General features: G+C 39.7%; 90 protein-coding genes, 6 tRNA genes, 1 other RNA gene and 16 pseudogenes (2 of these 113 running past the window's edge). 80 read left to right on the top strand and 33 right to left on the bottom strand.

Annotated elements, in window-relative coordinates:
* The 4 genes from P4S71_RS23240 to P4S71_RS21760 form a co-directional block, all read right to left on the bottom strand.
* A protein-coding gene (locus P4S71_RS23240; protein WP_442961704.1) for a hypothetical protein crosses the window boundary here: on the bottom strand, nt 1-169 show its 5' end (the start). The gene continues 179 nt to the left of window position 1, outside the view; only the first 169 of its 348 coding nucleotides appear in the window; it begins with the start codon at nt 167-169; its stop codon lies off the left edge, out of view.
* Between the two features lie 163 nt (nt 170-332).
* On the bottom strand, nt 333-605 hold the full coding sequence (locus tag P4S71_RS21770) for a hypothetical protein (RefSeq protein ID WP_337151498.1): 273 nt from the start codon (nt 603-605) through the stop codon (nt 333-335).
* Between the two features lie 54 nt (nt 606-659).
* Nucleotides 660-1,397 carry a UDP-2,3-diacylglucosamine diphosphatase gene (locus P4S71_RS21765; protein WP_096792693.1) on the bottom strand — a complete coding sequence of 246 codons (738 nt, stop codon included), beginning with the start codon at nt 1,395-1,397 and terminating at the stop codon, nt 660-662.
* Nucleotides 1,398-1,486: 89 nt separating this feature from the next.
* Nucleotides 1,487-1,978: a peptidylprolyl isomerase gene (locus tag P4S71_RS21760; protein ID WP_007376847.1), complete on the bottom strand. Its 492-nt coding sequence runs from the start codon at nt 1,976-1,978 to the stop codon at nt 1,487-1,489.
* 154 nt (nt 1,979-2,132) lie between these two features.
* On the opposite strand from P4S71_RS21760, the gene cysS reads away from it, so the two are divergent.
* Nucleotides 2,133-3,512 (top strand): cysteine--tRNA ligase, encoded by a 1,380-nt coding sequence (gene cysS, locus P4S71_RS21755; RefSeq protein ID WP_096792695.1) that lies wholly within the window; start codon nt 2,133-2,135, stop codon nt 3,510-3,512.
* Between the two features lie 72 nt (nt 3,513-3,584).
* Here the strand turns inward: cysS and folD are convergent, their stop codons facing one another.
* Nucleotides 3,585-4,439: a bifunctional methylenetetrahydrofolate dehydrogenase/methenyltetrahydrofolate cyclohydrolase FolD gene (folD, locus tag P4S71_RS21750; protein ID WP_002958348.1), complete on the bottom strand. Its 855-nt coding sequence runs from the start codon at nt 4,437-4,439 to the stop codon at nt 3,585-3,587.
* A 352-nt stretch (nt 4,440-4,791) separates the two neighbouring features.
* On the opposite strand from folD, the gene P4S71_RS21745 reads away from it, so the two are divergent.
* The 11 genes from P4S71_RS21745 to P4S71_RS21695 all read left to right on the top strand — a co-directional run bounded on the left by P4S71_RS21745 (nt 4,792) and on the right by P4S71_RS21695 (nt 14,285).
* Nucleotides 4,792-4,868: transfer RNA gene (locus P4S71_RS21745), tRNA-Pro, on the top strand.
* Nucleotides 4,869-4,925: 57 nt separating this feature from the next.
* A tRNA-Arg gene (locus P4S71_RS21740) sits at nt 4,926-5,002 on the top strand.
* Nucleotides 5,003-5,025: 23 nt separating this feature from the next.
* A tRNA-His gene (locus tag P4S71_RS21735) sits at nt 5,026-5,101 on the top strand.
* A gap of 14 nt (nt 5,102-5,115) precedes the next feature.
* Nucleotides 5,116-5,192 (top strand) — tRNA-Pro (locus P4S71_RS21730).
* A gap of 68 nt (nt 5,193-5,260) precedes the next feature.
* A tRNA-Pro gene (locus P4S71_RS21725) sits at nt 5,261-5,337 on the top strand.
* Nucleotides 5,338-5,714: 377 nt separating this feature from the next.
* Nucleotides 5,715-7,019: a trigger factor gene (tig, locus tag P4S71_RS21720; protein WP_337151497.1), complete on the top strand. Its 1,305-nt coding sequence runs from the start codon at nt 5,715-5,717 to the stop codon at nt 7,017-7,019.
* Between the two features lie 165 nt (nt 7,020-7,184).
* On the top strand, nt 7,185-7,802 hold the full coding sequence (gene clpP, locus P4S71_RS21715) for an ATP-dependent Clp endopeptidase proteolytic subunit ClpP (protein ID WP_007376844.1): 618 nt from the start codon (nt 7,185-7,187) through the stop codon (nt 7,800-7,802).
* A gap of 134 nt (nt 7,803-7,936) precedes the next feature.
* A complete protein-coding gene (gene clpX, locus P4S71_RS21710; protein WP_007376843.1) occupies nt 7,937-9,220 on the top strand; it encodes an ATP-dependent protease ATP-binding subunit ClpX in 1,284 nt (427 codons plus the stop codon).
* A 151-nt stretch (nt 9,221-9,371) separates the two neighbouring features.
* Nucleotides 9,372-11,732: an endopeptidase La gene (gene lon, locus P4S71_RS21705; protein WP_033039693.1), complete on the top strand. Its 2,361-nt coding sequence runs from the start codon at nt 9,372-9,374 to the stop codon at nt 11,730-11,732.
* 191 nt (nt 11,733-11,923) lie between these two features.
* Entirely contained in the window at nt 11,924-12,214 is a 291-nt protein-coding gene (locus P4S71_RS21700) for an HU family DNA-binding protein (protein WP_157847577.1), read from the top strand.
* A 169-nt stretch (nt 12,215-12,383) separates the two neighbouring features.
* Nucleotides 12,384-14,285 (top strand): SurA N-terminal domain-containing protein, encoded by a 1,902-nt coding sequence (locus tag P4S71_RS21695; RefSeq protein ID WP_337151496.1) that lies wholly within the window; start codon nt 12,384-12,386, stop codon nt 14,283-14,285.
* Nucleotides 14,286-14,351: 66 nt separating this feature from the next.
* Here P4S71_RS21695 and P4S71_RS21690 read toward each other — a convergent pair.
* The 7 genes and pseudogenes from P4S71_RS21690 to pspF form a co-directional block, all read right to left on the bottom strand.
* Nucleotides 14,352-14,842, bottom strand: a pseudogene (locus P4S71_RS21690) (VOC family protein).
* Between the two features lie 422 nt (nt 14,843-15,264).
* Nucleotides 15,265-16,026 (bottom strand): ATP-binding cassette domain-containing protein, encoded by a 762-nt coding sequence (locus P4S71_RS21685; protein WP_007376838.1) that lies wholly within the window; start codon nt 16,024-16,026, stop codon nt 15,265-15,267.
* Nucleotides 16,026-17,018 (bottom strand): peptide ABC transporter ATP-binding protein, encoded by a 993-nt coding sequence (locus tag P4S71_RS21680; RefSeq protein WP_007376837.1) that lies wholly within the window; start codon nt 17,016-17,018, stop codon nt 16,026-16,028. Before P4S71_RS21680 ends, P4S71_RS21685 begins: the two co-directional genes overlap by 1 nt.
* Nucleotides 17,019-17,912: an ABC transporter permease subunit gene (locus P4S71_RS21675; protein ID WP_007376836.1), complete on the bottom strand. Its 894-nt coding sequence runs from the start codon at nt 17,910-17,912 to the stop codon at nt 17,019-17,021. It lies immediately after the preceding gene.
* Nucleotides 17,899-18,933: an ABC transporter permease gene (locus P4S71_RS21670; protein ID WP_007376835.1), complete on the bottom strand. Its 1,035-nt coding sequence runs from the start codon at nt 18,931-18,933 to the stop codon at nt 17,899-17,901. The genes P4S71_RS21675 and P4S71_RS21670 overlap by 14 nt, the downstream gene beginning before the upstream one ends.
* Complete coding sequence (locus tag P4S71_RS21665; RefSeq protein WP_337151495.1) at nt 18,933-20,540, bottom strand: ABC transporter substrate-binding protein; 1,608 nt, start codon at nt 20,538-20,540, stop codon at nt 18,933-18,935. Before P4S71_RS21665 ends, P4S71_RS21670 begins: the two co-directional genes overlap by 1 nt.
* A 15-nt stretch (nt 20,541-20,555) precedes the next feature.
* Nucleotides 20,556-21,620: a phage shock protein operon transcriptional activator gene (gene pspF / locus P4S71_RS21660; protein WP_007376833.1), complete on the bottom strand. Its 1,065-nt coding sequence runs from the start codon at nt 21,618-21,620 to the stop codon at nt 20,556-20,558.
* Nucleotides 21,621-21,806: 186 nt separating this feature from the next.
* Between pspF and pspA the strand changes: the two genes are divergently transcribed.
* From pspA to P4S71_RS21620, 8 genes are all read left to right on the top strand, one after another.
* A complete protein-coding gene (gene pspA / locus P4S71_RS21655) occupies nt 21,807-22,466 on the top strand; it encodes a phage shock protein PspA (protein ID WP_007376832.1) in 660 nt (219 codons plus the stop codon).
* Between the two features lie 67 nt (nt 22,467-22,533).
* A complete protein-coding gene (pspB, locus tag P4S71_RS21650) occupies nt 22,534-22,767 on the top strand; it encodes an envelope stress response membrane protein PspB (protein ID WP_008134759.1) in 234 nt (77 codons plus the stop codon).
* Entirely contained in the window at nt 22,764-23,165 is a 402-nt protein-coding gene (gene pspC / locus P4S71_RS21645) for an envelope stress response membrane protein PspC (RefSeq protein ID WP_008134760.1), read from the top strand. The genes pspB and pspC overlap by 4 nt, the downstream gene beginning before the upstream one ends.
* A 63-nt stretch (nt 23,166-23,228) precedes the next feature.
* Nucleotides 23,229-24,647: a YcjX family protein gene (locus P4S71_RS21640; protein ID WP_337151494.1), complete on the top strand. Its 1,419-nt coding sequence runs from the start codon at nt 23,229-23,231 to the stop codon at nt 24,645-24,647.
* Nucleotides 24,644-25,669: a TIGR01620 family protein gene (locus tag P4S71_RS21635; RefSeq protein WP_337151493.1), complete on the top strand. Its 1,026-nt coding sequence runs from the start codon at nt 24,644-24,646 to the stop codon at nt 25,667-25,669. Before P4S71_RS21640 ends, P4S71_RS21635 begins: the two co-directional genes overlap by 4 nt.
* A 150-nt stretch (nt 25,670-25,819) precedes the next feature.
* Nucleotides 25,820-27,001 carry a methionine gamma-lyase gene (gene megL, locus P4S71_RS21630; protein ID WP_337151492.1) on the top strand — a complete coding sequence of 394 codons (1,182 nt, stop codon included), beginning with the start codon at nt 25,820-25,822 and terminating at the stop codon, nt 26,999-27,001.
* Between the two features lie 237 nt (nt 27,002-27,238).
* Nucleotides 27,239-28,036 (top strand): phenylalanine 4-monooxygenase, encoded by a 798-nt coding sequence (gene phhA, locus P4S71_RS21625; RefSeq protein WP_337151491.1) that lies wholly within the window; start codon nt 27,239-27,241, stop codon nt 28,034-28,036.
* Between the two features lie 37 nt (nt 28,037-28,073).
* On the top strand, nt 28,074-28,418 hold the full coding sequence (locus tag P4S71_RS21620) for a 4a-hydroxytetrahydrobiopterin dehydratase (protein ID WP_006793641.1): 345 nt from the start codon (nt 28,074-28,076) through the stop codon (nt 28,416-28,418).
* 117 nt (nt 28,419-28,535) lie between these two features.
* On the opposite strand, the gene P4S71_RS21615 is transcribed toward P4S71_RS21620, so the two are convergent.
* The 4 genes and pseudogenes from P4S71_RS21615 to map form a co-directional block, all read right to left on the bottom strand.
* Nucleotides 28,536-29,702: a hypothetical protein gene (locus P4S71_RS21615; RefSeq protein ID WP_337151490.1), complete on the bottom strand. Its 1,167-nt coding sequence runs from the start codon at nt 29,700-29,702 to the stop codon at nt 28,536-28,538.
* A 327-nt stretch (nt 29,703-30,029) separates the two neighbouring features.
* A complete protein-coding gene (gene dapD, locus P4S71_RS21610; RefSeq protein ID WP_337151489.1) occupies nt 30,030-30,857 on the bottom strand; it encodes a 2,3,4,5-tetrahydropyridine-2,6-dicarboxylate N-succinyltransferase in 828 nt (275 codons plus the stop codon).
* 9 nt (nt 30,858-30,866) lie between these two features.
* Nucleotides 30,867-33,484, bottom strand: a pseudogene (gene glnD / locus P4S71_RS21605) ([protein-PII] uridylyltransferase).
* 66 nt (nt 33,485-33,550) lie between these two features.
* Complete coding sequence (map, locus tag P4S71_RS21600) at nt 33,551-34,336, bottom strand: type I methionyl aminopeptidase (RefSeq protein ID WP_007376820.1); 786 nt, start codon at nt 34,334-34,336, stop codon at nt 33,551-33,553.
* Between the two features lie 271 nt (nt 34,337-34,607).
* Between map and rpsB the strand changes: the two genes are divergently transcribed.
* The 13 genes and pseudogenes from rpsB (at nt 34,608) to lpxA (ending at nt 47,430) form a co-directional block, all read left to right on the top strand.
* Entirely contained in the window at nt 34,608-35,336 is a 729-nt protein-coding gene (rpsB, locus tag P4S71_RS21595; protein ID WP_007376819.1) for a 30S ribosomal protein S2, read from the top strand.
* 104 nt (nt 35,337-35,440) lie between these two features.
* Nucleotides 35,441-36,292: a translation elongation factor Ts gene (gene tsf / locus P4S71_RS21590; protein WP_008133872.1), complete on the top strand. Its 852-nt coding sequence runs from the start codon at nt 35,441-35,443 to the stop codon at nt 36,290-36,292.
* Nucleotides 36,293-36,450: 158 nt separating this feature from the next.
* Nucleotides 36,451-37,200, top strand: coding sequence for a UMP kinase (gene pyrH / locus P4S71_RS21585; protein WP_008133874.1), 750 nt, complete (start codon nt 36,451-36,453; stop codon nt 37,198-37,200).
* 49 nt (nt 37,201-37,249) lie between these two features.
* Nucleotides 37,250-37,771 (top strand): ribosome recycling factor, encoded by a 522-nt coding sequence (gene frr / locus P4S71_RS21580; protein WP_370587472.1) that lies wholly within the window; start codon nt 37,250-37,252, stop codon nt 37,769-37,771.
* A gap of 58 nt (nt 37,772-37,829) precedes the next feature.
* Nucleotides 37,830-38,609, top strand: coding sequence for an isoprenyl transferase (locus P4S71_RS21575; RefSeq protein WP_007376814.1), 780 nt, complete (start codon nt 37,830-37,832; stop codon nt 38,607-38,609).
* Between the two features lie 20 nt (nt 38,610-38,629).
* Nucleotides 38,630-39,496, top strand: a complete 867-nt coding sequence (locus tag P4S71_RS21570; protein ID WP_007376813.1) for a phosphatidate cytidylyltransferase — start codon at nt 38,630-38,632, stop codon at nt 39,494-39,496.
* Nucleotides 39,493-40,698 carry a 1-deoxy-D-xylulose-5-phosphate reductoisomerase gene (gene ispC / locus P4S71_RS21565; protein ID WP_007376812.1) on the top strand — a complete coding sequence of 402 codons (1,206 nt, stop codon included), beginning with the start codon at nt 39,493-39,495 and terminating at the stop codon, nt 40,696-40,698. The genes P4S71_RS21570 and ispC overlap by 4 nt, the downstream gene beginning before the upstream one ends.
* A complete protein-coding gene (gene rseP / locus P4S71_RS21560; RefSeq protein WP_337151660.1) occupies nt 40,698-42,050 on the top strand; it encodes a sigma E protease regulator RseP in 1,353 nt (450 codons plus the stop codon). The genes ispC and rseP overlap by 1 nt, the downstream gene beginning before the upstream one ends.
* Nucleotides 42,051-42,147: 97 nt before the next feature.
* A pseudogene (bamA, locus tag P4S71_RS21555) lies at nt 42,148-44,618 on the top strand (outer membrane protein assembly factor BamA).
* Between the two features lie 11 nt (nt 44,619-44,629).
* Nucleotides 44,630-45,148: an OmpH family outer membrane protein gene (locus P4S71_RS21550; protein ID WP_007376809.1), complete on the top strand. Its 519-nt coding sequence runs from the start codon at nt 44,630-44,632 to the stop codon at nt 45,146-45,148.
* Nucleotides 45,149-45,155: 7 nt separating this feature from the next.
* Nucleotides 45,156-46,177, top strand: a pseudogene (gene lpxD / locus P4S71_RS21545) (UDP-3-O-(3-hydroxymyristoyl)glucosamine N-acyltransferase).
* A 27-nt stretch (nt 46,178-46,204) separates the two neighbouring features.
* Nucleotides 46,205-46,657 carry a 3-hydroxyacyl-ACP dehydratase FabZ gene (gene fabZ, locus P4S71_RS21540; RefSeq protein ID WP_007376807.1) on the top strand — a complete coding sequence of 151 codons (453 nt, stop codon included), beginning with the start codon at nt 46,205-46,207 and terminating at the stop codon, nt 46,655-46,657.
* Between the two features lie 2 nt (nt 46,658-46,659).
* A complete protein-coding gene (gene lpxA / locus P4S71_RS21535) occupies nt 46,660-47,430 on the top strand; it encodes an acyl-ACP--UDP-N-acetylglucosamine O-acyltransferase (protein WP_033028555.1) in 771 nt (256 codons plus the stop codon).
* 62 nt (nt 47,431-47,492) lie between these two features.
* On the opposite strand, the gene P4S71_RS21530 is transcribed toward lpxA, so the two are convergent.
* The 6 genes from P4S71_RS21530 to P4S71_RS21505 all read right to left on the bottom strand — a co-directional run bounded on the left by P4S71_RS21530 (nt 47,493) and on the right by P4S71_RS21505 (nt 56,453).
* The gene (locus P4S71_RS21530; RefSeq protein WP_337151488.1) at nt 47,493-49,469 is read right to left on the bottom strand and encodes a pectate lyase family protein; all 1,977 of its coding nucleotides are present in this window, start codon (nt 49,467-49,469) and stop codon (nt 47,493-47,495) included.
* 566 nt (nt 49,470-50,035) lie between these two features.
* Nucleotides 50,036-51,781: a thiol reductant ABC exporter subunit CydC gene (gene cydC / locus P4S71_RS21525; protein WP_337151487.1), complete on the bottom strand. Its 1,746-nt coding sequence runs from the start codon at nt 51,779-51,781 to the stop codon at nt 50,036-50,038.
* Nucleotides 51,774-53,567, bottom strand: a complete 1,794-nt coding sequence (gene cydD, locus P4S71_RS21520; RefSeq protein ID WP_337151486.1) for a thiol reductant ABC exporter subunit CydD — start codon at nt 53,565-53,567, stop codon at nt 51,774-51,776. The genes cydC and cydD overlap by 8 nt, the downstream gene beginning before the upstream one ends.
* Nucleotides 53,557-53,721, bottom strand: a complete 165-nt coding sequence (gene cydX / locus P4S71_RS21515) for a cytochrome bd-I oxidase subunit CydX (RefSeq protein ID WP_337151485.1) — start codon at nt 53,719-53,721, stop codon at nt 53,557-53,559. The genes cydD and cydX overlap by 11 nt, the downstream gene beginning before the upstream one ends.
* Before the next feature lie 12 nt (nt 53,722-53,733).
* Nucleotides 53,734-54,873 carry a cytochrome d ubiquinol oxidase subunit II gene (gene cydB / locus P4S71_RS21510; protein ID WP_337151484.1) on the bottom strand — a complete coding sequence of 380 codons (1,140 nt, stop codon included), beginning with the start codon at nt 54,871-54,873 and terminating at the stop codon, nt 53,734-53,736.
* The gene (locus P4S71_RS21505) at nt 54,870-56,453 is read right to left on the bottom strand and encodes a cytochrome ubiquinol oxidase subunit I (RefSeq protein ID WP_337151483.1); all 1,584 of its coding nucleotides are present in this window, start codon (nt 56,451-56,453) and stop codon (nt 54,870-54,872) included. Before P4S71_RS21505 ends, cydB begins: the two co-directional genes overlap by 4 nt.
* 301 nt (nt 56,454-56,754) lie before the next feature.
* On the opposite strand from P4S71_RS21505, the gene lpxB reads away from it, so the two are divergent.
* The 6 genes and pseudogenes from lpxB (at nt 56,755) to P4S71_RS21475 (ending at nt 64,704) form a co-directional block, all read left to right on the top strand.
* Nucleotides 56,755-57,912 (top strand): lipid-A-disaccharide synthase, encoded by a 1,158-nt coding sequence (gene lpxB, locus P4S71_RS21500; protein WP_337151482.1) that lies wholly within the window; start codon nt 56,755-56,757, stop codon nt 57,910-57,912.
* Nucleotides 57,902-58,504, top strand: coding sequence for a ribonuclease HII (rnhB, locus tag P4S71_RS21495; RefSeq protein WP_182672022.1), 603 nt, complete (start codon nt 57,902-57,904; stop codon nt 58,502-58,504). The genes lpxB and rnhB overlap by 11 nt, the downstream gene beginning before the upstream one ends.
* Nucleotides 58,505-58,506: 2 nt before the next feature.
* Complete coding sequence (gene dnaE, locus P4S71_RS21490; RefSeq protein WP_337151481.1) at nt 58,507-61,998, top strand: DNA polymerase III subunit alpha; 3,492 nt, start codon at nt 58,507-58,509, stop codon at nt 61,996-61,998.
* 16 nt (nt 61,999-62,014) lie between these two features.
* Nucleotides 62,015-62,971 carry an acetyl-CoA carboxylase carboxyl transferase subunit alpha gene (accA, locus tag P4S71_RS21485; protein WP_337151480.1) on the top strand — a complete coding sequence of 319 codons (957 nt, stop codon included), beginning with the start codon at nt 62,015-62,017 and terminating at the stop codon, nt 62,969-62,971.
* Between the two features lie 82 nt (nt 62,972-63,053).
* Nucleotides 63,054-64,357, top strand: a pseudogene (gene tilS, locus P4S71_RS21480) (tRNA lysidine(34) synthetase TilS).
* Nucleotides 64,357-64,704: a hypothetical protein gene (locus P4S71_RS21475; protein ID WP_007376793.1), complete on the top strand. Its 348-nt coding sequence runs from the start codon at nt 64,357-64,359 to the stop codon at nt 64,702-64,704. The pseudogene tilS and the gene P4S71_RS21475 overlap by 1 nt, the downstream one beginning before the upstream one ends.
* Nucleotides 64,705-64,813: 109 nt before the next feature.
* On the opposite strand, the pseudogene P4S71_RS21470 reads toward P4S71_RS21475, so the two are convergent.
* A pseudogene (locus P4S71_RS21470) lies at nt 64,814-65,709 on the bottom strand (GGDEF domain-containing protein).
* Nucleotides 65,710-65,841: 132 nt separating this feature from the next.
* Between P4S71_RS21470 and P4S71_RS21465 the strand changes: the two are divergent.
* A complete protein-coding gene (locus P4S71_RS21465) occupies nt 65,842-67,815 on the top strand; it encodes a monovalent cation:proton antiporter-2 (CPA2) family protein (RefSeq protein ID WP_337151479.1) in 1,974 nt (657 codons plus the stop codon).
* 15 nt (nt 67,816-67,830) lie between these two features.
* On the opposite strand, the gene P4S71_RS21460 is transcribed toward P4S71_RS21465, so the two are convergent.
* The gene (locus tag P4S71_RS21460) at nt 67,831-68,976 is read right to left on the bottom strand and encodes a patatin-like phospholipase family protein (protein ID WP_007376790.1); all 1,146 of its coding nucleotides are present in this window, start codon (nt 68,974-68,976) and stop codon (nt 67,831-67,833) included.
* Between the two features lie 239 nt (nt 68,977-69,215).
* On the opposite strand from P4S71_RS21460, the gene P4S71_RS21455 reads away from it, so the two are divergent.
* Nucleotides 69,216-70,094: a DUF3014 domain-containing protein gene (locus tag P4S71_RS21455; RefSeq protein WP_337151478.1), complete on the top strand. Its 879-nt coding sequence runs from the start codon at nt 69,216-69,218 to the stop codon at nt 70,092-70,094.
* Nucleotides 70,095-70,232: 138 nt separating this feature from the next.
* Nucleotides 70,233-70,329, top strand: an RNA gene (gene ffs / locus P4S71_RS21450) — signal recognition particle sRNA small type.
* Nucleotides 70,330-71,862: 1,533 nt separating this feature from the next.
* On the opposite strand, the pseudogene P4S71_RS21445 reads toward ffs, so the two are convergent.
* Nucleotides 71,863-72,282, bottom strand: a pseudogene (locus P4S71_RS21445) (group II intron maturase-specific domain-containing protein); the annotation flags it as partial.
* 77 nt (nt 72,283-72,359) lie between these two features.
* Between P4S71_RS21445 and P4S71_RS23235 the strand changes: the two are divergent.
* Nucleotides 72,360-72,636, top strand: a pseudogene (locus tag P4S71_RS23235) (hypothetical protein); the annotation flags it as partial.
* 462 nt (nt 72,637-73,098) lie between these two features.
* The gene (locus tag P4S71_RS21440; RefSeq protein WP_337151659.1) at nt 73,099-73,533 is read left to right on the top strand and encodes a L,D-transpeptidase; all 435 of its coding nucleotides are present in this window, start codon (nt 73,099-73,101) and stop codon (nt 73,531-73,533) included.
* Here P4S71_RS21440 and P4S71_RS21435 read toward each other — a convergent pair.
* Nucleotides 73,530-74,698 (bottom strand): IS3 family transposase gene (locus P4S71_RS21435; protein WP_442961703.1). Its coding sequence is split into 2 segments (ribosomal slippage): nt 73,530-74,452 and nt 74,452-74,698, totalling 1,170 coding nucleotides; the frame shifts between segments, so codons are not numbered across the junction. The genes P4S71_RS21440 and P4S71_RS21435 overlap by 4 nt on opposite strands.
* Before the next feature lie 88 nt (nt 74,699-74,786).
* Between P4S71_RS21435 and P4S71_RS23230 the strand changes: the two genes are divergently transcribed.
* Together P4S71_RS23230 and P4S71_RS21430 are read left to right on the top strand one after the other, a co-directional pair.
* Nucleotides 74,787-74,894 (top strand): L,D-transpeptidase, encoded by a 108-nt coding sequence (locus tag P4S71_RS23230; RefSeq protein WP_442961727.1) that lies wholly within the window; start codon nt 74,787-74,789, stop codon nt 74,892-74,894.
* 12 nt (nt 74,895-74,906) lie between these two features.
* Nucleotides 74,907-75,215: a hypothetical protein gene (locus P4S71_RS21430; RefSeq protein WP_337151476.1), complete on the top strand. Its 309-nt coding sequence runs from the start codon at nt 74,907-74,909 to the stop codon at nt 75,213-75,215.
* Between the two features lie 85 nt (nt 75,216-75,300).
* Here the strand turns inward: P4S71_RS21430 and P4S71_RS21425 are convergent.
* Nucleotides 75,301-75,720: pseudogene (locus P4S71_RS21425) on the bottom strand (group II intron maturase-specific domain-containing protein); the annotation flags it as partial.
* Nucleotides 75,721-75,974: 254 nt separating this feature from the next.
* Between P4S71_RS21425 and P4S71_RS23225 the strand changes: the two are divergent.
* Together P4S71_RS23225 and P4S71_RS21420 are read left to right on the top strand one after the other, a co-directional pair.
* A pseudogene (locus P4S71_RS23225) lies at nt 75,975-76,064 on the top strand (transposase); the annotation flags it as partial.
* A gap of 218 nt (nt 76,065-76,282) precedes the next feature.
* On the top strand, nt 76,283-77,482 hold the full coding sequence (locus P4S71_RS21420) for a hypothetical protein (RefSeq protein ID WP_033039728.1): 1,200 nt from the start codon (nt 76,283-76,285) through the stop codon (nt 77,480-77,482).
* A 28-nt stretch (nt 77,483-77,510) separates the two neighbouring features.
* Here the strand turns inward: P4S71_RS21420 and P4S71_RS23220 are convergent.
* A pseudogene (locus tag P4S71_RS23220) lies at nt 77,511-77,642 on the bottom strand (IS110 family transposase); the annotation flags it as partial.
* A gap of 170 nt (nt 77,643-77,812) precedes the next feature.
* On the opposite strand from P4S71_RS23220, the gene P4S71_RS21415 reads away from it, so the two are divergent.
* The 3 genes from P4S71_RS21415 (at nt 77,813) to P4S71_RS21405 (ending at nt 80,067) form a co-directional block, all read left to right on the top strand.
* Complete coding sequence (locus tag P4S71_RS21415; protein ID WP_337120085.1) at nt 77,813-78,280, top strand: DUF1643 domain-containing protein; 468 nt, start codon at nt 77,813-77,815, stop codon at nt 78,278-78,280.
* A gap of 581 nt (nt 78,281-78,861) precedes the next feature.
* Nucleotides 78,862-79,389: a redoxin domain-containing protein gene (locus P4S71_RS21410; protein ID WP_033028534.1), complete on the top strand. Its 528-nt coding sequence runs from the start codon at nt 78,862-78,864 to the stop codon at nt 79,387-79,389.
* Between the two features lie 231 nt (nt 79,390-79,620).
* On the top strand, nt 79,621-80,067 hold the full coding sequence (locus P4S71_RS21405; protein ID WP_337151475.1) for an Hsp20 family protein: 447 nt from the start codon (nt 79,621-79,623) through the stop codon (nt 80,065-80,067).
* A 474-nt stretch (nt 80,068-80,541) separates the two neighbouring features.
* On the opposite strand, the gene P4S71_RS21400 is transcribed toward P4S71_RS21405, so the two are convergent.
* From P4S71_RS21400 to P4S71_RS21380, 5 genes and pseudogenes are all read right to left on the bottom strand, one after another.
* The gene (locus P4S71_RS21400) at nt 80,542-80,835 is read right to left on the bottom strand and encodes a hypothetical protein (protein WP_337151474.1); all 294 of its coding nucleotides are present in this window, start codon (nt 80,833-80,835) and stop codon (nt 80,542-80,544) included.
* Between the two features lie 193 nt (nt 80,836-81,028).
* Entirely contained in the window at nt 81,029-82,192 is a 1,164-nt protein-coding gene (locus P4S71_RS21395; RefSeq protein ID WP_337151473.1) for a peptidylprolyl isomerase, read from the bottom strand.
* 29 nt (nt 82,193-82,221) lie between these two features.
* The gene (locus tag P4S71_RS21390) at nt 82,222-83,235 is read right to left on the bottom strand and encodes a phospholipase (protein ID WP_337151472.1); all 1,014 of its coding nucleotides are present in this window, start codon (nt 83,233-83,235) and stop codon (nt 82,222-82,224) included.
* 110 nt (nt 83,236-83,345) lie between these two features.
* Nucleotides 83,346-84,898 (bottom strand): annotated as a pseudogene (locus P4S71_RS21385) (cryptochrome/photolyase family protein).
* 356 nt (nt 84,899-85,254) lie between these two features.
* Nucleotides 85,255-85,659 (bottom strand): globin, encoded by a 405-nt coding sequence (locus P4S71_RS21380; RefSeq protein ID WP_337151471.1) that lies wholly within the window; start codon nt 85,657-85,659, stop codon nt 85,255-85,257.
* A gap of 568 nt (nt 85,660-86,227) precedes the next feature.
* On the opposite strand from P4S71_RS21380, the gene P4S71_RS21375 reads away from it, so the two are divergent.
* The 29 genes and pseudogenes from P4S71_RS21375 to P4S71_RS21235 form a co-directional block, all read left to right on the top strand.
* Nucleotides 86,228-86,304 (top strand) — tRNA-Met (locus P4S71_RS21375).
* 280 nt (nt 86,305-86,584) lie between these two features.
* Nucleotides 86,585-87,040 (top strand): ribosome maturation factor RimP, encoded by a 456-nt coding sequence (rimP, locus tag P4S71_RS21370; RefSeq protein WP_007378505.1) that lies wholly within the window; start codon nt 86,585-86,587, stop codon nt 87,038-87,040.
* 39 nt (nt 87,041-87,079) lie between these two features.
* Complete coding sequence (gene nusA / locus P4S71_RS21365; protein ID WP_007378504.1) at nt 87,080-88,579, top strand: transcription termination factor NusA; 1,500 nt, start codon at nt 87,080-87,082, stop codon at nt 88,577-88,579.
* A gap of 25 nt (nt 88,580-88,604) precedes the next feature.
* Nucleotides 88,605-91,265: a translation initiation factor IF-2 gene (gene infB, locus P4S71_RS21360; RefSeq protein ID WP_007378503.1), complete on the top strand. Its 2,661-nt coding sequence runs from the start codon at nt 88,605-88,607 to the stop codon at nt 91,263-91,265.
* 157 nt (nt 91,266-91,422) lie between these two features.
* Nucleotides 91,423-91,908 (top strand): 30S ribosome-binding factor RbfA, encoded by a 486-nt coding sequence (gene rbfA / locus P4S71_RS21355; RefSeq protein WP_007378502.1) that lies wholly within the window; start codon nt 91,423-91,425, stop codon nt 91,906-91,908.
* Nucleotides 91,892-92,851, top strand: coding sequence for a tRNA pseudouridine(55) synthase TruB (truB, locus tag P4S71_RS21350; RefSeq protein ID WP_337151470.1), 960 nt, complete (start codon nt 91,892-91,894; stop codon nt 92,849-92,851). The genes rbfA and truB overlap by 17 nt, the downstream gene beginning before the upstream one ends.
* A gap of 153 nt (nt 92,852-93,004) precedes the next feature.
* On the top strand, nt 93,005-93,274 hold the full coding sequence (gene rpsO, locus P4S71_RS21345) for a 30S ribosomal protein S15 (protein ID WP_002958490.1): 270 nt from the start codon (nt 93,005-93,007) through the stop codon (nt 93,272-93,274).
* A gap of 395 nt (nt 93,275-93,669) precedes the next feature.
* The gene (gene pnp / locus P4S71_RS21340) at nt 93,670-95,796 is read left to right on the top strand and encodes a polyribonucleotide nucleotidyltransferase (RefSeq protein ID WP_008134625.1); all 2,127 of its coding nucleotides are present in this window, start codon (nt 93,670-93,672) and stop codon (nt 95,794-95,796) included.
* A gap of 281 nt (nt 95,797-96,077) precedes the next feature.
* Entirely contained in the window at nt 96,078-96,956 is an 879-nt protein-coding gene (gene nlpI / locus P4S71_RS21335) for a lipoprotein NlpI (RefSeq protein WP_337151469.1), read from the top strand.
* 10 nt (nt 96,957-96,966) lie between these two features.
* Nucleotides 96,967-98,117 (top strand): annotated as a pseudogene (locus P4S71_RS21330) (hypothetical protein).
* 216 nt (nt 98,118-98,333) lie between these two features.
* Nucleotides 98,334-101,125 (top strand): annotated as a pseudogene (locus tag P4S71_RS21325) (monovalent cation/H+ antiporter subunit A).
* Nucleotides 101,125-101,478, top strand: a complete 354-nt coding sequence (locus tag P4S71_RS21320) for a Na+/H+ antiporter subunit C (RefSeq protein ID WP_010554685.1) — start codon at nt 101,125-101,127, stop codon at nt 101,476-101,478. The pseudogene P4S71_RS21325 and the gene P4S71_RS21320 overlap by 1 nt, the downstream one beginning before the upstream one ends.
* A complete protein-coding gene (locus P4S71_RS21315; protein WP_337151468.1) occupies nt 101,475-102,992 on the top strand; it encodes a monovalent cation/H+ antiporter subunit D in 1,518 nt (505 codons plus the stop codon). The genes P4S71_RS21320 and P4S71_RS21315 overlap by 4 nt, the downstream gene beginning before the upstream one ends.
* On the top strand, nt 102,992-103,528 hold the full coding sequence (locus P4S71_RS21310; RefSeq protein WP_002958499.1) for a Na+/H+ antiporter subunit E: 537 nt from the start codon (nt 102,992-102,994) through the stop codon (nt 103,526-103,528). Before P4S71_RS21315 ends, P4S71_RS21310 begins: the two co-directional genes overlap by 1 nt.
* Entirely contained in the window at nt 103,522-103,791 is a 270-nt protein-coding gene (locus P4S71_RS21305; RefSeq protein ID WP_007378493.1) for a K+/H+ antiporter subunit F, read from the top strand. The genes P4S71_RS21310 and P4S71_RS21305 overlap by 7 nt, the downstream gene beginning before the upstream one ends.
* Before the next feature lie 9 nt (nt 103,792-103,800).
* Nucleotides 103,801-104,133 (top strand): Na+/H+ antiporter subunit G, encoded by a 333-nt coding sequence (locus P4S71_RS21300; RefSeq protein ID WP_002958501.1) that lies wholly within the window; start codon nt 103,801-103,803, stop codon nt 104,131-104,133.
* A 130-nt stretch (nt 104,134-104,263) separates the two neighbouring features.
* Nucleotides 104,264-104,761, top strand: coding sequence for a DUF2059 domain-containing protein (locus tag P4S71_RS21295; protein ID WP_024595964.1), 498 nt, complete (start codon nt 104,264-104,266; stop codon nt 104,759-104,761).
* Between the two features lie 508 nt (nt 104,762-105,269).
* On the top strand, nt 105,270-105,713 hold the full coding sequence (locus tag P4S71_RS21290) for a MerR family transcriptional regulator (RefSeq protein WP_337151467.1): 444 nt from the start codon (nt 105,270-105,272) through the stop codon (nt 105,711-105,713).
* Complete coding sequence (locus P4S71_RS21285) at nt 105,703-107,949, top strand: heavy metal translocating P-type ATPase (protein WP_337151466.1); 2,247 nt, start codon at nt 105,703-105,705, stop codon at nt 107,947-107,949. Before P4S71_RS21290 ends, P4S71_RS21285 begins: the two co-directional genes overlap by 11 nt.
* A 20-nt stretch (nt 107,950-107,969) precedes the next feature.
* Nucleotides 107,970-108,323, top strand: coding sequence for a cupredoxin domain-containing protein (locus P4S71_RS21280; RefSeq protein WP_024591616.1), 354 nt, complete (start codon nt 107,970-107,972; stop codon nt 108,321-108,323).
* An 80-nt stretch (nt 108,324-108,403) separates the two neighbouring features.
* Nucleotides 108,404-108,619, top strand: coding sequence for a TIGR02450 family Trp-rich protein (locus P4S71_RS21275; protein WP_002958506.1), 216 nt, complete (start codon nt 108,404-108,406; stop codon nt 108,617-108,619).
* A gap of 116 nt (nt 108,620-108,735) precedes the next feature.
* Nucleotides 108,736-109,944, top strand: a pseudogene (locus tag P4S71_RS21270) (IS4 family transposase).
* Nucleotides 109,945-110,276: 332 nt separating this feature from the next.
* Nucleotides 110,277-110,576: an IS66 family insertion sequence element accessory protein TnpA gene (tnpA, locus tag P4S71_RS21265; protein ID WP_337120093.1), complete on the top strand. Its 300-nt coding sequence runs from the start codon at nt 110,277-110,279 to the stop codon at nt 110,574-110,576.
* On the top strand, nt 110,573-111,007 hold the full coding sequence (gene tnpB, locus P4S71_RS21260; protein ID WP_337151465.1) for an IS66 family insertion sequence element accessory protein TnpB: 435 nt from the start codon (nt 110,573-110,575) through the stop codon (nt 111,005-111,007). The genes tnpA and tnpB overlap by 4 nt, the downstream gene beginning before the upstream one ends.
* 9 nt (nt 111,008-111,016) lie before the next feature.
* A pseudogene (tnpC, locus tag P4S71_RS21255) lies at nt 111,017-112,526 on the top strand (IS66 family transposase).
* Nucleotides 112,527-112,799: 273 nt separating this feature from the next.
* Nucleotides 112,800-113,078, top strand: coding sequence for a hypothetical protein (locus P4S71_RS21250; protein WP_007378771.1), 279 nt, complete (start codon nt 112,800-112,802; stop codon nt 113,076-113,078).
* A gap of 120 nt (nt 113,079-113,198) precedes the next feature.
* Nucleotides 113,199-113,369, top strand: a complete 171-nt coding sequence (locus tag P4S71_RS21245) for a hypothetical protein (RefSeq protein WP_007378770.1) — start codon at nt 113,199-113,201, stop codon at nt 113,367-113,369.
* Nucleotides 113,370-113,437: 68 nt separating this feature from the next.
* On the top strand, nt 113,438-114,184 hold the full coding sequence (locus tag P4S71_RS21240; RefSeq protein WP_007378769.1) for a hypothetical protein: 747 nt from the start codon (nt 113,438-113,440) through the stop codon (nt 114,182-114,184).
* A gap of 12 nt (nt 114,185-114,196) precedes the next feature.
* Nucleotides 114,197-115,343 carry the 5' portion of a hypothetical protein gene (locus P4S71_RS21235; protein WP_337151464.1) on the top strand. 818 nt of this gene lie beyond the right edge of the window, so the window shows 1,147 of its 1,965 coding nt (coding positions 1-1,147); it begins with the start codon at nt 114,197-114,199; its stop codon lies off the right edge, out of view.

Here is a 115,343-nt window from a genome sequence, read left to right as displayed (position 1 = left end):
TAGCAAGATCGGGTAACAAGTACTCAATTTTATTCTTATCTAAATTAACTTCTGTACTGTACTCAAGCCAATACTTGCCAACCTCTTTAGTGCCTGCGACCAGATCAATACGCCCTTGTTGCAGTAAGTATAAGCTAGTAGGGAGGCTTTTAGTGGACGTGATTGCCAATTCGGTGTTTCTAGTGAATTCTTGGCTTATAAAAGCGCTATCTTCTTTACCAATACTATAAGGTACTAATGATTGAGTGGTGCCATCAAAATTAATTGTACTTTCTTTTCGTTTAAAAATTCCAGTGTGGGCACGTGCAAGTGGACGAGAATAATAAAAAACCTCATTCCGCTTTGCAGAATAAAAAGCGCCTAAAATAGCTGTTTTTCTCTTTTTCTAATAATTTTAAAGCGCGATCCCATGTGGTAAATTCTATTTTACTATTAATACCTTGTGTTATAAGGGCCGCGCGGGTTATCTCATAGAGCCAGCCGTTTTTAGGTAAGTCATTACTAAAGTATGGGGGAAAGTTCTCAGTAACAATTTGCCATGTTTGCTCGCATAATGCCTTTGTTGGAATAACAGTCACTAGGATGAAAATTATCAGCTTTATCATTTAGCCCCTCACTTTTATTAAACTTTACTGAACAAGAGTAGTCAGAATTCGAAATTATGCGAAAGGCGTGTTGATTAACTCTTGTGATTTAGGGGTGACCACTAAATAAGAACCTTGGGTATACCAGTCACCTAGCACTGTGCGAGTAAGTGTTTGTTCATTAATTTTATATGTATGAACATTAGGGCGGTGAGTATGACCATGAATCATATTAGTAACGTTATGTTTGGCAAAGGTTGCAAGTACAGCGTCATCGACAACGTCTAAAATTTCGATAGGTTTATCAGCTTGACTTAACTTACTTTTTTCGCGGGCGTTGCGCGCTATTTTTTTACGATACCAAAGCGGCATTGCAAGCATTAGTTTTGGCCACCACCAACCACGGCTCTTTTTTCTAAAGTTTTGATACTCAGTATCTTGAGTGCACATTTCGTCGCCATGTAAAATGACTGTTGGCGTACCATATAAATCAATGACCGTTTGTTCAGCAAGTAATGTCATACCGGCCATGTCTGCATATTGCTTGCGCATAATGAAGTCACGATTGCCATGAATGAAATACACCGGAGTGCCACTATCACTGACTGCTTTAAGGTGCTTTGCTACATCGGCACTCAGTGCAGTAATGTAGTCATCCCCGACCCAAACTTCAAAAAAATCACCTAAAATATAAAGTGCATCTACATTTTTATTTAGTATATGTGTATTTAAAAAGTCAAAAAATGCAGCGCTAATGTCGGGGCGGTTTTCGCTTAGATGTAAATCTGCAATAAAGTAAGTTTGGTGAGTCATAGATCAATCTTTTCGATATAAATAAAGCGGGCGTATACACATTGCGTAAATGCCCGCTGGTACTCCACATTACGTGGGTAAACGTACTATTAGCTAACAGTAACGCTTTCGATGATCACATCTTCAAGAGGTACGTCTTGGTGAAAACCAGTACTACCTGTTGCAACTGCTTTAATCTTATTGACTACGTCCATGCCCTCTACAACTTCAGCAAAAACACAATAACCCCAACCTTGCGATGTTTCGCTGCTGTGGTTTAAAAAGTCGTTGTTGTTCACGTTAATGAAAAACTGTGCTGTAGCTGAATGAGGATCAGGTGTACGTGCCATAGCTAAAGTGCCTATTTTATTAGACAGGCCGTTATTAGCTTCATTCTGAATTGGATCGTTTACTTCTTTTTGTTCCATACCTGGAACAAAACCACCGCCTTGAACCATAAAACCATCGATTACACGATGAAAGATAGTGCCGTTGAAAAAATCAGCATTTGCATACTCTAAAAAGTTTTTAACTGTGTTTGGAGCTTCTTGCTCAAACATTTTAATGGTGATGTCACCAAAATTAGTGTGTAGAACAACCATGTGTTTTCCTATATCCGGTTTAAATATTGGCGCTATTTTATCGTAGTTGGCTAAGATTAACAAAGTAGATGTTTGGTTTGTTATAAAGCGCTAGAGCAGGGGCTTTCAAGTGGTAACATAACTGTTCAAGTAAATAGTCAAGGACTCAAAGTAAATGGTAAATATATACAACACACTCACGCGACAAAAAGAGCAATTTAAACCGATGGTCGAAGGAAAAATCGACATGTATGTGTGTGGTATCACCATTTATGATTACTGCCATATTGGACACGCGCGTACTTTTGTTGGTTTTGACGTTATTGTGCGCTACTTACGTCATATTGGTTACGATTTAAAATATGTTCGTAACATTACAGATATCGACGATAAAATAATTAAACGTGCGAACGAAAATGGTGAGTCAATAAACGACTTAACTGTTCGCATGACTAAAGCGATGCATGAAGATTTTGATAGCCTAAATATGCTACGCCCAGATATTGAACCAACAGTTACAAGCCATATGGATGAAATTATCGTTATGGTTAAGCGCTTGATTGAAAAAGGCCATGCCTATGTCGCAGCTGATGGCGATGTATTGTTTGATGTATCAACGTTTGAGCAATATGGCGCGCTTTCTCAGCAAGATTTAACAATGTTGCAATCAGGTTCTCGCGTTGAAGTGGCGCAAGATAAAGACGATCCACTTGATTTTGTGTTATGGAAAAAAGCAAAAGCAGGTGAACCATCATGGTCATCACCGTGGGGAGAAGGGCGTCCTGGTTGGCATATTGAATGTTCGGCAATGAGCTCAAAGCATTTAGGTGAGCATTTTGATATTCACGGTGGGGGGTCTGATTTACAGTTTCCACATCATGAAAACGAAATTGCCCAGTCGTGCTGTGCAAACAACGGCAAGTATGTAAATACATGGATACATACTGGCATGGTACAAGTAAATAAAGAAAAAATGTCTAAGTCGTTAGATAATTTCTTTACAGTGCGTGAAGTTTTAAAAGCATACGATGCTGAATCTGTTCGTTACTTTTTAATTTCAGGTCATTACCGTAGCCAATTAAATTACTCGCAAGAAAATTTAGACCAAGCGCGTTCATCACTTGAACGTATTTATACAGCGCTTCGTGATGTCGAACCGGTAGAGTGCGATTTAGAAGGTAATGAGTTTGTTGCTAAATTTAGAAAAGCGATGGATGACGACTTTAATACACCAGAAGCATTACCTGTGTTGTTCGAACTTGCTAAAGAGTTAAACCGCGTAAAAGAAAGTGACGTAGTTCAAGCTGGGCAACTTGCGTTTATATTACGCAGTATTGGTAACGTTTTGGGTGTTGCTCAACAAGCACCGGAAGCCTTTTTACAAGGCGGGCAAGATGATGACGAAGTGGCGACAATTGAAGCATTAATTGTAAAACGTAATGAAGCGCGTACTAGTAAAGATTGGGCTGCTGCTGATGAAGCTCGTGATGCACTTAATGCGTTAGGTGTAATACTTGAAGATTCAGCCGGTAAAACAACGTGGCGTAAAGCGTAAGCGTTTAAAGTAATTCACGTTCAACTAAAAAAGGGTTGCCAAATGGCAACCCTTTTTTGATTTTTTAACAGCTTAGCTGTGATATTTCTCACACGCTTCAAGTGTGTTTTCAATTAAGCTTGCGACCGTCATCGGGCCAACGCCACCTGGTACAGGTGTAATAAAATGCGCTTTTTGTTCAGCCACACTGTATTGAACATCACCGACTAATTTACCCGTATCTAAACGGTTAATGCCTACATCGATGACTATAGCGCCTTCTTTTATCCAATCTCCAGGTATAAATTCAGGTTTACCGACAGCCACAACTAATAAGTCAGCGCGGCGAACATGCGTTTCTAAGTCTTGAGTAAACTTATGGCATACTGTAGTTGTACAACCGGCTAATAAAAGCTCTAACGACATTGGACGACCCACAATATTTGATGCGCCAACGACAACTGCATGCATACCTTTATAACGTACGCCCGTAGAATCAAGTAATGTAATAATACCTTTTGGCGTACATGGGCGAAGAGCAGGCATACGTTGTGCTAATCGGCCAATGTTATATGGATGAAATCCATCAACATCTTTATGCGGGGTAATACGTTCTAAAATCTTTTCAGCATCAAGACCTTTGGGCAGTGGTAACTGCACTAAAATTCCATCAACTTCGGCATCATTATTTAGCTCGTCAATTAAATCTAAAAGAGTTTGCTCTTGTGTGTCCGCAGGTAAATCAAATGATTTAGAAATAAAACCTACTTCTTCACAGGCTTTACGTTTTGAACCAACGTAAACTTGGCTTGCTGGATCAAGTCCTACAAGTACTACTGCAAGTCCTGGTGCACGTAAACCATTTGCTACACGCTCACTTACGCGTTCTGCTACAGCGCTACGTACTTGTTTTGCGATTGCCTTACCATCAATGATGTTTGCCGTCATGGGTGACCTTTAATTGGGGTTAATTAACTAGATACCGATACTCTAAAAACGAATGCATAATAAAATAGGGGTAAAAATGCTAATAAAGAAAATACAGTCTTTATTTAACTCGTTTTATAATGTGCCTACTATTTTCGCAGAAAAGCATTGCAGCGCCAAGTTGCTTTTAAGTTATATAGTACTTGAGTGGTTAAATAGTTTAAAATTCAGTCTTCTATTATAATATTTAACCATTGTGGACTAAAAATGAACACTTGATTGATTTAATAAAAAAAACGTTTGACCTAACCCCGTCAAATCACTATTATGCACCCCGTTGTCAACGAGGTCACTCGCAAACAATAGTAAGTATCGGCGATTAGCGCAGTTTGGTAGCGCACTTGGTTTGGGTCCAAGGGGTCGCAGGTTCAAATCCTGCATCGCCGACCATTTTTTTATAATTTATTATAATCGAATAGCTTATTGGTAAACTACGAAGTTTTCGATGCGCCCATAGCTCAGCTGGATAGAGCAACGCCCTTCTAAGGCGTGGGTCGAAGGTTCGAATCCTTCTGGGTGCACCATTTGAAAACATGTAAATATAGCGGTGATTGTAGCTCAGTTGGTAGAGCCCCGGATTGTGATTCCGGTTGTCGTGGGTTCGAGCCCCATCAGTCACCCCATTTACAACGAATATCGGCGATTAGCGCAGTTTGGTAGCGCACTTGGTTTGGGTCCAAGGGGTCGCAGGTTCAAATCCTGCATCGCCGACCATTTCTTAAAATGGTCTTAAGCTCTCAGTTTAAGTGTTCAGTATGAAAAAGAAGTTAATTCTTCAATGTCGGCGATTAGCGCAGTTTGGTAGCGCACTTGGTTTGGGTCCAAGGGGTCGCAGGTTCAAATCCTGCATCGCCGACCATTTCTTATCTAGTAAGATTAGTAAATAAAATCCTCTAATATTATAAATCAATACACGTTAACCTATAATTATATTAAATAATTTGTATTTCATTTCATCTAACGCTTAGTTAGTCTGTTTTTTATTCAGTTAGCTTCTATAGTCCCATATCTAGTCCAAATAATTGCGCCCTATACTCGACTATCATAAATATTAGGTTATAATGCCGCGTCTATTGTTTAACATAGTGCCCGAAGGGCAAAGCAGCAATGGTATCTCATGGTAGCGACGGATGCTTTTAAGTGTGAAAAACCGCTTAAACTTTATCAAGACTCATGCAGATCACTTTGTTTGTAAGGAAGGCGAACAATCGCCAAAATTGAATATTGAGGTAAATCATGCAAGTTTCTGTTGAGACGACCCAAGGCCTTGAGCGCCGTATAATTATCACCGTTCCTTCAGAGAACGTTGAGACCGAAGTAAAAAAACGCCTACAACAACTGTCAAAAACACAGCGTATAGATGGTTTCCGTGCTGGTAAAGTTCCAGTATCTGTAATTAATAAGCGTTTTGGCCCTGCAGTTCGTCAAGAAGTTGCTGGCGAAGTAATGCAACGTAATTTTTACGAAGCAATCGTTTCTGAAAAAATCAATCCAGCTGGCGCGCCTACATTCGCTCCTAAATCACTTGAAGCAGGTAAAGATTTAGAGTTTTCAGCAACGTTTGAAGTTTACCCTGAAGTTGAAGTTCAAGGTTTAGATAAGATTACTGTTGAGAAACCAGCGGTAACAGTAACTGACGAAGATTTAGCTAACATGCTAGAAACACTTCGTAAGCAACATGCAGCGTGGGCTGATGTTGATGCAGCCGCTGGCGAAAACGACCGTGTAACAGTTGATTTCGTAGGTACTATCGACGGTGAAGTATTTGAAGGCGGCAAAGCTGAAGACTTCCCATTAGAACTTGGTCAAGGTCGTATGATCCCAGGTTTTGAAGATAACATCGTAGGTAAAAAAGCAGGCGAAGAAGTAGTTGCTGATGTAACGTTCCCTGATGACTACCACGCTGAAAACTTAAAAGGTAAAGCGGCTCAATTCACTATCACAGTGAAAAAAGTTGAAGCGCAAGAATTACCAGAATTAAGCGAAGAGTTTGCAACTAAATTCGGTGTTACCGAAGGCGGCGTAGACGCGCTTAAAGAAGAAGTTAAAAAGAACATGACACGTGAGCTAGACCAAGCGGTTAAAGCAAGTGTTAAAGACCAAGCAATCAAAGGTCTTTTAGCTAACAACGAAATTGAAGTGCCTAAAGCGCTTGTTGATCAAGAAGTTGATGCACTACGTCAGCAAGCGGCTCAACGTTTTGGTGGTGATGCTAAAAATATGCCTGAGCTTCCAGCTGAATTGTTCCATGAGCAAGCTGTAACACGTGTTAAAACTGGCCTTTTATTAGGTGAAGTGATCAAAGCTAACGAGATTAAAGTTGATGATGCTAAAGTTGAAGCATTAATCGCAACAGTTGCTTCTGCATACGAAGATCCAACTGAAGTAGTAGAATACTACAAAGCAAATGATCAACTTATGCAGCAAATGCGTAATGTAGCAATGGAAGAGCAAGCTGTTGAAGCTATTTTAGCTAAAGCAGTTGTAACTGACGTTGAAAAAGCATTTGATGACATCATGAATCCACAGCAAGGTGCTTAATAAGTCATTGACTTAAGCTCTCGCTAACGATTAAATGGCTCGTGCTACTCTGTTTATACAGCGTGCCCGGGCCATTTTAGTTTTTGGCCTTTAATTTGCGAAAAACGATAATTATGCTTTTCTTATAGTAAGGATAAGTATAAGCGCATAAGGAATTAAATAAGTATGAATACTGGTATTACAGATCCCCTAAATGCATTGGTCCCTATGGTTGTTGAACAAACACCTAAAGGCGAGCGCTCGTATGATATTTATTCGAGATTATTAAAAGAGCGTATTATCTTTTTAACAGGTCAAGTTGAAGACAACATGGCAAATCTGATTTTAGCGCAAATGCTATTTTTAGAATCAGAAAACCCTGATAAAGATATCTTTTTATACATCAACTCACCAGGTGGCTCAGTAACTGCAGGTATGGCTATATATGACACTATGAACTTCATCAAACCTGATGTAAGTACAATATGTGTAGGTCAGGCTGCAAGCATGGGTGCTTTTTTACTTACTGCTGGTGCTAAAGGTAAGCGTTTTTGCCTACCTAACTCACGCGTGATGATTCACCAACCATTAGGTGGTTTCCAAGGTCAAGCATCTGACTTTGAAATTCATGCGAAAGAAATTCTGTCTATCAAAGACAAACTAAATCGCTTAATGGCTGAGCATACAGGCCAACCGTTAGATGTGATTTCCAAAGATACTGATCGTGATAACTTTATGAGTGCTTCGCAGGCTGTAGATTACGGCTTGGTTGATTCAGTGTTTACAAATCGCGATAAAAAGTAAGCGCTTGGTGAGCAGGTTATCTGCTTACCACTTAGAGTTACTATGCGAAAACCAATAAATTTTGGTATAGTTAAAGCGTATTGAAATAGCCACCAACAGTTTTGGTGGCCAACGTAATAAAATGAGGTAGCTGAATGTCTGACACTCCTACAGACGGCGACAAAAGTAATAAATTGTTATACTGCTCTTTTTGCGGCAAAAGCCAGCATGAAGTACGTAAATTAATTGCAGGCCCATCAGTATACGTTTGTGATGAATGTGTAGAGTTGTGTAACGATATTATCAGGGAAGAAATTAAAGACATTGCTCCTAAGCATGACACGTCTGATAAACTACCTGTACCAAAAGAAATTCGTAAACACTTAGACGATTATGTTATTGGTCAAGATCATGCTAAAAAAGTATTGTCTGTTGCGGTTTATAACCACTATAAACGACTGCGCAATCAATCGACTAAGCAAGATATTGAATTAAGTAAAAGTAATATTTTGCTTATCGGTCCAACTGGTAGTGGTAAAACATTACTTGCAGAAACGTTAGCGCGTCTACTTGATGTGCCGTTTACTATGGCCGATGCCACTACATTAACCGAAGCGGGTTATGTAGGTGAAGATGTTGAAAACATCATTCAAAAGCTTTTACAAAAGTGCGATTACGATGTTGAAAAAGCACAACGTGGTATTGTATACATCGATGAAATTGACAAGATTTCTCGTAAATCAGATAACCCATCAATTACGCGTGACGTATCGGGTGAGGGCGTTCAACAGGCGCTACTTAAACTGATCGAAGGTACAATTGCTTCAGTTCCACCGCAAGGTGGTCGTAAACATCCACAGCAAGAGTTTTTACAAGTAGATACATCTAAAATCTTATTTATTTGTGGTGGTGCGTTTTCAGGTTTAGATAAAGTAATTGAACAACGTAGTCATAAAAATACCGGTATCGGTTTTGGCGTTAGCGTAAAAGAATCTGCGGCGAGTCGTTCTTTAAGTGAAACATTTAAAGACGTAGAACCAGAAGATTTAGTTAAATACGGCTTAATCCCTGAATTTATAGGCCGTTTGCCAGTAGTTGCAACGTTAACTGAGCTTGATGAAGCAGCACTTGTACAAATCTTGAGTGAGCCTAAAAACGCGATTACTAAACAGTTTTCAGTGTTGTTTGGCATGGAAGACGTTGAACTTGAGTTCCGCGATGATGCCTTAGCTGCAATTGCCCACAAAGCAATGGAGCGTAAAACAGGTGCGCGTGGTCTTCGTTCAATCGTTGAAGGTGTATTGCTTGATACAATGTACGAGCTTCCTTCAATGGATGATGTAAGTAAAGTGGTTATTGATGAAACCGTTATTAAAGGTGAATCTGACCCAATCTTGATTTATGAAAATAATAAACAAGATAAAGCTGCATCAGAATAGTTTTTAAGCTATTTGAATGAAAAAAGGAGCCTTAGGCTCCTTTTTTTATAATTAATTTAATCGAGTATGGGAAAATTGTTGAACTTTAATTAGGTTATCCCCATATACTTGAGTAATCTTTAAAATAAATGAAGTGCGATGAGAAATTATAATGACGCTTGAGAGAACCGACCGAGTCGAAATCCCAGTGCTAGCACTGCGCGATGTTGTGGTGTATCCACACATGGTGATCCCGCTTTTTGTAGGCCGTGAAAAATCAATAAAATGCCTTGAAGCGGCAATGGACAAAGATAAACAAATTTTCTTAGTTGCACAAAAAGATGCAACTGTAGATGAGCCAGAACAAGATGATATTTATCGTATTGGTACTATTGCTACTGTACTTCAGTTATTAAAGTTACCAGACGGCACCGTTAAAGTTTTAGTAGAAGGGACGCAACGTGCACAAATTGAAGACTTCGTTGATAGCGAAGACTTTTTTGTTGCTAATGCTCAATTTATTGAATCTGACTTAATTGATGAGCAAGAGCAAGATGTATTTATTCGCAGCGCAATTAGCCAATTTGAAGGCTATGTAAAGCTAAATAAAAAAATCCCACCAGAAGTACTAACGTCAGTTTCAGGTATTGATGATCCTGCGCGGCTAGCCGATACAATGGCTGCTCATATGCCATTAAAGGTACCTGAAAAGCAAAAAGTGCTAGAAATTTCAAGCGTTACAGAGCGTCTTGAATATTTAATGGCGCTTATGGAAGGCGAGATAGACTTACTGCAAGTTGAGAAAAAGATTCGTACTCGCGTTAAAAAGCAGATGGAAAAATCTCAGCGTGAGTATTATCTAAATGAGCAAATGAAAGCCATCCAAAAAGAGCTGGGTGAGCTTGATGATGTACCGGATGAATTTGAAGCACTTAAAAAGCGCATTGAAGAGTCTGGTATGCCAGCAGAAGCACAAGATAAAGCGACCACAGAGCTTAATAAACTTAAAATGATGTCGCCAATGTCAGCAGAAGCGACCGTAGTGCGTTCATACATAGATACATTAATTAATGTGCCGTGGAAAAAGCGCTCTAAAGTTAAAAAAGACTTAGCAGGCGCGCAAAAAATTCTTGATAGTGATCACCATGGCCTTGATAAAGTTAAAGAACGCATTCTGGAGTACCTTGCGGTGCAACAGCGAACTAATAAACTAAAAGGTCCAATCTTATGTTTAGTTGGCCCTCCGGGTGTGGGTAAAACATCACTTGGGCAATCTATCGCACGCTCTACAGGTCGTAAATATATCCGTATGGCGCTAGGCGGTGTGCGTGATGAAGCTGAAATTCGTGGCCATCGCCGTACTTATATTGGTTCAATGCCAGGTAAGTTAATTCAAAACATGACTAAAGTGGGTGTTAAAAATCCATTATTCTTGCTAGATGAAATCGATAAAATGTCATCAGACATGCGTGGCGACCCAGCATCAGCGCTATTAGAAGTGCTTGATCCTGAACAAAACAGCCATTTTGCCGATCATTACCTTGAAGTAGATTACGATTTATCTGACGTTATGTTTGTAGCGACATCAAACAGCTTTAACATTCCTGGTCCATTACTGGACCGTATGGAAGTTATTCGTTTATCGGGTTACACCGAAGATGAAAAACTAAACATCGCAAAAGAGCACTTAATTACTAAACAAGTGAAACGTAATGGCCTGAAAGAGCATGAGATTGAGATTGCTGATAGTGCAATTATTGGCATTATTCGCTACTACACACGTGAAGCGGGTGTACGTAATCTTGAGCGTGAAATTTCAAAACTATGTCGTAAAGCGGTTAAAAATATCTTAATTGAAAAAGACACTAAAACCGTGACTATCAATCAAGATAATCTAGAAGACTTTTTAGGTGTACAGCGTTTCGATTACGGTAAAGCGGAAGATGGCGATCGTATTGGCCAAGTAACTGGTCTTGCGTGGACTGAAGTAGGCGGTGACTTACTTACTATTGAATGCGCAGCGGTACCAGGTAAAGGTAAGCTTACTTATACAGGTTCACTGGGCGATGTAATGCAAGAGTCGATTCAGGCGGCCATGACGGTCGTGCGTAATCGTGCAGATACATTTCGTATTAATAGCGACTTTTACGAAAAACGTGATATTCACGTGCATGTGCCTGAAGGTGCAACACCTAAAGATGGTCCGAGCGCAGGTGCTGCTATGGTGACTGGTTTAGTGTCTAGTTTAACGGGTAACCCTGTACGTGCGGATGTTGCAATGACCGGCGAAATTACACTACGTGGTGAAGTATTACCAATTGGTGGTTTAAAAGAAAAATTACTCGCGGCGCATCGTGGTGGGATTAAAACAGTCATCATTCCAAAAATTAATGAACGTGATTTAAAAGAGATCCCAGACAATGTGCTGGCGGGCTTAGATATTCACCCAGTTACATGGATTGACGAAGTTTTAAAACTGGCTTTAGTGCATCCGGTTGAGAGTTTTTCAGTCGAAACACCAAAAAAACAGTAAAAAACCGAAAAAAGTGCTTTTTAGGGCTTTTCAAATCTAAACGATATGATAAGTTAAGCACTGGTTTTCAAGCCTAGCCCTTACGGGGCCTAGGCTTAAGAAAAATATAATCATGTGAGCATAATTAGTTTGCTCTAAAATTTTCAAAAAAGTGATGTTAGTTTAAAAAACCATCGCTCTTGATAATAACAATGAAAGAGGATGATATTGTGAATAAATCTCAATTGATCGATCAAATCGCAGCTGATGCTGACATTTCTAAAGCGGCTGCAGGTCGTGCTCTAGATTCATTCATCGAATCTGTATCTGGTGCGCTAAAAGATGGTGACTCAGTTGCACTTGTTGGCTTTGGTACTTTCTCAGTACGTGAGCGTGCTGCACGTGCAGGTCGTAACCCGCAAACTGGTGAAGCTATTCAAATTGCTGCTGCAAATATTCCTGCTTTTAAAGCCGGTAAAGCGCTTAAAGACGCAGTAAACTAATCACTGTTTTCATACAGTTTAGTTATGGCGAATGTAAATTTACTTAATCAATCTAAATGATGAATTAAGTAACTTTACCGCCAATTACTTCAAGTGAAAAAGCGTATCTGGTAAGATACGCTTTTTTTATGTGACAAGGTAAAAACCTTGATCAAAAAGAGATAAACAAATGCTTGAGAAAATCAGAGAAGGTTCACAAGGACCTGTAGCCAAAATAATTTTAGGCGCGGTGATTTTATCTTTTGCTTTAGCTGGGATTGGTAGTTACCTAGGTCAAACCACGGAACAACCTGTTGCTGAAGTAAATGGAATTAAAATTAGCCAAACTGAATTTAATCGTGCGTTCCAAAATGAGCGTAGTCGATTAGAACAACAATTTGGTGAATATTTTGCACAAATTTCTGCAGATCCAAATTACATGGCACAAATACGTCAAGGTGTAGTTGACCGCTTAGTACAACAAGAATTGCAATCACAGCTAGCGGCTGATTTAGGCCTTCGCGTAAGCGACGAAAGTGTACGTAAAACAATCTTAGAATTACCGTATTTTCAAGTAGGTGAGCAGTTTAATAACGACCGTTACCTACAAGTTATTCGTCAAATGAATTTTCAACCAGATGCATTTCGTGAATACCTTCGTAAAGATATGACGCGCAGTCAACTTGTTACTGCCGTAGCCGGTACTGACTTTGCTCTTGAGAACGAGCTTAAAAGCGCTATTTCTCTACAGCAGCAAACGCGCAGCATTGATTACTTAGTTGTAAACAAAGAAGCGCTAGCAGCAAGTGTTGAAGTATCAGAGCAAGAAGTATCTGATTACTACGAGCTAAATGCATCACAGTTTTTATCGCCAGAACTTATCTCAGTTAATTATATTGAGCTTAAAGCCACAGATATTACGGTTGAGTCAGTTACTGAAGATGATGTTAAAGCGTATTACGATCAAAATAAGGCACAATACGTTGAGCCAGAAAAACGCCGTGTTTCACATATCTTAATCGATAACAGCGAAGACGATGATGCAGCAAAAGAAAAAGCCAATGCACTGCACGCACAATTAGAGCAAGGTGCAGATTTTGCTGAATTAGCAGAGTCATCATCTGATGATATTGTTAGTGGTGAAATGGGCGGCGATCTTGAGTGGATTGAACGCGATGTAATGGACCCTGCATTTGAAGACGCGACATTTGCGCTTAAAAATAAAGGTGACTTTTCAGAGGTTGTAGCATCAGAGTTTGGTTACCACATAATTAAACTTACTGATATTCAGCCGCAACAAGTTAAAGCATATGATGATGTTAAAGCTGATTTACGTGCGGAGCTTGAACAAGCTGAAAAAATAGATGCCTTTTACGAAAAGCAAACTGAAATGGGTGCACTAGCATTTGAAATTTCAGATCGCTTAGACGATGCTGCCGAAGTTGCAGAGGTAGAGATTAAATCAACGCCGCTTTTAGCAATTAACGCATTACCAGAGCCGTTAAATACGCCATCTGTAATTGCTGCGTTATCGTCAGTTGATTTACTGGAAGATAAAGTTAACTCTGAAGTTATTGAGCTTGGCGATGAGCATGCGATTATTGTTCGTGTAAATGAACACAAACCAGCTGCCACTAAGCCACTAAGTGAAGTAAGCGAGCAAATTAAAGCACGTTTAGTTAATGAAAAATCATCTGAGCTTGCTAAAGATAAAGCACGTAGCTTATTTGCAGAAGTAAAAGCAGGTAAGAGTTTAAGTGATGTAGCCAATGAGCAAAGCTTAACACTTCGCCAAGAAGCGCAATTAACACGTCAAAGCTATACTGTTTCGCCAGCAATTGTAACTAAAGCATTTAAAATGGCTCATCCTGCAGGTTCTGCAGTGTTTGAAGTAGTTGATTTAAATAATGGTGATGCTGCAATTGTTGCACTTAAGTCGGTAACAGATGCACAAGTTACAGCTAATATTGACCCACAAGCAAAGCAAAGTATCACTATGGCGCAAGCTAATAAAAACTACATGGTATTTATTGAAGCGTTAAAAGCGAATGCTGAGCTTAACTTACCAACGGTTGCACAACCCGTTGAGTAATTAATTTAGCTCATAAAAAAAGGCGCTTTTAAAGCGCCTTTTTTATTGTCTTCAATATAGTTGGTATTATTTGCCTCTTGCAATAAACTCTATGCGATTACCGCTAGGCTCTCTAATCATCATGTGTTTTGTTGGACCTTTACCTAGATTTTCGGGTGCAAACTCTATTTTAATATTATTTTGCGTTTTTAAATGATCGTGTAGCTGCGCTAACTTTTCAATACTCTCAACACTGAGTGCTAAGTGGTGTAACCCCACATTTTCTGCTCGATTAAACTCCACACGTTTTTCATCATTTTTAACACGCCACAACGTAATCGTTATTTTATCGTTTGATAAAAAGTAAGCTGGGTAACTTGGGTTACTCCCGAGCACTTTAAAACCAAGTACGTCAGTAAAAAAACTTTAGACGAATCAAGGTCTGACACGGTTAATCCTAAGTGGTCAACTCCGCCAACCCAGTTTTTAACATTTGAATTAGGTGCTACATCGGCGATAACCGTTGTTGATAAAAGTAATAGCGATGAAATGCTAGCGAGTAGTGTCTTTTTTAACATAAATCCTCTTTGTAGTATTAATACCAATCCGCAATAATACTTAATCAGTTTGAGGGATTAAATCTGGCGTTAACAGCGTTAAAAATTTCTGATATAGAACAACTAAATAACGAAATTTTTGCTTTGTTATCGACACGATTTTCTTACTTCAAAATAGATCACTTAATTAAGCGAATTGGTATAACTGTTAAATGCAGTGTATTTAACAAGAGACCTTAATAAACGAGGTTATATTACAAAGCAGAATAGATAACCTGAACGCTGGATAGTAAATCTATCTCGAGCAGCTATTGACGCGTAAATTCGCCTTGTTTTCACTGGAAATTTCTGGCTAGAGAAATTAAATTTAAATATCACCATGATTCAATATGATAGTAAATCTCTTAACCAGAGTTCAGGTTAGATACGAAAAAAATGCTGTTTTAACAGCTTAATAAACGTTGGGTGATTTTCGATTGAGGTGTTTGGAAAACAACTTCAGTGGCGCCATATTCAACGACTTCTCCCTTATCAAGTACAAGAACTTGGTCGCTAATATGACGAACTAAGCTTAAATGATGAGTGATCATCACATATGTCAGGCCTGTTTCTTGTTGTAATTTGAGAAGTAGATTAACTATTTGTGCACGAACAGAAGGGTCTAGTGATGATAGTGCCTCATCAAGTACAACAACCTTTGGATCTAAAATTAACGCACGAGCAAGTGCTACACGCTGTAATTGCCCCACACTAAACATGTGTGGATAGTAATGTTGGTGATCGACTAATAATCCAACTTTTGACAGCGTAGCGCTAATTTTTTCAGTCCGTTCAGCTTTATCAAAGTCAGTATTGTATTGTAGGCAGTCATCAAGCGTATCACCAATGGTTAAACCTGGATTAAGAGAGGCCGCTGAATCTTGAAAAATCATACGAATATAGCGACACTGATTATCACGAATACCGTTATCTTCAATAATATTGCCTTCTAATAAGATCTGTCCGCAGTCTGCGCTGTCAGCGCCTGAAAGCAGTTTGGCAAGTGTGCTTTTACCCGCTCCCGTTTCGCCTATAACAGCAATAGTTTCACCTTTGCCAATGCAAAATGAAATATTTTTAAGTACCGCAAATTTTTTACGACTAAATAAGCCTGCACGAATATTAAATGTTTTAGACAAAGCTTGTACTTTCAATACTGGTTGCATTATCTCATATCCTTAATCAGCGGGAAATGACATGCGTAGCTGTGCCCGTTGTGCTTTGTAAGCTTAGGTGTAACTACGCAGGCTTTTTGAGCCTGTGGGCAGCGTGGCCCTAATCGGCAACCTATCGGTAAATGCTGTAATGTAGGTATGGTGCCTTTTAATGCGTAAAAAGGCTCTTTATGAGCTAGGCCTTGTTCGTAATCAGGTAGGCTTTTTAATAAAGCTTGTGTATAAGGGTGGCGAGGCTGACTAAAAATTTTGTGAGTTGGGCCAGCTTCAACCATTTGCCCGCAATATAAAACATGGATCCCATGTGACCAATGTGCAATTTCTTCTAATTCGTGAGAAATCATCAAAATCGACATGTTTTTTAGCTGGTTTAAACTTTTCAACAACCTAAATACCTGTGCGCGAGTGGTACTTTCTAGTGCCGTAGTGGGCTCATCAGCGATTAAAAGCTTTGGTGTGCGGGCTATGGCCATTGCAATCATTACTTTTTGACATACGCCTTCTGAGAGCTCATGTGGATAGCTATCCAGCACGGCTTCATGATTTTTAATGCCCACTTTATGAATAAGCGCTTTTACTCTGTCTTTTCGCTCGCGGTTACGTTTTAAGAAAAACCCCTTTGTTGGGTTTTCAGGCAAGGTTTCGGCTATTTGATCAAACATTTTTGCTGTAGGGTCAAGACAACGGCTAGGGTCTTGATAGATCATGGCAATATCTTGGCTTACCGTTTTACGGCGTTGCTCGGGTGTTAAGCGCATTAAATCAACACCACGCCAATGCATACGGTCGGCAGTAATATTCCAGCGTTCGTTTAGTACACCCACAATTGCTTTTGCAATTAAGCTTTTACCAGAACCAGACTCACCTACAAGGGCATGTACTTCGCCTTCTTTTAAGCTAAAGCTTACCTTGTCAACGGCTCTAATTATCGTTTCTGAGGTACGCAGCTCAATGGTTAAATTTCGAACATCAAGTAATTGCATTTAATCAGCCTTACGTGCTTTTAACACTTGTCGCAGGCCATCGCCTACTAAATTAGTCGATAACACAGCTAAAAATAACAGTACGCCTGGCAGCGCAACAGTCCATGGTGCCAAATAAATTAGCCCTAAATTTTCGGCTAAAATAGCTCCCCATTCAGTGGTAGGTGGCTGAGCACCAAGCTTTAAAAAACCTAATGCAGAAATATCTAAAATTGCAGTGGAGAGCGCCATCGTAAATATAACTACAATGTGCTCATAAATATTAGGAAAGATACCGCGTGATATAATATGCCAGTTAGACGCACCATCGAGCCTAAACGCGGTAATATAATCTTTGTTTAGTTCATCAACAATTAGGTTTCTGATTGAATGAATAAATTGTGGTAATAGCGCTAAAATAATTGCCCATACCGTGTTCATTAAGCCTGGGCCTAAAATTGCTATGATAATAATAGCCAGTAACAAAGAAGGTATAGAGAGCGTTATATCAAGTAAGTGATTTAAAAAACTTGAGCGAATACCTCGGCTGATACCTGCAAATGTACCTACTAATACACCAATAATAGTTGTAATAAGCGCGGCGACAACAGAGAGGCCAAATGTGTAAGTTGCACCATTCATTAAACGCGAAAGTACATCGCGGCCTAAGTCATCAGTACCTAAAATAAAGCGTACATCACCCATTTCCCGCCACGAAGGCGGAATAAGTAATGCATCACTATGCTGTTGGTTAACACCGTACGGTGCTAAAAGTGGAGCACTTGCGGCAAGTAAAGCAAATGCTACAAATATCCACAAGCCAACTAACGCAGGGTGATTATTTTTAAATTTACGCCAAAATCGTGCAAGTGGCGATTTATTCGACTCTTCAGAAAATATATTAAACTTTGCCATGGGCTTGATTCCGCGAGAGTGGATCGAATAGCGTATAAGTAAGCTCTGCAATAATAGTGGCTAATATAACAAATAGTGACACTGCCATTAAGCCGCCTTGTATAGCTGGATAATCGCGTTGATAAATACTATCGATAAGCCAGCGGCCAATGCCGGGCCACGAAAAAATAACTTCAGTAATCATCGCAAGCGTTATTAGCGTACTAAATTGCAAACCAATTTGTTTAATTACCGGTAATAGCGCATTACGCAGTGCATGATGAATTATAAGTTGTCTGCGGTTAAGGCCTTTAGCCCTTGCGGTTTTAATAAAACTTTGGTCCATAACTTTAAGCATAGACTCACGAGTAAAACGCACTAATACAGTGGTCGGATACATGGCGAGCACAATTGTGGGTAGTGTTAAATGGCGCAGGGCGTCTAAAAATGCCATTCCTTTATATGGAAATCCAGCTAATGCAATATCAATTAAAATAAAGCCTGTATTGGCGGGGATCTCATAAAGTAACCCCATTCTTCCCGACATCGGAAACCAGCCCAGTTTGAGAGAAAAAACCATAATAAGCAATAGTGCTAACCAAAATACGGGCATGGAATAACCAACCATAGTGGTTGAATTTATAAGTTTATCAGGCCAACGTTTATAGTACGCAGAACCTAAAATGCCAGCGGGTACGCCAACGACAATCGATACAATTAATGCATAAACACTTAGTTCCAGTGTAGCGGGTAATAAATCAACAATATGGCTAAATACATTGTCACCTGATGCAAAAGAAAGCCCCCAATCGCCTTGGAATATTCGTCCTAAAAAGGCTATATATTGCACAAAATAGTTACTGTTATATAAATATTTATCTTCAAGCTCACTGTGTTGAGCAAAGTTACTACTTGGTACACCACTTAAATTACTTAATGGATCGCCTGGGAACAAATAACTAATTGAAAATGTAAAAACACTCAGCATTAGGGTCATAAAAAGCAATAAACCTAAACGACGTAAAATATAATCTAAGATCATTATTTTTTCCTCGCATTAGCTAGTGAAATTGCACCAAATGGGCCAAGCGTTATACCTTCAACGTCTGCGCTACTGGCTTGAAAACGTAAGCCATGTGCAATAGGCAGCAATGGCAACTCGTCAACAATTAAGCTTTGTGCATCATCGTAGTATTTTTTTCGCATGTTTAAATCAGTCGTATCGAGCGCTTTTGTAAGTAATAAATCAAATTGCGGATTGCACCAGTTAGCAGGATTTTTACCGGTAAAGGTTGCAGTGCAACTTAAAAGAGGGCTAAAAAAGTTATCCGGATCAGGTGTATCAGCGGCCCAACCAAGCAATACACTATCATGCCTGTGCTCGCCAATACGTTGAATAAACGTATTCCATTCATACTCTACAATACTGACATTAACGCCTATTTTACGTAAGTCACTTTGCATTAGTTCTGCCATTTTTCGCGCATTCGGGTTATAAATACGGCTGACGGGCATCGCCCAAATAGTCATATCAAAACCATCTGGTAACCCAGCTTCAATTAATAACTTTTTAGCAAGTTGAGGATCAAAACTTGGCATGTTTGCTTGTGGCTCAAATGCCCATGAGGTTGGCGGTAAAATAGATTGTGCACGTGTACCATTACCATAATATACAGCTTGCATAATTTTATCGATATCAATGGCGTGAGCAAGTGCTTGGCGTACACGTAAGTCGTCAAACGGGGCGCGCTCCGTATTAAAAGCCCAGTAACCAATATTTAAATTTGTTTCTTTTTCAACGTTTATATCGTCGCGTTGCGCTAAAATACTCAATTGCGCACTACTTGGATGAGCCGTTACATCGCACTCTTTAGTCAACATTTTTGCTATACGCGTAGTGCCGTTAGGCGTTATGTCGTAAACCAATTGTTCAAGTGCGACGTGGTGCTTCCAATAAAGTGGGTTTCGGTAAAAGCGTACGAGGTGATCTCGGCGATATTCTTTATAAATATATGGGCCGGTGCCAATAGGGTACTGATCAAATAAGTTTTCTTGATTATTTTTCTTAAGTTTCATGGCGTATTCTTCTGAAAGCACCACGGCAAAGTCGGTGGCCATATTAGCTAAAAAGCTGCTTTCAGGATTAAACAATTCAAAACGAACTTGATGATCAGTAACACGCACAATTTTACGAATAAGTTGATCAATCCCCACACTTTGAAAATACGGGTAATTGGCATCGCCCACAAAGTGATATGGATTATAGACATCGAATAGTCGGCTAAAGGTAAATATAACGTCGTCGGCGTTAAAATCCCGAGTAGGGGTAAAATAAGCGGTTGTATGAAATTTCACACCTTTGCGCAATGTGAAGGTAATAGATTTACCGTCTTTACTTATTTTCCAATCGGTTGCCAGCTCACTTTGAAACTCTGCCGTAACAGGGTCAATGCTAATTAGGCGGTCGTATAGCTGGTTGGCAATAATATCAATAGTAGAACCGGTGGTCGTAACTTGTGGATTAAACGACACAGGGTTAGCTTCAGCGCAATAAACTAAGCCTTGGTTTTTTTCTTCTATGATTTCTTCTTTGTTATCAATGCAACCTACTAAGGTGACCGCTAGTAAAGTAAGTAATAATTTATGCACCCGCATAACCTCTAACTATTGTTGATCCAACAAATTGTATTTTTTAAGATAACCACGTAATTGATGATACGTTAAACCAAGTACTTCTGCAGTTTTCTTTTGATTAAATTGGCTATGTTCGAGTGCTTTATTAATCATGTTTATTTCAAAGTCGTTTGAACGCTCTTTTAAACTACACGGAAATTGAATATCAACGGCTATATTACTGCTTGCTTGAGCAATCGGCGGCGCAACAACAATAGGCTCGACATTAACAGTTTGGGCCGCTATAGGTGCTTTAATGCGCGCTTTTGGTCTAAATGGGCTATCGAATGGGTCTAAAATAATCTGGTGAACGGGGATATGTTCACTGCCATGGCGATACAAACTACGTTCAACCACATTTTTAAGTTCACGAATATTGCCGGGCCAATCATAACTAAGCAGTGTTTCTGTTGCGCTTCGGGTAAAACCGCTAAACAGTTCCCACTCTAAATCGCGCGCCATATTCATCGCAAACTGCTCAGCAAGAAGCATAATATCGTCTTGGCGTTCGCGCAGTGGTGGCAGGGTAATTACATCAAAGGCAAGGCGATCGAGTAAATCACTTCTAAATTCACCTTGCTCGGCCAAATAAGGAAGATCTTCGTTTGTCGCACACACTAAACGGGTATCTACTTTTACAGTTTGCTTGCCGCCAACACGTTCAAACTCACCGTATTCTATAACGCGCAGCAGTTTTTCTTGTACCATAGCTGAGGTATTAGCTAATTCATCTAAAAACAGTGTGCCGCTGTTAGCGCGTTCAAAACGACCTTCGTGGCGTTTGCTTGCCCCCGTAAAAGCACCGCTTTCATGGCCAAATAATTCACTTTCGAGTAGGTTCTCGTTAAGCGCTGCACAGTTAAGCTTTACGTAGTTTTGATCCCAGCGTTTTGATAAAAAGTGTAAGCGTGCTGCTATTAGCTCTTTACCTGTGCCGCGTTCACCAATAATAAGTACCGGTTTATCTAAATTAGCCAGTTGCGATACCTGATCTAATACAGACAGAAAGCTATCTGATTGGCCGAGTAAATTATCCTGTTGGCGATATTGGCTCATATTTCCTAACTCTTGGTCATTTTTACTAACTGTTAGTGTATTTCATAATTAGGGAGAACTAAAGAAATTTGTATATTTAGTTTAACTTAATGAAAATAAAGTGTATTTTGTCTTTTAAAAAGTTGGCAAGCATATTGATACTAGTTATAGCAGACTAACTAAGTTTTAATTACAGAGGTAAATGTTATGGGAATTTTTTCACGTTTTGCAGATATTGTTAATTCTAATATCAATGCCATTTTAGATAAAGCAGAAGACCCAGAAAAAATGGTTCGTCTGATTATTCAAGAAATGGAAGATACGCTTGTTGAAGTACGTTCTACATCAGCTAAAACACTGGCTGAGAAAAAAGAAATTGTACGCCGCTTAGATACACTTAAAGCGCAGGTAAGTGATTGGCAAGATAAAGCCGAACTGGCTTTAAGTAAAGACCGCGACGATTTAGCGCGTTCAGCCCTACTTGAAAAGCAAAAGTCGGCAGATGCCGTTGCTTCAGTAGCGAGTGAGCTTGAACATGTAGAGTCTCATATTGAGAAATTACAGCAAGAAGTAACGACACTACAAGAAAAGCTAGCAGATGCGAAATCTCGTCAAAAAGCGATTATACTTCGCCAACGTTCGGCTGAGTCGCGCCTTGAAGTGAAAAAGACACTTGATAGCTCAAAAGTAGAAGAAGCACTTAACCGCTTTGAACGTTACGAAACCAAAATTGATGGACTAGAATCTCAAATTGAGTCGTACGATTTAGGTAAAAAGACGTTAGCGGATGAAATTGCTAACCTACAAAAAAATGAAAAGATAGATGATGAGCTAGCCGAACTTAAAAAGAAGTTAGCTGATAAATAATTTATAAAGGGGCACTTAAAGTGCCCCACTGCTTAAAAACATCAAAACGGATTGTCAGGAGAGGATTATGTTTGATCCAGAGATATTAGTTGCACCATTTATTTTGTTTATGATTTTTGTTGCTCCGCTGTGGCTAATTTTACACTACCGCAGCAAAAAACAAGTAAACCAAGGTTTAAGTGAACACGAACATCGCCAATTACTTGAGCTTGCACACAAAGCTGAAAAAATGGCTGAACGATTAGAAACACTTGAAGCATTGCTTGATCAAGAGTCACCACAATGGAGACGCAAAGTATGAGTGCCAAACGCGAATTATTAAGAGACCCTCAACGCGGTAAAGTAGCCGGTGTATGTGCGGGATTAAGTGACTACTTTAATATGGAGTTATGGTTAGTTCGCATTATATTTGTTAGTGCGGTACTGCTAACGGGTGGCCCATTATTTGTGGTAGCGTATATTGCAGCCTGGTTCATTTTAGATAAAAAAGAGCCCGCAGCGGCGCAAACAAAAAGCTCAACTAAAACTGACGATCCGCTAGAAGTAAAATTTAAAGTATGGCAAAAAGGCGAGCCACCGCGCCGCGCATTGCAAGATTTAAAAGAGCGTTTAACGCGTGTAGATACTCGCCTTCAAGATATGGAGCGCCATGTAACTTCAAGCGAGTTTACGGTGAGCCGTGAAATTAACAAACTTTAAAGGATTTAATAGCACCTTATTTGCAGCGTGATAAATTACGGCAAATTAGGTGCAAGACACTTTATGAGCCAATCATTTGCAAAAAAGACCTTTAAAAGTATTAAAGGCAAAGCACAAAAAGCCCTTCATCGCAGTTTAGACCAACACGTAAAACTTGCCGTAACTGGCCTAAGTGGTAGTGGTAAAACAGCCTTTATTACCGCGCTTGTTAAACACTTAACAACCCAAGCTGACGATAAAAACTTACCTTTTTTTGATGTAATGCGCGAGCACCGCCATGTGGCCACTAAAGTTGTGCCGCAAGAGGCGTTAAAAGTCCCTACGTTTAATTATACGCGCGCACTAAATTCATTATTACCCAGCGATGGGATGCCTACATGGCCTGCATCAACTGAGCGGATTAATACGCTGCGCTTGGCAATAAAGTATCAAAGTAATGCAGGGCTGCGCGGCCACTTTTCGCCGCAATCAACGCTTTATTTAGATATTATTGACTACCCGGGTGAATGGCTCCTTGATTTACCTATGCTTGAGCAAAGCTATTCTCAATGGTGCGAGCAGCAATACCCGTTATTAACTCAGCCTTCGCGCGTAAACACATCAAGTGATTTTTTAGCGGCCGTAGAGCAACTTGACTTAAACGCTCCCGTTGATGAAAACGCACTTGCTCATATTGCTCAGCTTTATCAAAGCATGTTAGTCGGGCTTAAAAAAGACACCAAACTTGCCATGTTGCAACCTGGGCGCATGCTTATGCCTGGCGACTTACAAGGTGCGCCATTGTTATTGTTTTTTCCGGTATCGGGTAAAGTAAATAGTGACGATGTCGTTGCGGGTTCTAATTTAGCGCATTTAATTAAGCGTTTTAACGCCTATATAAAAGAAGTTGTAAAACCATTTTATAATGAGCATTTTAGGCACTTCGATCGCCAAATTGTACTTGTAGATGTACTTAGTGCGTTAAACGAAGGGCACGAAACACTCCAAGAGCAAAGCAGTGTAATAAACCAATTACTCGCACACTTTAACTATGGCGAGTCGGGCTTTTTTAAACGTTTATTTAAGCCCAACATAGACAAAATATTATTTGCAGCTAATAAATCAGATCATATAAGTGCTAAGCACCATAAAGATTTAGCACTGCTACTTGATTCGCTCGTGCATGAGCAAAGTAATCATTTAAAGTTTGATGGTGTAAAAATAGAAACCATGGCTATGTCGTCAATTACAGCAACGCAGCCGCGCCAAGTTACCGACAAAGGTCAAACGCTTGATTGTATTTACGGTAAACCGTTAAACGAGTCTGATTGGCTTACGTATTTACCACCGCAACCACCCACGCGAATGCTTAATAAACGTGAGTGGCCAGCACAAGGGTTTGAGTTTTTATCGTTTTCCCCAATGCCGAGCCCCGATAAACAACTAAAACATATTCGATTAGATCATGTCATGCAGTACCTGCTAGGAGACAAATTAACATGAGTGAGTCAAACCAACCATTTCAAGCAGGGCGTCGCATAGATACGCAAAGCATTGAGCAAAACGAACCCGTTTTAGCACCTGCAAAAATTATTCAGCACGGACAAAGTGATTACGAAGAACTTGAAGATGAAGCACTAGAGCCAGAAATAGATCTGGAACCTGTTTATAAAAAGTCAAAGTGGCAAACGCTTAAAGGTGTTTTTGCTATTAGTTTTATAGTACTGGTGCTTTTAGAGTTTGCGTACTCGTTATTATTTGCTTTCGAGCAGTCAATTATTTTAGGCAGTGTTTATTTAACCGCAGTTGTAAGTGGCGTGCTGCTAATTGGGCGCTTATTGTGGCGAGAGTACCGAATGCTGCGCAGTTTAAAGCGTAACCAACTGCACCGAGTTGAAGCCGACAGGCTTTTAAACAGCGAGCAAGTAGGCGGTGCATTACCTTGGCTCGAAAAGCTCAATAAACATCAGGAGCTTGATAACTTTGAAACCTTTAAAAACCAAGTAGCGACGCATCACAGCGACAAAGAAATAATGACGCTGTACGCCAACAGTTTATTAATAACCCAAGACACCAAAGCTAAAAAGCTTATAAATCGTTTTGCGACTGAATCAGCTCTACTAGTTGCCCTAAGCCCTCTTGCGCTGGTGGATATGATGGCTGTGCTTTGGCGCGGTACTAAGTTAATAGAACAAATTGGTAAAATTTACGGCATTGGTTTTGGCTACGCGAGCCGTATAAAACTGTACCGTATGCTGATAAAACAAGTAATGTTTGTAGGCAGTGCAGAGCTTGTATCTGACCTTGCTGCAACTGCACTAAGTGCTGAGCTTTTAGGTAAGCTTTCGGGGCGGGCAGCGCAAGGGGTCAGTGCTGGTATTTTTACAGCGCGTATTGGTTACAAAGCAATGGAGCTTAGTCGCCCATTACCAAGGCTTGAAAACAAGCGCAGCTTACTAAAAGGCACTCTGCAAAGCATCGCAGGTAAAATTATGAGCCGTAAAAAGGCGGAACCAACACACTAGATTAGCAGTGGCAATATTTGTGTACAAACGTGCGCTGCATGGTTTTTACACAAATAGCCATCTGAGCATCCGGCATGCTTGCTGTTTGTAAGCGCATACGTTTTGATTGTTGAATCGCAAAAACATAATAATCAAAAAAATGAGCCTACAATGAGCAAGCATCATATAAACACCCAGTGTATTCACGGACCACAAAAAGCAAACGACCCGCACGGCGCACTCACTTCTCCTTTGTATCAAACCTCTACCTTTCATTTTGAAAATGCCGCTCAAGGTGCTGCGCGTTTTGCAGGCGACGAACCTGGCTATATTTATACGCGCTTAGGAAACCCTACAACCACAGAGCTTGAGCAAAAAGTTGCTCAACTAGAGAGCTGTGAAGCAGCTGCTGCAACCGCAACAGGTATGGGGGCTGTATCAGCCTCAGTACTGAGCTTTTTATCGCAGGGAGATCACCTTGTTGCCTCAAGTGCTTTGTATGGTTGTACCTTTGCGTTTTTCTCGCATATGTTGCCGCGCTGGGGAATCGAAGTCACTTTTGTTGATATGACCAACGAGGACGAACTACGCGCTGCCATCAAACCTAATTCAAAAATGATATTTATAGAAACGCCAATCAACCCCACTATGGCGGTTATTGATTTGGCACTCATTGGCGCAGTTGCTAAAGAGCACAATTTAATTAGTGTGGTCGACAACACCTTTTTAACGCCGCTACTGCAATCACCAAAAAATTACGGTATCGACATCATAATGCACAGTGCGACCAAGTACTTAAACGGCCACGGAGACGTAGTCGCCGGTATTGTATGTGGATCGCTTGAGCACATAACACACATTAAAATGACCGTACTAAAAGATATTGGTGCAACCATAAGCCCGCACGATGCATGGCTAATTAATCGAGGCCTAAAAACACTCGCTATTAGAATAGAGCGCCATTGTCAAAGTGCACAAACAATAGCCGAATATCTAGAAGCGCACCCACAAGTAAGCACCGTATATTACCCGGGGCTTAAATCGCACCCAGGTTATAGGTTTATTGGTAACCAAATGAAAGCCGCTGGTGGTGTTATTGCGTTTGAAATAAAAGGCACGCTACATGATGGCGCACAATTTATTGATAGTATGAAACTTTGTACACTTGCAGTAAGCCTCGGCGACGCTGAAACACTGATTCAGCATCCTGCATCTATGACTCACTCGCCTTATACGCCAGAGGAGCGAGCTGCCGCTGGAATAAGTGATGGGCTGATCAGACTCTCGGTTGGGCTTGAAGATGTTAACGACATTATTAGTGATTTAGACCAAGCTTTTACTAAAATTGGTTAGGTGTATTTAATTGTATACACTTAAAAATAAGCTGCAGGCCTTTATTTAAAGGTCTGTATTTTTAATGTGCCATGAGTGTAATTTTAACTTTACGATCTAAGTGATCACGCTAAATACTGATGTTAGCCTATCTATTAAACTTTTCTTCACTTTTGCATAGTATGGGGTCATTCGATATTCAACAGGTTTGAGTATCACACTGACACCGATTTAGGGCTCACACCCAAGAAGGTACTTATGGCTAAAGCAAGTAAATACACATCCAAAACACCAGACGAAAATGGTGTTATACACTGGAGTGATGAAGAAAATAAAATTTGGTCTGAGCTTGTAGCGCGCCAACTTGCATGCATTGAAGGCAAAGCCTGCAACGAGTACATGCAAGGGTTAAAAAAGATTAACCTGCCGCACGACCGTATTCCGCAGTTAAGCGAGCTAAACGAAGTGTTACTAGCCACTACCGGTTGGCAAGTTGCACCAGTACCTGCGCTTATCGACTTTGACGAGTTTTTCAGATTACTGGCAAACAAGCAGTTTCCGGTAGCTACATTTATTCGTAGCCGCGAAGAATTTGATTACCTACAAGAGCCTGATATTTTTCATGAAATATTTGGCCATTGCGCCATGCTAACTAATCCTGACTTTGCCGAGTTTACGCATAAGTACGGGCAATTAGGTTACGCAGCGCAGAAAAAGGACCGTGTATACCTTGCGCGTATATACTGGTTTACGGTTGAATTTGGTTTAATGCAAACCGAAGACGGTCTGCGTATTTACGGCGGCGGTATTTTATCAAGCCCAGGGGAGACTCAGTACGTATACTCAAATACGCCAGAAATTAGCCCAATGAATGTGCTTGATGTACTGCGTACGCCGTACCGTATTGATATTATGCAACCACAGTACTACACCATAAATTCGATTCATGATCTGTTTGATATATCGCAAATGGATATTATGACTTTGGTTGAGCAAGCTAAAGAGCTTGGCTTGCATGACCCAAAATTTCCACCAAAAGAAAAATTAGCCAGTTAACTTTAATTTAAAAGAAACGCTAAAGTAAGGATTTAAAATGTCTTCATTAAGTGAACAAAAATGCGAAGCTTGCCACGTAGATGCACCAAAAGTGTCTGACGAAGAGCTTGCACAACTTATTACAAAAATACCAGACTGGGTACCAGAAGTACGCGACGGCATTATGCAGCTAGAGCGTGTTTATAAATTTAAAAACTTTAAACAAGCTATCGCATTTACTAACAAAGTAGGCGACATGGCAGAAGACGAAGGCCACCATCCTGGTTTATTAACCGAGTGGGGCAAAGTAACTGTAACGTGGTGGAGCCATTCAATTAAAGGCTTGCATAAAAACGACTTTATTTGCGCAGCTAAAACAGACGACGTATTTAACGCGCTATAATTAAAAATTAATTGAGCAAACCTAAAAGCACTTATTTTTATAAGTGCTTTTTTATTTGTTTAATGGAAGTTTCTAGTTGTCAGCTATCAGTGACGAGCTGCTCGGCGTTAATTTTACTTATAATTTTATGCGGTATTTATTAATCTCATTACTGTATTCGATTTCATATACATTGGTTGCTGAATTTGGATTTTCAGCCCAGAATGTCACTAATTCTAAAAATTCGTTATTATTATGATCGAGATCTTGGTAATCAATGAACATACCATCTTCTGGAACTTCAGTAATTTTTATAGTGCTTGGGTACCTTATCCCATACCTTAATTTTTCATTACCCTCATTTTTTATGATTCTAAAGAAAATGCCCTTTCCTTTATAAGTTTGCGGTATATAAATTACTTTCCCTGCTTGGTACAGACAATCGTCTATAGTAATACCGATAAAAGGAGCCCCCATTATTTGGTTGAAATTTTCGACGAAATAATTGGTTTTTTTATTAGGTAATTTACTTAAAATATCATTTTTTCTATTAACATTAAGTTCAAGCATTGTATTTTCTTTGTGAGTTCGCATTGACACCTCATGTCTCAGCGAGAGATATTCTTGTTTTAATTTAGAATTTTTTGTTAATAAAGTTTGATATTTATCTTCTATTTTTTCAGCTTGCTCTTTATATTTTTGAAGTGTTTTGGTCAGTGTTATGTGTTCCTCAGCTGAGCTTGAAAATTTCTCTGACATTTCTTCGAATTGTTGATTGCTATGTAATAAGTCGTTTTTAATTTTCTGGTTTTGCTCTGTTAGTTTGTTGATTTCATCAAGTTGCTGTTTTTCTGTAATTTTCAGTTTATCAATTTGACTCTGCTTTTTAAATGAGTCTTCTCGGTGCTCTAGAGTTTCCTTTATAGCACTTGTGGCTTTCTGGCTCTCATCTTGAAATTGTTTATCTAATTTATCGTATTTCTCAATGGGAATAAACTCAGCTGGTTCTCGATTAGCTTTGAAAGAGTCATACTTTTTTTGCCAATACTCTTTGAAGAAATTAGGAATATGTACTGCAAGGGGATAGAAAATAGTAGCTAAAATTGTTAATAAAATAGGGTAGAAAATGTAGAAGCCAAAGCCTAGTTGTTCATATATATCTAACTTTGTGCTGAATTTTAAAGGTTCTACTAAAAACCACCAAATACTTTTCCAATTTAATAAGCAGAATGCCCAGAAAAATGTGAAGACGAGAGGCCTATCTTTAAAAAGATCAAAAAAACTACCTTGTTCTTGATGATGCATATTATTTTATCTATTGAAGTTTTTAATAATTTAACGTAATAACCTACTTATGTAAAAGTTTAACGAATTAGAAACTGTAAATTATATTTGTTGTTCATCCTCATCTGATTATTAATAACAAAAAAGCTCTAAACCAAAGGTTTAGAGCTTTTAATATACAATCAAATTTTTGTTAAAACGTTAAAACGTTAAAACGTTAAAACGTTAAAACGTTAAAACGCTAAAACGCTAAAATTTAATATGTCGTTGGGTTTCGTTTCACTCAACCCAACCTACGTTTAACACCAATCTGCTTAGTGCTTACATCTAAAAGCTTACCGCTTCTTTTTAATCATCAATCGAGCGAAGTAGGGCGTTGATGCCTACTTTTTCGCGTGTTTGTTGATCTACTTTTTTCACAATGATTGCAGCGTAAAGGCTGTGTGTGCCATCTTTTGATGGTAGTGCACCTGGTACAACTACTGCGCCTGCAGGTACGCGGCCGTAGTGAATTTCGCCGGTTTCACGGTCATAAATACGAGTGCTTTGGCTGATGTAAACACCCATTGAAATTACTGCGCCTTCTTCAACAATTACGCCTTCCACAATTTCAGAACGTGCGCCAATAAAACAGTTGTCTTCAATGATGGTTGGGTTAGCTTGTAGAGGCTCTAAAACGCCGCCTATGCCAACGCCACCTGATAAATGTACGTTCTTACCAATTTGTGCACATGAGCCTACAGTCGCCCATGTATCAACCATAGTGCCGTCGTCAACGTATGCGCCAATGTTTACGTACGATGGCATAAGTACGACGTTTTTACCTACAAAGCTGCCTTTACGTGCTACAGCGTTTGGTACTACGCGCATACCGCCTTGCTGAAATTGCTCTGGCGTGTAGTCGCTAAATTTAAGTGGTACTTTGTCGTAAAACTGGTTTACGCCGTCGTTCATTGGTTGGTTGTCGCGAATACGAAACGACAGTAAAACCGCTTTTTTAAGCCACTGGTGTACAACCCATTCACCTGATATTTTTTCGGCAACGCGTGCTGCGCCGCTATCAAGTAAATCAAGTGCGTCGATAATAGCTTGTTTTATGTCGCTTGATACTGTGCTTGGGCTAATGCTATCGCGGTTGTCCCATGCGTTTTCGATCATCGTTTTTAAATCTGACATGTGTGTCCTCTATTCAGTTTCGGCGTTGAATTTTTTACGTAATGCCTGATGAATTTTTGCTTGCTCTTCATCAGTCAGCGCTTGGTATTCGTTATTAGATACAACAAAGAAATCCTCTGCACGTTCACCTACCGTGGTAATACGGGCAGCGTGAATGTGTAGTAAATGCGCTTGGAAAACTTCGGCTATTTTGGTTAGTAAACCTTGTATATCGACGGCTTGAATTTCTATTAAGCTACGGTCTTTGCGTGCATGTGGGCGCAACACAATTTTAGGTTTAATATTAAAATCTTTAAAGCGTTGAGAGCGGCTCTTTTTAAAGCGAATTTTTTTACGTGGATCGCTAAGTGCTTGCTCAAGCCCGCGTTTAATTGATTGCGCTCGACCGCTCGCTATTGGGTCGCCACTTACTTCAAGTATGACAAAGCTAAACAGGACGTAACCGTCTTTGGTGGTCAGTACTTGCGCGTGCTGTATTTGTGCTTTTTTAGAGCCAATGACACTCACTAATCTCGCAAATAGTGCACCAGAGTAAGGGCTGTATACAAATACTTGTGTACCACCATGCATGGCTTTGTTAGATACAATTACACTAGGTTGGCTTAAATCGGTGCTACTTAATAAATGCTCACTTTGCCACGATATTTGCTGTTCGCTAAAGGCGGTAAAGTAATTGGCTTTAAAGCGACTCCAAATTAAATCAATTTTTTCCTCTTGATAGCCCAAGTTAAGTAGACGTTGTTTAGCTTGGTGCTTTTTATCGCGAATTTGGTCGCGTTGATCCATTGGGTTTTCGAGCCCTAAGCGCAACGCGCGTTGCGTGTGCAAGTACAATTCACGCAGTAGGGTGTTTTTCCAATCGTTCCATAAGTTGTCGTTGGTTGCACGTATGTCGGCAACGGTTAAACAATATAAATAGTCGAGTTGGCGCTCTGTTTTAATACGTGTTGCAAAGTCTTTTATTACAGCAGGGTCGTTAATGTCTTTACGCTGCGCGGTAACCGACATAAGTAAATGGTTACTTACAAGCCATGCTACTAATTTTGCATCAGCCGATGAAAAACCATGTAATTTAGCAAAGGCTATAGCATCAACAGCGCCAAGCTCTGAGTGATCGCCCCCTCGGCCTTTAGCGATGTCGTGAAATATACCGGCTAAATAAAGTAGCTCCGGTTTATCCATGCGAGTGACTATTTCACTGCAAATAGGAAACTCGCTAATGCCTGTTTTATCAAAATATTCGTAAATGTTTTTGATTAATTTGTGAGTGTGCTCATCTACGGTATAAGCATGAAACAAATCGAACTGCATTTGCCCAAATATATTACGCCACTGCGGTAAGTAGGCGGCAAGCATGCCATGTTTGTGCATTAACGTAAATGCGCGTCCCATACCGTTAGGGTGTTTGACTAAGCGTAAAAATGCTTCACGACAGGCTGCATAATCTTGTAAATCACCCAATAAACGACGGCGTACTTGTCGAATAGTACGAATAGTACTTGGGTAAATATGGGTGATTTCGGGGTTGTCGGCGATGTGCTCAAACAATACAAAGAGCTGGTCACGTCTAAAAAATACGGATGGATCTTTTACGCGTATTTGATGGCCAACACGTTCAAAATTTCTGTCGAGTACTTCTACAACATTTTCACTGTTTTGCGGTGAAATGCTTTGCTCAAAATACGAAAGCAGCATTTGGTTAAGCTCGCGTACGCGGCTCATTATTCTAAATAAGCGTTTCATCATACGCTCAACCGAGGCTTTACCATCGCTGCCAAAACCTAAAATTTCGGCGGCTTGGGGTTGATGATCAAACAATAAACGGTTTTCTGAACGCCCTGCAGCCAAATGAAGGGCAAAACGAATGTTCCATAGGTTTTCTAGGCACTCTGATAGCTCTTGAAACTCTTCGTGAGTCAGATAACCGTGGCTAATTAGCTCTTGCAGTGTTTCGGCTCTAAAGTGTTTTTTAGCAACCCAAATGATGGTTTGTAAGTCGCGAAGGCCACCGGGGTTTTCTTTAATGTTTGGTTCAAGGTTATACGCAGTGCCGTGGCACTTTCTGTGACGTAAGTTTTGCTCTTGTACTTTGGCAACAAAAAGTCGCTAGAACCCCAAACAGGGGTTTCTAGTACAAAGGTTTTAAGTTTTTCGAACTCGATATGGTTGCCAAAAATAAGCCGACTTTCGAGCAAGCTGGTGGCGAAGGTAACGTCTTCACGTTTTTGCTCAATAGCTTGCTCAATGGTGCGCACACTGTGGCCAATCTCTAAGTTGAGATCCCACAGCATAGTGACAAACTGGCCTATTTTTTCGCATATTTCTTCACTGGGTTGTTCAGTGACTAAAAGTAGAAAATCAATATCGGAATAAGGATGAAGTTCGCCGCGTCCATATCCGCCCACAGCAATTAGCGCTAAATCAGGTTCGTGCGATAACTCATAAACATGAAAGAGCTTAATTAATAGGCGGTCAATAAACTCAGCCCGGGCATTAATTAAATTCCCAACCGGTTGCTTAGAAAATTCGTTATGTAGCCATTTATAAAAATAGCTAGAACAATCGCGATAATCACTAAGTTGCTCAGCATCGCTAAGCAACTTTTTTACTTTGTTGGGTAATGCCACGTGGGCTGGCTCCTTGTTTAACCTTTCACACGGATAAGGTTTGTCTTATCAAGTGTTTCGGTTTTATTAGTGTTCTATTATCCTGTCGATAGTATCATCCGATCGTAGCGTTAAAATTTCAACACCATTTTCGGTCACTAATAAAGTATGTTCCCACTGTGCAGACAAACTACGGTCGCGTGTTACTACTGTCCAATCATCTTTAAGAAGCTTACATTGGCGTTTACCCGCATTAACCATAGGTTCAATAGTTAAACACATACCTGCTTTTAAGGCTTCGCCAGTGCCGGCTTTACCATAATGCATTATTTGTGGTTCTTCATGAAACCCTGCGCCAATACCGTGACCGCAATATTCACGTACGATTGAGTAGTTAAAGCTTTCTGCATATTTTTGAATCGCTGAGCCAATATCGCCTAAGCGCACACCTGGTTTTACCATTTTAATAGCAAGGTATAAGCTTTCTTGTGTTACTTCTGCAAGACGCTTAGCTTGAATGTTTGGTGTACCAACGTGGAACATTTTAGATGTGTCGCCGTGGTAACCGTCTTTAATGACAGTTACGTCAATATTTACGCTGTCGCCTTCTTTTAATGCTTTGTCATTTGGAATTCCGTGACAAATAACGTGATTAACTGACGTACAAACTGATTTTGGAAAGCCATGATAATTTAATGGAGCAGGGATTGCTTGTTGCACATTAACAATATAATCATGACAAAGTGTATTTAGCTCATCGGTGGTAACACCTGGCACTACATGAGGGCCGATCATTTCAAGTACATCGGCCGCTAAGCGCCCAGCTACGCGCATTTTCTCTATTTCTTCAGGGGTCTTGATAATAGCGCTCATTGAGGCTCCAAAGTTGAGTTTTTAACATTTATCGTCGAACAAATTTTGCACGCGACGTTGAGTATTTAATTTTAATATGGTATAAAGCGCGCCGTCTTTTTACAAATAAATTCTTAAATGATTTTTTGTATTTAAGGCAAACACAATTTGATTTTAACACACACACGTATCGTCACATACACTTGGGTGCATTTGAAGTTTAATTACTTCGGTGTTGGTGCTATGGGATATGTGGAGGCCTAACCCTAAACAACTATAGAGGATCTATAAAATGGCAAATGTTTCAATGCGCGATATGCTTCAAGCTGGTGTTCACTTTGGTCACCAAGCACGTTACTGGAACCCTAAGATGAAGCCTTTCATCTTCGGTACACGTAACCGTGTTCATATCATCAACCTTGAGCAAACAGTACCAATGTTCAATAACGCACTTAAGTTTTTAACTGGTGCTGCTTCAAACAAAGGTAAAGTTCTTTTCGTTGGTACTAAGCGCGCAGCAAGCGAAGCAGTTAAAGAAGCAGCTATTGCAAGCGACCAGTATTACGTTAATCACCGTTGGTTAGGTGGTATGTTGACTAACTGGAAAACAGTTCGTCAATCAATCAAGCGTCTTAAAGACCTTGAAGTACAAAGCCAAGACGGTACTTTCGAGAAATTAACTAAGAAAGAAACGTTAATGCTTAACCGCGAAATGGACAAGCTTGAAAAAAGCCTTGGTGGTATCAAAAACATGGGCGGTCTTCCAGACGCGCTTTTCGTTATCGATGCTGACCACGAGCACATTGCTATCCGTGAAGCTAACAACCTAGGTATTCCAGTTGTTGCAATCGTTGATACTAACTCTAATCCAGACGGCGTTGATTTCATCGTTCCTGGTAACGATGATGCTATCCGTGCTGTAAGCCTTTACACTAGCGCTGTTGCAGCTGCTATCACTGAAGGTCGCGAGAATAACATCGTTGCTCAAGCTGAGAAAGACGATTTCGTTGAAGCTGAGTAATTAGCTGTCATCAAGTCTTCATCTTTTTAAGGTGAAGACTTGCTATTCTTGTAGAGCGGGTAACCCGCTTATCTAAACCAGATTTCAGATTTGAGGATTTACTAATGGCTGTAACTACTGCCCTAGTTAAAGAATTACGCGAGCGCACAGGCGCTGGCATGATGGATTGTAAAAAAGCGTTAACTGAGACTGATGGCGACATCGAGTTAGCGATTGAAAATATGCGTAAAAGTGGCGCTGCTAAAGCTGCTAAAAAAGCAGGTAACATTGCTGCTGAAGGTACTATCATCATCAAGCAAAATGCGGGTGTTGCAGTACTAGTAGAAGTTAACTGTCAAACTGACTTCGTTGCAAAAGACGTAAGCTTCTTAGCATTTGCTAACAAAGTTGCTGACGCTGCAATTGCTGACACAATCTCTATCGAAGACTTACAAGCTAAGTTTGAAGAAGACCGTGTTGAGCTAGTTACTAAAATTGGCGAAAACATCAACGTACGTCGTATACAGTACGTAACTGGTGAAAACCTAGTTGAGTACCGTCATGGCGATCGTATCGGCGTTGTTGTTGCTGGTGTTGCTGATGAAGAAACACTTAAGCACGTTGCAATGCACGTTGCTGCATCTAGCCCTGAATACTTAACACCTTCTGATGTGCCTGCTGATGTTGTTGAAAAAGAAAAGCAAGTACAAATCGAAATCGCGATGAATGAAGGCAAGCCTGCTGAAATCGCTGAGAAGATGGTTGTTGGTCGTATGAAGAAATTTACTGGTGAGGTTTCTCTTACTGGTCAAGCTTTCATCATGGAACCTAAAAAATCTGTTGGCGATATTCTTAAAGAGAAAAACGCAACAGTTACTAGCTTCGTACGTGTAGAAGTTGGTGAAGGTATCGAGAAGAAAGAAGAAGATTTTGCTGCTGAAGTTGCTGCTCAAATTGCTGCAGCTAAAGGTCAGTAAGATTAACTATTTGTGATGCAAAAGGAAATTAGATGCAATTAAAGTACTATTTGGTTTTGCTTCACAGCTAGAAATTCTTTAAAATAACCGCGCTTTTATGTTTAACATAAGCGCGGTTATTTTTTATCCATAATTCAATAAAAGTTGGCCCCAATACTATGACTATCAATCGTAAACCTATTTTTAGACGTGTTCTTCTCAAATTAAGTGGTGAAGCTTTAATGGGAGACGAAGGCTTCGGCATCGATCCTAAAGTTTTAGACCGTATGGCACAAGAAATTAAAGAGCTAGTAGAGCTCGACGTAGAAGTGGGTTTAGTTATTGGTGGAGGTAACTTTTTACGCGGTGGATCGCTTGCAGAAGCAGGTATGAATCGCGTTGTTGGTGACCATATGGGTATGCTTGCAACAGTTATGAATGGCCTTGCAATGCGTGACGCGCTGCATCGTGCATTTGTAAATTGTCGTTTAATGTCGGCTATCCCATTAAATGGTGTGTGTGATGCATATAACTGGGCTGAAGCAATTAGCTTATTAAAAACGGGCCGCGTTGTTATTTTTGCAGCGGGCACCGGTAATCCATTCTTCACGACTGATTCTGCTGCGTGTTTACGCGGTATTGAAATTGAAGCGGATACTGTAATTAAAGCGACTAAAGTGGATGGCGTGTACAGTGATGACCCTGTAAAAAACCCAGAAGCGACGCTTTATCGCCACTTAAGCTACAATGAAATCATCGATAAAGAATTAAAAGTTATGGATTTAGCGGCATTTACTCTAGCCCGCGATCACAATATGCCGTTGAGCGTATTTAACATGAATAAATCAGGCGCGTTAAAACGCGTAATTATGGGTGAAGAAGAAGGAACCCTTATTTCTTCACAAGCCTCAGATGAAATAATCAAATAATTAGGATTAAACCGTGATTAACGATATTCAAAAAGACGCGCAAGCGCGCATGCAAAAAAGTGTAACAGCACTAGGTAGCCAATTATCTAAAATCCGTACTGGCCGTGCTCACCCTGCAATTTTAGACGGCATTATGGTGTCGTACTACGGTGCACCAACACCTTTAAATCAAGTTGCTAATGTAACAATTGAAGACTCTCGCACACTGGCTATTGGTGTATTTGATAAGTCTTTGGCGCAAGCTGTTGAAAAAGCGATTATGGCGTCTGACTTAGGCTTAAACCCTATGTCAGCAGGTACTGTTATTCGTGTACCACTTCCTCCACTTACAGAAGAGCGTCGTAAAGACTTAATCAAAATTGTACGCGCTGAAGTTGAAGGCGGTCGTGTTGCTATTCGTAATATTCGTCGCGATGCTAATGGCGATGTGAAAGCGTTATTAAAAGATAAAGACATATCAGAAGATGAAGCGCGTCAATCAGATGATGCGATTCAAAAACTTACTGATAAGTTTATTAAAGAAATGGATACGCTATTAGCTGCCAAAGAAACTGAATTGATGGAAATCTAGGCAACTAAAATTATTAGTTTTGAAACGCCGTCTGGGGTATACTAGGCGGCGTTTTTTTATGGAATATTCAATATTTATGGTTCTAGACGCTGACACAATTTCACAGCAATGTTTACCTAAACATGTTGCCATCATAATGGATGGTAATGGACGTTGGGCGCAAGCTAGAAATAGACCTCGTGTATACGGGCATAAAAAAGGCGTGGATGCCGTTCGTCAGTCTGTTCAGTTTTGCACTAAGTTAGGGATACAATCGTTAACTTTATTTGCTTTTAGCAGTGAAAACTGGCGCCGACCTGAGGATGAAGTGAATACGTTAATGGAGCTTTTTTTGTTTGTTTTAACAAAAGAAGTTAAAAAGCTTCACAAAAACAATGTAAAACTGACCATTATTGGAGACTTATCACGATTCTCGGAGAGCTTGCGTAGTAAAGTATATTCCGCACAAGCGTTGACTGAGAATAACACCGGGCTGCACTTAAATGTTGCAGCTAATTATGGTGGTCGTTGGGATATGGCTAATGCAGCTAAGCAACTTGCGTTGCAAGTAGAAAAAGGCACACTTAACGCCGAAGATATTACCGAAGAGCGTTTAGCGCAGCATATGAGCATGGCAGATCAGGCAGAACCTGATTTACTTATTCGCACTGGTGGCGATGTTCGTATTAGTAACTTTTTATTATGGCAAGCCGCTTACGCAGAACTTTACTTTACCGACACACTTTGGCCTGATTTTAATGAAGCAGCATTTGCTGAGGCCATTGCGTGTTACGTTGCCAGAGAGCGACGTTTTGGTTGTACGGGCGAACAAATAAAACAATTACTCGCTCAAACCTAAATAGAATAAGGGTCACAATTTTGTTAAAACAACGCATTTTAACCTCGCTCGTGCTAGCGCCTTTAGCATTAGCATTGGTTTTTTATACACCGCTTACTTTATTTAGTTATTTTGCAGGTGCAATAGTATTATTAGGTGCATGGGAATGGTCTGCATTTATGGGCCTGTGTGACAAACTCAAAAGAAGTGCTTTTGTGCTTTTAGTTGCGGCTTTACTCGCAGTGCTCAACTTACATTGGCCAATTGAAGCTTTATGGCAAAATGGTAAATTAGTGGGTGATGCAAATTATTTATTTACACTTGCATTTGCTTGGTGGATTGTTGCCAGTTATTTAGTATGGCGTTATCCCGCTATGGCGAAAGCTTGGAATGAAGGCCTTGTGATGCGAGGCATCGCTGGTTTACTAACGCTTGTGCCATTGTGGCTTGCACTTAATACCTTACGCAGTGCGCAGTATGCTGAATCGGCTCATTTTGGTTCTATGCTGATTTTAGTCGTTTTAGGTATTGTGTGGAGCGCTGATGTGGGTGCCTACTTTACCGGGAAAAGTTTTGGTAAGCATAAATTGATGCCTAAAGTGAGCCCAAATAAAACAATTGAAGGGCTCGCCGGTGGTGTCGTTGCTGCTGTTATTTTTGTCTTAATATTTTGTCATTTCACCGATGTTGATTTAGTTGTTTGGCCTGTATACGCCATTATGACCGCTTTGATTGCGTTGTTTTCTGCTGTAGGTGACTTACTCGAAAGCATGTTTAAACGCGAAGCTGGCTTAAAAGACAGTGGTAATTGTTTACCTGGACACGGTGGGATTTTAGATAGAATTGATAGCTTAACCGCTGCGGCTCCAATGTTTGTTATGTGTTATGCATGGACGCTGAGTTTATGAGCCCAAAGCAACAACTGGTTATTTTAGGTGCAACAGGGTCTATTGGCTTAAGCACATTAGATGTTGTATCGCTAAATAAAGAACTATTTGATGTTTTTGCTTTAACCGCCGGACAAAATGCAAAAAAAATGGCTGCGTTATGCATAGAGCATGAACCTGTATATGCAGTTATGGCTTCGCAAACGGCTGCTGAGCAGTTGTCATCGTATTTAACTAATACTCAGTGTAAAACTAAAGTAAGGCATGGCGAGCAAGCTATGAGTGACGTGTGTGCTTATCCTAATGTTGATGTTGTTATGTCGGCAATTGTAGGTGCTGCTGGTTTATTGCCAACATTAAGTGCAGTAGAAGCAGGTAAAAAAGTACTGCTTGCCAATAAAGAATCACTTGTGATGTCTGGCCAGTTGTTTATTGACAAAGTTAAACAACATAAAGCAACTTTACTACCAATTGATAGCGAACATAATGCTATTTTTCAATGTCTACCTTCTTCGTTACAAAATGCCAAAGGCGATCAAAATTTACAGCAACATGGCGTAAGTAAAATTTTGCTTACCGGTTCTGGTGGCCCATTTTTAACCCGTGATATAAATACGTTAAAAGATGTCACTGTTAGCGAAGCAGTCGCTCACCCTAATTGGTCTATGGGTCAAAAAATATCAGTAGATTCGGCCACTATGATGAACAAAGGCTTGGAGTTTATTGAAGCCAAGTGGTTATTCAATTGTGACACCAGTGATATTGATGTAGTTATTCATCCGCAAAGCATTATTCATTCAATGGTGCAGTACCACGACGGTTCTATTTTAGCGCAAATGGGTAACCCTGATATGCGCACTCCTATTGCCCATGCACTTGCATATCCTGAGCGAATTAATGCGGGTGTAAAGCCTCTCAATTTCTCTGATATTACAGACTTTTCATTTACCAAGCCTGATTACGCCCGTTATCCTAATTTACAACTTGCGGTTGATGCATGTAGTGCAGGGCAAGGTGCTACAACGACAGTAAATGCAGCGAATGAAATAACAGTAAACGCGTTCTTAAATGGTAAAATTGGTTTTACCGATATATACAAAATAAATGCACAAACACTTGAAGCTGCAACGTACACCAATGTGCAAAGCTTAGATGAAATTTTAGAGTGCGATAAATTAGCGCGGATTAGCGCTTTGCAATTTATAACAAAAGTGGCGCATTAATATGTTTGATTTTTTGGAACCTAGGCTCATTTATTTTAGCGCTTGGTATTTTAGTGGCCATACATGAGTGCGGCCATTTTTGGGTTGCGCGCAAAATGGGCGTTAAAGTGCTGCGTTTTTCTATTGGTTTTGGAAAGCCTTTATTGAAATGGCGCGATAAATACGATACAGAATATGTAATTGCCGCTATTCCATTAGGTGGTTATGTAAAGATGCTTGATGAGCGCGTTGATGAAGTACCACAAAACCAACGTCACTTATCGTTTAATGCTAAATCGGTTCAAGCGCGTATTGCTATTGTTGCAGCGGGTCCTATGGCAAACTTTTTGTTTGCTATTTTTGCACTTGCTGCCATGTATATGGTGGGTGTGCAATCGGTTAAGCCAGTTGTTGGCAGCGTTACTGAAGGGAGTCGAGCGGAGCAGGCGGGCATAATGCCAAGCCAGCATATTATTAAAATTGGCGATGACGATATAACAACGTGGCAAGATGCTACATTTGCACTAATGTCGAGCTTAGGTGAGGAAAGCGTTGAGGTTACGGTTCGTGATAAAAATCTACAACCACGTATTAAAACGCTTAATTTAGATGGTTGGAAACTTGATCAGCAAGATGTTCCGCCACTGAGTTCGTTAGGTATTGTTCCATTTAGACCTCAGGCAACACTGACTATTGCCGCTGTGACTGAAAATTCAGCAGCAAAACAAGCAGATTTGAAGGTTAATGACACTATTTTGGCTGTAAATGGCGAAACAATAAGCAGTTGGCAGCAATTAGTTAATCTTATTACGCAATCGGCTAACAAATCTTTACAATTTAGTGTAAAAAGACAAGATAGTATAAAAAGCATTACAGTAACCCCGCAAAGCCGCCTTGATAATAGCGGTATTGAACAGGGCTTTTTGGGCGTAGCACCGGTTGTTCAACAATGGCCAAAAGGGTATGTAGAGACTAGACAATACGGCCCTCTTGACAGCATTGTCCGAGGAACAAAAGAAACATGGCGCTTGATTACTCTTAGCTTTGACATGATAGGTAATTTAATTACAGGCCAAGTTTCTGTTAAAAATTTAAGTGGTCCCGTGGGCATTGCAGTCGGTGCTGGAACTAGCGTAAGCTATGGCTTAGTTGCATTTTTAAGCTTCTTAGCCTTGATTAGCGTTAACTTGGGTGTATTTAATTTATTACCCTTGCCAGTGCTTGATGGTGGACACTTAATGTATTACATAATTGAACTTTTTCGTAAAAAGCCAGTCTCTGAAAAGACACAAGAGTTTGGTTTTAAAGTGGGAGCCTTGCTACTCATTTTTCTAACATGTTTCGCTTTGTTCAATGATGTATCACGTTTGTAGCTACAGCGTGACAATTACTAATTAGAACACGATTGTAAAGCATCATTAATTTTAGGTGCTAAGCGGTAATACAGTTGTATAGGATAAAGATAATAAAATGGCTATAAAAAAACATTTGGCAGTTTCAAGTTTATTGGGTGCAAGCTTTGCAGCACTGGGCCAAACTTCCTTTATTGTTGAAGATCTTAAAGTTGAAGGCTTACAGCGCGTAGCACTGGGTGCTGCATTAACGCATATTCCTATCAATGTGGGCGATAATGTTGACGACTATACGATTTCAAAAACAATAAAGTCACTTTACCGCTCTGGTCACTTTGACAACATAAAAGCACTTCGTGATGGCAATAATGTTATTTTTAAAGTAACAGAACGTCCTACGATCAGCTTTATTGAGTTTGAAGGCAATAAAGATATAAAAGACGAGCAACTTAATGAGTCGCTTGAACAACAAGATATTCGCCAAGGTGAACCGCTTGATAAAACTGTTATCGATAATATCGAAAAAGGGTTAGTTGAGTTCTTTCACAGTATTGGTAAATACAACGCTAAAGTTGATATTAGTGTAACTAAATTACCACGTAACCGCGTTAAGCTTAAATTAGAGTTTGATGAAGGTGATGCCGCCTCCATCCGCCAAATAAACTTGGTTGGTAACGAACTTTTTTCTAATGAAGACTTATTAAAGCTTGCCGAGTCACAACAAGATTTACCGTGGTGGCAATTTATGGGCAGCGACCGTTACCAAAAGCAAACGGTTGAAGGCGATTTAGAAAAAATTCGCAGCTTTTATTTAGACCGTGGTTACCTACGATTTAATATCGATTCAACACAAGTGTCAGTAAGTCCTGAACGTGAGTCAGTATATGTTACAGCCAACTTAACTGAAGGCGTAAAATACAAAGTTAAGGGTTTTGATTTTATTGGTGACTTACTTGGCCGCGAAGACTTAATAAAAGTGTTATTCCACTTCGTGCAGGCGAGTTATATAACGGTTCAGTAGTAACGTCTTCTGAAGAGTTTATTAAAAGTTACTTAGCACGTTTTGGCTACGCAAATGCTGAAGTACGTACTATTCCAGAGATTGACGACGAAAAGCAAGAAGTGCAATTAACGTTGTCGGTTAATCCGGGTAAACGTGTTTATGTGCGTCGTATTATTGTTGGTGGTAACCAAAATACGGCTGATGAAGTATTGCGCCGCGAAATGACACAACTTGAAGGTGCTTGGTTATCTAATCAGAACCTAGAGCGTTCAAAACTACAAATTCAACGTTTGGCCTACATGGAAAAAGTTGATTTTAATGTAGTGCCAGTCCCTGGTGTGGATGACCAAGTAGATGTTGATTTTACAGTAAAAGAGCAATCAGCCGGTAGCTTTAATGCCGGTCTGGCATATGGTTCTTACCAAGGCTTACAATTTAATATTGGTGTGACAGAATCTAACTTTTTAGGTACTGGTAACCAAATTGGATTCAATATTAATACCTCTAAGGGTTCTGAACGTGTAAGTTTATCGTACACTGACCCTTACTTTACGCCTGATGGTGTATCACAAGGTAGTAGTATTTTTTACAGTAACTATGATGCGAGTGCCTTTAGTCTTGTTGACTACAAATCGAAAAGTTACGGTATCGGTACAAATATAGGTTTCCCAATTGATGCGATTAATCGTATTAACTTTGGTGTGCGCTGGATCAAAGAAGAGCTATCGGATATTGCTGAGTATGAGCAAACACGAGTATTGCGTGAAACATTCTTAGATCCGGAAAACCCAGATGCTGGTTTCGATTTTAATAAATATGAGCTAAGTGTAGGTTGGTCGCGCGTTACTGTTAACCGTGGTTTATTTCCAACAGCGGGCTCACGTCAAACACTTAACCTAACTGCGACAACGCCAAATTCTGATCTTCAGTACTTTAAACTGAATTACGATTCACGTTTTTATTGGCCTATATCAAATGACCACCGTTGGGTATTTTCAACGCGTGCAGCGCTTGGTTATGGTAACGGTTACGGTTCAACAAATGGTTATGATCAAACATTACCATTTCAAGAATACTTTCGTATAACTGAAATGGAACTTCGTGGCTTTGACCGTAATACAATATTACCACGTGCTGTATCGCGTATACCGCAGTCTATTCCGGGTACACCGGGCACAGACGGTGCTACAACAGGCACTATAGGCGGTGCGTCTGAGTTTGATGTATTAATACCTCAAGGTCGAATTGGTGGTAATGCTAAAGCGGTAGCTGGAATGGAACTAATTGTTCCTACGCCATTCTTAGATGAAGAAAATACCAGTTCTGTCCGTACGAGTTTCTTTGTTGATGCGGCAAACGTTTGGGATACTGAATTTAATGTAGATCGCTTTCAAAACTTAGGTGTTGATGAGCGTGCCAAATTAGACGATTATTCAGATCCGCTGCGTTTTAGGATTTCAACCGGTTTATCATTACAGTGGATCTCTCCAATGGGTCCTATGCTGATAAGTTTTGCGTATCCATTGCAAAAAGAAGAAGATGACGATACGAAAACCATCAGTTTTAATATTAGTAACACTTTTTAAAGGAGCTTTTTATGAAAAAATTATTTAAATCAACAGCAGTAGCTGTTTTAGCAACACTTATTATGGGAACTTCTGCGAGTGCACTTGCACATAAAGTCGGTATCGTAGATATGCAGGAAATTTATAAACAAATTCCTCAAATGGCAAAAATCGAACAGTCTTTACAAACAGAGTTTGCTGAGCGCCGTCAAGAACTTGAAAAGTTACAAGGTGATATTCGCTTTGAGGCTGAAAAGTTTAAGCGTGAAAGCACAACGATGAGCCAAGTTCAAAAAGATGCACTACGTGACAAAATTCAAGGTATGCAAAAAAACCTTGCGGAACAAGGTCGTCCTTTAGAGCAAGAAATTAAAGCACGCCAAAACCAAGAACTTGCTAAAGTTCAGGGTGTTATTATTAAAACAATTGAAGAAATTGCTAAAGATGGCGACTTTGATGAAGTTAAAGTAAAAGACACGACAATTTACTTTAACCCTAAAGAAGTTACCGATCTTTCATCTAAAGTTGTAGCCGCTGTTAGTAAGAAATAATCACTCCATGCAAAATTATACGCTTTCGCAAATTGCGGAACTTCTAGGCGCCGAACTTCAGGGTGATGGCGCTTTAGAAATAAAAAAATAGCGACACTTGCAAATGCCCATTCTGGGCATATTGCATTTTTAGCGAACTCAAAATATCGATCGCAACTTGAGACTACTCAAGCTAGTGCTGTAATAGTAAGCCAAGCCGATGCACAGTACTTTAATGGCAGTAAAATTATTGTTGCTAATCCGTATGTAAGTTACGCTAAATTAGCGCAATTTATGGATACTACGCCACGCTCAGCCTCGACGGGTATTCATCCAAGTGCCACTGTCCATTTAACAGCGATTGTTAGTGACAGCGCGGCTATTGGTGCTAACGCAGTCATTGAAGCTGATGCAGTGATAGGTGACAACGCGCAAATTGGTCCGAACAGTTTTATCGGGGAACGTGTTAAAATTGGTTCTGGCACTAAGCTTTGGTCTAGTGTGACTATTTATCACGATGTCGAAATTGGTACAGATTGTTTGTTTCAAGCAAATAGTGTTATAGGTAGCGATGGGTTTGGTTATGCGAACGAACGCGGGCAGTGGGTTAAAATACCCCAGCTAGGTTCTGTGATCATAGGTGACAAAGTTGAAGTGGGTGCTAGCACAACAATTGATCGTGGCGCACTGGACAACACCATCATCCATAGCAATGTTATTATCGATAATCAATGTCAAATAGCGCACAACGTTGAAGTTAATTCAGGCACCGCAATTGCGGGCTGCACTGTACTTGCTGGAAGCGTTACCATTGGCAAAAACTGTCAAATTGGTGGCATGGTTGCAATTAATGGTCACATGTCTGTATGTGATGGTGTTATAATTACCGGCATGAGTATGGTGACAAAATCAATCACCGAACCAGGTATTTACTCATCTGGTATGCCCCATACAACAAACAAAGAATGGCGTAAATCAATAGCTCACTTGCGTAACCTTTCAGATATGAAATCTCGTCTTAAAGCGCTTGAAGCATTGGCTAAGTCATAAACGTTGAACACTAATAAGGATGCTATTTTGGCAAACGAATTAAATAGCCTTGATATTCAAGAAATTTTAGCTTTATTACCGCACCGTTATCCGATGCTATTAATAGATCGTGTTATTGACTTTACTCCTGGTAAATCTTTACATGCTATTAAAAATGTTTCTATAAACGAACCTATTTTTACTGGGCACTTTCCAAATCAGCCTATTTTTCCAGGTGTGTTAATTTTAGAAGCAATGGCTCAGGCAACGGGCTTACTTGGTTTTAAAACGGTTGAAAATCGTAGCGAAAACGAGCTTTACTTGTTTGCAGCAGTCGATAATGCGCGTTTTAAGCAACCGGTAATTCCTGGTGATACAATGCATCTTCATGTTGAGTTCTTAAAGGAACGTCGCAACATTTGGAAATTTTCGGCAGAAGCAAGAGTCGACGGCAAAATAGTATGTAGTGCCGAAATTATGTGTGCTAGAAGAGAGTTTTAATAGTGATCCATTCTACAGCAATAATCGAACCTGGCGCTAAACTAGGCAACAATGTCTCAGTTGGTCCGTATAGTTATATTGGCAATGATGTTGTTATCGGTGATAACTGTATTATTGAGTCTCACGTTGTTGTTAAAGGGCCATCAACTATTGGCGCTGGCAATCATATTTTTCAATTTGCGTCTGTAGGCGAAGCCTGCCAAGACAAAAAATACAACAACGAGCCAACCACATTAATCATGGGTGATAACAACGTTATCCGTGAATGTGCCACTATTCACCGTGGTACGATTCAAGACCAAGGCGTTACTAAAATTGGTAGTAATAATTTGTTTATGGCTTATACACACGTTGCACATGACGCGGTAATTGGCGATAACGTAATTTTTGCTAACAATGCAAGTGTGGCTGGTCATGTACATGTAGGCGATTGGGTTATCTTAGGTGGTAATTCGGGAGTTCATCAGTTTTGTAAAATCGGCGCACATGCATTTATTGGCATGTATTCTGGTGTTAACAAAGATGTACCACCATTTGTTACTACCATTGGTATGCCAGCAGGCCCTGCAGCTATCAATAAAGAAGGCATGAAACGCCGTGGTTTTGAAAGTGACGAAATTATGGCTGTACGCCGTGCATATAAAGCATTTTATCGTAAGAGCCTAGGTGTTGAAGAAGCTATTGAGTCGCTTAGTGAAGATGCTGCAAAGTATCCTGCAGTGCAGTTGATGATCGACTTTGTTAAAGGTTCTGAGCGCGGTATTGTAAGATAACGGCTTCTTAATTAAAAAAACCACCTTAGAGAAATCGAAGGTGGTTTTTTATTATTTAAAGTTTACTGTCGCGTTAGTTCAAACATTTGATTTTCAGATCCAGCGCTGCAAGTCCATTGCAATAGATTTGCCCCGTCATTTGCTTTATTTCCCTCAACATCAAAACAAAGTTCACTATTACGATTTATTATCCGCCATTTTCCTGTACCAGCGGCTTGGAATCTAAATTGTTGATTATAACTACCGGTATATGTGTACAGAGCAATGTTTGCACCATTAACCGTTGAATTAGCGGCTACATCAAGGCCCTTTGATGGAGCATTAACTGGTGAAATTCTATGCCAAATACCATCGACCGTTGATATATTGAATTTTTGACAATCGTTATTTAACCATGACCATTGCGATATGTTAGCACCATTGCTATTTGCACAATTAGCTACATCAAGTGATTTAGCACTGTGCTTAGGTGTAACCCTGTATACGCCATTAACTAGGGTATTAGTGACTGAGCTACCTGAGTCGTTATAGCCATTGTAAACCTCAAATTCAGCAACTCTCGGTGTTGAGTTTGAAGAATTAATAACAAAACTGACTTTTGACAAATTTACACTCGAAAAGGTGATTACATTAGGTACAGCCCCGCCATTAGCGAGCGTTGTGCCTGTATCGTAATTAACCAGCGACCATGAAGTAATATTTCCTTGAGCACCTGACGCTTCAATAATCTTTACTGCATTAATTGTCGTATTTAAGTTTTTAATATTTATTGTGCCAGTAGAGGAATTTGGCGACCAGTAAGTGGATGTATCTCCATCTTTAACATTACCATAACTTGTACCGCTGGCTTTAGAGCTGCCATCTACACCTGCAGCCAAAGCAAGATTTTCCCCTGAAGGAGTCGGCTCAGGTGGATTTGTTGGATCAGTCGGCTCAGTTGGATCTGTGGGCTCAGTCGTACCACATTCACCATTGGACTCTTTTAAGCCCTTATTTGCACCTGCGGTTGCTGCAATAATTGCAGGAACACACTGAGTATTATCCAGTTGATAGTTATAAGGTATGCTAATAGAAGTAGTTGATGAAGGATTTGGGCCTGCTGGGTGAAGCTTACTTTTATCTTCAGACCAATCAATATTGTCCCAGATATTACCGCTTACTTGCCAATATCCCATATCGTTAGTGTAAAAAGTACCTAGTGGATCTTTAGAGTCTTGAAAGTAGTTATTTTCTGCACGCATTTTACCACCTATGCGTGGATTCATCCCAGATGACTGTATGCCACTATAGTAGTTATTATAAGCATGGGCTGTTGCGTGTCTGAGTAAAGGTGTTCGTGAATTTATATTTTGATAGTAGTTATGATGAAATGTTACAGGGCCATTAGCATCATCGCTGTCGCTTGAGCCAACCAAACCACCTCGACCTGAATTACGCAAAATACTATAAGATAAAGTTACGTATTTTGTATTATTTTTCATATCAAAAAGTGCATCATAGCCACTGCTTTCACCACCACTTGCTTCAAGTGTTACATGGTCAACCCATACATTTCGAACATTAGATTCCATACCAATTGCATCACCTCCGTTTGAGATTGGTGAGCCTGATTTTTTTACATTTCGGACATGAACATTTTGAATAATAATGTTTGACGAAGAACGAATATGGATACCGAGTTGGTCAAATAAAGCACCACTGCCAACACCAATAATAGAAACGTTACTAATTTCTTTTAGTTCAATTAAGTCAGGGCCAGTGTTACAGCTATCACCAGATACCTTGCTTGTATTACCATGATTAATTGTGCCTTCAACTTGAATGATAATTGGTGTATCACTCGATGCACGATTACATAAAGCTTGGTGTATTTGGGTTCCTGTTGTTGCATATACTATATCACCACCGGCACCACCTGTTGTATTACCGTTTGTTGAAGCATATCCAGATGCATTTGCAGCTAGGGCACTGCCGCCATAAATTGCGGCTAATATTGCTGTTGTGTGTAAAGAGTATTTTAAAATATTAGTTTTTTTCATTTTAACTCCAATTAAAATGGTTTTCAGTGTAAAAACTTTTGTATTTAAGACTGCAGTGATCATTAACAAGTTTTATTCTTGAACTACAAATGCCACCGGTGGCATATTCACTTTAAATAATAATAATAACAATAAGTAAAAAGGATTAGATGGAGCGATCTTTTTTGTAATAATTAATTTACAATAAAATAACATATAAATATCATGCATTTAAAAAGTGTGTATATTTGTAATCACAGCCTTTTTTTGTAATCGACTAAGAAATACTTCATTTTGGGCCTGTTTATCTTTCGAGGCTGAACTTGCAGCAGTAAGCTTGGTGTTTAGACAAGGCAGGGCCTATGTAGTGTGGTTATTCTCCATAAATAGGCGATAACGTAGAATAAATGCCAAACATGCGCTGCCCGTACGGTTTTGCTCAGGGGCAATTTAATTTGTTAAATTGCTCAAAAATTTATGCAGGTTGGTTTAAGCGGTACTGTTCAACTGAAAAACTAAAAATGGAATTGTTACTTAACCTGAACCCTGGTTAAAGGATTTATTATCCAAAGTTCAGGTGACTTTAACTAAAACCGAGTAGTGAGCGCCACATAGTTGGGATAAGTGCCACTGAGCTCTTTATGAGAGCCTTGCGCAACTACTTTGCCGTCTTCTAACCACACAACATTATCCATTTGAGCAAGTAGAGCGGGATCGTGCGTAATTGTCAGCACGCTGGCATTATTCATAACGTGCATTATTGCTTGCATTACCCCTTGCTTAGATTGATTATCAAGACCTTCTGTTGGTTCATCAAGAACCAAAATAGCAGGGTTTTTAAGTAATGCTTGTGCAATAGCTATACGCCTAGATTGACCTTGCGACACGTTACGCCCGCCAGTGCCTAATCGTGTTTTTAAACCTTCTTTTAGCTCATTAAACCACGGGCTTAATTGCGCTAATGAGAGCGCTTCAATCATTTGCTCTTTAGTTGCATTTGGCGCGGCATAACGTAAATTTTCACTCAGTGTGCCATCAAAAATATGGTGCTGCTGGGCGAGTATATTTATCACACTTGCGCGTATATCATTATTTAACGAATGTAAGTCAACAACGTTATTTTGATTGTTTAACGTTATGCTGCCTTGCTGCAAAGGCCATAAACCAGTTAGTAAATTTACAAGCGTCGTTTTACCGCTGCCGCTTCTACCTACAATCGCTACTTTTTGCTGGGGCTTTAGTTCAAAATTGACATTCGTTAGTGCCGTCTGCTCACCATACTGGTAGCTAATATTGTTAAGTAGCAATGTGTGGTTTTGCGCACTAAAGTTTTCATCAACGTCTATATGTGTGCTTTCAATTTGCGAACTAGCAGCCTTATCTTCAAGTGTAAACAATCGCTCTGCTGCTTTTAAAACACTTGGAAGCGCTATAAATGCGTTAGGTAGTAGCAATACGCTTTCAAAGCTTGCCAGTACAAATAAACTCAACATAGCAAGCTCTACATTTACCATACTGTTTGCGTAAACCAGTGGGACAATGGTTACTATGCTAGCAAGCATGGCTAATTGAACAACCAACAAGCTTAACCCATCAGAGTTTGCCAGTGCTTTGTGGCGAATAAATAATTGCTGATTGTACTGCTCGCTTAATTCGTCGCACTTATTAAGCTGCTGCGAACGGGCTTGATAAATACTAAGCTCTCTAAGTCCTGTGAGTGTATCTGAAAGCTCAGAGCGAAGTTGTGCACTAAGTTGTGTTTCTTTGTGGCTGTTTTTAGTGAGCTTTGCGCTGAGTAGGGCAGGTATAACCACACCAATAAGCACAATGCCAGTAAAGCAAATAAGGGCGACGTTACCATTATAGGCCGACATAAACAGCATGATGATTGGCACACTTAAAAGCGCGACCAGCATAGGCAGTAAAACGTTTAAATAAAATTTGTCGAGTGCGTCTACATCGTTTTGTAATCGGTTAACTAAATCAGCGCTGCGGCTCATTGCTAAATCAACATTGTTAAGCTTACTTAACGTTGCAAATACATTGGTACGTATTTCACTTAGTAATAAAAACGTGGCGTTATGAGTAACTAGGCGTTCGCCATAGCGCGATGCAGTTCGCACAATAGCTAAAAAACGAATCGTGCCGGCAGGAGTAAAATAATTCATTTGTACACCCGCAATACCAGCAGCGGCCATTGATGCTAAAAACCAGCCAGATATAGCCAACAGGCCCACATTAGCTAATACCGTAATCGTTGCTAAAAATGTACCCAATAGCATAGCTTTGTAATGAGGAGCACAAAGCTTTAATAAGCGGATAAAATTACGCATGCGCCACTCCTTGTTCAGCCGTTTTTAGTAAGTTAGCAAATGCACCATTTTGCGCTGCAAGTGTTTCAAAGTGACCTTGCTCAGCTATTTTTCCATCGTGCATCACAATGATATTGCTGGCATGTTTAACGGTATTTAATCTATGGGCAATAACTAACACTAAGTTGTTTTTAGCATATTCATTAATAGCATCTTGAATAAGCAGCTCTGTTTGGCTATCAAGGTGCGCTGTGGGTTCATCAAGCACTAAGATTGGTGCTTGTTTTATAAATGCGCGAGCCAGTGCAATACGTTGTTTTTGACCGCCAGAAAGTCCTTCGCCTTGCTCACCTATCAGTGTGTTAAAACCATCGGGTAGGGTATTTATAAATTCAAGCACACCAGCTTGCTCTGCTGCATGTTCAAGCTCTTGCTGTGTGGCAGTGGGTTTGGCCAATTTTATGTTGGCAGCAATGGTGTCGTAAAACAGCGTCGCTTTTTGTGGTATCCATGCAATATTATTTTGCAAGTAAGTAATATCGGTTGCACTTAAACTCTGCTCATTAATAGATAGGTGCTTAATTACCTCAGGGTGAAACCCTAATAGACAATCAAACAATGTACTTTTACCTGAGCCACTACTGCCCACAACGGCAATTAAGCCTTTATTTGGTAGTGTTAAATTTATATTTTTAATGCCTTCGTTACTATCTGGGTATATAAAATTAAGGTCGGTAATACTTATTGAGTTAATTGTATTTAAAGTTAAATTGTTTTCAGGTGCGCTTGTAGCCACTAACGCATTTTCGTCACTTGGCAGTGGCGCATTTAAAATGGCAACCATGTCGGTCGCCGCACTAATGCCTTGTAAGCGCGCATGATAATGGCTACCCAGCTGGCGCAGTGGTAAATAAAATTCAGGTGCTAAAAGCAGCACGACAAAGCCAGTTGCAAAATCAAGAGTACCAAAAAACAACCTAAAACCAATAATTACAGCAACGAGTGCCACGCTAATAGTAGCTAAAAACTCAAGTGCAAATGATGACAAAAATGCGATTTTTAAAACATCGAGTGTCGCGTGTCTAAAGTCGTCTGAAATTCTAGCTATTTGTTTAAGCTCGGTACGTGTTGCATTAAATAGCTTGAGTTGGGTTAAACCTTGTACGCGGTCAAAAAAGTAATTGCCTAGCACAGCAAGTTGCTTCCAGCGTTTTTGGTTTAAAGCTTCGGCTTTAGAGCCTACTAAAATCATAAAAAAAGGAATGAGCGGGGCCGTTAATAAAAATATCAGCCCAGCTTTATAATCTGTTGGAAAAATAACAACCAATATTGCCAGCGGTATAAGCGCGCTGTAAGCAGCACCTGGTAGGTATTTAGCATAATAGTCGTGAAGAGCTTCTACACCATTATGTAAGGTATTGAGTGTAGCGCCTTGGCCGTGTTGCTCAATATAGCTTGGCCCAAGTAAGCTGAGCTTATTTAGAAGTGTTTGACGCATTGCCGATTTTATTTTAAGTGCAGCAAATGCACTTAAGCGTTCACTTAATGCTAAAAATATTGCACGTAGTAAAATAATACCTGCTAGCGGCCATAGTAAATGCGTAACGCCGCTTAAGCTACTGCCTTCAAACATTACATTGTGAATAGCTTGAGCCAATAAATAGGTGCCTGCAATCATTAGTAATGCGTTAAAAGTACCCAGTGCAATGCTTAACTTTAGCCACACTGCAGCGGGTTTACTTTGTAACTTTAAAAAAGCGCGCAGTGATTGCTGCTGCGCGCGATCTGGTCGGGGGTTAGTCGTCATCTTTTGTATTGTTAGCATCGTTTAATAAATCATGCATAGGTTGTTCATCATCAGCAATGCTGTTTTTATTTTGATGAAACTCGTACCACATTACATTTATTACACCTAAGGTACAGGCCAAAAGTACACCTAAAATCCAAGCGAAATACCACATAGTTTAGTCTCCTTAATAGCTACCGTGAGTGTTATTTTCAATTTCTTCAACTGTCACTCTGCGCCACATCTTCACGTAACACCAGATGGTGTAAGTTAAAATAAGTGGAACAAAAATACACACTGCAACAAACATCACATTGAGCGTTCTATGGCTCGATACCGCATCCCAAATTGTTAAGCTAATATTAGGATTATTGCTTGATGGCATAATAAATGGGAACAGTGAAACACCTGCCGTCATAATTACGCCAATTAACATTAAGCTTGTTGAAATAAGCCCAAGTGCTGGTTTATTTAATTTAGAAAACACAAGTGCACTTAATGCCATTGCAAAGGCTAAAATAGGGAAGGTCATTGTCCACGGACGGGTGCTGTAATTACTTAACCAAGCACCTTGCGCTGTAGTGACTACTTTAGCTAGAGGATCTGCATGACTTTGTGTATCAGCCATAGATACAACTTGGTAACCCGTTAAGTTAGCCACCCAAAAACCAGCAGCTGCAAATAATACAATAAATGCGATTAGAGAGTAGCGACCATATTGACCCGAACGCTCTGCTACTGCACTTGCTGTACGAAGTTGTAACCACATACCCGCATGCGCAACTAACATGGTAATACTCACTAAACCTGCAAGTAATCCAAATGGGTTAAGCAAGCCAAAAAATGAACCTTGGTAGCTAACACGCATAAGGTTATCAATATTAAATGGTACGCCTAAAAATAAATTACCAAATGCAACACCAAATACTAAAGCTGGAATTGCGCTGCCTGCAAGCAAACCCCAATCCCAATTATTACGCCAGCGCTTTGAATCTACTTTACTGCGGTAGTCAAACCCAAGTGGTCTAAAAAATAGAGCAAAGAGTACTAACATCATAGCGAAATAAAAACCCGAAAATGCAGCGGCATAAACCATAGGCCACGCTGCAAACAACGCACCGCCTGCGGTTATAAACCATACTTGGTTACCATCCCAATGCGGACCAATAGTATTAATTACTGTACGGCGCTCTGAATCTGTTTTACCTACAAGGCGAAGTAACATAGCCACGCCCATATCCATACCATCGGTAATAGCAAAGCCTATAAGCAGCACACCAATGATCAACCACCAAAGCATTTTTAATGTTTCATAATCAAAAATCATGATTGCTCTCCTTTAGTTTGCTCAGCTTTGTTTGGTAACTCAAAATGGTATTTACCTGTATGCAGTGAGCTTGGCCCTTGCTTAACAAAACGGATCATCAGCCAGCCTTCAATAATGGCTAAACCAGTATAGAAAATAACAAATCCAGTTAAGCTAATTAAAATATCCTTTACTGTTAGTGACGACGTGGCTAAAAAGGTCGGCAGTATTTCAGATATAGCCCAAGGTTGACGACCATACTCGGCAACAATCCAGCCAAATTCAATCGCTATCCAAGGTAGTGGAATGCTCAATACGGCAGCCCATAACAACCAGCGTTTTTGCTCAATAACGCGATGTGCGTTGTAGTAAAAAGCCAATATAAATACACCAAGCATGGCTACACCACAGGCAACCATAATCCTAAATGACCAAAACATAGGCCCTACTTTAGGAAAAGAGTCTTTAACTGCTTTTTGAATTTGCTCTTCAGTAGCATCTACAACATCAGGTGTGTAGCGCTTAAGTAGCAAGCCATAACCTAAATCATCTTTTAGAGTATTAAATTTGGCAATATTATCTGGCGTATCTTCACCGTTTCTGAGTTTTGTAAGGTATTCATAAGCAACCATACCGTTGCGAATACGTACTTCATGTTGTTTTTCTAGGTCGTTAATACCCGTTACTTGCTCATCTAGTGAGCGCGTAGCAATTAACCCAAGTGCGTAAGGTATTTTAACCGCCGCATGTGTTACTTGCTCTTCTGAATCAGGAAAACCAAATGCGGTAAACGCAGCTGGAGCTTCTTCTGTGTGCCATTCGGCTTCAATTGTGGCAAGTTTCACTTTTTGGACTTCGCCTACTTCGTAGCCTGATTCGTCACCGAGTAAAATTACACATAAAATTGACGCTAAACCAAAGCCTGATGCGACTGAAAAAGAACGTTTAGCGAATGCTAAATCACGGCCTTTTAATATATACCAACTGCTTATACCTAGCACAAACATAGACGCTGCTACATAACCTGCCGATACAGTATGAATAAACTTAACTTGGGCTACAGGGTTAAACACAAGCTCTGCAAAACTGGTCATTTCCATGCGCATGGTTTGATAGTTAAATTCAGCGCCTACTGGGTTTTGCATCCAACCGTTGGCAATTAAAATCCACAGCGCCGACATGTTGGTACCAATGGCCATTAAAAAGGTTGCACCTAAATGTTGGCGTTTAGAGAGTCTATCCCAGCCTAAAAAGAACATACCTACAAAAGTCGATTCTAAAAAGAATGCCATTAAACCTTCAATAGCAAGGGGAGCCCCAAAAACATCACCCACGTAATGCGAGTAATAAGACCAGTTAGTACCAAACTCAAACTCCATGGTAAGGCCTGTCGCCACACCAATTGCAAAGTTAATACCAAACAATTTTCCCCAAAACTTAGTCATGTCACGATAAATTTCGCGACCGGTCATAACATAAACCGATTCCATAATAACTAAAATCCAGGTCATACCTATCGTTAACGGTACGAATAAGAAATGAAAGAGAGCGGTAACAGCAAACTGTAATCGCGATAGATCCACAAAGGTTTCATCTATCATTATTGGCTCCTTGAGAGTGACGGATTAACAGGACAATATTTAATTGGCAAAGTTAACATTTAATGAACTTTCAGTAATTACTGAAAGTTTGTAATATTATTTACGTTTGTGCAATTTTTGTCAATATGTATATTAGTAAAACTTAATATATATTTTATATGCTACATCAGTATTAAAAACAAACAATACAATAAATTAAATTTAATGATAAAAAACCAGTTATTTAAAGCGTTTAACCAAACAGTAAAACACGGTAAACTAATACTCATGAACGCCTGGTTTACTTGTGAAATAAAATCAAATGAATAAAGATAAAAAACAATTACGAATTGGTATTGTGGCAGGTGAACTGTCGGGCGATATTTTAGGCGAAGGCTTAATTAAAGCCCTTAAAGAGCACTTCCCGGATGCTATTTTTGAAGGTATAGCTGGGCCTAAAATGCAAGCGCAAGGCTGTAAAACACTTTACGACATGGATGAGCTTTCGGTAATGGGACTTGTTGAAGTGTTAGGGCGTTTACCGCGTTTGCTCAAAATACGTAAACAACTCGTGCAGCATTTTGTAGATAACCCACCTGATGTATTTATAGGTATTGATGCACCCGACTTTAACTTACGAGTAGAAAAGCCGCTCAAAGATGCGGGTATTAAAACGGTGCAATACGTAAGTCCATCTGTTTGGGCGTGGCGCGAAAAGCGCATTCATACAATAAGTGCAGCGACTAACTTAGTTCTTGCATTGTTGCCTTTTGAGAAAGAGTTTTATGATAAGCATCAAGTACCGTGTACGTTTGTGGGTCATACCTTGGCAGACGATATAGCACTTGAACACGACGACAGCAAAGCACGAGAAGAGTTGGGCTTAAGCCTTGATGACAAAGTACTGGCATTGCTGCCTGGTAGTCGAGGCTCTGAGGTTGGTTTACTAAGTGAAACTTACATTAAAACAGCTGAAAAGCTGCAAGCGCAAAACCCAAATCTTAAAATTGTGGTGCCACTGGTAAACGAAAAGCGCAAAGCGCAGTTTACTGAAATATTAAACGCCACCGCGCCCGACCTTAATGTTAATCTGCTTGATGGGCAATCAAAATTAGCGATGCAAGCTGCCGATGCTATTTTATTAGCGTCGGGCACTGCAACACTTGAAGGCATGCTTTATAAAAAGCCAATGGTAGTGGGTTATAAAATAAAGCCTTTGAGCTATTGGATTTTTAAAACTCTATTTACGTTTAATATTAAGTACTTTTCGCTGCCTAATTTATTAGCCGACGAAGAGCTAGTGCCTGAGTTTTTACAAAGTGAGTGTAATGTGACTAACTTAACAAACGCACTTACCCCTATGCTCAACACAGATAACAAAGCGCTAAAAGCACGCTTTTTAGCCATTCACGAAAAAATTAGATTAAATGCCAGTGAACAAGCAGCCAACGCTGTGGCGGAGTTAATAAATGCAAATTGATAGACCCAATGTATCCTTAATTGCTGGTGTAGATGAAGTAGGGCGCGGCCCGCTTGTTGGCGACGTAGTCACTGCCGCCGTTATTTTAGATCCCACTAAACCTATTGCTGGCTTAGCAGATTCTAAAAAATTAACGGATAAAAAACGCCAAGCACTTGCAATTGAAATTAAAGAAAAAGCATTGTGTTACGCGTATGGTCGCTGCAATCCAACAGAAATTGATGAGTTAAATATTTTACACGCGACTATGCTTGCCATGACTCGCGCAGTGGAGGCATTAAGTACGCAACCTGAATTTGTATTTATAGATGGTAATCGTTTGCCAAAACTCACTATGCCAGCGCAAGCTGTTGTTAAAGGCGATAGCCTAGTGGCAGAAATTTCAGCAGCGTCTATTTTAGCTAAAGTAGCGCGCGATGACGAAATGCTTGAGCTTGATAAACGCCACCCTGAATATGGTTTTGCAGGGCATAAGGGGTATCCAACTAAAGCGCATTTTGCAGCGCTTGAGCAGTACGGCGCGATTGACGAGCATCGTAAAAGCTTTAAACCTGTGCAACGTGTATTGGCGCAAGCCAATGGTGAGGGCTAAGCATGGCTGCTCCTGATTTTGTTCATTTAAGAGTTCATTCAGATTTTTCGATGGTTGACGGCCTTGCTAAAACAAAGCCAATAGTCGCAAAAGCGCAAGAGCTGCAAATGCCCGCGATTGCGATTACCGACCAAATGAACTTTTGTGGTTTAGTGCGCTTTTATGGCGCAACACATAATGCCGGTATTAAACCTATAGTGGGTGCTGATTTTTGGGTTCGTAGCCCAGAATTTCCTGACGAGCCAAGCCGTTTAACCATATTAGCCAAAGACAACGACGGCTATAAAAACATTACCTTATTAATATCTAAAGCGTATCAACGTGGGCATGTATTTCATCGCCCTGTGATTGACCGTGAATGGTTAGTTGAGCTAAAAGCAGGCTTAATTATTCTCTCGGGTGCTAAAGACGGTGATTTAGGTAAGGCGTTATTAAAAAATAATCCGAGTGTAATTGAATCGGTTGTTAGTTTTTATAAGCAGCATTTTAGCGATAACTACTACCTTGAGCTTGTTCGCACCAATCGCCCGCTTGAAGAAGATTACTTACACATGGCTGTAGAGCTTGCAGCTAAAGAGCAGTTACCTATTGTAGCCACCAACGAAGTGGTATTTTTAAAACCTGAAAACTTTGAAGCGCACGAAATTCGTGTTGCTATTTTTGACGGTTACACACTTGATGATAAACGCAGGCCTAAACGGTTCTCTGAAGAACAATACCTAAAAACACCAGAGCAAATGGCTGAGCTGTTTAGCGACATTCCAGAAGCGCTACAAAACACCGTAGAAATCGCTAAACGTTGTAATGTAACTGTGCAATTAGGGACTTACTTTTTACCTGATTACCCAACTGGCTCACTTAAGATTGATGAGTTTTTAGTTAAAGTGTCAGAAGACGGCCTTGAAGAGCGTCTACAGTTTTTATTCCCTGATGAAGAAGAGCGAAAAGTAAAACGCGTTGAATACGATGAGCGACTTGATATAGAGCTTGGCGTAATTAACCAAATGGGATTCCCAGGTTACTTCTTAATCGTAATGGAGTTTATCCAGTGGAGTAAAGATAACAATATTCCGGTTGGACCTGGTCGTGGTTCAGGTGCGGGTTCGTTAGTTGCGTACGCGCTTAAAATTACCGATTTGGATCCACTTGAATTCGACTTGCTTTTTGAGCGATTTTTGAATCCTGAACGTGTATCAATGCCCGATTTCGACGTCGACTTTTGTATGGATAGACGAGACGAAGTAATTGATCACGTGTCGGCTTTGTATGGTCGAGATGCGGTATCGCAAATTATTACCTTTGGTACTATGGCTGCAAAGGCGGTAATACGCGATGTTGGGCGAGTGCTTGGGCATCCTTATGGATTCGTTGATCGTATCTCAAAAATGATTCCAGGCGATCCTGGGATGACACTTGCTAAAGCGTTTGATATAGAGCCGCGCTTGCAAGAAGCCTACGATGGCGATAACGAAGTAAAAGATTTAATCGACATGTGTCGCATCCTAGAAGGGTGTACACGTAACGCCGGTAAGCACGCTGGTGGCGTAGTAATATCGCCAACCACGATTACCGATTTCGCCGCGCTTTATTGCGATGACGAAGGTAAGTTTCCGGTCACACAGTTTGATAAAAATGATGTAGAAACTGCAGGCTTAGTTAAGTTCGATTTCTTGGGTTTACGTACACTGACTATTTTGCAGTGGGCGGTCGATATGACCAACGTGCGCATGGAGCGCCAAGGTAAAGACCCTGTCGATATAAACACTATTCCACTGGATGATAAAAAAAGTATTGAGCTACTACTTCGCGCCGAAACGACTGCTGTATTCCAGCTAGAATCGCGCGGTATGAAAGACTTAGTACGCCGACTTAAGCCCGATTGCTTTGAAGATATGATTGCACTTGTGGCCTTGTTCCGCCCAGGTCCGCTGCAATCAGGCATGGTAGATAACTTTATCGACCGAAAGCTGGGCCGAGAAGAAATCTCATACCCAGATGCGCAATATCAGCACGAAAGCTTAAAACCAATACTTGATCCAACGTACGGCATTATTTTGTATCAAGAACAAGTAATGCAAATTGCGCAAGTACTAGCAGGTTACACACTAGGTGGCGCCGATATGCTGCGCCGTGCAATGGGTAAGAAAAAACCCGAAGAAATGGCAAAGCAGCGTTCAACATTTGAAGATGGCGCAAGAAATAACGGTATCGACGGCGAGCTCGCGATAAAAATCTTCGACTTGGTAGAAAAGTTCGCAGGTTACGGATTTAATAAATCTCACTCGGCGGCGTACGCACTGGTTTCGTATCAAACATTGTGGATGAAAACCCATCATCCGGCAGAGTTTATGGCTGCGGTAATGTCGGCCGATATGGATAACACCGACAAAATAGTTATTTTGGTGGATGAATGTGAAAACATGAAACTCACCTTATTACCGCCAGACGTAAATGCAGGTGAGTTTAAGTTTACAGTAAACCTTGAAGGTGAAATTGTTTACGGCATTGGCGCGATAAAAGGCGTGGGTGAAGCACCGGTTGATGCAATCCTAGAAGCGCGTGCAAAAGGCGGCCCATTTAAAGATTTATTTGATTTTTGTGCCCGCGTTGACTTAAAACGTTTAAATAAGCGTGTGACCGAAAAATTAATTTACTCAGGCGCACTTGATAAGCTTGGGCCTGAAAAAACGCAACCTGGACGTGCTACGTTATTGGCTAGTTTAAAAAGTGCAATGCGTGCGGCCGACCAACACAACAAAGCTGAGCTATTAGGGCAAAGTGACTTGTTTGGTTTATTAGCCACTGAGCCTGATGAAGTTGAACAAGCTTTTATTAAAGCCATAGGCCTCACTGATAACGAATGGTTAGAGGGCGAAAAAGAGACCTTAGGCCTTTATTTAACAGGGCATCCGATAAATCAATACCGCCGTGAACTTAAGCATTACACCAGTGGGAAAATAGTTGATTTACAGCCTACTAATCGCGATGTGTTTGCCACAGCTGCTGGTTTAGTGATTGCTTCTAGGGTGTTAATTAATAAAAAAGGAAATCGTTGGGCCTTAGTAACTTTAGATGACAAGAGTGCACGCATTGATGTACGCTTGTATTCAGACGAGTTTGAAAAGTACCAAGATATGCTCCAAGTTAATAATATCTTGGTAATATCTGGACAGGTCAGCTTTGATAACTTCTCTGGTGGTATTACAATGACCGCCAGAGAAATAAACACCATTGCTCAGGCGCGTGAAAAGCGTATTAAAGCGATTAAAATGACGCTGAACATGGTGCAAATCGAGGCTGGTTTCTTCGATAAATTACAAAAAGTACTCGAACCCTACAAAATGGGAACGTGTCCGATCAAGGTTTATTACCAACGTCCAGATGCGTTGGCACAATTAACTCTTGGGATCGAATGGTGTGTTACGCCAAGTGATGACTTAATTCATAAGTTATCGCTAATGGCGGCGCAAGATGTAGAACTGGAATTTAACTAATTAGGTAGTTTAGAGCATGAGCCTCAATTATCTTGATTTTGAGCTTCCGATTGCAGAATTAGAAGCGAAAATTGAAGAATTACAAAATGTAAGCCGCGCTGGCGAATTAGACCTTGGATTAGAAGAGGAAGTCAGCAAATTAAAAGAGAAAAGCGACCAGTTAAAAGGGAAGATATTCTCTGAACTTGGCGCTTGGCAAGTATCACAGTTGGCACGTCACCCGTTGCGTCCTTATACTCGAGATTATATCGAGCGTATTTTCACGGAATTTGACGAGTTTGCTGGCGATCGAACTTTTGCTAACGATCCGGCTATTTTAGGTGGTATAGCGCGTTTAGATGGCGAACCAGTAATGGTTATTGGCCAACAAAAAGGCCGCGACACTGCTGAAAAAATTAAACGCAACTTTGGTATGCCAAAGCCAGAAGGTTACCGTAAAGCATTACGCTTAATGGAAATGGCTGAGCGTTTTAAAATGCCAATCATGACCTTTATTGACACACCAGGTGCATACCCAGGTGTTGGCGCTGAAGAACGTGGTCAATCTGAAGCAATCGCACGTAACTTAAAAGTAATGGCGTCACTTAAAGTGCCGACAATATGTACGGTTATTGGTGAAGGCGGTTCAGGTGGTGCATTAGCAATTGGTGTTGGCGACAGAGTTAACATGTTGCAGTACAGCACTTATTCTGTAATTTCGCCTGAAGGTTGTGCGTCTATTTTATGGAAAAGCGCTGACAAAGCACCGCTTGCAGCAGAAGCAATGGGTGTAACCGCAGAGCGCGTTAAAGAGCTAGACTTAATCAACAACTTAGTTGATGAGCCTCTAGGTGGTGCACACCGCAATTACGATGCTATGGCACGTAATTTAAAAGTTCGCCTTAAACGTGATTTAGCAGACTTACAAGCGCTTACGCTTGAAGAAATGCTTGATCAACGTTACAAACGTTTAATGTCGTTTGGTTATTGCTAAACACATTAAATGTTAAAAAAAGCCGCTTATGCGGCTTTTTTACTTTAAAATACTCAGAGTTTTTATATTAAAGTGCGGACACATGTATATATCAGCAATTTATCAACAATTAAAAAAATCACTAAGTAGCTATATTGAGCAAGGTAAGACTGTTTTTACAGTTGCGTTATCTGGTGGCGTTGATTCTGTGGTGTTACTGCATTTAATGCGTGCGTTAAAAGAAGATAACCCTGTAATTGATGTATCGGCTATTTATGTTCACCATGGTTTAAGCCAGTATGCTGATGACTGGCAACGCTTTTGCAAAAACGTATGTGTTGAGCTCAATGTGCCTTTTGAAGCTGCGAAAGTGGTAATTGAGCAGCAGTCGCGCACGAGCCTTGAAGCCCAAGCGCGCGACGCCCGTTATAAAGCACTTGATGAACTAAGCCCACAAGGCAGCATTATTTTACTGGGCCAACATTTAAACGACCAAGTAGAAACGTTTTTACTGCGCTTAAAGCGTGGTTCGGGTTTAAAAGGGCTTGGCGCTATGCACCAAGCGCGTTTTCTACAAAGTGGCCGTGTGTGTTTCAGGCCGTTATTGAATGTAAAGCGAAGTGATATAGAAACCTTTGCGGCGCAGTTTAATATTAAGCATATTACTGATGACTCTAATACAGATGAGCGCTTTGATCGAAACTTTTTACGTTCCAAAGTTATTCCATTATTAGCCGAACGCTTTAATGGGTTTGAGCAATGTACAGCGCGAAGTATTGAGCTACTGCAGCAGCAACAAACATTACTAGATGAATATACTCAGCTTGATTTAAATAAGTGTATTAACCAGCATCAAGCATTGTGTATTAATAAAATAAGCGAATACAGCACTACGCGCATTGCAAATATAGTGCGTGCGTGGCTTGCATTATTTACACAAATTATGCCATCGCAAAAACAACTTGAGCAAATTATTAATCAAGCTATATGCGCTAAGAGCGATTCGCAAATGCTTATTGATTTGGCTGGTGGGCAAGTACGTCGCCATCAAGGCTATTTGTATTTTGTGAATCCATATCAAATATTACAAGATCAAATGCTTGTAAGTGATGAGCTTAAATTTAATGATGACCGTTTGCTAATAAAAAAAATGGCAAGGGTATTCGACCGCCGTTTAAGCATGAAAAAGTTACTGTGCGTTTTAACTGTAACAATGCGCGGATCAAACCGGAAAAAAAACCAGGTAGTAATACATTAAAACATTGGTTTAAAGATGCAAAAGTAGCCCCTTGGTTACGTGCTAATGTGCCATTAATTTTTTATAATGACGAATTGGTTCAAGTGGTTGGCTACTTTATGAGTGCCAATCATCTTGACGAAACAGGTATTTTTTGGGAGTGTAAATAATGACAGAACAACCACATGTAGGCTTATCACTAGTAAACAAAGCACCACTGGGGATGTTAGTTACAGCTATCGTTGCGGTATTAGCTAATGCCTTGTTTTCGCTTAACCTAATTACTTTGGGTCACGCTATTGCTGGTGGAATATTATGTGGTGCATTATTACTGGCTTATTGGTTAGGTAAAGGTGGGCTGTTTTTTGTTTTAGGAGTGAGTACGCCGTTAATTTTAGTTTTATTCACGCCAATTGCAAAGAGTGCTGCATTACTTAACTTAGTGAGTGGTTTCTTTTTTGGTTTTTGCTTAGTGCTTGTTATATATAAATTTTTACCAATAAAGTCAGAGCGTTAATTCATGCTTTTTAGTGTGTTGTCCTGAGTTTTAAACAGGACAATACAGCAAAATAAAAAAGCCTAACGGGGGAAGTTAGACTCTTTTATTTTAAATGTATTTTTAAATTTTAATATGCTTTAGCACAGTTTCTGCCCGAGGCCTTTGCTTTATACAGCCCTTTATCTGCGCGAGAAAATATCTCATTATCACAATCTTGACTGCTTGCTAAGGTAAAACCTATGCTGGTTGTTACGCCATATTGCGACATTAAACTTGATTCTCTAACAAGGCGCATGATCCGTTCAGCAACTACTTTGTTAGTTGTAAACTCAGGGTCTTCGATTAAAATTGAGAACTCATCGCCGCCAAACCTAAATACTGAGTCTGTACCACGAATACTGCTACATAAAACTTTAGCGAATTCTTTCAATGTATCGTCGCCCACTTTGTGACCAAAGTTATCGTTAACTTGTTTAAAGTTATCTAAGTCGAGCAGCATTAAGCTAAAAGGACGTTGGTAGCGGCGACAATTTTCGAGTTTTTGCGACAAAATATCATTAAATTGACTACGGTTATTTAATCCCGTTAAGGTATCTTTTGTCGCAAGTTTTAATACTCGGCTATACATCATCGCATTTCGAAGTGGGTAAATTAATGCGGTATGTAAAACGCGTAATTTTTTTCAATTACAGCACTAAGAGGATATTTACTAAAGTAAATTAGTTGTCCTAAGTGTTCTGCTGCTATTGTTAAGTCAAAAATATAGGGTGTATTGTTTGTATCACTATCTGATGTTTGCGCTGTGCCAAGTGTCGATTGAAACTGTATACCCGAAAAGTTTAGCAATTGTTTTGCGAACTTAGCATACATAGCTAAAACATCTTCAATAACTAAACTAGTTTGTAGTTCAGTAACAAGTTCGTGTGTTTCAGTTGGTTCATCTACACGTGTGTGTTCTGCCGAGAATGGCAAAAAATCACCGCGACCTGATACACGTTGTGTCAAAATATGGACGTTTTCCATTAAATTCTCCCCGAGGGTGTTGCTTTACAATTACCAAGCTATTTCTATGCCATATTTTAAAACTGGCCGAAAAACAGATGGTTGCTATATTTAATGTAAGTCCCTTTGTTTAATTTAAGCGTGAGGTTCAGTTTGCAGAGTATTAATGTTCAATTTTTTGGCTTATTAGTTGTTGCAGTACTTTTTGTATGGTTTTTTAAGCGCATTGGATTGCCGCCTATTTTGGCGTATCTAGCAACAGGGGTTTTAGCTGGCAGCCATGGTATTGGTTGGATGGCACACACGCATGAAATCGACTTTGTGGCAGAGCTTGGTATTGTATTTTTGTTATTTAGTTTAGGGTTAGAGTTTTCTATTTCACGTTTAATGGCAATGCGCAATATTGTGTTTGGCCTTGGGTCACTACAAGTAGTTGTGACCAGCCTGATACTTATTGTTGTTTTATATTGCTTAAATTTCAGCTTATTAACTAGCTTTGCTATTAGTATCATTATGGCGCTTTCATCCACTGCCGTGGTGGTTAAGTTATTAAAAGAAACCGGCGAGCTAAACCAGCGTCGTGGACAACTAGCCGTTGGTGTATTGTTATTTCAAGATATAGCGGTTGTTCCATTGCTTATTATCCTTCCTTTATTAGCATCTAGCGATTCACAAAGCATTAGTTGGGCGCTTGCTTTTGCATTAACTAAAGGCGCATTTGTTTGCCTATTGTTATGGGCTATAGGCAAATGGATACTGCCTAAAGTATTTAACGAAATAGCGCTAGTACGCACCGATGAGTTATTTGTGCTTACAACATTACTGGTTACGTTATTTGCCGCGTTGCTAACATATATGTTTGGTCTATCAATGGCTCTTGGCGCTTTTTTAGCCGGTATGATGTTGGGCGAGAGTCATTACAGACACCAACTAGAGGCTGATATAAGGCCCTTTCGCGATATTTTAATGGGCCTTTTTTTTGTAACTGTCGGCATGCAGCTTGATTTATTATATGTGTTTAGTAATGGCTTATTTATAATTGGTGCGTTACTTGGCTTATTAATTTTAAAAATAACCGTTGTTGCAATAAGCGCGCAGCTTATGGGGGAGCGAAGACAAGATGCATTGGCTTGTGCAATTATGCTTTGGCAAATGGGAGAGTTTGGTTTTGTACTTATTGCCTTAAGTGGACAACAGCAATTATTAACGAGTGATCAAACCTCATTTTTAATTGCATTGGGTGTACTTTCAATGGCCTTTACACCATTTTTAATTGATAAAACACCGCTTATTTTAAAACGTTTAGGCGTATTAAAACGCGCAAGTATGGGATGGGAAAATGAACCTAAAAGTAGCGCGCTTTATAGTAATCATGTTGTTATTTGTGGCTTTTCAAGAGTTGGGCAAACCATTGCGCGGTTTTTAAAGCCTGAGGCAATAGAATATGTCGCTATTGAGAGTAACCCAATACTCGTTCAAGAAGGTAAAGCCGCTGGAGAGCCCGTAATATTTGGACACGTTAAACAAAAAGACATTTTAAAATGTGCAGGGGTAGAGCGTGCACGCTTAGTCATTATTACCTTTACTGAATTTGAGCAAACACAAATAGTAATAGACGCTATAAAGCAAATAGCGCCCGAAGTTAAAATACTTATACGCACGCGAGATGACAGTCAGCTCGAAAAGTTAAAAGAATTGGGGGTAACCGAAGTTGTGCCCGAAACTTTAGAAGCAAGTTTAATGTTAGTGTCGCATGTTTTATCTATGTCGGGTGTACCCATGAGCCGAATTGTTAGGCGTGTAAGTAAAGAGCGCCGTAATCGCTATAAATTTTTGCAAAGCTTTTTTTCCGGTGAGCACATTGATAGCGATGAAAATAATAGCGATAGATTAGAATACCTGCATGTTATAGCTTTGCCCGATAAAGCGTTTGCTGTAAATAAAAGTATTAGTGAGCTTAATTTAACAAAACGAAGAGTGTTTATAAAAGCGTTACGCAGGCAAGATCGCGAAATAGACGCTCCATCGGATCAAACCTTATTACTGGCTAACGATATATTAGTACTGCAAGGAAAACCAAGGCGCGTTGAGCGGGTAGAGCACTACCTGCTCGACGGAATAGAATAACGTTTCTGTTTGGGCTTAATCTAGTTCTAAAAACTTGCGTATCTCCGGTAATTTTTTCATACCGTCTTCATAGCCAATTTGCATTAAATGCTGGGTGTAGCGTTTTTCAAACAATAGATAACTGGTTAAGCTCGATTGCGAATGCTTTTTTACACCTATGGTACGTAGCAATACTTTAATAGCCCATGGCATATCGTTGTAATACTGCGCTGCAATGGCATTAAAATTTTGCGAAGGGTTAATTACAAACGTATCAATTTGTTTAAGCTCTTGATGTTTATCGCGTGCAGGTAATAGCCCTAGGGTTCGGTTAATACGGTCCAAACGTTCTAAATCCGATTGCATAGTGTCGGTAAAAACACTGTCGAGTAAATGCCCTGCAACAGCAGAAAGCCCTGGGTAATGCGCAGAATAACCCGGTGGGTGTAATTCTTTAGGTTGATCTACCCCAATAATAAATATTTTTTCAGCCCCTAAATGAATCGACGGACTAAGCGGTGAAAGCTGATGTATAGAGCCATCACCAAAGTAATGGTTATAAATATTTACGCTAGGAAATACCATCGGAATGGCACTCGACGCCATTAAATGCTCAACATTAATGCGCGTAGCACGACCCTCGCGTTTAGCACGCTGCCAAGATGTTTGCGTATTAGATTGAAAAAATGCAACCGAGTCACCCGTTGTATAACTTGAGGCCGTAATAGACAGCGCATCTAAATAATTACGATGTAAATTGCGTTCAATGCGGTGTAAATCTAAAATTTCGTTTAATAAACTACGAAGAGGGCGATTATTTAGCAAGCTAGCAGGCGGGTGATTAATATGCTCCGACTGAAAGCTTGTTAAAATATTACGCGCAATATGACCAAATACACTTAAAAAGTCGCTTTTGTACACCATAGAGGTTGAAAAGTTTTTCCAAACAGATTCGAGCTTTCGTACAGCCAAATGCGCACACGAGGCGTAACATGCTAACGCTGCAGAATTAATTGCCCCAGCTGAGGTGCCATTTATTACCCTAAATGGTAATGGAGCTGTGCGCGGCATGCTATGAGCGAGTGCTTTTAGTACGCCCACTTGGTAAGCAGCACGTGCGCCACCACCTGTAAGTAACAAGGCTATTTTAGGTTTTTTGGGATCAACTTGCTTGATTTTCATATTGGTGGTTAAACTGTTCTACGTCTTTGCTTTATTTATTCACTGTAAGTCTTTAAGCTAGAAGAATCAAAGGATAACTGCCCTTATACTCATTACATTATTTAACTTTGCAATTTAGCGCTTAACCTTTGAGCTATTATTGCCGTGTTATTAAATGTCATAGTATGTGTGTCAGAATGAATTTAATCCACTTAGCGTATTCTAAGTGATATCGCATTTTAATTTTTTATGGAGTTCGTATGTCAGATAAACCAGAAGTGTCAGATGTTCAAAAACGTCCACCTAATAACAATCTTCTTTTTGCCGTTATTATTTTAATAGTCGTAGCATGCGCGGCTGCTTTCGTATTACTTAAACCAAGTGATGAAAAAGTAACACGCACAGAGGTAGAACCGCCAGCTAAAGAGCAGCCAATAATGGAGCTTAAACCAGAAATTGCTCCTATTATTGATACTCCTTCTGCAGTAAAACCAGAGGAACCTGAAGAACTTGAAGTGCCAACACAACGCCCTGTTGAGCCGGCCCCAAAAGTAGAACCATTAGTGACGCTTGACGAAAGTGACACGGTGGTTGTTGCTAAAATGGATGAGTACTTAAGTGATTCTGTGATGAGCTTAATGGTAACCGACGATGTGATTCGCCGTGGTGTTGTATTTATAGATAACATTGCCCAAGGAAAAATCGCCAAAAAGCATACACCTGTTATTAAGCCAGAAGAGAGTTTTAGCGTAACAGAAGGGGATATTTTAACAATTGATCCTAATAGCTATGAGCGTTATACACCGTATGTAAAAGTATTCACCAGTATGAGTGCCGCTCAAGCAGTGCGTATGTACGAAGAATATAAACCGCTTATTAATAGTGCATACACTGAAATAGGTTACGGCGATGATGAGTTTAATCAAACCCTAACCGATGCAATTGATTTATTACTTGATACGCCAGAACCTGAGGGCGACTTACCATTACTTCGTAATTCAGTAACATATCAATACGCATTTTCAGAGTGGGAGCAATTACCAGCTGCACAAAAACAACTTTTACGCATGGGCCCTGAGAACATGAAAAAAGTAAAAGCAGCATTACGTAATATTAAAACTCAGTTAGAGAGTAATTAATACGCATTAAAAGAGCTAAATGCACCGCGATTGTATATGAAGTATGCAATCGCACTTTCTTTTTAGATTATCCCTTGAATAACAGAGCAAAAGTAGAGATAATCCCCCCGCGCCAACCAAGGCCCTCAATGGTAGTCTTATTGGTCCTCTCGCAACACTAGCAGGCGAACCTGGTCAGGCCCGGAAGGGAGCAGCCACAGTTTGTGACGTGTGTGCCGAGATGTGGCTGGTAAGACTGCCACCCAAATTCCTCATTTGGGTGATATAGCTAAAATCTCATTTAATATTCTTCATAAATATATTCTTTTTAAATTAACGTCCTTAATACTAATTGCATCAAATAAGTGATTTATTTTAGTGCCACTTGCAAAGTGTGATTAGGATGGGTCAACATAATTAATTGAGCACCGAAGCTTGTGTACGTGGTGCAATATTTTTTTAGCACTCAATGTTCTAATACTAATCTGATTAATTAAGTGAGCTATTTTGAGGTAAGAAAACCTTGTTGATAACAAGGCAAAAATTCGTTATTTACTTGTTTTATATCAGAAATTTTTAACACAGTTAGCGTCAGGTTTAAGCCCTCAAATTGATCAAGTATTATTGCGGATTGGTATAAATAGCGTTCGACTTTGTTGTCTCTCATTGAGGCGGGATGTCGCTTATTATGAAAATGGATATTAAGGTGCAATCCATCTAAGAGATATATCCACTGTACGTAATGAATGCCAACCTACCAACATATAATCAGTAATATAATTTAAAAAGGGGGAACGCGTTTTTATATTACCACCAATAATAGTGCTGTATTTATATACAGTGCAGTTGTGCTGCTCCCATATTCAAGAAAATGAGCGACGAGCGCATTTTGTCTTTTATTGAGAGTTTGAGTGCTAGTAAAAAATTATATGTAGCAATGTGTTAAGTTATTTGGTAAAAAAGAATTATTGAATACATGAGTGTGACATTGGCAGATATATGCGCGATGAGCGCACTATAAAATTGTTAGTTGCCACCATTTTTTACGGTAACTTTCTTTGTGGTTTTGGTGATAAACGTTAACTTTTTTCACGCGCTTTATTCTTTTTCGTGGTAAGTTTATCGTCATGTTTTAGCTTAGTGTTTTTGTCTAAGTAGTTTTCGCCTAAAAGGGTTTGGTGTTTTTCGCTCAATCACTTTTTGGTAAATGGATTTTTAGTTTGCAGATTTCGCTTTAAGCGTTTCGTGTAAACGGCTCAAATTCAGTTTTGGGTGTTAATAGGTGCTGGGCAGTTGTTATTTCTTTCGGGAACCCATTACCTTTAGTGCGCGTTAAAGGTTGGTCGCTTTTCTTAAACAAGCAACTAACAAATTATTCAACGGGACAAATAACAGTTGGCTTTGTTCGCTGCGCTCACTATTTTAGCCAACCATTATTTGCCCGTTAATATGGGTGTTATGTGTCTTTCAAGTTTTATTGTTAGCGCGCGCTGAAAATGTTTTACTTTACCTGTGTTTTTAGCGTGTGCTGCTTTTGAGTTTTCGCTAGGGTAGTTAAGCGCGGGTCACTAATAAGCTTCGCCTTTTATACCTTTTTCAAAGGTGGCAAAGCTATTATTTTAACTAGGTTTTGTGGTGCGCTCAAATTAGCGTATTGTGCAAAGCTAACGGTGTTTACTTCTGGCTTCAGCGTTTAAAGGCAAAGTTCGGTAAACACATAATCGGGTAGCCGGAGGTCTCTAACCTCCAGCCCCCACACCACCCATCATGCGGGTCCGCAATGGGCGGTTCATCTCCCGTAATGAATATTGATCCAAATATCTCTCAATGACACTAAACCTTGTGACGCTAAGTAATCATTGCCTAGCGCAATGTTAATTCCTTTTGTTTTTGAGCTTCGACAAGGGCCTTTACTGGTGATACCACAGGCTATGGCGAGTCGTTCGCTAACACCTAATTTCATTAAACTGCGTACTTTGGTACGAGGTTTTCGCCACTGCCGCCAGTAGCACATTCTTATCCTACGGCGGATCCAATGATCTAAATCCACCGTTAGCTGATAAGCGTTGGCTATTAGGTAATAGTGTCCCCAGCCACGTAAATACTGCGTGAGTTTATGAATTTGTAGGGTCATTGAGATCCCCCTGTTGCGGTTAGTGAGTTCTCTTACATTTGCTTTAAATTTCTTTAGCGCCTGTTCGTGGAACTGTGGAAGATTAGGATGGCACCCATCCTAATTATTACGAAAAAAGCCAACAAAAACAGCATGAAGAGTGCATTATTATAAATAATGAATCACGCAAAAAGCTGAACTATGTTAATAAGGTGAAAGTAAAAATAGACAACCCCATAGGTCGACGATAGCTGTTTATTAAAGAATGGCAAACGACTTGGCTGTATTGGAGCGGCTTTCCTTTAGGTAAAAAGTGCAATATTACAGTAAATAAAGGGATGAATAAATTGACCTTACGGGGTCAAATGAAAGTGAATGCCTTTAGTTTACGCTGCGGCAATTGTATTGCCTTGTTCATAAATAGAAAAGCTGCAAAAAGCGATGTATTAAGAAGTGCAAGCCTTTTCACCTTAAATAAAAGCCACTCAAACACCCGTAATCTCTTCCAAAACACCAATTGAAACAATACCAAACCAGCTTTTATATTCTATGAAAAACACAGTAATCGATTGAACCAAAATAGGAACTCAGCTATGGTCTATTTATCAATAAAAATAAATTTAAAAACGAGTTAATTTACAGGCTCGTTATAAGCTCCGTTACTGGCTGTAATTATTTTATGTAACTGTTAGTATACATTCGATTATTTTTTAACTCATACAAGGATGAAGTAAAGTGTCACAAGGTAACTGTGCAACACCAAAAAAAACATGATATAGGAACAGCTAACTATATTTTCAACAAAGTTGGTAAGGGAGGAACTAACAGCAATACAGACTTAAGGAGTGTCATTTCATTATTAGAAAATAGAAAAAAGATCCGTACTACCGAGAAAAACTTCTTCGATTAAAAATTCCAAACTCCTGCTCCCCAAATATTATTCAGGAGTTAACACAGTGTATTTCAGACTTTCAAGCCAGTATACAGGGAAGAAATAAGGCTGATGGAGTAGTTAGTCCAAGTGGCTCTACTATTTTATACCTTGGTGGTGTAAGACTTACAGGGAAACATATTATCGTTGATTTGGATGATCAAAATCTTTTCGCTTACGATGGAAAAAAGAAAATACATGAATTTCATTGCGCCTCTGGCGATAAAAAACACCCTACGGCAATAAAGCCTTCTTTACACCATATATTCAGAAAGCATCAAAAATACAGAAGCCGTGCATATAATGCACAAATGGATTATGCGATGTTTTTTACAAATGATGGTAAAGCTATCCATCAATCAAATGCTGTAAGTGTCACATTGACATGGTCAACTAAATTCAGTCACCCTAGTTAAGAAACCATATCTAATGTTTCGATTCGTTCTTCAAAGTCATTTGGGCTTTGATAATTTAAGTACGAATGTAAGCGACGACTGTTGTACCACATACAGATGTAATTCATTACATCCTGTTGAGCCTCATAACGCGTTGGGTAGTTTTTCCAATGCACGCGCTCTTGCTTCAAACTACCGAAGAAGCTTTCTGCAACAGCATTATCCCAGCAACAGCCTTTCTTACTCATGCTACCAATGAAGTCATTTGACTTGAGCAATTTACGATATTGGTGGCTTGCATATTGAACCCCATGATCTGAATGGATAATTAACCCTGTTTTGGGCTGGCGTTGCCACATCGCCATAGTCAGTGCGTCACAGACAAGCTGCGCTTTCATTCGTGAGCCCATGCTCCAACCAACGACTTTGCGCGAATATAAATCAATCACTACCGCCAGATACAACCAACCTTCTGCAGTCCAAACATAAGTGATATCTTGTACCCAGGCTTGATCAGCTGCTTCAACGTTGAAGTTTTGCTCAAGTACATTGGGATAAATAGGCTTATTATGCTCACTATTCGTTGTCACTTTGTATCTCTTTTTATAACGCACCCAGACATTTGCCTCTTTCATTAGCTGTGCTGTTTTGTAACGACTCACCGGAAAACCGAGTGCATTTAAGACTTTCTGAATACGCCTTTCACCGTAAGTATTATCACTGAAGTGCGCTATGTCCTTGACACAATCAATCATTTCTTGATGTGTTGGATCCTCTGATTTAGTTGAGAATCGCTTTTGATAACTATAGTAATTGTTACTTTTTACACCCAGTATTCGGCACATTGTCGCCACAGGCCAGGTCTTCTTGTATTGGGTTATGAACGAATATTTCACTTCGTTTCTTTGGCAAAGAAGACCGTCGCTTTTTTTAATATTTCACGCTCCATTTCTAGGCGTTTCACTTGCGCTTTTAGCTCTCTGATCTCTTCTTGCTCAGGGGTTAAATTACCGTTCCCTCTAAAAGCATGCCCATCATCATTTTCAGCTTCTTTTATCCAGCGACCAAGGATGTTGGGATTTACCCCTAAATTTCTAGAGGCTTCTGCTTGTGAGTAGTTTTGCTCAACAACTAATGCGATAGCATCAAGTTTAAATTCTTTGGAATACTTTTTACGTTTTGTCATTATCGATCTCCAGTTAAGTTGATTATCTCTTAACTGGGGGTAGTCGAATCCATTAAACCACGTCACATCCTTTTTAAAAGTCGTTGGTATTGAATCATTAGGATCTCATGGTTGTGTTCGTCTAAGTGAAGATGATGCAAAAAAATTATTTAGTTGGTCATTTATGAATACTCCGGTATTTGTTGATATGGCTTAGGAGTTATAATCTATGAAAGCACTAATTTATCTAACTCTAGGAGTTCTCTTTGGCGGAACTGTTGGATATTTATATGCAACTAGCATATCTGACGATCGCAATGAAGATATAATAAAAAGAGAAATAATCTTGCTTAATAAGTATTCTAATATTCCCTCTTGTGAAGACTTAAGAGAAGATAAAGATAGTATTACTCAGAAATCTGAAGACAGTAATCACATACTTTGGTCTTATTTAAGCGAGGATAATTTGCTTAAAAAGGTTGTAATTTCACCAGACTTTGTTGTTGCATACGAAGAGGTTGAAAAAATATGCAAATAAAATGGTTTCGCTTATAATCGGGTAGCCGGAGGTCTCTAACCTCCAGCTCCCACACCACCCATCATGCGGGTCCGCAATGGGCGGTTCATCTCCCGTAATGAATATTGATCCAAATATCTCTCAATGACACTAAACCTTGTGACGCTAAGTAATCATTGCCTAGCGCAATGTTAATTCCTTTTGTTTTTGAGCTTCGACAAGGGCCTTTACTGGTGATACCACAGGCTATGGCGAGTCGTTCGCTAACACCTAATTTCATTAAACTGCGTACTTTGGTACGAGGTTTTCGCCACTGCCGCCAGTAGCACATTCTTATCCTACGGCGGATCCAATGATCTAAATCCACCGTTAGCTGATAAGCGTTGGCTATTAGGTAATAGTGTCCCCAGCCACGTAAATACTGCGTGAGTTTATGAATTTGTAGGGTCATTGAGATCCCCCAGTTGCGGTTAGTGAGTTCTCTTACATTTGCTTTAAATTTCTTTAGCGCCTGTTCGTGGAACTGTGGAAGATTAGGATGGCACCCATCCTAATTATTACGAAAAAAGCCAACAAAAACAGCATGAAGAGTGCATTATTATAAATAATGAATCACGCAAAAAGCTGAACTATGTTAATAAGGTGAAAGTAAAAATAGAGAGCCCAATCGGACGGCGACAGCTGTTTATTAAAGAATGGCAAACGATTCGGCTGTATTGAACCTGCTTTCCTTTAAATAAAAAGCGGAATATTACAGTGAATAAAGGGATGAATAAATTGACCTTACGGGGTCAAACGAAAGTGAACGCCCAATGGCAACTGTATTGCCTTGTTCATAATATAGAAAAGCTGCAAAACACGATGCATTAAGAGAGGCAACCCCTTTTAAGCCAAAATAAAGCCACTGAAACACCCGTAACTCCTTCCAAAACGCCAGTTAAAACAATACCAAACCAGCTTTTATATTCTATGAAAAATACAGTAATCAATTGAATCAAAATAGGAACTCAGCTATGGTCTATTTATCAATAAAAATAAATAAAAAACGAGTTAATCTACAGGCTCGTTAGTTTTTTTGGGAGTTTATAGTGAAACTTTTTATATTAGGTGCTGGTGCTTCCAAAGCGTATGGAGACTCTAAAACAGGAATAAGAATGCCAATTGCTTGTGATTTTTTTGAAACATATGACAAGCTAGAGATACCAAATAATTTATGGGTATTACAGGGGCAAATTCATTTATATATTACGAATAAGTATGGTATTGATCCATATTCTTATCTTCGTAAAGGTATAGATATAGAAGATTTTCATTCATCTATTGAAGAAGATATACAAATTGAACTTGATGCAGGAAACAAAAATGAATCAATGTTTCACCAAATGTCTTATAATGAGTTAATTTATTTATTTTCATTTGTGATTAATGAGATTCAAAATGGACCTATTTCAAAGCCTCATTTAAAACTAGTAGAATCAGTTTCCAAAAATGACGTGATAGCTACATTTAACTGGGATACATTAATTGAACGAGCTCTAGAGCACACATCAAATTGGAATGTGAATCAAGGGTATAGCTTCAGTCCTAAATCTGTTTATAGGAACGGTTGGGACGACTCAGTTAACAGATCAAACAATGAAATGGTTCAATTGTTAAAACTTCATGGGTCAACAAATTGGTTAACAATTCATCCAAATATGCTTGATGGTTTTACAACTCTAAATCGACTTGTGAAACCCGAAGACGTATATGTATATGAGTCGACAGAGGAGCCTTATCCATGCCACCGAGGACGCTTTATGGGAGGTTATGGACGTTTTTCTTATGGGTATTATCCTGTAAATTTAGATATGGTCGCATATGATCCAGATGGGCAAAAAATTGAATTTGTTAGCCAACCTAAACCGCACTTCGAAAAAGGGAAAGCACCTCGAGATGGCGTGCCGACAATTCCATTGATTATTCCTCCTGTTAAACAAAAGAAATATGATCAATATGGAGAGTTGTTTGGTTCACTTTGGTCTAAAACATCAGAAGCAATTCAAAAGGCTGATGAGATAATTCTTATTGGCTATTCATTTCCTAAAACAGATATAAAGAGTACTCAGCTTTTTATACAGTCATTCATGAAAAGAGTTAACAAACCAAAAATTAAAATATTAGACCCTAATCCTGAAAAAATAGCAGAGAAATTCATTTATGAATTTGGTTTTACCGAAGCTGAAGTTCAAGTCTATAAAGATTATTTTTCTGAAGACTTTGATATTGAAGCGTTAATAAAAAACTAACAACACGCCCTGAGGTGGACAGCAAGCGCTAAAGCTCACTTTCCACCGCAAATTTTAACAGCGGTAATCCCTTACTTTTCAATGCGGTTAAGTAAGTTGATTCATCGTAGGGCGTATGTGCTTTCCAGCAAAATAGGATTCGTATCCACTTAAATGCCAATGGAGGCTGTAGAATTACTCTTTTTAAGAAAAAGCCTGTTTTATGGTTTTCAGATGATTACCTAATGCTTTAAAAGCGCTTAGCGTTAATTACAGAAACTCGATTTTTAATTGGATTTTGCTGTTGGAGTTATTCTATAGCCTCGTTATATACCCTTAGAGGTTCCAGACATGAAGAATACTGCTGAACTTTCTGAATGCCGTAAATACAGATATGCACTATGGAGAACATGGGATGCAACAAAACCAATAGTTATGTTTATTGGTTTAAATCCATCGACGGCAGATGAAAATAATGATGATCCAACACTAATTCGTTGTATAAATTTTGCTAAATTTTGGGGTTACGGTGGTGTATGCATGTCTAATTTATTTGCATACAGAGCAACCGAACCACGAGATATGAAAGCAGCTAAAGATCCTATTGGTTCAAATAATGACGCTTGGCTTACAAAATTATCCAATGATGCACAATTAGTTATTTGTGCATGGGGTAATGACGGTTCTTTTTTAAAGCGTTCTAAACAAATTTTGGAACTAATGCCTAACTTAAATTATTTAAAATTAAATAAATCAGGGGAGCCTGCTCATCCTTTGTATTTATCAGCTAAGTTAAAGCCTATACCGATGGGCATATAACAAGCATTGCCAACGTCCTCTCATGGTGCATAGCGCAGTCCGTACCAGTCAATTGTGCTTTCAGGAATCTAACTTTATAAAGCTTTGTTTGTAACTTTATGCCAGCATATACTTCACTTGATTAGCTGTAGCCCAATGAATCCGAATAAGCTGACATAAAGTTACAGTTTACCAAAATTTCAATCGTTAATTTTAGCGTACAAAATAAAATGACATATTGCGCATTAAAAATCGTCATAAATTTGTTACCAAAAATAAATCTGCTTACCAATAAAACGACCTTTGGGTCTAATACCAACCTTCCTTTAAGCTTTACCATTAATGGCTATATTTTAAGCTTTATAAAGCGTGCCATAAGCATAATTAATTACACGATGCAGAAAATGTTTTTAATTAGCTACAAAGCTTCAGAGGTATTTTTATAATGCGTTTAGCTAAGTTTATTTAAATAGATTATGTATGTATTGATGTTATTAGAGTCGATAATTCAATCTTGGTTACAATTTATCCTCTTGAAAATTAGTTATCTGCCCTAAGCTCTATTTGGTAAATGGTTTATAACATTTCTTAAGGAGAACATTATGAGTAATAACACAGTAAAACCCGCATCAAAACTCTCTGAGCTGATTGTAAGTAATACAGAGCGAGAACAGGTTGATATTACGCAGCGTATAACAGATGCTCCATGGAAAATGATAGTTGTTTATCGAGGTCAGCATTGCCCTATGTGTACGAAGCAATTAAATGCTTTGGCTAAAATGACTCAAGATTTTAAAGATATTGGTGTTGAAGTTGTTGCTGTAAGTGGTGATAGCCACGCTCAGTTGGAAGCGCACTTTGAAAAGCTAGACGTTAATTTTCCTCTTTATTATAATTTAACGCTTGAGCAAATGACTGAATTAGGTTTGTATATCAGTGAGCCAAGAAGTAACACTGAGACAGATCATCCGTTTGCAGAGCCTGCAATTATTGTCCTAAACGAGCAAAATCAAGTGCAAGTTTTAGATAAGTCAAACAGCCCGTTTTCACGCCCTGATATGCAGCAGTTACTTTCAGGTATTCAATATACACGCGAAAATGATTACCCTATTAGAGGAACATTTTCTTAAGTTGTTATGCATAAATTTAAGCGTGTTTAATAGCGCGCTTAAATTTATATTTTATTTTTTAATAAATTTACTTGAAAACAATTTTACCGTCCATATATAGTTAAATAGGACGCCTGATGGGTCCTAAATTAAACTTAAACAATTGAAATTTATATTATTAATTATACTTTGCTTGAGCTTGTTCAATAGAAAAGCACATGCAAAATATCGCTTAAATATGAGGATATTATTATGCGTACAGTAGATTTATCACCACTTTATCGTTCATTTATCGGCTTCGAACATTTAGCATCACTTATGGATGCGGCAGCAAGTACAGACAAGCAGCCAAGTTTTCCTCCTTATAACATTGAAGCGCTTGATAAAGACAAATACAGAATTACTATGGCCGTTGCTGGTTTTAGTGATAACGAGTTGACCATTGAGTCAGAAAACAACACGTTGAAAGTCGCCGGTACTAAGGCTAATAAAGATGAGAATAATGAACGTAAGTTTATTCATCAAGGTATAGCGGAGCGTAACTTTGAGCGTAAATTTCAGCTTGGCGATCATGTAAAAGTACTTGGTGCAGATTTAGCTAACGGCTTATTGAGCATAGAGCTTCAGCGCGAAATCCCAGAAGCACTTAAACCTCGTAAAATAGAGATAGGGCAAGGTCATTTAATCGAAGACAAATAAACCCTGTTTAACCTTAGTTTCCCTGATTGTTTAGCCGTCTCGCTTGAGACGGCTTTTTTATGCAATAGAGTTTTAAATAGTCTTGAATCTAGAGCGTTCTCTTAATCTTGGCTAAGTAATACCAACCTGCATAAATCTTTGATCAATTTAACGAATTAAATTGCCCTATAACGGCGTTAAAATTTTTTATTTAGAACACTAGATACAAAAACTTTTGCCTAGTTCTAGCGTAATTTTCTTAACGTTAAATAGACCCCATATATAAGCAAATTGGTATAACCAGAACTCTGGATAATAAATCTATCTCAAGCAGCTATTTTCAGCGCTAACTACGTTGAATTTACTGGCAATAGGCTAGCTATTGACGCGTAAATTCGCCTTGTTTTCACTGAAAATCGTTGGCTAGAGAAAATAAATTTAAATATCACGATTATTCAATACGTTAGTAAATCTCTTGACCAGAGTTCAGGTTAATTAAGTGCTTTTGTGTTTTTTCAGCAGAGCAATTTTATCAATCGCTTCTTGAAGCTGCTCTTGCTTCATTCCTTGTTTACGCCCTTTAGCAAGTAAGTTTTCTAGCGTTGCTACTTTGCTATGAACAGCACTTACAAAGCTACTTTCTAGTGCGCGCCGCTTCTCTTGTTGAAATTGTTCGTAGGCTTTATGGTCGTCTAAATCCCCCTTGTATTGAACACTGCTTAGTTTACTTTTATTTAGCGGGGGTAAGTAATTTGGTTCGGTAATTGCCAGTTGAGCATACTCATTCAAGGTACTTTTTTTAATATTTGAAGAATGTGCATCTTCAATTTTTTTACGGTGTGTACTGTTTGCTTTATTGTAGGACGCTCATCTGTTGGTTGTTTAGTCGCTAGTGCCATTTTTTTCTGCTCGGTGGAGCCAGATAAGTAGTATATGAGGGTGATGCCTAAAGACATTATAATGAGTGCCGAGAGCTTTATTTTCATAACTTAATCTCATTTTGTGTGTGCCACGCAGCCCACTTTTGCTGGTATTGCTGATGAGCATTTTGTAACGCCACAGACTTAATCGCTTGATAGCGAACTGTTTGGCCCGTTGCTGCAAAATACCTATATTCATAGTTACTAGTTAACACCACAACCCACAATCCCTTTGGCGAACGAATGACTTCAGAAAGCTCATTCTCATTTTGAGTAAATGCAAGTTGTACTACCCACTCTTTTTTATGCTCTCGATTGATATTATTATTAAATTTACTATAAATATCATTCATATTAGCCGCTTTTAAAGCAACTTTGAAAGTACTCTTTGCCACTTCATTTTTAAATTTAACCGCGTCATTTCTGTTTTTAAATTCAGCACCTTGGGCTGTTATTTGGTATAAATATTTGAAGCGACTTTTATTCTTTTGGTAATACTGATTTATTTGTTGTTCAGAAACTTGTTTTTCTAATTGTTCGAGTATCGGGCTTTGTCCATGCATCATGTCTTTTACGCCAAGCCAGCTTTGAATCGAAGGGCGCAAGATGTCACCTTGAGCAATGCTTATTAAATTATCAATGTTGATATCTTTTGCTTTAAACGCGTTGGTCGCTTTTTCTAAATTTATAAAATATTGATGCTTTTTAGCTATTTCTGTATGAAATAACTGGTTATCGCCTTGATGCAATCTAAACCGTATTTGCATAGAAAGTGGTTTAATGAAGTCATAAACAGACATTGCAGGAAACGCAAAATTTTCAAGTTTTACTAAATTTAATGTGTTTTTTTGCGTTTCAGAATATTGTCCATTCGCAGGATATTCACCTAATGTGTTTGTAAGCCAGCTGGCCGTAAAATGTTTAACATTATTAGAAGCTTCGATGCTCGGTGGTAAATGTAGTTGATTTATAAAAAGGTTATTTAGGTAGCGCTCTACATGGTAACCGGTGGTAAAACCGACATCAGACAAACGCGCTACCTTGTTGGGCATTAGGCGTTTTGCTTCACTTAGTAAAAATTGGTTCTCGTATAAACGATAGCGTGTTTGCGAAAGACTAATGTCACTATTTTGCTGTTGATATATTTGATGCATCAACTGTATTTCAGCGGGTGTGTACTTTTCAACACTCGTAAATGCTTGGCTGCTGTAAAGCAGCCCAAACATTACTACACATAGGTAGACTAAATACCTCATTAGCGGGCAACCATGGCATGATTTAATAAATGTACAACCATTGCAATAGCATGAGGGATAACTTGTTTTGCGGTATCAACACGGTCGTAATGATCTTCCGAATTAAGCACAATACCTCCTTGAGCGTACGAAAAAGAACCGCCCTGTGTTAGCAATGGACGTACATCCGTTGAGGCTTTATCTAACGGTGAAAAGGTATTTATTGCTTGACGTATTAAGCTAGGATCATTGAGTTGTTCTTGATCATAATAATCCTTTATCCAGCCTTCCCAGCTAGAGTGATTTAAATCTGAAGTTGTCCATGTGTGATGCGGCTGAAGTAAATCAGTTGTATGGAATACAAAGCCCAGTACTTGTGGATTACCACTGTCTAAATAGCTTTGAAACCAGTATTGGCCTAAGTTATCGATTGGTTGAAAAGGGATTTTTTCAAAATCATCATACATACTATAGTTTGATTGACTATCAATTCGGTAATGAGCTTCGGTAATGTCATAACTATTATATTTTGAAGAGTCAGCATTAAACCAGCCCGTTTCTCTTCCCTTTCCATCATCTAAATAGTCCCCTTTTAACCAAGCCGCAGCTAAGCTATCAATGGTGCCCCATACAGTGAGTTTGTCGTAGTTATAGCCGCCAAAATCATTACCATGCTGATCAGCGCCTTGCGTATGGTTTTGAAAGTGCCAATAGCTAGTATATTTTACAATGCTTTCAGCCGCGCCCCAAAGAGGAGCTTGGACACAAGAGCCTGTAATGGCACCACATAAAAAAGTATCTTCAAAATCATCAACATCATAGGCTGCTTGCCCTAGTAGCTCAGCCAGTTGTGAGACTGACATTTTATTTTGTAAAGCATATTGCGACAGTGCTGCATATTGCGTTGATTGTGGGTTTTGCTCCATATAACTTACAGCGTCAATAACAATCCGCTTATGGGTTTCTTGGCTAAATGCGTGTGCTTGGTTGATACTTGTAAGTAATATAATTGCCGACGTTAATATTTTTTTCATTTTTATCTCATTGCTGTATTTAAAAATTAACGCTATTAAAAGATAGCGCTATTACATTACAATGACAGAAGAATTAAACATTTAATTAACAATTTTACCTGTTTTATATATCACAAACTTTCTAAATCAATTAAATGCGCAGCAGCTTGTTTTAATAGCACTGTTTTTTGTTCTTCGGTTTGTCGGTCCCAGTTTTTATAAACCATGCCTATACGCGGGTTTTTCTCTAATTTACTGCGGTGGGTGTGCATAAAGTTCCAGTACAGACTATTAAGGGGCATGCTTTTTCTCCCACTTTTTGTTTAACATCGTATTGGCAACGCTTGCAATAATCGCTCATTTTATTAATATAGTTTCCGCTTGCTGCGTAGGGTTTTGTAGCAATAATGCCATCATCGGCAAATTGGCTCATTCCTCGAGTATTAGGCATTTCTACCCACTCGATTGCATCTATATAGACACCTAAATACCAATTATCTACGTCATCAGGATTAATTCCCGTGAGCATACAAAAGTTTCCAATAACCATTAAGCGCTGAATATGATGCGCGTATGAGGTTTCTAAACTTTGTGTAAGTGCGTGGCTTAAACAATTCATTTTAGTAGAGCCAGTCCAAAAATAGGATGGCATCTTATTATTGGCTTGTAGTTGATTTTTAGTTGCGTAGTCGGGCATGTTAACCCAATAGATGGCGCGTACGTATTCTCTCCAACCCAGTATTTGCCTTATAAAACCTTCGACTTGTGAAATGGATATTTCGCTGGGTCTTTGTTTATATTCAGTAATTACGCGTTTAATTACATAAAGCGGGTGTAGTATTTTTGTATTTAAAGCAAATGATAAACGGCTATGGTAAAGGCTAGTATTATGCTTACTCTGGTCAGTCATAGCATCTTGAAATTTGCCAAAATTAACGAGCAAATATTCACAAAAGTAATCAAGGCTACTAATTGCTTGCTTTCGCGTTGTTGGCCAAGTGAGTTGATTATCTATACTGCCAAAATAAGCGACTTTATGTTTGTTTAAGCGAGATATAATTGACTTTACATCATTAGTAAATAGCTTTGGAGAGGGGATGTCGTGTATGTCGTTCTTAGAAAATTTATTTCTGTTGTTACTATCAAAATTCCATTTACCTCCTTCAGGCTTACCGGAGTCCATTAAAATATCAAACTGCTTGCGCATATCGCGATAAAAATGCTCCATCGTTACATGTTTATTTTTTACAAAGCGTTTTTTAATTTGTGAAAAGGGGAACAAAAAATGTTCGCTATCCACAGCCCTCACACTTAGCATATGCGTTTTTTTAAATTGTTCTAATTGCGAGTGAAGTCTAAATTCATCAGGGTATTGATACTCTATTGCCGAGCACTGATATTGTTTTGCAATACGGTTAAGCAAATCGGGTAAATTGTTGTCGTTACAAGTCTCATCTAAGGTTAAATGCAATACATTAAAACCAGCATGGCTTAACGCTGAAGCAAAGTTTTCCATAGCATGGAAAAAAGCACATAATTTTTGGATATGGTGTTTAACATAATGAGTTTCTTGTGCAAGTTCAGCAATAATATAAAGGGTTTCATTATCTTTTTGCTTAAACCAAGAATGCGATGGGTTTAGTTGGTCGCCCAAAATAAGCCTGAGTGTTTTATAGTGTTTCATACTTAGAACCAAATATGTTTAGTACGCCAAAGTGTCGTAAAACGATCTTTTAAAGGTGTTGTAGTACTGCTTAATTATGCGTGGAGTTTTACAATAGCTGGTGTTTTTAATGCTCGATGAGCTAATTCTAAAAAGGTATTGAGCTTTGCTGGTTTTATAAAGGGCTGTTTTTTACTACTTAATGAAGCTTAACCGGCTCATTATAAACTTGAGTGTTGTTATGCTTAGCTTATATGTATTTCAATACCTACTTATATATAAGCGCATTTGTTATAAAGGAATGAGCAATAAATACAGGTTCTAATTGGTATTATTTTTTGTTTTGCTTATTCGTTGTTGAAGTGAAATAACGTTACTTATATTGAAAAGTGAACTGTTAGTGCAGTTTTCAAAAAGGTTAGAAATTCTTGCCATGCGGTTTGGCTTTGTAAGCAAAAATGCTGACCAAGATGAGCTTCTAAAGTAGCGTAAAAAATATCACACAATATTTTAATATCAGTTTGCTGAATATTACGTTTATTTAGGTGTTCTAAATAATGTGTTAAAAAAGGAGTGACAGAAGATGGATTATCTAAATGTTTAATTATGCGCTCTAGCACGCAGTAAAACGTATAACTTTTTTCGTTGAATTGATTTGCAGTTGGGTAATTCATTACAATACTTGATTCTGCTAATTTACGATGAAAGCGTGCTGTAAAAGCATGGAAATTCGGCTTAACAATCTGTAGGCTTTTTAATAATACTGATTGGTTTGTGTTCATTAAATGCCTCTTTGCATTAAGTGTGATTGTTATTGTTATTGCTTTCGTTGCTTTTATTATAGCTAGAGAAGTTGAAACCGCACGGGTTTATTGGCTTAAATAGAGGGTTTAATTAATAAGTTACTGATTTTATTTATTTTGTTTTTGTTAATGAGATTGATTATCTATTCATTGGGATGGCTGTTTAATATTTACTTCAATGCTACGATTGGGGTTGTTGATCTTTGAGGATTAAATCTGTTTTACCTAAGGACAGCGTATGTTTGGCATTTATGCTGTGCTATCGCTTATTTGTGAGGAATAACCACACATGATCGACACAGCCTTGCGTAGAAGCTAAACGGGTGCTTTAAATTTAGGCTCGCAAGATAATGAGGCCCTAAAGGTTATTACAACAAATGTTAATTTGTAATACATTAAATTAACAACTTGACGAATTGCAAATTTTATAAACTTATTAGTTATTATGGTTGCTAATTATCCCGCACATCCTTATAATAGCCGCCATTGTTTAGTGTGTTGTATAACCGCTAACAGCGATATTAAATTAAGGTTTAATATCTATTGGCGCGGGATGGAGCAGTCTGGTAGCTCGTCGGGCTCATAACCCGAAGGTCGTCGGTTCAAATCCGGCTCCCGCAACCAATTCTACTAATAAGTGTAAGCTTATTAATTTATATCGCGCATTCTAAGTAATGCGCGTTTTGCGTTTAGGCTAATGTAGTTTAATTTGGTCAGTTACTGACTCGCAACCAAGCTCGGCCCTCGGCCACACAGTTTTATGCTTTATTGGTGTGACGCCCCGCTTGGTTCGGGGCGTTGTTGTATCTGCACCTTTCGATTTATGGCTTTTGTCATCAAATCAAAACTTAAACTCAGTATTTTAGGGCTATAAGCCCTTTTTTTGTTTGTATGGAGGATTTTCGTGACAAAACTTGAACAAGATTTAGTAACCATGTTATCGCCAGCGGTAGAAATGTTAGGCTTTGAATTACATGGTCTTGAGTTTGTACAAGCGGGTCGCCATTCTACCTTAAGAGTGTATATTGCTCATGAGGATGGGATCTCAGTTGATAACTGTGCGGATGCAAGTCGCCAAATTAGTGCGATTTTAGACGTCGAAGACCCAATTACAAATGAATATGATTTGGAAGTATCGTCTCCTGGTGTTGATCGTCTATTATTCAAACAAGATCATTACGAGCAGGCGCAAGGAGAGGAAGTACGCGTGCGTACTAAACTTCCACAGGATGGTCGCCGTAATTTTAAGGGCGACTTAGTAGCAGTTAGCAGCGATATGATCACACTATCTAGTGATGGTGCAGAGCATCTAATCATGCTTAGTAACATCGAACGTGCGAATTTAATCGCTAAGTTTTAAATTCGAGTGCGAAGGAATAGGGCAAGCGAGGCATTACCCATGGCAAAAGAGATATTATTGGTTGCTGAAGCCGTTTCCAATGAGAAAGCGGTTCCAAAAGAAAAGATTTTTGAAGCTTTAGAGTTCGCATTAGCGACAGCGACAAAGAAAAAGCATGATGGCGAAATTGAAGTACGTGTAGCAATTGACCGTAAGACCGGCGATTACGATACGTTCCGTCGTTGGCAGATTGCAGCAGTATTAGAAGATGGTTCTTTAGAGAACCCATACAGCGAAATTACGTTAGAAGCTGCGCAGGTTGAAGAACCTGATTTGCAGATGGGCGATTACGTTGAAGAGCAAATAGATTCAATTAAATTTGACCGTATAACTACGCAAATGGCTAAGCAAGTAATCGTACAAAAAGTACGTGAAGCTGAGCGTGCTTTAGTAGTCGATGCATACAAAGATCAAGTTGGTGAGTTAGTAACCGGTGTTGTTAAAAAAGCAACACGTGATTCTATCGTTCTTGATTTAGGCAATAACGCTGAAGCTGTTATCTACCGTGATGATATGCTTCCACGTGAAAACTTCCGCCCGGGTGACCGTATCCGTGGCCTTTTATACGAAGTTAAGCCTGAAGCTCGCGGCGCACAATTATTTGTAACGCGTTCTAAGCCTGAAATGCTAATGGAGCTATTCCGCATTGAGGTGCCAGAAATTGGCGAAGAAATGATTGAGTTACGTGCAGCTGCGCGTGATCCAGGTTCTCGCGCTAAAATTGCAGTTAAATCTAACGACAAACGCATTGACCCAATTGGTGCATGTGTTGGTATGCGTGGCGCACGTGTTCAGGCTGTATCGTCAGAACTTGGCGGCGAGCGTGTTGATATCGTTCTTTATGACGATAATCCAGCGCAGTTTGTTATTAATGCAATGTCACCTGCAGAAGTTGCTTCAATCGTAATGGATGAAGACACTCACTCAATGGATATTGCAGTTGATGCAGATAACCTAGCACAAGCGATTGGTCGTAATGGTCAAAATGTTCGTTTAGCAAGCCAACTAACAGGTTGGGAACTAAACGTAATGACTGTTGAAGACATGCGTACTAAAAATGAAGCTGAATCAGATAAGTTGCTTAACTTATTCACTGAAAATTTAGAAATTGATGATGAGTTTGCATCATTACTTATAAATGAAGGTTTCTCGACACTTGAAGAAGTAGCGTACGTACCAGCATCTGAATTTTTAGAAATTGATGGCTTAGACGAAGAAACAGTTGATCTGCTGCGCTCACGTGCAAAAGATGCATTAACAACTAAAGCACTTAAAACGGAAGAAAGCTTAGAAGGCGCAGAGCCGGCTGAAGACTTACTTGCGCTTGAAGGCTTAGAGCGTCACTTAGCATTTGTTATGGCAAGCAAGGGTGTTGTTACACTTGAAGACTTGGCAGAGCAAGGTATTGACGAATTAGTTGATATTACAGAACTTTCATCTGAAAAAGCGGGTGAACTAATTATGGCTGCACGAAACATTTGTTGGTTTGCAGACGAGTAATTTATTAACGGAGGTATTACACACTATGGCAGAAGTAAATGTTGAAAAACTAGCCGGCGATATAGGTACAACTGTTGATAAATTGCTACAGCAGTTTTCACAAGCAGGTATCACTAAGCAAGCAACTGATAATGTAACAGAAGCTGAAAAAGCAACGTTACTTGATCATTTAAGCAAGCATCATGGCGGTACAGGTTCAGATGGTCCAGCGCGTATGACTTTACAACGTAAGAGCAAAAGCACATTAAGTGTGACTGGCTCTACGGGTAAAGCTAAAGCTGTTCAAGTTGAAGTTCGCAAAACACGTACGTACGTGAAAAAAAGCGCAATGGAACAAGAACAAGAGCAAGCACGCCTAGCCGCTGAAGAAAAAGTACGTCTTGAAGAGCAGCAAAAAGCTGAGCAAGAAGCCGCAGAATTAAAAGCGAAACAAGAGGCAGAGCGCAAAGCGAAAGAAGACGCTGACCGTAAAGCCAAAGAAGAAGCTAAACGCAAAGCCGATGCAGAGCGTAAAGCGAAACAAAAGCAGATGACCCCAGAGCAAAGTGCTAAGTCTGAGAAAGATCGCATAGAAGCTGAGCGTCTGCAAAAAGAAGCAGAAGAGGCCGCATTGAAGAAAGCTGAAGAAGAAGCGAAACGTCAAGCAGAAGAAGCAAGAAAGCTAGCTGAAGAAAACTCGGCACGCTGGAAGAAAGAAGAAGAAGAGCGTAAGAAACGCGAAGAAACAGCGGATCACCATCTTACGACTTCTACTTACGCACGTGAAGCAGAAGATGTTGCCGATGCTCGTGATGAGCAAGGTACACGCCGTGCTAAGAAAAAGAAAAAAGCGCCAGCAAAAGATAAATTTGCAGCGTCAAGAGGCCGTAACAAGTCTAAGTTAAAAGCACCAGCATCGCTGCAGCATGGTTTCCAAAAACCAACTGTTGATGTTAAAAATGAAGTGCGTATTAGCGAAACAATTACAGTAGCTGAGCTTGCATCACGCATGGCTGTTAAAGGCGCTGAAGTTGTAAAAACAATGATGAAAATGGGTGACATGGTTACCATTAACCAAGTGATTGACCAAGAAGCTGCACAATTAGTTGCAGAAGAAATGGGTCACAAGGTTATCATTGTTAAAGAAAACGAATTAGAGCAAACAGTACTTAATGACCGCCATGAAGATGGTAAGTCAGAGCCACGTGCTCCAGTAGTAACTGTTATGGGTCACGTTGACCACGGTAAAACATCGACTCTTGATTATATTCGCTCTGCAAAAGTTGCTTCAGGCGAAGCCGGTGGTATTACACAGCATATTGGTGCATACCATGTTGATGTAAACGGCAATATGATCACGTTCCTAGATACACCAGGACATGCTGCATTTACATCAATGCGTGCTCGTGGTGCTAAAGCGACAGATATCGTAATCCTAGTGGTTGCAGCAGATGATGGCGTTATGCCACAGACTAAAGAAGCGGTACAGCACGCACGTGCAGCTGGCGTTCCTTTAATCATTGCTGTAAACAAAATGGATAAAGAAGGCGCAGATCCAGATCGCGTTAAAAACGAACTAGCTGTACTTGACGTTATTCCAGAAGAGTGGGGCGGCGATACGCAGTATGTTCATATCTCAGCTAAAACTGGTTTAGGTATTGACGACCTTCTTGAAGCTGTGCTTATGCAATCTGAGCTTTTAGAATTAACTGCACCTACTGAAGGTATGGCTGCAGGTGTTGTTATTGAATCTCGTCTTGATAAAGGCCGTGGTCCAGTAGCATCAGTACTTGTTCAATCTGGTACGCTTAACCAAGGTGACATTGTATTATGTGGTCTTGAGTATGGCCGTGTTCGTGCAATGCGCGATGAAAACGGTAAAGACATTAAATCTGCTGGTCCATCTATTCCAGTTGAGATTTTAGGTCTTTCTGGTATTCCAGCTGCGGGCGACGAAGCGACTGTTGTTAAAGATGAGCGTAAAGCGCGTGAAGTTGCTTTATACCGTCAAGGTAAGTTCCGCGATGTTAAGCTAGCACGTCAGCAAAAAGCTAAGCTTGAAAACATGTTTACTAACATGACTGAAGGCGATGTTTCTGAAGTTAACGTGGTACTTAAAGCAGACGTTCAAGGTTCTATCGAGGCAATCTCTGATTCACTAACTAAACTTTCTACTGATGAAGTAAAAGTGAAGATTGTTGGTTCAGGTGTTGGTGGTATTACTGAGACCGATGCAACCCTAGCTGCAGCGTCTAACGCAATTGTAGTTGGCTTTAACGTTCGTGCTGATGCTTCTGCTCGTAAAGTGATTGATACTGAAAACTTAGACCTTCGTTATTACAGCGTAATTTATGCCTTAATCGAAGAAGTTAAGCAAGCCATGTCAGGTATGCTAGCGCCAGAGTTTAAACAAGAAATCATTGGTCTTGCTCAAGTTCGTGACGTATTTAAGTCTCCAAAAATTGGCGCAATTGCTGGTTGTATGGTTACTGAAGGTGTTATCAAACGTAGCGCTCCAATCCGTGTACTACGTGAAAACGTGGTTATCTATGAAGGTGAGCTTGAGTCACTTCGTCGCTTTAAAGACGATGTTGCTGATGTTCGTAACGGCATGGAATGTGGTATCGGCGTTAAGAACTACAATGACGTACGTGTTGGTGACCAAATCGAAGTATTTGAAACAGTTGAAGTACAACGTACTCTATAATTGTTACTAGGGTGTATTGAACGCTTAAGGTTAACGCCCGGGCGTTCTACACGCTCTACGCTAAGATTTTAAATGGGGCTTAGCCCCCATTTGCATATCCATTATTTAGTTAACTTATTATTTAATTTCAATAAGTTATTATTTTAGGACAAGTATAATGAGAGAATTTTCTCGCACTGATCGTGTTGCACAGCAAATCCAAAAAGAAATTGCTGTAATTTTACAACGCGAAATTAAAGATCCACGCTTAGGTATGGTGACAGTGTCAGCGGTAGAAGTATCGCGCGATTTATCTTATGCCAAAATTTTCATTACTGTGTTTAACACACAAGATGAAGATGCAGCAAAGCAAAGCGCAAAAGTACTAAATGAAGCAACGGGTTATATTCGCTCGTTACTTGGTAAGCGTATTCGTGCACGTATAATGCCTGAGTTAAAGTTTGTTGTTGATAACTCATTAATGGAAGGTATGCGTATTTCTAATTTAGTGGATTCTATTATCCGCGAAGACAACGCAAAGCATGTTGATGAAGACGTAGAAAGTGTTGATGCTGATGAAGTTTTAGATAGCGAAGAAAGTACTGAGCACGTAGACGATACAGATAGCGAAGAAGGCACTGATACAGATGGCAAAGCGCAGTAAAGGCCGTGCAGTTGACGGTATTTTGTTGTTAAACAAACCGCAAGGCATTTCATCAAATAAAGCATTACAGCAAGCAAAAGGTGTTTATTTTGCGCAAAAAGCTGGGCACACCGGTGCTTTAGATCCACTTGCTACAGGTATGCTGCCAATTTGTTTTGGTGAAGCGACTAAGTTTACGCAGTTTTTACTCGATACAGATAAAACCTATATCGTTCGTGCACAACTGGGTGAGCGTACAACAACATCAGATTCTGATGGCGAAATTGTTAGCACTAAAGATGTGAACGTAACGCGTGAACTGCTAACAAAAGAAATTGCTGCTTTTGTTGGTGAGTCTGATCAATATCCGTCAATGTACTCGGCACTTAAGTATCAAGGTAGACCGTTATATAAGTACGCTCGCGAAGGTATTGAAGTACCTCGCAAATGCAGAAAAATAAACGTGTTTAGCTTATCGTTTGACGAATTTGATGAACAAAGCAACGTATTACAAATGACGGCTCATGTATCTAAAGGGACGTACATTCGTACAATCGTTGACGATTTAGGCGAAAACCTAGGCTGCGGTGCACACGTTATTATGCTCCACAGAACCGCTGTTGGTCAGTATCCGGCAGATAAAATGGTATCGCTTGATGAAATTGAAGCATTACTTGCTAAAGCGAAAGAAGAAGAGCTTGCGCCTTCGACTTATTTAGACTCGTTGTTATTACCTATAGACACTGCTTTAACTGATTTACCCGTTGTTGAAATCACAAAAGAACAAGGGGGAATTTTTAGTCACGGGCAAGCTGTAGAATTACCAATCGCTTTACCTGATGGTGCAATTAAAGTTGTTGCGGATAATATATTTATTGGTACTGGTGAGCGCAACTCAAATGGACATTTAAAGGTTAAACGTGGTCTTGCTAGCCAGCAAGATGATTACGTAAAGCCGGAATAAGCAACTAATGTGCCCAGTAGTGGCTTATTAGTTGTAGATGGGGATAATTAACTTGTAGTTATTCCCACAGTTGGTAGAATACGCCCGCTTAATCGTTTTGGCTGAATTAGTGATCGGCTAAGACACCTTTTAAATTTAATTTTTGGAGTTACTATGTCACTAAGCAATCAAGAAAAAATCGATATCATTGCTAAATTTGCACGTGCAGAAGGCGATACAGGTTCATCAGAAGTACAAGTAGCATTACTTACTTATGATATCAACAAGCTTCAAGGTCACTTTGCTGATCACAAGCATGACTTCCACTCACGTCGTGGTCTGCTTCGTAAAGTAAGCACTCGCCGTAAACTACTTGATTACCTTAAAGGTAAAGATATCACTAGTTATACTGCACTAATCAAAGAACTTGGCCTACGTCGCTAAGAACTAGATTATAGAAAAAGGGGCTTTTTAGCTCCTTTTTTTGTGCCTGAAATTTGTGTTTTTAAATTAAGAAAATTCTTAAACCTATTGAATTGCAATATAAAACCCCCATTTCATAGCTTACCAAGAGCTATTGTATTTAACCGCTAAATAAGCCCAACTGAAATCGAGTAGTTAGATTGAACAAATTTCAATCCGCAAAGAACAACACACCCTAGACTCGCATTTTGAAGTAGCTTTGGTATATACTATGCGCGTAGATAAAAAGGTTTATCTACGCTTATCCACATCATTGCCAATTGTAGTACTTAATTGATTTCCAACTGAATACAATTATGTACTGTAATTGGTACTTTGATGACAACTTATTAGAATACATTTAAGGAATATTTTAAGTGCAAGCAATTATTAAAGAATTTCAACTAGGTCAACACACAGTGACACTAGAAACTGGTGCAATCGCTCGTCAAGCAGACGGCGCAGTACTAGTAAGCATTGGCGATACTTCAGTTTTAGTAACTGTTGTAGGTAAGCGTGAAGCACAACCAGGTCAAGACTTTTTCCCATTAACGGTAAACTACCAAGAGCGTATGTACGCTGCTGGTCGTATCCCAGGTGGTTTCTTAAAGCGTGAAGGTCGTCCTAACGATGGCGAAACACTTATTGCACGTCTTATTGACCGTCCAATTCGTCCACTTTTCCCAAGCGGTTTTGTAAACGAAGTACAAGTTATTGCAACTGTTGTTTCTGTTAACCCTGAAATCCAACCAGATATGGTTGCGATGATTGGTACTTCAGCAGCACTTGCTATCTCTGGTATCCCGTTCAGTGGCCCAATTGGTGCAGCTCGCGTTGGTTACATCAATGGCGAATACGTACTTAACCCTACATTAAAAGAGCTTGAAGAAAGCCAACTTGATTTAGTGGTAGCCGGTACTGATAAAGCGGTACTTATGGTTGAGTCAGAAGCTAATGTACTTGCTGAAGACGTAATGCTTGGTGCTGTTGTATACGGTCATGAGCAATCTCAAGCGATCATCACTGCAATCGAAGAATTTAAAGCGCAAGCAGGCAAGCCTACTTGGGATTGGACTGCACCTGAGAAAAATGTTGCACTTGAAGATAAAGTAGCAACTATCGCTGCTGATAAAGTAGGCGCAGCTTACTTAATCACTGATAAAGTAGCGCGTAAAGAAGCACTTGGCGAAGCGAAGGATGAAGTTGTTGCAGTATTAACAGCTGAACTTGCTGAAGGCGAGTCTTTAGACAAGCAAGAAATTGGCAAAATCTTCGGTTCACTTGAGAAGAAAATCGTTCGTGGCCGTATCGCTGCTGGCGAAAAACGTATCGATGGTCGTGAACCAGATATGATTCGTGCACTAGACGTAATGACTGGCGTATTACCGCGTACTCACGGTTCTGCTATCTTTACTCGTGGCGAAACTCAGGCATTAGTAACAGCGACACTTGGTACAGAACGTGATTCACAGTTAATCGACGATTTAACGGGTACTCATAAAAATCACTTTATGCTTAACTATAACTTCCCTCCATTCTGTGTTGGTGAAACTGGTTTTGTTGGTTCTCCTAAGCGTCGTGAAATCGGCCATGGTAACCTTGCTAAGCGTGGTATTTCAGCTGTAATGCCTACACTTACTGAGTTCCCTTACTCAATCCGTGTAGTATCTGAAATTACTGAATCAAACGGTTCTTCTTCAATGGCGTCTGTTTGTGGTACTTCTCTAGCACTTATGAACGCGGGTGTACCAATTAAAGCATCTGTTGCCGGTATTGCGATGGGTCTAGTTAAAGAAGACGATAAATTCGTTGTTCTTTCTGACATTTTAGGTGATGAAGATCACTTAGGTGACATGGACTTTAAAGTTGCCGGTACTGCTGCGGGTATTACTGCACTTCAAATGGATATCAAAATCGAAGGTATCACTCAAGAAATCATGCAAATTGCGCTTAAACAAGCAAAAGCTGCACGTTTGCATATCTTAGAAGTGATGGATGAAGCGATTTCTGCTCCTTCTGAAGAGCTATCAATGTTTGCTCCTCGCATATACACAATGAAAATCCCACAGAAGAAAATCGCTGAAGTTATTGGTAAAGGTGGCGCAACTATTCGTCAGCTTACTGAAGAAACTGGTACAACGATTGAAATCGGTGACGACGGTACAATTAAAATTGCCGCTACTGATGGCGAAAGTGCAGCTAATGCGATTAGCCGTATTGAGCAATTAACAGCTGAACTTGAAGTAGGTACTATCTACGAAGGTAAAGTTGTACGTATCGTAGACTTCGGTGCGTTTGTAAACATTCTTCCTGGTAAAGATGGTCTAGTACATATTTCTCAAATTAGTACTGAGCGCGTTAATAACGTGGCTGATCACCTTTCTGAAGGTCAAGAAGTTAAAGTTAAAGTACTAGAAGTAGATCGCCAAGGCCGTGTACGTCTAAGTATTAAAGAAGCAATGGAATCAGCAGCACCTGCAGCTGACGCGCCAACTGACGCGTAATTGCTAATACTTCATCCAGATATTTACTGGATAATATAAAAGAGGGGCTGTTTAGCCCCTTTTTTTATGCTTTAATGAGGCTAATTAAATTTAAACAAAGATTATTCAAGGGAGCTAAATTACTCATAAATAGTGTTCAAATTTAAAAGTGACAAACTCACAACATAATTTCACCTAATTACTGAGCAGTTTACCTAGAGCAATAATAGTTCATCAATTGCTATGAACCTATTGAGACATCGTCTGTCATATTGCTACCTATCTTGGTATTAAGGATTTTAATGATACTCAAACATTTAGCTTTGGCATCTTTCGCTATTTTGTCTTTAAGCGCTTGCCAAACTACAACAGAATCAGAAGCAACCCCGATTGTTAATGTGCCATTTACTGCACCTTTAGCCTCTGACTTTAGAAGTGAAATTGCTATTGCACGCTACTCAGAGTTATTGAATAGAGCAGATTTAAGCCCTGATCAACAAGCGAAGTTATATTATGACCGTGGTGTGTTATTTGATAGCTTAGGCATGACTACGCTTTCGCGTATTGATTTTAACCGCGCTGTAAAACTTAAGCCTGATTTAGCTGAAGTATATAATTTTTTGGGTATTCAACATACGTTAATGCAACAATATGAAAAAGCTTATGAATTTTTCGATTCGGCCCTTGAGCTTGATGAAGATCATGAATATGCTTATTTAAATCGAGGTATTGCACTTTATTATGGTGATAGGTCTGGTATTGCTAAAACCGATTTTAGTGCATTTTTAGCTCGCTCTCCAAATGACCCTTATCGTGTATTATGGGTTTATTTAGCAGATGCTAAGGTAAATAAGGAGCAAGCTCTTGTTGAACTTAAAACGAATGCAACAGCACTTGACGATTCACAATGGGCGTTTCAACTAATTTCGCTTTTTGCAGGTGATATGAGCGAGCATGCTTTTTTATCTGGCATTAGTGAGGGTGTTAAGTCGGAACAAGAATATGCTCAGCGTTTATGTGAAGCTTATTTTTACTTAGCTAAATTGCATCAGGCTGCTGGTGATAAATACTTAGCCGCTGATTATTTTAGATTAGCTCTAGCAACTAATGTACATGAGTTTATTGAGTATAAATATGCACGTTTAGAACTTGAGTTAATGGCTGGTGACGACGCAAGTTAAGGCATTAAAATTGGCAGGTGTATTACTGTGTAGCCTTTTAATAACAGGCTCTGGTAATCACCTTGACGCGATTGGCTTTTGGCATGTTTTGAACACAAAGGCCAGTGTGTTAAAAGTCTATAGACGCTTCCTAATTATTTTGCGGTTCATTTACCGCAACTACCAGATACCTCCCTTGCTATATTGGCTAGAAATCACATTCCCTCTGCACAATATGCTTATTCAATAAGACTTTTAAATAATAACGACAGTGATACGGCTAAACAATTTTGGTTGGCAGGTATAAATAAATTAAATGCAATTGAGCGTAAAGAGTTAGCTGTTCAGTTATTAGCTCAATCACGTTGGGATGATTTAAAGCTGTTAGCCGATATAAAGCAGTTACCAGAAGGGGATGTTTTTAATCACCTCAGGTTGCATTTATCTATAGCGGAAAATAATATACCGCGTGAATTTATACAAAATTTGGGTTTTTCTTTTTTAGAGGATATTGATGAGCCTAAAAAGCACTGTATGTTTAATGTAATTGTAATGAGCGATCACCGAAATGGTTTATATAAATTAGGTGACTTTATAACTACATACAATCGGCAGCCAGAGCCACGCGAAAATATATTTTGTTTTTCAAAGCCCGTGTATGTTGCGACTGCGCTCAATTGTAAAAGTAATATCAATAATGCTGCGCAATGTGATTGGCAGGCCTCTAGACTTAAAAATGAGCTTCTTAGCAATTATGATTTTTTAGTAATGATGCCAAAGCATGGCACTGCAAATGTCAGTAAAGGCAAAATGCTTATTAACTCACAGGCAAACTACAGTATATTTTTACACGAACTTATGCACTTTAACCGTTTTGAGGATGAGTATACTTTGCCTATATCAAAACAAGCATGGTTGTGCGCACAAAGTGGGTTTGTAGCACCAAATTTATATATTACACATGGTGAACCTGCACCAGAAGGTTGGCATAAAAGTGAAAGTTGTCAACAAGGAGGTATTGCTTATAAACCAAGTGAAAAGTGGTCTATTATGCAGTATCAACAATTAGGGCTCTCAACGCAATACAGGGAACTTTGGTTGAAGTATTTAGATATGACTAAGGGGGACTTCTACCGTCACTCAGATGAGCTTACGTCTATAAATAAGGCTATATTAAATTAACAATCGTCAGCAATGCTATATTGATTTTTTAGCTTGAAAAAATTGTTAGTTTTTGTTTTGAAAACATTCATATAACCCCGCTTTATATAGACAAAATTAGTGTTTTTCAGTATAACTATAACTATTAATGTCGTTAAAAAACAGGCAGTAAAAGCATCACTTAATCCTAAAAGAGTGACGCCCTGATAAACTTATGATTATAAAAGGCCCTACATTATGACTTTGCTCTGGATACCCTTGTTATCCTTAATTGGCAGTGTTATTTCTGCATGCACAGGTAAGTTATCCCGCAATTTAAGCACTAGTTTAACGGCTCTCGCGCCTTTGACGGCTTTGGGGATTACTCTATACCATGCACCTGCAGTTTTAGCGGGCGAAACCATTCGTTATTCATTAGCTTGGATCCCGTCAATAGGACTCGATTTATCTCTGCGGTTAGATGGCCTCAGTTTATTGTTTATGTTTATGATTTTAGGCATAGGCTTGCTCGTTATCCTCTACACGCGTTACTACCTAAGCGCTAACGATTCAATGGCCAAGTTATATAGTTACTTAATGCTATTTATGACTGCAATGCTTGGTATTGTTATGTCTAACAACGTCATTCAACTGTGGTTGTTTTGGGAATTAACCAGCATCAGCTCATTTTTATTAATTAGCTTTTGGTGGCATAAGTCCGAAGCACGCAAGGGCGCGCGCATGGCGCTTGCTGTGACTGGTGCTGGCGGTTTAGCATTACTTGCTGGCTTAATGTTATTGAGTGATATTGTTGGTAGTTATGACTTAGATGTTATTCTAGCGAGTAAAGCAATAATTCAATCTCACGATTTATACGAAGTAGCATTGGTATTGGTGCTATTGGGTGCATTTACTAAATCGGCACAATTTCCATTTCATTTTTGGCTTCCTCATGCAATGGCTGCACCTACGCCAGTGAGCGCGTATTTACATTCTGCAACTATGGTAAAAGCCGGTATATTTTTGTTAGCACGTTTTCACCCTGCTTTAGCCGGCACCGATACGTGGTTCTTGCTCGTTGGGTTAACGGGTTTAGCTACGCTGTTGTTTGGTGCTTATATAGCATTATTCAAACATGACTTAAAAGGCTTGTTAGCCTATTCAACAATAAGCCATTTGGGTTTAATAACGCTGTTACTCGGGCTTGATACTGAGCTTGCAACTGTTGCGGCAATATTCCACATCATTAACCATGCCACGTTTAAAGCGTCGTTATTTATGGCCGTTGGTATTATTGATCACGAAACAGGCACGCGCGATATGCGTAAATTAAATGGTATGTGGCGATACTTACCATACACTGCAACGCTTGCGATGGTCGCGGCGGCTGCAATGGCGGGTGTACCATTACTTAATGGGTTCTTATCTAAAGAAATGTTTTTTGCAGAAACGCTGCATCAGCAAGTACTTGGTTCTATGTCGTGGCTAATACCAGTACTGGCAACTGTTGCAGGCGCATTTGCGGTTGCGTATTCCGCACGCTTTATTCACGATGTGTTTTTTAATGGTGATCCAATTAATTTACCACGAATACCTCATGAACCACCACGTTATATGCGTGTACCAATAGAGATACTCGTTGTCATTTGTTTATTAGTAGGGATGTTTCCGCACTTTGCAATTGATGGCATCTTATCTGCGGCATCCTTAGCTGTATTAGGGCAAAAGATGCCACATTACGAATTAGCTATTTGGCATGGATTTAACTTACCTTTACTTATGAGTGCAATGGCTGTTGTTGGCGGCTTATTTATTTATGTTAATCGTAAATATCTATTTCAATTTCAAGCATCGTTACCACCTCTAAACGCTAAAAAAACGTTTGAACGTGTAATATTAAGCGTTATTGCTTGGTGTCAGTCAAAGGTAAGCAGTACAGAAAATGGATCGCTGCAGCGCTACCTTGTAATTATGTTAGCGGTAGTATTACTGTGTGCAGGTTGGCCATTATTTGAAATGCAACAACTTGCCGGTAGCATGCCACTTACGCCTGTTGATGTGCACAATGCAATTGGTGCAGGCTTATTGATTATTGGTGCTCTTGCCACCGTTATTTGGCATCGCTCTCGAATGGTATCGTTGTTAATGCTCTCAATTGTGGGGTTAATGGTGTCGGTTGTATTTACACGTTTTTCTGCTCCAGATTTAGCGCTTACGCAGCTAACCGTTGAAGTGGTTACTATTATTTTACTTATGCTGGCATTGTTTTTTTGCCCCAACATACGCCAAAAGAATCAAGTTCATTACGTGTACTTCGAGATTTAGCAATAGCCTCTACCTTAGGTGTAGTTATAGCAAGTATTTGTTACGCGTTACTCACACGCCCATTAGATTCAATCTCAGACTTCTTTATTGCTAACGCTAAAATTGGTGGCGGTGGTACTAACGTAGTTAACGTTATTTTGGTCGACTTTAGGGGCTTTGATACGCTTGGAGAAATTACCGTATTAGGCATTGCCGCATTAGGTATATTTAAAGTACTTTCTCGAATTCCATTATTTATGCCTGCAAGTGACAGCGAAGGCCGCCCATGGGCTAAAGAACGTCATCCAATATTATTGGCGAGTATTTCACAAAGTTTATTACCGCTTGCGTTGTTGGTGTCGGCGTATATTTTCTTACGAGGGCATAACTTACCTGGTGGTGGCTTTATTGCAGGACTGGTAACGTCAATCGCGTTTATTTTACAATATATGGCGCATGGTACGGCATGGATAAACGAACGTTTTGATGTTAATTATCGTAAAATCATAGCTTCAGGCATTGGTATTTCACTGTTTACAGGTGTGGGTAGCTGGTTCTTTGATAAGCCATTTTTAACAACTTGGTTTGACTACTTTGATATTCCGTTTGTCGGTAAAACAGAGCTTGCCAGCGCGATTGCATTTGACCTAGGTGTCTACTTAACGGTTGTAGGCGCTACGTTAATGATTTTAGCAAGCTTAGGTAATATGACGGCAGATACCCAGAAAAAAGAGGTAAATATTTAATGGAATTATTGTACGCATCTTGCGTTGGAGTATTGGTCAGTTGCGGTGTGTTTTTACTGCTAAGAGCTCGTACGTTCCCTGTAGTACTTGGGCTTACTATGATTTCATATGCTGTTAACTTATTTTTGTTTTCAGCAGGTCGTCTTACTATTAATAAAGCGGTAGTGCTTGGTACTGGTACAGAATACGCCGATCCTCTACCTCAAGCTTTAGTGCTTACAGCTATTGTTATTGGTTTTGCGATGACCGCATTCGTGGTTATTTTGGCAATACGTGGACGCGCCGATTTAGGTAGCGACCATGTTGATGGTTATGTGCCCAACACCTCTGCAGATAATAAGGAGCAAAAATGATCCAACATTTAGCTTCGCTCCCTATTTTATTACCTATGCTGACGGCTGTTATTTTATTGCTGCCACCATGTGGTAAAAGCGTTAAAATTCGCCGCTTAGTTTCAATTGTAATGGCAATAGCTACTTTTGCCATTAGTGTGCTTTTACTTGTACATGTTAATAATACAGGTATTAACGTTTACGCTATTGGTAATTGGTCTGCACCATTTGGAATAGTCTTAGTAGCCGATATGTTGTCTACCTTATTGGTTACGTTAACTTCATTTTTAGGTTTGGGCGCTATTTTATATGGTAGTGCTGGCGATGATGAAAAAGGCAGCTTTTATCACCCACTTGTTCACTTTTTGATATTAGGTGTAAATGGCGCGTTTTTAACTGGCGATTTATTTAACCTATTTGTATTTTTTGAAGTGCTACTGATTGCATCTTATGCATTGTTAATGCACGCAGGTGATAAACAAAATACTCGCGCGGCATTGCAATATGTAATATTGAATTTAGTTGGCTCAAGCGTATTTTTAATTGGTTTGGGTATTTTGTACGGTGTGCTTGGTACGCTTAATATTGCAGACATGACGCAAAAGGTATCACTACTTACAGGTGATGATGTATATCTAGCAAAAGCAGGCGGCTTACTGCTATTAATAGTATTTGCTTTAAAAGGCGCACTATTACCTCTGCATTTATGGCTTCCAAATACTTACGCAAGTGCTAAACCTGTGGTTGCTGCATTGTTTGCGATTATGACTAAAGTAGGCGTTTACGCTATGCTTCGTGTTTATACGGTGATATTTGGTGAACAAGCCGGAGCGCTTGAACACATGGCGCAGCCTTGGCTTTGGGGCTTAGCAATTGCCACCATTATAGTGGGTGCCATTGGTGTTATGGCAGCGCAAGATTTACGTAAACTAACGGCTAACTTAGTATTAGTATCGGTAGGTACGCTGGTTGCGCTAATAGCATTGCAAAATGTAAATGCCACTGCTGCACTTTTATATTATTTAGTGCATTCAACACTTGTTAGTGCCGCACTATTTTTACTAGCAGACTTAGTTTCAATCCAGCGCGGTAAAGTTGGCGATAGACTAGTAGCAGGTCGCTCTGTAAAACAGCCATTTTTATTAGGTGTGTGCTTTATTATTGCGTCTTTAACGGTAGTTGGTATGCCACCACTGTCAGGCTTTGTAGGTAAAATTTGGATACTTAAAGCGACATTAAACAGTGAGCAAGCTTTACTATTTTGGCCAGTATATTTAGTAACAAGTTTTGCGTTGTTAGTAGCGCTTTCGCGCGCTGGCACAACTTTGTTCTGGGAGCATAGAAGCAAAAATAGCGAAAATGCCGATTGTGCAAGTGCACACCCGTTGCAGGTAACTGTAATTATAGCTTTACTTGCATGTTCGCCATTGCTCGTTATTTTGGGCGGACCAATAAGTGAATATATGCTAAATGCTGCTACTCAGTTACATGATCTAAGCGGCGGTATTAATGCTGTACTTAAAGGAGGCATGTGATGAGATTACAAGCCCGTTTTCGTTGGTTACCAACGCCATTTCGTAGCTTATTTTTGTTTATGGTTTGGTTATTGTTAAACAATAGCGTATCGGTAGGGCACTTAGTATTAGCGACTATTTTTGCGATACTTATCCCTATATTAAGTTTTTCGTTTCGAGACCCTCAGCCACTGATTTTAAAGCCAGGCTTGGCGCTTAAACAGTTACTTATAGTGCTGTACGATATTGTTGTTGCAAATTTACAAGTGGCTTTACTTATACTTGGACCATCAAAAAAATTGCGTCCGGCCTTTATAAAAGTTCCTATAGATTTAACACACGACATGCCAATTACTATATTGGCTAGTTGTGTATCGCTTACACCTGGTACTGTGAGTGCAGAGGTTTATCCAATTGCTGAGTCGTTACCTGAAGGTGAAGAGCCAACGCAACGCTACTTATTAATACATGTGCTTGACCTTAAAGATGAAGAAGCACTTATCAAACAAATAAAACAACGCTACGAAGCTCCACTAAAGGAGATATTTCAATGTTAGATACTGTATTACTCATTGTTTTTTCGATGATTGGCTTATCATTATTGCTTAACTTATGGCGATTGATCATCGGTCCGTCAGTGCCTGACCGTGTTTTAGCGCTCGATACTATGTACATTAACGTCATCGCACTGATTATTTTATACAGCATTAGTATGGATACAGGGCTTTATTTTGAAGCTGCACTGCTTATTGCCATGCTAGGTTTTATAAGTACGGTTGCAGTGTGTAAGTATTTACTACGTGGCGATATAATTGAATAAGGTGAAAACATGATCAGCGAATGGGTTGTATCAATATTATTGTTATTTGGTGGTACGTTTATTTTAATTGGCTCAATAGGTTTAATTAAACTACCTGACTTTTTTATGCGTTTGCATGGACCAACTAAAGCAACCACGTTAGGCATGGCGAGTATGTTAATTGCGGCTATGGTTTATTTTGCAAGTTCAGAGCATGGCCTAAGTGTTAAAGAAATACTCATTACTATATTTTTACTAATTACAGCACCGATTAGTGGTTACATGCTAATAAAGTCAGCTATTCATCATAAGCTAAAAGCCAAAGAAGGCACTAAAGGCCTAGATAATGTAGAAGACGACTAACGCAAAAAGTAATTTATAAAAGGCCGAATAAATTCATTTTATTCGGCCTTTTTAATGATTGCTTGTACCCTTTACAATACAAACTATTCATGTGACTATAAATTCATTATTTATATGAAAGGATATTATTATGGGTAAGGTACTACTTTTATCATTGCTAATTTTTTCTAGTAGTTTATATGCTGAACAAAATACTAAGCAGCAAAAAATAGATGAGCTCATTAGTGTAATGAATTTAGATTCAATGGTTGATTCTATGTACGGCCAGGTTGAAGGTATGATGAAAGGCATGTCAGACCAAATGGGTGTTAAGCCTTCTGAGCAAGCTATTTTTGATAAGTACTACGGCGACATGACGACGGTATTAAAAACCGAAATGAGCTGGGCTAAAATGCAGCCAATGATGGTCAATGTATACGACAAGCATTTTAGTGAGCAAGAGATTGCCGATATGTTAGCATTTTATAAAACAGATACAGGGCAAAAAATACTCGAAAAAATGCCTGTTGTAATGCAAGAGTCTATGCAAATGTCACAAAGCTTAATGAAAGATGCTATGCCTAAAATACAAACTTTGGCGCAGCAACTAAGCGACGAATTAGAGCAAAGCCGTAGCGAATCAAACTAGGGCAGCGCATGTTTGGTATTTATGCTGCGTTATCGCCTGTTTATGGGGGATAACCACACAACATAGGCTCTGCCTTGCCTAAAGACCAAACAGTCTGCATAAATTAAATCACCAATGATCAACACGCTCTTAGATTAATACGCGCCTTACTTAGGCGCTTCTCTGCTAAATTACATCCCCTTCAAATAATACACGGCCAATATCAGCTTAAGTTAATTATGTTTGTGTCATTATGCCAATGAGCAACAATACATAATCAATTTGAGGGATTAAGTACGGCGCTAACTGCATAAAACATTTTTTATATACGACTGCATGAATGCAGGGGCAATTAATAATAACAACTAAATAACGAAACCTTTGCCTTGTTATCCACTCGATTTATTGTCTTAAATAGAGCACTTAATTAAGCCAATTAGTATTATTTTGTTAGTTTTAAAATAGCCATTGACCTATGTGTTGCACCTAGGTTTATTATGAAGCTATTGAAACACGACGGAGTTAAATTATGTATGTTAAACAACTCGCCAAGTTAATGGGCGTGACTGCAGATACTGTTCGTCATTACACACGAATTGGGTTACTTCATCCAATACGCAGTGAAGAAAATGGTTATCAAGAATATACAAAGCAAGACCAGCAGCGTTTAAAGTTTATTATTAGCTCTCGTCAACTTGGTTTTTCTCTCAAAGATATTCAACACATTATAGGCGAGTATGAGCAGGGGAATTGTCCTTGTCCGTTAACGCGTAAACTCATTACTAAACGCCTAGAAGAAACCGAAGCACTATTTCAAGAAACATTAAAATTACGAAATAGAATGCATGCAGCTCTGGCGCAATGGGATACATCAGCCGATGGTGCAAATGCCAGTGACGTGTGTAGTTTAATAGAATCTTTTGTTGATCCAATAAACGATTCTGCAAATAAGGAGCAGCGTAATGACGACTAATACAAAAGACACCGCGCAAAACTTTATTATTGAAGGCGCTAATTGCGGCAGTTGTGTGGCTAAAATTGAAAAAGCCCTTAATAGCGTGCAAGGTGCGCAAAATGTAGAAATGAACTTTGCACAGCGTACAGTACGTGTAGAAGGTAAAGCCCGCGAAAGCACGCTTATTAAAGCAGTCGAAAACATTGGTTATTCAGCTAAGCCAATGAGTAACGAGTCTGATCAAGATGCACTTGATGAAAAAGCAAAGTCGGACGAGGCACATTACAAAAAGCTAATGCGTAATATGATATTAGCGTTAGGGGTCGGTGCACCGTTAATGATATACGGGCTTATTTTTGATATGAGTGTGACCACCGACACACAACGAATAGCCTGGTTTTTAGTGGGTATAGTCACGCTTGTGGTTATGGCTATATCAGGTAAGCAATTTTACAACGGTGCTTGGCAGGCATTTAAAAACCATGCTGCCAATATGGATACATTAATAGCGCTTGGTACAGGTACTGCGTGGTTGTATTCAATGTTCGTAGTAATAGCACCAAACTTATTACCACAAGTCGCAAGGCACGTATATTTTGAAGCATCATCGATGATCATCGGTTTAATTAGTTTAGGGCTCGCTTTTGAAGTAAAAGCACGTGGGCGCACCTCACAAGCAATTAAACGCTTAATTGGCCTGCAACCAAAAACTGCACGCGTTATTCGCGATGGTCAAGAGCAAGACATCGACATTAGTGATGTTGTAAAAAATGATGAAGTACGCGTACGCCCGGGTGAAAAAATCCCTGTGGATGGCGATGTTATTGAAGGCAGCAGTACGGTTGATGAGTCAATGCTTACTGGTGAGCCAATGGCTGTAAGCAAAAAAACGGGCGATAAAGTCGTTGCCGGAAGTATTAATAAAAGTGGCACTTTATTATTTAAAGCCACGCACATTGGTAGCGAAACCACACTTGCCAATATTATCAATATGGTAAAGCGTGCACAAAACTCAAAGCCATCAATAGGGCGCTTAGCTGATGTTATATCAGGAATATTTGTACCAACAGTCATGATTATTGCGGTGCTTGCAGGCCTTGTATGGTTAAACTTTGGACCTGAGCCATCAATTGCTTATGCCGTTGTTGCAGTTACCACTGTACTTATTATTGCTTGTCCTTGTGCGCTAGGACTCGCAACCCCTATGTCGGTTATGGTGGGTATTGGTAAAGCTGCAGAGTCAGGAATATTAATTCGAAATGGTGAGTCGCTGCAAACAACATCTAAAATCACCACCATGATTTTAGATAAAACAGGCACTATTACTCAAGGCACACCGCAAGTTACCGATGTAGTTACCTTTAATAACAGTGATGAAAATACAGTAATGCAACTTGTTGCAAGCCTTGAAAGTAGCTCAGAGCATCCACTAGCCCAAGCAATTACGGCACACGCTAAAAAGCAGGGCTTAGCTTTAAGTAAAGTAGCCGACTTTAATGCAATTACAGGTAAAGGTGTCACTGGCAGTGTTGACGGGCAAACATTGTTGTTTGGCAATAAAGCGCTAATGGATAAATACAACGTGGCCGTTGATGATGCAATCGAGCAAGCTCAAACACTTGCCAGTGATGCTAAAACGCCCATGTATTTTGCAAGTAATAATAAGCTCCACGCTATTATTGCAGTAGCCGATCCAATTAAAGAGGATTCAGTTGAAGCTATTAAACGCCTGCAAGATAAAGGTATCCACCTAGTTATGCTAACAGGTGACAACAAAGCCACTGCACGAGCCGTTGCTAAACAAGTTGGTATTGATGACTTTATTGCAGAAGTAATGCCCGATGACAAAGTAAACGAAGTAACAAAACGCCAAGCAAACGGTGAAATAGTGGGTATGACAGGTGACGGTATTAACGATGCCCCCGCACTTGCACAAGCTGATGTAGGGTTTGCAATTGGCACAGGTACCGATGTTGCAATAGAAAGTGCAGACATTACCTTAATGCGTGGTTCGTTACATGGCCTTGCTGATGCAATTGCAGTGAGTAATGCAACTATTTCAAATATTAAACAAAACCTATTTGGTGCCTTTATTTATAACGTGGCGGGTATTCCGATTGCAGCCGGTGTGTTGTATCCATTTTTTGGCATACTACTTAACCCTGTTGTTGCCGGCGCAGCTATGGCACTTTCATCGCTTACAGTGGTAAGTAACGCTAATCGCTTACGTTTTTTCAAACCAAATAAATCGTAATTTAAGCTAAGGAGTACATTATGTTGATGATTAATATAGGTGGTGCACTGTTAATAGCTGCAATTATTTATTGGTTTTGGCTATACAAACCAGAGCAAACACAAAGTGATGACAACAAAGTAACGATAGTCGTTGATAACGGTGTTTATAAGCCAGGACACATTAAAGTGGCAGCTAACAAAGAAGTTGTACTTACCTTTGATAGAAAAGACAGCGCGCCGTGCGCCGAAACCGTTGTATTTCCACAGCTTGATATAAGTAAAACGCTGGCAATGGGTGATGGCAATACAGTTAAACTACCTGCGCTTGAAGCCGGTGAATATGACTTTCATTGCCAAATGCAAATGTATAAGGGAAAGCTAGTTGCAGAGTAATCTGAACTAAGTAGGTGTTGGGGTCGTATAGTTGCCTTAGATAAGCTGCATAAATAGATGAGTAGGAGTCGTTATACTCAATGAATAAACTAAACCCTAAAAAATTATTGAATAGTAAATGGACCGCAACACCTGCTATAAATAAAGAAAAACACTTCATTATTGTTGAGGTGGAATTTGATGAAGATGGCAATGTAATTGAATGTATTACCGAGGCTGTTATGTCAAAAAATCAATATCCAATTAGTTGGCGAGATTTAAAAGATAACCAAAAGTGGCTACAAGGGTGGAAGTAGTTTAAATCCTGACGAATCCCCACGAAATGAATTAAAAAAAGATGAGTAAAGGGGATCGACCTTCATGACTAATTGTGATCAAATTACTTCGCTAAAAACAACTTAAAACAATAGCCATGAAGATCACAAATATAATACAGAATGATATCGCTGCTGCCTACCCTGAAATTCACTCTACTCGATTAAACACGTTATTTACCTTCATTGACTCTGGCATGTATGATCAACGTGTGTCTGTAACATATTTAGGTAGAGGCTTGAAAAGCCTATCAAAAACAACAAATAAAAATGATATTAAACGCGCTGACCGCTTAATCGGTAACACGCTCTTACACAGCGAGCGCCTTTTCTTCTATGGCTATATGTCAGCGCAGTTAATTGGAAATAAAAAGTCCCCCATCATATTAGTCGATTGGTTACCTATTAATGGACAAGGGATGTTTCAAGTATTGCGCGCCAGTATTCCAATGAATGGGAGAAGCTTAACGCTCTATGAAAAAATTCATCCTGAGAGCGAACTGAATACCAATAAAGCACATCAAGCATTTTTAGACACGCTCGAACAAATATTACCTGAAGGATGCATGCCAATCATTGTGTCAGATGCTATCTATCATGCCCCATGGTTTAAAATAGTTGAAGAAAAAATTGGTATTGGATAGGGAGAGTAAGAGGGTGAGTATCTCTCTCCCAAGATAAGCAAGAATGGAAAATCAGTTATCAATGGTTTGCCGATGCGCGTATTGGTAAGGCTGATAACCTTGGCTCAATTTACTATGGTAAAACGGCAAAGTTCCCGTGCAATGCAGCAATTTATAAGCGAACGCCAAAAGGCCGACAAGCGAAGAAAAAACGAGGCGGGACGTCACAAAGAACAACAGATAAAGTTCATCAAAAAGATGCGAAAGAGCCGTGGTTACTGGTGTTTAACTTGCTTGAAAGTTTATGAAGAGTGCAAAAACAGCAGTGAACCTTTATAGCCAACGTATGCAAATAGAAGAAAATTTTAGAGATACAAAAAATAATAAATTAGGGATAGGCTTGGAGTGCGCTAACTCCCGAAGTGTTAACCGATTTGATAATTTACTGCTTATAGCGGCGCTTATTTTATATTTATTATGGTGTATAGGTGTGCCGCAGTCATGAAAAAGCTCCACTATTCATTGCAAGCGAATACACAAAAAGCGCGAATGGTATTATCAATAATAACGATTGCGCGTGAAATCATTGATGACGATAGGTATTTCATACCATTAGAAGAGTACATTTATGTATTGTCCGAACTCTCAAATTTAACAGTCAATATTGAGGGGTTACATGAATAAATATTCGTGGGGATCCCTCAGTACCCAAACCACGTCAAGGTGCAGAATTCAGCGTTTTAGAGGGATTTAATATTAAGTTGTTACTTTGTAACAATGGTAGTCCCTTTTAATAATAACAACGCGAAGAGTAAATACCTGTGTAAAGCCAGCCAAAAGGGCTGGTTTAAATGATTTATGCTGCGTTACTTTCATAAAAGACTGACTTTAACAAGAGAATAACCATTATCTACATGCCTAAATTGCTTTTAATTTGTAAACGTCTAGCAAAGTGCACCTGCCAGTAACTCGTCAAAATGATTAAGCTATTTCCGAATTTCAATGAGGAGATAGTCATGAGAAAAACACGTAGCCTTGAACAGTGGCGCAGTATTATCGAAGAACAACAAGTCAGTAATTTAACTATCACTGACTATTGCCAGCAAAATGCTTTATCAAAAACAAGCTTTTATGCGGCACGAAGTAAGCTTAATACTGAATCCGGTAGTTTTGTTCGCGCTAAAGTGACTCAACACGTTGACGTTATCGAACAGCAACAGTCAATCACGCTTGCTATCGGCAACGTAAAAATTAGCTTACCACCCACAATGCCTGTCGCTTATTTGAGTCAATTATTACGTGAGCTTGCCTTATGAAAATGTTTGTTGAACCCGCGCGTATTTACTTGCATCGTGACGCCGTGGATTTTCGAAAGTCCATTGATGGTCTGGTCGCACTCGTTGAAAGCGAGCTTGAACGTGACGCTTACACTGGCGCATTATTTTTGTTCTGCAATAAAGCGAAAGATAAACTCAAGCTGGTTTACTGGGATAAAACGGGGTTTGCTTTGTGGTACAAGCGCTTAGAAAAACAAAAGTTCAAATGGCCAAACAAAATCAGCTTGCAGGAATTTGAACTCAGTCCTCAACAATTGGATTGGTTGTTGTCGGGATATGATGTGCTTGGTCATGAAGAATTGCAGTATCAATCGATGATCTCAATCGATCATATTGACAGTAAATGCTCGTTGCCACACCGTCTGTTTTATCTTTGCGTCAAGCAAGAAAACAGCGTCAAATTCTGTTAAATTGCGAACATGAAAATTGATGTACACTCACTTCCTGACGACCCAGAACAACTCAAGCGCATGGTGCTTGAGTTGCAACAAGTCGTTGCTGAAAAAAATGCGCAAATTCACGAATTGCTTCAAGCTTATAATGCTAAGCTTACCAAAGAGTACGCCAAGAAATCTGAAAAGATGCCGGGGGCAGGCGAAGTATTCAATGAAGCAGAAGATATTCTTGATGAACATGATAAAGCGCTATTGGCGACACCGGCCTCAGTAAAGAAAGAAAAAGCCAAACCGAAACGCCGTCCACTGCCGGCGCAGTTACCGCGAATTGAGGTGATTGTTGACCTTGAAGAGGGTGGCAAAATGTGTGATTGCTGTCACAGCCCACTACATAAAATGGGTGAAAGCAGCAGTGAAGCGCTCGAGTTTGTGCCAGCGCATATCAAAGTTATCAAAACCATTCGTCCTAAATATACGTGCCGCCACTGTGAGCGTGAAGCCATTGAAAGTGTGGTAAAAACCGCCCTTATGCCCACAACAGCGGTCCCAAAAAGCATCGCAACGCCCAGCTTGCTGAGCCAAATAATCATGTGTAAATACTAGTTTGGCTTACCGCTTTATCGTCAAGAAACATTGTTTGCCGATATCGGTATTGAGTTGAGTAGGCAAACCATGTCGAGTTGGATGCTACGCTGCGCAGACCTGCTGTCCCCCTTGTATCAACGCTTAAAAGAGGCGTTGTTATCTCAAGCAGTTATTCATGGTGATGAAACTCCGCTCAACGTTATTAACGCAGAGAAAGCGACCAGCTATATGTGGTTGTATTGTTGTGGCGATGATAAGCCGGGTAAAGGCACGAATATTGTCCTGTTTGATTATCATAACAGTCGCGCAGGACACTGTGTGGTTGATTTTCTTGATGGTTACCAAGGCTATATGCACGTTGACGGCAACAAGGCATACGAGCAAAAAAAGCAACACTCGTCGCATGTCTAGCCCATATCCGTCGTAAATTCATCGAAGCGAAAGGGAACAATAAAAAACAGGTAAAGCAGATGTTGCACTCAACCTGATAGGCAAACTTTACGGTATTGAACAAAGCATCAAAGATAAAACGCACGATGAAAAATTCAATGTTAGGCAACAAAAAGCGAAACCAATCGTTGATGAATTGTATCAATGGCTACTCAAGCACAAAGATAAAATCCCTCCCAAAATTGCGCTAGGTAAAGCAATTAGCTATGCGATAAATCAGTTTGAGAAATTCAGGCGTTACCTCGATGATGGCAGGCTCAGTATTGATAATAACCGCGCAGAGCGAGCCATAAAACCGTTCGTGATAGGGCGAAAAAACTGGCTATTCTCAAATACCTGCAATGGTGCACATGCCAGCGCCATACTCTACAGTCTTGTTGAAACCGCAAAGGCAAATGACCTTGTGGTGCATGACTATATTACTACTTGCTTACAACATATTGCGGAGCAGCCAGATAATCTAGCGCCACTGCTACCTTGGAACATAAAGCAAAGCTAGGTGCCGTTAGCTATACGCTTACTTTAATTTAAACGACGCTCGCATATTAAGGTGGTTTGGATGCGAACCACATTATCCTTCAAACACTTAGAACATTTCCACATATTTATATGGGTATGAAACGTCGCGATCTCTTCCAAAAACGCTGTAATAACGTGTAATAACTTGCAATAAAATTCTATGCTATTGTTGTTTTTAACAAAACAAGTGGCCCTGATTTTTCACTTGTTCGCGTATTTACACATAAAAATTCATATAAACAAGGAGATTGAAATGACTAAAAAACGGACATTTGGCGGCGTCACCCAAGCAGTATGGTCTTGTGTTAAACGTACGAGCGAACAAGAGCACAGTACTGTTTATGAACCCGCTGATGCACTTCAAGGCACAGCTACAACAGACTCGGTTGTTGGGAAAGTGGTACTCGGCTTCAATTACATGCCAGACAAAGAGTCGATTCAATACACCATAATAAAAAAGCCGATGCTTGTTCCGACAAGTGCTATTTGGGATGGCATTCAAGAGTCAATCGAGCACTGCCAACATCACTAGTTTACAGCTTTCGATTGGAAAATATGTATTCGAATTGGTGTCGATTAAGTCATAGGTCGACACCTTTAGGAGGCTTAACTTTAAAGCCAAACATAAACACAAAGTAGAAAGGAAAGTACGATGACAAACGATACGAATACTGAACAAAAAGATATCACAGTAAAGGCTGGTGATATTTATCCTGTTACAGATAATGATCGCAACTTTGGTACAGTCACTATAGAACAGGGTGGTCAACTCGCAATCCAAACGGCTGCACAGGTCATAATTGAACACCTGGTAAAGCAGTAACTGGGTATTCATGCGTTCACACGCGTCAAATTATTTGAAATCAACCAAACAATATTGAGAGAAATTCAATGGATATTGAAGCACATAACAATTTAATCTCAGAAGCATTAGCTAATGGACAATCTACACCTGACATTACTGTTTTTGCAGATAACGGAAAAAGCGGTACTAATGGTTTAACAGGCCAAACTGGTCAAGAAGGGGCGACAGGTCAAAATGCCAGTTGTAATTGGGCCAGCGGTTGTGACGATGGTTCTAATGGTTCAAATGGTACCGACGGTGGTAGCGGTGGGTTGGCATCGCAAGGTGCTGATGGTGATAATGTGTTACCAGCAAAAATCTACGTTGCTCAATTGACTGGCACAGTATTTGTAGCAGGTGCGGGCGGTAATGGTGGTGATGGTGGAGTAGGCGGCAATGGCGGCGGCGGTGGAGCTGGTGGTGCTGGTGGTAATGGTTCTAGTAGCGGGGCTTATTCAAGAGGTGGCTATTCAGGCGGTAGCGGCGGTAGTGGCGGTAGTGGCGGTAACGGCGGTAAAGGCGGTGATGGAGGCAACGGCAGTAATGTTGACATCACCTACGGTGAAAAAAGTCAAAACAGTGAATTCGTTCCTGTACAAGTCAAAAGCCAACCAGGTAATGGGGGGAGCGGTGGTGTAGGTGGCGCAGGCGGTAGTGCAGGTAAAGGTGGTAGTCCAGGTGGTTCAAACGGCACGGGTGGTAACGCCGGTAATGTCGGTCAATCAGGTGCACCGGGTGATTCAGGCGGCCAATTGAGTACGATTAACGTTAGACAAGGTCAACGTCCAGTATAAGGAGAATACGACATGGTTTCCATACCTAACAGCTCTAAACGTCTAAAACTAAAAGTCGAGGCACTAACCGCAGTGGCTGAAAGCTTATCTTGTAATGCGAGATTAGCGCGGGAGCTATGTCGTGATGTTTTATCCACTCCTCAAAATTTGGATGGACACCTTATTGGAGCATCAGCGTTAAATAACGATGGTGCTCCATTACAGTTATGTCTATCATCATCAGAAAAAGAAGTCGTATTAAGGGTTATTGGAGACCCTTGCTCAGATATTTATGACACTGAGGATCGTTACTTTCAATCAGTAGAAGCCTTAAAACGTGGCGTCATAAAAGGAGGTGCACAGAAGCTACTACCTTTAGTCGAAACAACACTGACCCAAATAATTCCTAATGATAAACGAGTACGTGATAATTACAAAAAAGGGTTTGTTTGGCTAGCGTTAAGTCCAGATAAAGCAGGTGTTGCTTTTTATCTTGAAACCGCTCCCTTGGGCCAAGAACTCGCATGGCAACGTGTTGAAAAATGGCTCGAAGCTTTACTGCCAGAGTCTGCAAACGTACAAATATTATTGTCCAATATTAAACAGTGTGCCAATGTTGCGAGTGTTGGTTTAGAAGGTACGACATCTGAAAATACGCGAGCAAAGATATATTTTCGTTTGAAACCACAGGTTTCACTTTCAGATTTAGGTCTTGATTTATACACACATCCATCTATTTTACAATACCTTACTATTGCTATGGGGACACATGGTGTCGATGCAGATGGCTTGCTTCTAGGACTTGGTATTAATCTATCAAACGGTGAAGTAGCAGATATTAAATTGGACTTATGTGGTCACTGTCTAAAATACACAAATGCCGAATGGCAACAAGTCAGTACGCGATTAACGCAAACATTTGGCTTAAAGCCGTTAGATTTAAAAAAGGTTTTAAATCAGCAAGGGTGTAATGTTGCGTTTATTGGTTTTGGCCTCGATAGCAAAGGCAAAAACCGCCTCAATATCTATTTGAATAATTCTAAAAATTATAAATTACCTAGCCAGGACGAAACGCGAGCAGCAATTGATGATGCTATTGATTACCTCATAGGGCTGCAACAGCAAAATGGACTGTGGTCAGATTATAAACTACCTGTAGGAGAATCAACTGAGTGGATCA

Origin of the sequence: Pseudoalteromonas sp. B62 (assembly GCF_037162565.1) — a bacterium.
Taxonomy (GTDB): Bacteria; Pseudomonadota; Gammaproteobacteria; order Enterobacterales; family Alteromonadaceae; genus Pseudoalteromonas; species Pseudoalteromonas fuliginea.
The sequence above is the reverse complement of the archived record's forward strand: the minus strand, read 5'-3'. Positions and strand labels throughout refer to the sequence as shown.

Coding starts and splice junctions, on each gene's coding strand:
- P4S71_RS21770 (WP_337151498.1), bottom strand. CDS start 605: ATGATAAAGCTGATAATTTTCATCCTAGTGACTGTTATTCCAACAAAG.
- P4S71_RS21765 (WP_096792693.1), bottom strand. CDS start 1,397: ATGACTCACCAAACTTACTTTATTGCAGATTTACATCTAAGCGAAAAC.
- P4S71_RS21760 (WP_007376847.1), bottom strand. CDS start 1,978: ATGGTTGTTCTACACACTAATTTTGGTGACATCACCATTAAAATGTTT.
- cysS (WP_096792695.1), top strand. CDS start 2,133: ATGGTAAATATATACAACACACTCACGCGACAAAAAGAGCAATTTAAA.
- folD (WP_002958348.1), bottom strand. CDS start 4,439: ATGACGGCAAACATCATTGATGGTAAGGCAATCGCAAAACAAGTACGT.
- tig (WP_337151497.1), top strand. CDS start 5,715: ATGCAAGTTTCTGTTGAGACGACCCAAGGCCTTGAGCGCCGTATAATT.
- clpP (WP_007376844.1), top strand. CDS start 7,185: ATGAATACTGGTATTACAGATCCCCTAAATGCATTGGTCCCTATGGTT.
- clpX (WP_007376843.1), top strand. CDS start 7,937: ATGTCTGACACTCCTACAGACGGCGACAAAAGTAATAAATTGTTATAC.
- lon (WP_033039693.1), top strand. CDS start 9,372: ATGACGCTTGAGAGAACCGACCGAGTCGAAATCCCAGTGCTAGCACTG.
- P4S71_RS21700 (WP_157847577.1), top strand. CDS start 11,924: ATGAAAGAGGATGATATTGTGAATAAATCTCAATTGATCGATCAAATC.
- P4S71_RS21695 (WP_337151496.1), top strand. CDS start 12,384: ATGCTTGAGAAAATCAGAGAAGGTTCACAAGGACCTGTAGCCAAAATA.
- P4S71_RS21685 (WP_007376838.1), bottom strand. CDS start 16,026: ATGCAACCAGTATTGAAAGTACAAGCTTTGTCTAAAACATTTAATATT.
- P4S71_RS21680 (WP_007376837.1), bottom strand. CDS start 17,018: ATGCAATTACTTGATGTTCGAAATTTAACCATTGAGCTGCGTACCTCA.
- P4S71_RS21675 (WP_007376836.1), bottom strand. CDS start 17,912: ATGGCAAAGTTTAATATATTTTCTGAAGAGTCGAATAAATCGCCACTT.
- P4S71_RS21670 (WP_007376835.1), bottom strand. CDS start 18,933: ATGATCTTAGATTATATTTTACGTCGTTTAGGTTTATTGCTTTTTATG.
- pspF (WP_007376833.1), bottom strand. CDS start 21,620: ATGAGCCAATATCGCCAACAGGATAATTTACTCGGCCAATCAGATAGC.
- pspA (WP_007376832.1), top strand. CDS start 21,807: ATGGGAATTTTTTCACGTTTTGCAGATATTGTTAATTCTAATATCAAT.
- pspB (WP_008134759.1), top strand. CDS start 22,534: ATGTTTGATCCAGAGATATTAGTTGCACCATTTATTTTGTTTATGATT.
- pspC (WP_008134760.1), top strand. CDS start 22,764: ATGAGTGCCAAACGCGAATTATTAAGAGACCCTCAACGCGGTAAAGTA.
- P4S71_RS21640 (WP_337151494.1), top strand. CDS start 23,229: ATGAGCCAATCATTTGCAAAAAAGACCTTTAAAAGTATTAAAGGCAAA.
- P4S71_RS21635 (WP_337151493.1), top strand. CDS start 24,644: ATGAGTGAGTCAAACCAACCATTTCAAGCAGGGCGTCGCATAGATACG.
- megL (WP_337151492.1), top strand. CDS start 25,820: ATGAGCAAGCATCATATAAACACCCAGTGTATTCACGGACCACAAAAA.
- phhA (WP_337151491.1), top strand. CDS start 27,239: ATGGCTAAAGCAAGTAAATACACATCCAAAACACCAGACGAAAATGGT.
- P4S71_RS21620 (WP_006793641.1), top strand. CDS start 28,074: ATGTCTTCATTAAGTGAACAAAAATGCGAAGCTTGCCACGTAGATGCA.
- P4S71_RS21615 (WP_337151490.1), bottom strand. CDS start 29,702: ATGCATCATCAAGAACAAGGTAGTTTTTTTGATCTTTTTAAAGATAGG.
- dapD (WP_337151489.1), bottom strand. CDS start 30,857: ATGTCAGATTTAAAAACGATGATCGAAAACGCATGGGACAACCGCGAT.
- map (WP_007376820.1), bottom strand. CDS start 34,336: ATGAGCGCTATTATCAAGACCCCTGAAGAAATAGAGAAAATGCGCGTA.
- rpsB (WP_007376819.1), top strand. CDS start 34,608: ATGGCAAATGTTTCAATGCGCGATATGCTTCAAGCTGGTGTTCACTTT.
- tsf (WP_008133872.1), top strand. CDS start 35,441: ATGGCTGTAACTACTGCCCTAGTTAAAGAATTACGCGAGCGCACAGGC.
- pyrH (WP_008133874.1), top strand. CDS start 36,451: ATGACTATCAATCGTAAACCTATTTTTAGACGTGTTCTTCTCAAATTA.
- frr (WP_370587472.1), top strand. CDS start 37,250: ATGCAAAAAAGTGTAACAGCACTAGGTAGCCAATTATCTAAAATCCGT.
- P4S71_RS21575 (WP_007376814.1), top strand. CDS start 37,830: ATGGAATATTCAATATTTATGGTTCTAGACGCTGACACAATTTCACAG.
- ispC (WP_007376812.1), top strand. CDS start 39,493: ATGAGCCCAAAGCAACAACTGGTTATTTTAGGTGCAACAGGGTCTATT.
- P4S71_RS21550 (WP_007376809.1), top strand. CDS start 44,630: ATGAAAAAATTATTTAAATCAACAGCAGTAGCTGTTTTAGCAACACTT.
- P4S71_RS21530 (WP_337151488.1), bottom strand. CDS start 49,469: ATGAAAAAAACTAATATTTTAAAATACTCTTTACACACAACAGCAATA.
- cydC (WP_337151487.1), bottom strand. CDS start 51,781: ATGCGTAATTTTATCCGCTTATTAAAGCTTTGTGCTCCTCATTACAAA.
- cydD (WP_337151486.1), bottom strand. CDS start 53,567: ATGACGACTAACCCCCGACCAGATCGCGCGCAGCAGCAATCACTGCGC.
- cydX (WP_337151485.1), bottom strand. CDS start 53,721: ATGTGGTATTTCGCTTGGATTTTAGGTGTACTTTTGGCCTGTACCTTA.
- cydB (WP_337151484.1), bottom strand. CDS start 54,873: ATGATTTTTGATTATGAAACATTAAAAATGCTTTGGTGGTTGATCATT.
- P4S71_RS21505 (WP_337151483.1), bottom strand. CDS start 56,453: ATGATAGATGAAACCTTTGTGGATCTATCGCGATTACAGTTTGCTGTT.
- lpxB (WP_337151482.1), top strand. CDS start 56,755: ATGAATAAAGATAAAAAACAATTACGAATTGGTATTGTGGCAGGTGAA.
- rnhB (WP_182672022.1), top strand. CDS start 57,902: ATGCAAATTGATAGACCCAATGTATCCTTAATTGCTGGTGTAGATGAA.
- dnaE (WP_337151481.1), top strand. CDS start 58,507: ATGGCTGCTCCTGATTTTGTTCATTTAAGAGTTCATTCAGATTTTTCG.
- accA (WP_337151480.1), top strand. CDS start 62,015: ATGAGCCTCAATTATCTTGATTTTGAGCTTCCGATTGCAGAATTAGAA.
- P4S71_RS21475 (WP_007376793.1), top strand. CDS start 64,357: ATGACAGAACAACCACATGTAGGCTTATCACTAGTAAACAAAGCACCA.
- P4S71_RS21460 (WP_007376790.1), bottom strand. CDS start 68,976: ATGAAAATCAAGCAAGTTGATCCCAAAAAACCTAAAATAGCCTTGTTA.
- P4S71_RS21455 (WP_337151478.1), top strand. CDS start 69,216: ATGTCAGATAAACCAGAAGTGTCAGATGTTCAAAAACGTCCACCTAAT.
- P4S71_RS21430 (WP_337151476.1), top strand. CDS start 74,907: ATGAAAGCACTAATTTATCTAACTCTAGGAGTTCTCTTTGGCGGAACT.
- P4S71_RS21415 (WP_337120085.1), top strand. CDS start 77,813: ATGAAGAATACTGCTGAACTTTCTGAATGCCGTAAATACAGATATGCA.
- P4S71_RS21410 (WP_033028534.1), top strand. CDS start 78,862: ATGAGTAATAACACAGTAAAACCCGCATCAAAACTCTCTGAGCTGATT.
- P4S71_RS21405 (WP_337151475.1), top strand. CDS start 79,621: ATGCGTACAGTAGATTTATCACCACTTTATCGTTCATTTATCGGCTTC.
- P4S71_RS21395 (WP_337151473.1), bottom strand. CDS start 82,192: ATGTTTGGGCTGCTTTACAGCAGCCAAGCATTTACGAGTGTTGAAAAG.
- P4S71_RS21390 (WP_337151472.1), bottom strand. CDS start 83,235: ATGAAAAAAATATTAACGTCGGCAATTATATTACTTACAAGTATCAAC.
- P4S71_RS21380 (WP_337151471.1), bottom strand. CDS start 85,659: ATGAACACAAACCAATCAGTATTATTAAAAAGCCTACAGATTGTTAAG.
- nusA (WP_007378504.1), top strand. CDS start 87,080: ATGGCAAAAGAGATATTATTGGTTGCTGAAGCCGTTTCCAATGAGAAA.
- infB (WP_007378503.1), top strand. CDS start 88,605: ATGGCAGAAGTAAATGTTGAAAAACTAGCCGGCGATATAGGTACAACT.
- rbfA (WP_007378502.1), top strand. CDS start 91,423: ATGAGAGAATTTTCTCGCACTGATCGTGTTGCACAGCAAATCCAAAAA.
- truB (WP_337151470.1), top strand. CDS start 91,892: ATGGCAAAGCGCAGTAAAGGCCGTGCAGTTGACGGTATTTTGTTGTTA.
- rpsO (WP_002958490.1), top strand. CDS start 93,005: ATGTCACTAAGCAATCAAGAAAAAATCGATATCATTGCTAAATTTGCA.
- nlpI (WP_337151469.1), top strand. CDS start 96,078: ATGATACTCAAACATTTAGCTTTGGCATCTTTCGCTATTTTGTCTTTA.
- P4S71_RS21320 (WP_010554685.1), top strand. CDS start 101,125: ATGGAATTATTGTACGCATCTTGCGTTGGAGTATTGGTCAGTTGCGGT.
- P4S71_RS21315 (WP_337151468.1), top strand. CDS start 101,475: ATGATCCAACATTTAGCTTCGCTCCCTATTTTATTACCTATGCTGACG.
- P4S71_RS21310 (WP_002958499.1), top strand. CDS start 102,992: ATGAGATTACAAGCCCGTTTTCGTTGGTTACCAACGCCATTTCGTAGC.
- P4S71_RS21305 (WP_007378493.1), top strand. CDS start 103,522: ATGTTAGATACTGTATTACTCATTGTTTTTTCGATGATTGGCTTATCA.
- P4S71_RS21300 (WP_002958501.1), top strand. CDS start 103,801: ATGATCAGCGAATGGGTTGTATCAATATTATTGTTATTTGGTGGTACG.
- P4S71_RS21295 (WP_024595964.1), top strand. CDS start 104,264: ATGGGTAAGGTACTACTTTTATCATTGCTAATTTTTTCTAGTAGTTTA.
- P4S71_RS21290 (WP_337151467.1), top strand. CDS start 105,270: ATGTATGTTAAACAACTCGCCAAGTTAATGGGCGTGACTGCAGATACT.
- P4S71_RS21285 (WP_337151466.1), top strand. CDS start 105,703: ATGACGACTAATACAAAAGACACCGCGCAAAACTTTATTATTGAAGGC.
- P4S71_RS21280 (WP_024591616.1), top strand. CDS start 107,970: ATGTTGATGATTAATATAGGTGGTGCACTGTTAATAGCTGCAATTATT.
- P4S71_RS21275 (WP_002958506.1), top strand. CDS start 108,404: ATGAATAAACTAAACCCTAAAAAATTATTGAATAGTAAATGGACCGCA.
- tnpA (WP_337120093.1), top strand. CDS start 110,277: ATGAGAAAAACACGTAGCCTTGAACAGTGGCGCAGTATTATCGAAGAA.
- tnpB (WP_337151465.1), top strand. CDS start 110,573: ATGAAAATGTTTGTTGAACCCGCGCGTATTTACTTGCATCGTGACGCC.
- P4S71_RS21250 (WP_007378771.1), top strand. CDS start 112,800: ATGACTAAAAAACGGACATTTGGCGGCGTCACCCAAGCAGTATGGTCT.
- P4S71_RS21245 (WP_007378770.1), top strand. CDS start 113,199: ATGACAAACGATACGAATACTGAACAAAAAGATATCACAGTAAAGGCT.
- P4S71_RS21240 (WP_007378769.1), top strand. CDS start 113,438: ATGGATATTGAAGCACATAACAATTTAATCTCAGAAGCATTAGCTAAT.